The sequence below is a fragment of the Ruegeria sp. BHSC037 genome, from assembly GCF_059613045.1.
The window spans coordinates 1-109,437 of the sequence record NZ_JBXWRT010000007.1; the positions used below are offsets into that span (position 1 = coordinate 1).

A 109,437-nucleotide genomic window follows, 5' to 3' on the forward strand; every position below is an offset into this window, starting at 1 on the left:
AAAATCTCTGCAGGCCGAACGCCAAAAAAATGGCGCGGGGTGGAGCAGCCAGGTAGCTCGTCAGGCTCATAACCTGAAGGTCAGAGGTTCAAATCCTCTCCCCGCAACCAAATTCCAACATATATTACAATACCCTCGCACCGCACTCAGTGCGGCTTTCATATCCGACATGGCGCTGAAAGCGCGTCCCTCCGTTACCCAAAAGAGTTCAATCAATTACGTCCAGCCCCGAGGCCTCCCAGCGGCGACGTCGCGACACGGGACAGAGAAAATGCTCATAGAGGGTTTCGCGACGGATCACGTTTACCCTCTTGGCAAATATCCGACCAGACGCTGGACAATCTCGTTCTGACGGAAGCTGCGAAGGGAAACTTCTGAGCCCTTCGCGTCGTCGGAAATGCATCGACCATGTGCGGCGGGAGCTTGGCGTGTCTGAGCGCCGCGCCTGTCGCACGCTCAGTCAGCACCGATCCACCCAGCGCGAAGTGCCCCATGGCCGTGCCGATGAGCAACGTCTAACGGACGACATCATCGAGTTGGCCGATCAATACGGGCGCTATGATCCGCGTCGATCGCAAACTCAACTCCACGGACGTACTGGATGCGCTGACGAACCTGTTCATACTGCGCGGACCGCCCCAATATACAAGATCCGACAATGGCCCGGAACTTATCGCGCAGAAGGTGCGGAACTGGATCGCGGCGGTCCGGGCAAAGACGACCTATTTCGAGCCGGGATCACCCTGGGAAACCGGATACTGTGAAAGCTTCAACGCGCGGTTCCGGGACGAGTTGCTGAATGGCGAGTTGTTCTACACCCTTCGGGCAGCTTAAATCCTGATCGAGCATTGGCGCACACACTACAACACCGTCAGGCCGTACAGCGCATTGGGCTACCGCCCAGCCGCGCCCCAAAGCGTCGTCCCGATGGTCGCAAGGCCCACGATGAACTAACAATCAAACCGGAACCACGAAGTGGCACGCCAAGGCGGTCGGATCGGCCTCAAACGAAAAGACCTGTAGGGACTCGGGATCCTAGCGGCGGCCCTGAACGCTCGGTGCGAACAAGCTCAGGCAAGCAAAAACGAGGGCTGCCACACAGACGATCGTCGGGCCTGCCGGCGTGTCCGCCATATAGGCGGCACGAAGTCCGGCAACTGCTGACGCCCCACCAATGGCCGCTGCGGTCAAGGCCATGGCTTCGGGCGATCGCGCAAGGTTGCGGGCGGCAGCGGCCGGAACGATCAACATCGCTGCGATCAACAGCACGCCAACGACCTTGATGGCAACCGCCACCGTCACGGCCAGAGCAATCGTCAGAATCAGTTGTTCCTTCCTTGGGTCGAATCCGCTGGCATAGGCCAGATCCTCGTTCAATGTCGCCGTCAGCAACCGCGACCAGCGCCAGCCGATCAGCGCGACGACAAGAGCGGCCCCGCCCCAGATCACGGCCAGATCCGCGGGCGACACTGCCAGGATGTCGCCGAAGAGATACGCCATGAGGTCGATTCGTACGCCGGACAGAAAGGACACCGCCACCAACCCGAAAGCCAGCGCCGAGTGAGCCATGACGCCCAGCAACGTATCCATCGCGTAGCCGCGCCGTGACAGCATGGTGACCGTCAGGGCCATCAGCAGAGCAACGACCAGGGCGCCGGTGAAGACCGACATCTGAAATGCTAATGAAAGCGCCACGCCCAGAATCGCGGCATGGGCGGTCGCATCCCCGAAATAGGCCATACGGCGCCAGACGACGAAACATCCCAAAGGGGCCGCGGCAAAGGCGACGCCTACCCCCGCGAGCGTGGCGCGTATCATGAAATCATCGAGCATCATTCAGCAGCTTCTCGCGTGGTGTCGCATTGGTCATGGGCGTGGTCATGGTCGTGGCGGTACAAGGCCAGCGCGCCGCCGGTGCCCGTTCCGAACAGTGCCCGGTATTCCGGTGCCGAGGCCACCACCGCCGGAGAGCCCGCGCAGCACACGTGCCCATTGAGACAGATGACCCGGTCCGAGGCGCTCATGACCACGTGCAACTCGTGACTGACCATCAAAATGGCGCAGCCGGTTTCCCTACGAACCTCCTCGATCTGACGATAGAAGGCGGCCGAGCCGGGTTGGTCCAGGCCCTGGGTCGCTTCGTCAAGCAAAAGGAGATCGGGCTGGTCGATTAGCGCGCGCGCCAGCAGAACCCTCTGAAACTGCCCGCCGGACAGCTGCGACATCTGGCGCTTCATCAGGTCGGGCGCACCGGCGCGGTTCAGGGCCGCGACGCAGTCTTTGTGCGTCACCGGGTGGGTCAGGCGCATGAACCGTTCGACCGAGATCGGCAGTGTCGGGTCGATATGCAGCTTTTGTGGCACATAGCCAAGCTTGAGGCCGGGCTTGCGGATTACCCGGCCGGAGCTTGGTTTCTCCGCGCCGATAACGGCCCGCAACAGGCTGGTCTTGCCCGACCCGTTGGGGCCGACGATAGTGACGATCTCGCCCGGTTCGATCACCATGTCCACGTCGCGCAGAACGGTGTTTGCGCCGTAGCGCAGGCTGAGGTGTTCAACGGTTACGAGGGGCATTATTGGGCCTTTTCGGTGCAATCCGGGCACAAGCCTTCGGCTTCCACCACGGTGCGTTCGATTTCGAACCCTGCCGCGCGGGCGGCGGCGCCCAAACCTCCCTTTGCCGTTGCCGCCTGTGCTTCGGCGACCGCATCGCATTTTCGACAGATCATGAAGGCCGGCGAATGGGTGGCTCCGGGATGCGAGCAGGCGACAAACGCGTTGAGGCGTTCGATCTTGTGGGCGAACTCGTTTTTGACAAGGAATTCCAACGCCCGATATGCCACAGGTGGCTGAGAACCGAATCCCGCTTCGCGCAGGCGATCCAGAATTGAATAGGCGCCCATCGCGCGATGTTCCTGCAACAACATCTCGAGCACCTTGCGCCGGACCGGGGTCAGGCGCAGCCCACGTTCCTTGCACCGTGCTTCGGCCGCGGCTAGGGCCGTTTCAACGCAACTGTCATGGTCATGTGCGCGAAAGCCGACCGGGGCCGTGTGGTCGGACGGCAGGGATTGCGGATCACTTGTCATGTTATTTCATATCATGTATGTCGCTCGCTATGTTATAAAATCACACAGAGAGTCCGATGTCCAGAACGCTTGTCTTGAAAACGATCGCCGCGGTCTTGCTCGGGGGCGCGGCCATGGCAGATGTGCCCCGCGTGGCTGTCGATATTGCGCCGGTCCATTCGCTGGTGGTGCGGGTCATGGCCGGGGTGGGCAGCCCTGACCTGATCGTGCCGCCCACCGCTTCGCCCCATGAATACAATCTGCGTCCGTCCGAAGCCGCCGCGCTGCAAGAGGCCGATCTGGTGTTCTGGATGGGAAAAGATCTGACCCCCTGGTTGGAAGGTGCGATCGATTCGCTGGCGGGCGGGGCGACCGTGACCACCCTGCTGGAGTCCGATAGCACGCATCTTTTGGACATCCGCGAAGGGGCTTTGTTCGAAGCACACGACCATGATGGTCATGCCGATCACGATGATCATGCTGACCATGAAGGGCACGACCATGCGGATCACGACAATCATGAGCACGACGACCATGATGCCCATGGCCACGAGGACGAGCATGACGATGACCACGCGGACCAACATCGTCATGCACATGGCGCGCATGATCCGCACGCCTGGCTGTCGCCGCAAAACGCCCAAAACTGGCTGAACTTGATCGCAGCACAGCTTTCGGCGGCCGATCCCGAGAATGCAGGCACCTACTACGCCAACGCCGCAGCTGCGCAAGAGGATCTGTCGGCTCTGACCGATGAACTGACCACCATGCTTGCGCCGGTCCGGGGCGGTCGGTTCGTCGTGTTCCACGATGCCTATCAGTATTTCGAGCACGCGTTCGATTTCCCGGCCTCCGGTGCGATCTCGATCAGTGACGCGACCGACCCGTCGCCGGCGCGACTTGCGGAAATCCGGGCGCGTATTCGTGACGAAGGCGTCGATTGCGTGTTGACCGAGCCGCAATTCAACCCAGGTCTCGTCGCAACCGTTTTGGAGGGGTCAACGGCCGAGACTGCTGTCATAGACCCGCTGGGGGCGAATCTTGAGCCGGGCGCGGATCTGTATCCGCAGACGATCCGCTACATGGCGCAGACTTTGGCCGACTGTCTGTCGCGGTAGGCTGTATTGCAACAGCGCGCCTGGCGCTTGTCCGGTTGCCGCCGTGACTTGTGGCACGCCACCCCGAAGAAAAGGCTTGCAACCGGTTGCAAAAAATAACATGGTCCCCTCAGATTTCTAATCAGGGGGGATCGAAATGCTCAGGGTCGGATTGCTTGGGGCGGGTCGTATCGGGCAGGTTCATGCGCGGACGATCTCGCAGCACCCGAACAGTGTCCTGTCCGCGGTTTCGGATGCAATCGAGGACAACGCCCGAACATTGGCCGCGGCCCATCGTGCCGACATGCGCCGTTCGGACGACATCATCGCGGACCCGCAGATCGACGCGGTCCTGATCGCGACGCCGACCGATACCCATTCGGACCTGATCGAGGCCGCAACCGCTGCGGGAAAGGCGGTGCTGTGCGAGAAGCCGGTGGACCTTGACCTGGCCCGCGCCATGGCCTGTCAGCGCGTCGCCGCGCAGAACGGGCAACCCGTCATGATCGGGTTCAACCGCCGGTTCGACCCGAATTTCGCGACTCTCAAGGTCGCGTTGCAGGACGGCGAGATCGGTGCGCCCGAACTGCTGGCCGTGACCTCGTTCGATCCGGCGCCGCCGCCGGTCAGCTACATCAAAGTGTCTGGCGGGCTGTTCCGGGACATGATGATCCACGATTTCGACCTGTCCAACTACATGATGGGCGCGCTGCCCGACACCATCTCGGCGGTCGGAACCTCGGTCGTCGACCCGGAAATCGCCGCCGCCGGTGATGTCGATACCGCTGTCGTCACCATGACCTATGCGGATGGGCGGATCGCGGTCATCAAGAATTCGCGCCGCGCGGTCTATGGGTATGACCAGCGCGTTGAAATTCTGGGCTCGGGCGGATTGCTGCAGGCGCAGAACGTTCTGGAACACACGGTCGTCAAATCAACCGCCGATGGGGTCCTCAGTGCCAAACCGACCTATTTCTTTCTCGAACGCTACATGGCGGCGTATCGCGCCGAATGGGATGCGTTCGTGACGGCGATTACCACCGGAAGCCAGGTGCCGGTCACCCTGGAAGACGGGGTCGCCGCGCTGGCGATGGCCGAGGCCGCGACCCGCTCGGCGCGGACCGGCGCGCCGGTCCGATTGGAGGAATTTTTGAAACCGGTTGCAAAATGACGCCAGATGCGGAAACTGAAATGGTCTCGTAGCGCTACGGGACGGCAGAGATTCGGCCTCGGTCGAATGAAAGGGTCCTAAGACCCGGACAAGGAAATGATCTGTCCTAGTGGGAGGAAACGTAATGAACAAATTTTTCAAAGGGGCGCTCGCCGCCGGCGCGTTGGCGCTGGCCACTCCGGCCTTTGCGCAGGATATCGTGGTCGTGTCGCACGGCCAGGCGAATGACGCGTTCTGGAACGTGGTCAAGAACGGCGTCGAGCAGGCCGGCAAGGACATGGGCGTGAACGTCGAATACCGCGCGCCCGAAACTTTCGACATGGTCGCCATGTCGCAGCTTATTGACGCCGCCGTGAACCAGGAACCCGACGGGCTGATCGTTTCGATCCCGGATGCCGACGCGCTTGGCCCCTCGATCGAACGCGCGGTTGCCGCGGGCATCCCGGTGATCTCGATGAACTCGGGCTCGGACGTGTCCAAGGAGCTGGGCGCGGCGCTGCATGTCGGCCAGGATGAGTTCGACGCCGGCAAGGCCGCCGGTGAGAAGCTGGCCGAAATGGGCGGCAAGAATGCGATCTGTGTGAACCACGAAGTCGGCAACGTCGCGCTGGACCTGCGCTGCGCCGGTTTCACCGAGGGCTTTGGCGGCAACGTGACCGTTCTGCCCACGTCGAACGACCCGTCCGAGATCGAGTCGAAAGTGTCGGCGGCTCTGGCTGCGGATGAAAGCGTCGATACCGTGATGGCGCTGGGCGCAAGCTCGGCTGGTGAGCCCGCCGTGGCCGCCGTCAAAGGGTCGGGGCGCGACGTGAACGTGGCCTCGTTCGACCTGTCGGCCAACTTCCTGCAATCGATCGTCGACGGTGACGCGGCCTTTGCGGTGGACCAGCAGCAGTATCTGCAGGGTTATCTGCCGGTCGTATTCATGGCGCTGAACGCCAAGTACGGCCTGATGCCGGGCGGCAACGTGCCCTCGGGTCCGAACCTGATCACCGCCGACAAGGCCGGTCAGGTGGTCGAGCTGTCCGCTCAGGGCATCCGCTGATAGAGGCGGGCTGAAAATCGGGGCGGCGTTAGGGCGCCGCCCCTGCCAAACGGGAGGAAACCATGACCGAGTCTGCACAAGTGGCGGTGGACGAACGGATCAAAAAGGAACCGTTCCTGACCAAGCTGATGAAGCGGCCCGAACTGGGGGCCATTGCAGGGGCGATCCTTGTCTTCATCTTCTTCGCCATCACGGCCGATGAATCGATGTTCACGCTTGCCGGCATCATGAACTTCATGACCCCGGCCGCCCAACTGGGTATTCTGGCCATCGGCGCGGCGCTGCTGATGATCGGGGGCGAGTTTGACCTGTCGATCGGCTCCATGGTGGCCTTTGCCGGCCTGTTCTTCGGGGTCTGCGTGGTGACCTGGCAACTGCCGCTGGCGGCCGCGATCCCGATGACGTTTGCCTTTGCGGCCTTTGTCGGGGCAGTCAACGGCACCATCGTCATCCGCTCGGGTCTGCCATCCTTCATCGTGACGCTGGCGTTTCTGTTCATTCTGCGTGGCCTGTCCCTGGTGGGGCTCAAAGCCGCCACTGGCGGGTCGACCCAGCTGCGCGGCGTGCGCGACCAGGTCGAAAATGACTGGCTCGCGCCGTTCTTTTCCGGCGAAGCCTTCGGCAGCCTGTTCACCTGGCTGGCCGAAAAGGGCTTGATCGACACTTTCAAAAGCGGCGCGCCCAAAGTGCCGGGTGTCCCGGTTGAAATCCTGTGGTTCGTGGCCTTCGCCATCGCCGCCACCTATGTTCTGCTGCGCACTCCGGCCGGCAACTGGATCTTCGCCTCGGGCGGCGATCGGGTCGCGGCGTCGAACTCGGGCGTACCGGTGAACCGGGTCAAGATATCCCTGTTCATGTTGACCGCCTGCTGCGCTGCGCTGGTGGCGATCATCACCGTGATCGACGCCGGCTCGACCGATGCGCGGCGCGGCTTCCAGAAGGAATTCGAGGCGATCATCGCCGCGGTGATCGGCGGCTGTCTGCTGACCGGCGGGTATGGCTCGGCCATCGGAGCGTTCTTCGGGGCGATCATCTTCGGCATGGTGGTCATCGGCCTGACCTATACCGATTTCGATCAGGACTGGTTCCAGGTGTTCCTGGGGGCGATGCTGCTGATTGCCGTTCTGTTCAACAACGCGATCCGCAAACGCGTAACCGGGGAGCGCTGACATGACCGAAGATACCAAGTTCCATCACGGCGACGCGGTCAAGGATGTGGCCCCGATCGTCGAAATGAAGGACATCGAAAAGCATTTCGGCAACATCATCGCGTTGGCGGGCGTCAGCTTCGACGTCAAACCGGGTGAATGCCACTGCCTGCTGGGTGACAACGGGGCGGGCAAATCGACCTTCATCAAGACGATGTCGGGCGTGCACAAACCGACCAAGGGCGAGATCTATTTCGAAGGTCAGCCGATGTCCTTCGACACGCCTCGCGACGCGATGGAGGCGGGCATCGCCACCGTGTTCCAGGACCTGGCGATGATCCCGCTGATGAGCGTCACGCGCAATTTCTTCATGGGGCGCGAGCCGACCAAGGGAAAAGGCCTGTTGAAACGGTTTGACATCGAGCACGCCAACGAGGTCTGCATGGAAGAGATGCGCAAGATGGGCATCAACCTGCGTGGCCCCGATCAGGCCGTAGGCACCCTGTCGGGGGGCGAGCGCCAGACCGTGGCGATCGCCCGCGCGGTCTATTTCGGCGCCAAGATCCTTATCCTGGATGAACCGACCTCGGCGCTGGGCGTGCGGCAGACCTCGAACGTGCTGGCCACCATCGACAAGGTGCGCAGCCAGGGTATCGGCGTGGTCTTCATCAGCCACAATGTCCGGCACGCGCTGGCCGTGGGCGACCGGTTCACGGTTCTGAACCGCGGCAAGACGCTGGGCACCGCCCGGCGCGGCGAGATCTCGCCCGAAGAGCTGCAGGACATGATGGCCGGCGGGCAGGAGATGGCCGAGTTGGAAGGGTCGCTGGGCGGCACCGTCTGAAGGATTCTCCCCGGTGTCCCGCATCATGGGGGGGCGCCAGTATCACCAGGGTCCGGCAGGCCGGGCCACCCGGTCTGGGTGGTGGGCGTGTCGGATCCTTTCACGACAGAATGATTGCAACGGATTGCCCACGGCGGCCTCGTTCTGAAAGGGATCATGATGAGCAAGACAATCCGACTGACCGCGGCGCAGGCCCTGGTGCGTTACCTCGGCGCGCAAATGAACGAAGACGGCGAGCCCTTCATCGCCGGTGTCTGGGCGATTTTCGGCCATGGCAACGTGGCCGGTCTGGGCGAAGCGCTCTACGGCGTGCGCGACAGCCTGCCCACCTATCGCGGTCACAATGAACAGACCATGGCCCATTGCGCGATCGCCTATGCCAAGCAGATGCGGCGCAGCCGGGCCATGGCGGTCACCTCGTCGATCGGGCCGGGGGCGACCAACATGGTCACGGCCGCCGCGCTGGCTCATGTGAACCGCCTGCCGGTGCTGCTGTTGCCGGGCGATGTGTTCGCCAGCCGTGGCCCTGACCCCGTTCTGCAGCAGATCGAGGATTTCACCGACGGCACCGTCAGCGCCAATGACTGTTTCCGCCCGGTCAGCCGCTATTTCGACCGGATCACCCGGCCCGAACATCTGCTGACTGCCCTGCCGCGCGCCTTCCGCACGATGACCGACCCGACCGATTGCGGGCCGGTGACCCTGGGCTTTTGCCAGGACGTGCAGGCCGAGGCTTATGACTATCCGCTCAGCTTCTTCGAGCCGCGCATCTGGCACCAGCGCCGCATCCGCCCCGACGAAAGCGAGCTGGCCCGCGCGGCCGAGGCCATCCGGTCGGCCAAACGCCCGATCATCGTGGCCGGCGGCGGTGTCCATTATTCCGGCGCGACCGACGCGCTGCAGGCCTTTGCCGAGACCCACAACATCCCCGTGGCCGAGACGCAGGCCGGCAAATCGGCCCTGGCCTGGGATCACCCGCTGAACCTGGGCCCGGTCGGCGTGACCGGGGGCGAACCCGCCAACACCGTGTGCGCCGAGGCGGATCTGATCCTGGGTATCGGCACGCGGTTTCAGGACTTCACCACCGGGTCCTGGGGGTTATTTTCCAACCCCGAGCGCAAGATGGTCTGCCTGAACACCGCCGCCTATGACGCCGCGAAACACGGCGCGATGCCGCTGCTGGCCGATGCGCGGGTCGGGATCGAGGAATTGGGTGCGGCCCTGCAGGGCTATCGCCCCCAGCCGGTTCCCGACACGCTCAAGGCCGAGTGGTTTGCCAAGGTCGATGCGCTGACGGATGCGCCGGGCGACGCCAACGCGCTGCCCACCGACATGCACGTGGTAGGCGCGGTGCAGCGCGCGGCGCATGACGACACGGTGGTGATGTGCGCCGCCGGCACCATGCCGGGCGAGCTGCACAAGCTGTGGAAGGCGCCGCGTCCGGGGGCCTATCACATGGAATACGGCTTCAGCTGCATGGGCTACGAGATCGCCGGCGCCATGGGCATCAAGATGGCCCAGCCCGACCGGGACGTGATCTGTTTCACCGGGGACGGCACCTACATGATGGCCAACTCGGAACTGGCGACGGCAGCGATGATGGGCGTGTCCTTCACCGTGGTGATCACCGACAACCGGGGCTTTGGCTGCATCAACCGGCTGCAGATGGGCACCGGCGGGGCCGAGTTCAACAACCTGCTGGACCATGCGGTGCACGAGACGCCATCGGCCATCGACTTCGCGGCCCACGCGGCGGCGATGGGGGCGACCTCGGTCAAGGTCGGCTCGATCGCCGAGCTGGAAGAGGCGCTGGCCAAACGCGGCGACGTAAAAGGCCCCTATGTGATCGTCATCGACACCGACCCGTACCCCTCGACCGAATATGGCGGCACGTGGTGGGAGGTGGCGGTGCCCGAGGTCAGCACTCGTCCTGAAGTGAATGAAAAACGCGCAGCCTACGAGGCTGCTATCAAGGAAAGAAACACCAAATGAGCGTGAAGATCGGCATCTCTCCGATTGCGTGGCAAAATGACGACCTGCCCGACCTGACGGCGGCGTTCACGATGGAACAGGCCCTGAAAGAGGCGCGTCAGATCGGCTATACCGGGGTCGAGCGCGGGCAGCGTATGCCCGCCGATACCGCAGGCCTGCGCGCCTATCTGGAAGGCAACGACATTGCCCTGTGCGGTGGCTGGTGTTCGGGCAATTCGCTGGTCAACGATTTCGCCGCCGAACGCGACGCGGTGCGCGCGCAGGTCGAACAGTTCGTGGCGTTGAACAGCCCCTGCATCGTCTATGCCGAATGCTCGAACACGGTTCAGGGCCAGATCGGCACCCCGGTCAATGACCGCCCGCAACTGTCGAAGGATGAGATCAGGGCCTATGGCGCCAAGATCACCGAACTGGCCAAGTGGATGGCCGATCAGGGGATGCCGATGGCCTATCACCACCACATGGGCACGATCATAGAAAGCGAAGAAGACGTGAACTGGCTGATGGACGGATCCGGGCCGGAGGTGAAGCTGTGCTTTGACACCGGGCATCTGCTGTTTGGCGGCGGTGATGTGCTGGCCACGCTGAACCGCTGGGGCGACCGGGTGCATCACGTGCATTTCAAGGATATCCGCCCCGGCATCGTGCGCGACACCCGCGGCAACCGGCGCAGTTTCTTGGATGCGGTGATCGCGGGGGCCTTCACGGTTCCCGGCGATGGCTGCATCGACTTTCAGGAGGTCGCCCATGCGTTGAAAGCCATGGATTACGAAGGCTGGATCGTGGTCGAGGCCGAGCAGGACCCGGCCAAGGCCCCGCCCTATGAATACTCGAAGATGGGCTATGACCACATCGTCGAGGTCTGCGGTCAGGCCGGATTGACGATCACGGCCTGATCTTTCGCCCCCGGGGCGCCGCCATGGGAAAGGAGCGTTTCATGGTCCGTCAGCAACCTGGTTTCGTCGGCTATTTCGGTCGTGAGTCCTGTGATCTGGACGAATTCAAGGCGCTGACCTCGCAGAGTCTGCGGCCCGAGCAGGTACCCCACGCGGCCGCGGTGGAAAAGAACGTGCCGGTCTATGACATGCACGCGCTGCGGCCCGCCTTGGAAACACCCGAAGCCCGGCGCGCCCTGCTGGCGGAATGGGGCTGGGTTTTGGGCCGATCTGCCGGGGTGATCGCGTTGAAAGGCGCCTATGCCGATACCACGGTCGTCGACCGGGCAACCGAGGTGTTTCGCCGGATCATCGAAGATGAGCGTCAGGCCGGTGGCGGCGAAGGCGATCACTTTGCGGCCTCGGGCGCGAATGACAGGGTGTGGAACGCGCTGCAAAAGCAGTGCCTGCGCGACCCCGAGGGCTTTGCGCTCTATTTCGGCAACACGGCGATTGCCGCCGCCTGCGAGGCTTGGCTGGGTCCCGATTACCAGATGACCGCGCAGATAAACCAGGTGCGGCCGGGTGGAAAGGCGCAGCAGGCGCATCGCGATTATCACCTGGGGTTCCAGACCGCCGACAAGGCGGCGCAGTTCCCGTCGCATGCCCATATGGTCACCGCCGCGCTGACCCTGCAGGGCGCGGTTGCCCATTGCGACATGCCCATCGAAAGTGGCCCGACCAAACTGTTGCCGTTCTCGCAGCTTTATGGCCCCGGCTATGTCGCATTCCACGACGACGCGCATCGGGCGCATTTCGAACAGGCCTGCATCCAGTTGCCGCTGGCCAAGGGCGATGCGGTGTTCTTCAACCCGGCGCTGTTCCATGCCGCCGGCGAAAACAGCAGCGCCGACATCCACCGGATGGCCAACCTGTTGCAGGTTTCGTCGGCCTTCGGGCGGGCGATGGAGGCTGTGGACCGCAAGGCGATGTGTCTGGCCGTATTCCCCGCGCTGGTGGCATTGAAACAGCGCGGCGATCTGGATGATGCCCGCATCGGCGCCGCAATCGCGGCCACGGCCGAAGGCTATCCCTTTCCGACCAATCTGGATACCGATCCGCCGATAGGTGGGAACGCTCCGCCCAGCCAGGCGGACATCCTGCGCCGGGCGGTGTCGGAAAGCTGGACGCAGGCGCAGTTGGAACAGGCGCTGGACGCGCTGCGGTTGCGGCAGGCGGCATGAGGGAACCCGGGCGGCCGGTGCTGCCCCAACACAGGTGAAACCGATGGCAGAACTTCTGAGAAAACCGTTCGGAACCCATGGTAAGGTGCATGACATCACGCCCGCCAGCGCCGGCTGGCGCTATGTGGGCTTTGGTCTTTTTCACCTGCGGGCGGGCGACCGCGCCGCCGAGGTCACCGGCGACCGCGAGGTCATTCTGGTGATGGTCGAGGGCAAGGCCCGGATCACCGGCGCCGGGCAGGATTGGGGCGTGTTGGGCGACCGGATGAACGTGTTCGAAAAATCTCCGCCCCATTGCCTGTACCTGCCCAACGGCACCGAGTGGGAGGCCACGGCCGAAACCGATTGCGTGATCGCCGTGTGCTCGGCCCCGGGCAAGGGCGGCCATGCCCCGCGCCGGATCGGGCCCGAGGGCATCACCCTGACCGAGCGCGGCAAGGGAACGAACACGCGCCACATCAACAACATCGCGATGGAGGCCGAAGATTATGCCGACAGCCTTCTGGTGACCGAGGTCTTTACCCCCAGCGGCCATTGGTCATCTTACCCCAGCCACCGGCATGACGAGGATGACTATCCCCGCATCACCTATCTGGAAGAGACCTATTATCATCGCCTGAACCCAGCCAGCGGCTTTGGCATCCAGCGCGTCTATACCGATGACGGTCAGTTGGACGAAACCATGGCCGTGTCCGATGGCGATGTGGTACTGGTGCCGCGCGGGCACCACCCCTGCGGGGCGCCCTACGGGTTCGAGATGTATTACCTGAACGTCATGGCCGGACCACTGCGCAAATGGCGTTTCGTTCCGGCGCCCGAAGTGGAATGGATCATGGAGCGCGACAAATGACCAAGGCCTTTGCCATCTATCCCAGCCTGAAAGGGCGCACGGTGTTCGTGACCGGCGGGGCCTCGGGCATCGGGCGCGAGATCGTGCGCGGATTTGCCGAACAGGGGGCCAAGGTCGGCTTTGTTGACATCAACGCCGAGGGCGGCAACGCGCTGCTGGCCGAACTGGACGGAACCCACGCCTTTGCCGCCTGCGACCTGCGCGACATCGCGGCGCTGCGGTCCGCTTTTGACGAGCTGGCGGGCGCGCTGGGCGCGGCGGACGTTCTGGTCAACAACGCCGCGCATGACGACCGGCACGACTGGCGCGAGGTAACGCCGGACTATTGGGACGAGCGCATGGCGACCAACCTCCGCCACATGTTTTTTGCCATCCAGTCCGTGGCGCCCGGCATGATCGACAAGGGCGCGGGATCGATCATCAATATCGGCTCGAACTCGTGGTGGGAGGCCGGCGCGGGCTTTCCCGCCTATGCCACCGCAAAATCCGCTGTGCACGGCCTGACCCGCACCATGGCACGGGAACTGGGCGATCACCGGATCCGGGTCAACACGGTCGTGCCCGGCTGGATCATGACCCAGCGCCAGAAAGACTTGTGGGTCACCCCCGCGGCGCTGGCCAAACAGATCGATCGCCAATGCCTGCCCGACCCGATCGACCCGGTCTATGTGGCGCGGATGGTGCTGTTTTTGGCCTCGGACGACGCGGCCATGTGCAGTGCCGGGAACTTCATGGTCGAGGGCGGCTCGATCTGAGTACTTTCATGCCGAAAGCGAAATCAATGCCTCAACCGTTTCAACTTGCGGCCTGTGCCGAGATGCTGTGGCTGGACAGGCCGATGGAATGGCGCGCCGCCCGGCTGGCCGAGTTGGGGTTCGGCGTCGGGCTGTGGAACTGGCCGGATCTCGATATTGACAAGCTGATCGCAACCGGCGCCAGTTTCACTATCATGAACGGCTATCTTCGGGGGCGGCTGGCTGATGATGACGGGGCCGATATGCTGCTGGCTTCGGCCGCCGAAACAATTCAGGTCGGCAAGCGACTTGGCGTTGCACGTCTGAACCTGCATGGCACCGGTCTGGGCGATGGCGGAATCCCGATCTGGCAGCATGACGTGGTCACAGGGTCGATGTGGCTCAAGGCTCGGGACACCCTGAACCGCATCTGCGATCTGGCCGAGGCCAACGATGTGGTGTTCACGCTTGAAAACCTGAATCTGCTAGACCATCCCGGCTGTCCGTTTGGGTCAACGGCGGACGTGCTTTCCTTGGTTTCTTCGGTTGATCGTCCGCAGTTGCGGATCAATCTCGACCTTTACCATACCCAGATCGGCGAGGGGGACCTGATCCGCTGGTGTGAAAAATGCCTGCCCTGGATCGGAGAGGTGCAGGTGGCCGACAATCCCGGCCGCTGCGAGCCCGGGACCGGCGAGATCAATTATGCCACAGTGGCGCGTGCATTGAACGACCTAGGCTATCGTGGCCCTGTCGGGATGGAAGCCTTTGCCTCAGGCGATCCGGAAGACGCGTTGGACGCCTTCCGGTCGGCATTCACGCTCTGAGCGTCACCGCTGCGGCGGCGCACCAAAGGCGCGGATCACGGTGCGGGCAGCAGCCTCAACCGGGTCATGGGTTTCCTTCAGGATAGTCACCCGGTCGAACCGGTCGGGGTCGCGGTTCACGGCCTCGCGCAGGGCGGCACCGAAGGCCATGCGCAGCTCGGTCCCGATGTTGAACTTGCAGATCGCGGTTTCACGCGCCAGCCGCGCGCGCTGTTCGACCGGCACACCTGATCCACCGTGGATCACCAGCGGCACGTTGGTCACGGCCTGAATCCGGCGGATGCGGTCCTCGTCCAGCCCGCCTTCCTTGTTCTGCTGCAGGTGGACGTTTCCGACCGAGATCGCCATCGCATCCACGCCGGTCTGGGCGGCGAAGGTGGCTGCCTCGTCCGGGTCGGTCCCGGCCGAGCCTTCGCCGCCGGAATAGCCGACGAATCCGATCTCGCCCTCGCACGAGATACCCGCGGCGCGGGCCATTTCGGCAATCGCGGCGGTCTCGTCGATATTCTGCTGCAGCGGCTTACGCGATCCGTCGAACATCAGTGAGGTGAACCCGCTGTCCAGCGCGATCTTGCAATCCTCGAACGTATAGCCGTGATCCAGATGCGCCACGACGGGTACCGAGGCGTTCTCGGCCAGATACCGGAACATCTTGCCCAGGATCGGCAGCGGCGTGTGTTCGCGGCAGCTCGGGCCGGCCTGCAGGATCACCGGGGCGTTCTCGGCCTCGGCCGCGGCGACATAGGCGCGCATGTCCTCCCAGCCCAGCGTCACCAGGCCGCCGACGGCATAGCCCTGTTCATAGGCGGGTTGCAGGACGTCTTTGAGCGTAGCGAGGGTCATTTGAATTTGGCGATCATGTCTTTGATACCCGGGATCGTCTCGATCTGATAGGCATGGGTGGGTTGGAAATACTGCACCAGCGACCGTTGGGTCAGCCCGCCGAGGATGGTGAAGTAATACATCTCGTATCCCGGCAGAACGCAGCAGGGGTGATAGCCCTTGTCGATGCAGATCGTGGAGCCATCGACGATGTGATAGGCATCGCCCGGTTCGTTGTCCTCGCGTTGCAACATCTGCAGGCCCGAGCCCCAGTTGGGTTTGAAACGGAAATTGTAGGTTTCGTCATGCCGGGTCTCGTCCGGCAGGCGGTTGGTGTCGTGCTTGTGGCTGGGAAAGCCCGACCAGCCGCCCTGACCCACGGTGAACAGCTCACTCACCAGCAGGCGGCCGACCTTGTCGTGCTGTTTCTGGCCCAGGATATGTTTGATCTTGCGATGGGTCTTGGTGTCGTCGCTGCCATATTGCACCAAGTCGTGCTCGCGCACGTCGAACGGGTCCAGCACCTTGTCATACTTTGCGCCAGCCACGAACACCTCGGCCGTCTCCGACACGCAAACCATCTGCGCCCGGGCCCCCGACGGGACATAAGCGCCCTCGGGCTCGCCGTCCCAGACATCCTCGCCCCGGTTGCCCAGATGGGCAAAGCGCACGCCCTCGACATCCACGTCGACGCTGCCGGTGGCAGGCACGATACAGGTCTCATAACCTGGGACCTGATATTCAAAGGCTTCGCCCCGCTTCAACTTGACGATGTTGAAATAGTTCAGCGGCACGGTTGGGTCATCGACATCGACGATGGGTTTGTTCTGGTTGTCGAACGGGGGGATGTGCATCGGGCTCTCCTATCCGGCCGGGGTGGGGCCGGTGTGGGACGCAACGAAAGCGTCCAGGTCTTCGGTGGTTGGCATGGCGGGCGCGCAGCCTGGTTTGGACACGACGATCGAGGCGCAGGCCGATCCGCGCAACACCGCCTGTTCCAGCGAATGGCCCGCCGCGATCGAGGCCAGCAGCCCGGCCATGAAGCTGTCGCCCGCGCCGTTGGGTTTGACGGCGGTGACCGGGTAGATGCCCGTGTGGATCTCTTGCCCGTCGGTCAGGGTGACGGCGCCCTTTTCGCCCATCTTGTAGATGACGATGCGGCCGGGTTTCTCGGCCAGATCGCAGGCTTTCCGGAAGCCTTTCTCGATCCCGCCTGCCATGAAGCCGAACTCTTCGTCATTACCGACGATCATGTCGCTGGCCTCGCCCGCGCGCGACAGCACATCCGCGGCGACCTGCGCCGAGGGCCAGCTGTAGGGCCGGTAGTCGATGTCGAAGATCACCGGCAGGCCAGCCTTGCGCGCGGTGTCGAAGGCGCGGAACGTGGCGCTGCGCGACGGTTCGGCGGCAAACACGGTTCCGGCCGAGATTACTGCGCTGAAGCGGCCATAGTCGACTCGGTCCATGTCATCTTCGGTGACCTGGAAATCGACGGCGCCGTTTCGGTAGATGACGTTCTGAAAGTCTTCGATGCAGCTTTCATAGACGGCCAGAGACGTGCGGTATTCACCGCCGACGACGCGAATGTAGGACGTGTCCACGCCGTAGTAGTGCAGCTTGTTCAGGCAGAACCGACCTACCGCGTCATCCGAGACGGAGGTGATCAGCGACGCCTGGCTGCCCAGTTTGACCAGACCTGCGCAAATATTCGCGGACGAGCCGCCTAGATCGGCGCGAAACATGTCGGCATGTTCGCTTTTGACACCGACCGGATCGGCGAACAGGTCCATGCCGGCCCGGCCGAAAACGGCAAACCGGTTTCCTTTGATTCCGTCGATCAAGTGACTCAAACTGTTCCTCCCAGACATTTTGACCCGCCGATCCGATGGATCTTGCATTGGATCGATTCTCACGATACTGATTTTGCAACCGGTTGCAATCAGTATGTTCGGAGCCGCCCAAAATGCCAGAAATCGGAATTGGAATCGTCGGAGGCGGCTATATGGGCAAGGCCCATTCGGTGGCCATGTCCGCCGTGGGCGCCGTGTTCGACACCGCGCTCAGACCGCGGCTCGAGATGATCTGCGCCTCAAGCCCCGATAGCGCCGAACGCTACCGCGCCGCCTACGGCTTCCGACGCGCCACAGCCGACTGGCAGGCGCTGGTCACTGACGCGGCGGTCGAGGCCGTCGTGATTGCATCGCCCCAGTCCACGCACCGGCAGATCGCGGAAGTGGCGCTGGCGCTGGGCAAGCCGGTGCTGTGCGAAAAACCACTGGGCGCGTCGCTTGAGGACAGCCGCGCCATGGTGGCGGCGGCCGAGGCCTCGGGCACCGTCAACATGGTCGGGTTCAACTATATCCGCACCCCGGCCAGCCAGTTTGCCCGCCAGCTGATCGCCGACGGCGCGATTGGCGACATCACATGGTTCCGCGGTGAACATACCGAGGATTTCTATGCCGACCCCGAGGCCCCGGCGACCTGGCGCACGACCGGTATGGCCAACGGCACCATCGGTGATCTGGCGCCGCACATGGTCAATGGCGCGCTGGCTCTGGTTGGGCCGATCGCGCAGGTTATGGCCGATGTGGAAACCGTTCACCACACCCGCCCGGGCGGCGCGGTGACCAATGACGATCAAGCCCAGATGATGTGCCGGTTTGAAAACGGCGTCATGGGGAACCTTTATTTCAGCCGCATCGCGACCGGCCGCAAGATGGGTTATGCCTACGAGATCTCGGGCACCATGGGCGCGATCCGTTTTGACCAGGAGGATCAGAACGCCTTGTGGCTCTATCGCCGCGAAGGCCCCGAGGCTCAGCGCGGTTTCACCAAGATCCTGACCGGTCCGGCGCATCCCGATTATGAGCCCTTTTGCCAGGGTCCCGGCCACGGCACCGGATATCAGGATCAGATCATCATCGAGGCCAAGGATTTTCTGACCGCCATTCACTCCGGCCGGAACATCTGGCCGACCTTCCGGGACGGGCACGAGGTCAACCGGGTGTTGGCCGCAGCTCTGGCCTCGGCCGACAGTCGCGGCTGGCAGGACGTCAGCGCGTTCTAGGCCCGACACGTTTTCCAACATCGTTCGCAGAGAGACCAAGACCATGGCAAAGTTGAAATGGGGCATGATCGGGGGCGGAGAAGGCAGCCAGATCGGACCCGCCCACCGTCTGGGCGCACAGGCCGACGGCCTGTTCGAATTCGCCGCCGGCGCGCTGGACCACCGGCCCGAAGAGGGGCGCGCCTATGCGCAGCGGCTGGGTGTGCCCGCCGACCGGGCCTATGGCGACTGGCAGGAAATGCTGGCCGGCGAAAAGGACCGGCCCGACCGGATCGACCTTGTGACCATCGCCACCCCGAACGCGACCCATTTCGAGATCGCCAAAGCGTATCTCGAGGCCGGGTTCAACGTCCTGTGCGAAAAGCCGATGACCATGACCGTGGAAGAGGGCGAGGAGATCGTGCGCGTGGCCCGGGCTTCGGGCAAGATCTGTGCGGTCAACTACTGCTATTCGGCCTATCCGATGGTGCGACAGGCCCGCGCCATGGTCCGCGCCGGAGAGATCGGCAAGGTGCGCCTGGTCGTCACCAATTTCAGCCACGGCCATCATGGGGATGCCACCGACGCGGACAATCCGCGCGTGCGCTGGCGCTATGATCCGGCCATGGCGGGCGTGTCGGGGCAATTCGCCGATTGCGGCATCCACGCGCTGCACATGGCCAGCTTCATCTGCGATGACGAGGTCGCGACGCTGTCGGCCGACATGGCCTCGACCATTCCCAGCCGTCATTTGGAAGACGACGCCATGGTCAATTTCCGGATGGAGGGCGGCACCGTGGGCCGGTTGTGGACCTCGTCCGTGGCGATCGGGCGGCAGCACGGGTTCGATATCCAGGTCTTCGGCGAAACCGGTGGGTTGCGCTGGGCGTCCGAACATCCCAACCAGCTGTTCTACACACCGGTCGGTGGACGCACGCAGATCATCGAAAAGGGCGAGGGCGGCCTGCATGAAGACGCGATGCGCCTGTCGCGCGTGGCGATTGCCCATCCCGAGGGCTTTCCGCTGGCCGTGGCCAATATCTATTGCGATCTGGCCGACGCGATCCGGGGTGAGCCGCGGGACGGGCTGCCCGATGCCGCCGATGGCGTCCGCTCGATTGCCGCGGTGCACGCAGCGGTGGCCTCGGCCCGGGCCGAGGGCGCCTGGCAGGACGCGCGCCCGCCGATGTTCCGCTAATCAGGGGCGGGGCCGCAACGTGCCCCGCTCGATCACCCGGCAGGGGAAAATCCGCGCCTCGGGGTAGCGATCGGGCGTCTTCAGCATCTCTTCGACCAGATCGACCGACGCGGTGATGATCTGCTTGATCGGCTGATGGATGGTCGTCAGGTTGATGTATTCCCAGCGCGACATCTCCATGTCGTTCAGGCCGATGATCCCGATATCGGTGCCGGGTTTCAGCCCGTGGTCGGCCAGCGCCGACAGCGCCCCGATCGACAGGATGTCGTCACCGCAGAAATAGGCCTGCGCCGGCTCACCCGCCAGCAGGCGCAGCATCTCGGCCCGGCCGGACTCGAAGGAATAAGCCCCGGCGAAAGAGTGGCTGACCGGAATCTGCGGATGGTTGGCCATTTCCTCGATGAAGCCCCGTTGCCGGTCCAGCGCCGAGGTCGCATCGACTGGCCCGCCCAGGTAGCCCACGCTGGCATAGCCCCGCGCGACCAACTCGCGCGCGGCCATGCGTCCGCATTCCACATTGTCGATGCCCACCACATGCACCTCGGGCGAGGTCGCCGAGCGCCCGAAGGTGTGCACCACCGGCACGCCGGCATCGTGGAACGCCTTGGCAAAGCTGGGTGGCAGGGTCGACGAGGCGACGATCACCGCATCCACCGAATATTGCCGCAGCATGCGCACGGAATTGGCGGGCTCGGTCTCGTCGGTCAGGTTCACGATCAGGGGGCGCAGCCCGCGTTCCTGCAGGGCGCGGGTGAACTGGTCGAAAACCTCAAGGAATATCGGGTTGTGGAAGTTGTTCGAGATCAGGCCGATCAGCTTGGTCCGCCCCGTCGTCAGCGACGAGGCCAGCGCGTTGGGGCTGTAGCCCAGTTCCTTGGCGGCCTTTTCCACTTTGGCGCGGGTCTTGGCCGAGACCGAGGCGCCCGGCGTGAAGGTGCGCGACACAGCCGACCGCGACACCCCGGCCAAGGCCGCAACTTCCTTCAGCGTAACGCCCAACTGCTTGCTCTCCTCTATGCGGTCGATTGGATCTGTTGAATGTCGCATCATTGCAAAAATGGTGCAATCGGTTGCAAAGCATTTCCTCCCCTGACTTCAGGTTCCGAAGCGCTGCGGATCTCGATCTGACATTTTGATTCAATTACCGTCAATATGACGGAAAAGCTGTCCGTTTCGTCAACTCGATTGCTGTGCTCGGACGGCGGCGCGGTCATACTGGAACCAGAGCAGAGGAGGAGGCGCGCAATGAGTTGGAACATCTGCGTCGTCGGGGCCGGAAAGATCGGACAGATGATCGCCGCCCTGTTGAAGAAATCGCACAACTACACTGTAACCGTGGCCGATCATGACCTGACGGCCCTGTCGGCGTTGAACAGGCAGGGCATCACCACCCGCCAGATCGACGCGGGCGACGAAGCCGGGCTGGCACAGGGGCTTGCGGGGTTCGATGCGGTGATCTCGGCCGCACCGTTTTTCCTGACGCCTGCCATCGCCAAGGCAGCCAAGGCGGCGGGTGCCCATTATTTCGACCTGACCGAGGATGTAGCCGCGACCAACGCCGTGCGCGAACTGGCCCGCGACAGCGGCACCGCCTTCATGCCGCAATGCGGGTTGGCACCGGGTTTCGTCGGCATCGCGGGCGCCGCTCTGGCAGCCGAATTCGACACGCTGGACAGCCTGCACATGCGGGTGGGCGCGCTGCCGCTCTATCCGACAAATGCGCTGAAATACAATCTGACCTGGTCCACCGACGGGCTGATCAACGAATACTGCAACCCTTGCGACGCCATCGTGAATGGCGAGCGGGTCAAGACCGCGCCGCTCGAGGATTACGAGATCATCGGCCATGACGGTGTGGAATACGAATGCTTCAACACCTCGGGCGGTCTGGGCACCTTGCCCGAGACGCTGGCCGGCAAGGCCCGGGCGGTGTCCTATCGCTCGATCCGCTATCCCGGCCATCGCGACATCCTGAAACTGCTGTTGACCGACCTGGGCCTCGGCCAGCGCCGCGACCTGTTGAAGGACATCTTTGAAACTGCGCTGCCGCGCACCGATCAGGACGTGGTTCTGGTCTATTGCACGGCCAAGGGCATGATCGACGGGGCGCTGCGCGAGAAATCCCTGATCAACAAGTCCTTTGCCCGCACCATCGACGGCCAGATCTGGAGCGCGATCCAGATCACAACCGCCGCCGGCGTTCTGGGCGTGGTCGATCTGATGCGCACCGGCGCGCTGCCCACCCGGGGGTTCGTCCGGCAAGAGCAGGTCAGGCTGGATGATTTCCTGAACACCGAATTCGGCCAGCTGTACCGCGCTGGCGAAGTAACACCCCAGAACAAGGCGGCCTGAACATGAAAGATGTAGTCATGACTGCAGAACACACACTCGAAAAACTGGGCCTGACGGCGGCCGAGCTGACCGGCGGCACGCTGGAGGTCCGCTCGCCCATCGACGGTCGCGTGCTGGCGCGGGTGCATGAAACGCCTGTTGCCGACATGGACGCGGTCTTTGCCCGCGCCACGGCGGCCTTCAAGGCTTGGCGCACCGTGCCCGCCCCGCGCCGGGGCGAGCTGATCCGCCTGCTGGGCGAGGAATTGCGCGCCGCCAAGGAGGATCTCGGCGCGCTGGTCAGCTGGGAGGCCGGCAAGATCACCTCGGAAGGTTTGGGCGAAGTGCAGGAGATGATCGACATCTGCGATTTCGCCGTCGGCCTGTCGCGGCAGCTGTATGGCCTGACCATCGCCTCCGAACGCCCCGGCCACCGGATGATGGAGACGTGGCACCCGGCCGGGCCGGTCGGCGTGATCTCGGCCTTCAACTTCCCGGTCGCGGTCTGGTCGTGGAACGCGGCGCTGGCGTTGGTCTGCGGCGATCCGGTGATCTGGAAACCGTCCGAGAAAACGCCCCTGACCGCGATGGCCTGTCAGAAGATCTTTGAAAAGGCCGTGGCCCGGTTCGGCGACGCACCCGACGGGCTGCTGCAACTGGTGGTCGGCGGCGCCGATCTGGGCAAGGCGCTTGTGGCCAGCGAGACGGTGCCGATCATTTCGGCCACCGGCTCGACCCGGATGGGCCGCGCGGTCGCGCCGATCGTGGCGCAGCGGTTCGGCAAGTGCATCCTGGAACTGGGCGGTAACAACGCCATGATCGTGGGCCCCTCGGCCGATCTGGAAATGGCGGTGCGGGCCATCGTGTTCTCGGCCGTGGGCACTGCGGGTCAGCGCTGTACCTCGCTGCGGCGGCTGATCGTGCACAACTCGATCCGTGCCGATCTGGTTGCGCGGCTGAAAAAAGCCTATGCCGGTCTGCCCATCGGTGATCCGCTGGCCGAAGGCACGCTGGTCGGGCCGCTGGTGGATGAGGCCTCGGGGCAGGCGATGGAGGCCGCGCTGAAGGCGGCCGAGGCCGAGGGCGGCAACGTCTTCGGCGGCAAGCGCGTCACCGACGGCGTACCCGAGGGCGGTGTCTACATACAGCCCGCGATCGCCGAAATGCCGGGCCAGACCGAGATCGTGAAGACCGAAACCTTTGCGCCGATCCTCTATGTCATGGGCTACGACGGTTTCGACGAGGCGCTCGAGATGCAGAACGACGTGCCGCAGGGCCTGTCGTCTTGCGTATTCACGCTGAACATGCGCGAGGCGGAGCAGTTCCTGTCGCCCGCCGGGTCCGATTGCGGCATCGCCAACGTGAATATCGGCCCCTCGGGCGCCGAGATCGGCGGCGCGTTCGGCGGTGAGAAGGAAACCGGTGGCGGACGCGAAAGCGGCTCGGACGCCTGGAAGGGCTATATGCGGCGGCAGACGAACACGATCAATTATTCGGCCGAGCTGCCCCTGGCGCAGGGCGTCAAGTTCGACATCTGACCGTCCGGTCCGGCGGCCCGGTGCGGCCGGGCCGTCAATCGGCGAACAGGTAGTCCAGCCTCAGAATGGATTGCGCGGTTTCTTCTGGCACCCCCAGAAAATTCGAGATCGCGGCGATGTTTTCCGCCGGATCTCCGGTTTCGCGCAGCCGGTGGAATCGGTCCAGCCCGGCGCTGCGCAATTGTTCGGATTCATAGGCCAGATCGCTGCGGATCGTGGGCAGCAGATGCTGGACCGTGGCGGCTGGTGAGTTCTGCCCGGCCAGCCCGACCCGGTGGGCATGCCCCACGAGGTAGTCGTCGGAATAGGTGCATTGCACCTCCAGAACGTGGGTGCGGGCACGGTCCGAACAGAAATCCTGCACGATGTCCAGGCTGGCCGGGTCCAGGCAGATGACCAGCTTGTCGGTGTCGAAATGATCGAACAGCAGCCGCATCACCGCGCGGCGATGGCGTGACCGCTTGACCAGCGTCGTCTCGATCCCGCCCAGATCGGGCAGGGGGGCGGCTTCTTCGTTGAACAGGTATTCGATGCAGGGCAGGTTGGTTTCAGAGGCGATCTGGTCGATCAGCCGTTTGGCCACGTGCCATTTCTTGCACACTACAAGATACAGGTCGCGATCGGGGCCGATCGTGTTGGCGACCTCCCAGAAGCGGGGGGCGAAACGGCGGCCCACACGGCCGCGGCCCGTCAGGAAACCATGCAGGTTGCGGCCCTCGTTCGAGATCTGGAACGCGACCCCTTCGCTGGCATAGAGCGCCCCCAACTTCTGTTTCAGCTGATGTGCCTCGGGGCTGATCTTGCGCGCGAACAGGTAATCCTGGCTCAGCAGCATGTCGTAGTGATCGTTGTAGAAGGTCACCGGCATGCCGTAGTCGGAAAACATCAGGAACGTGAGTGTGCGGTTCTCGATCTCCGAGCGCGGGATCAGGTGCCGCACGAGGGTCTGAAAGAAGGTCTCGTCCGGAATCCAGGTCGTCGCGAAGAACCGGACCACGTCCCGGCGCTGGCGCAGAAACGCGAGGATCGCCTCGATCGTGCGGCGGCGCAGGCACCACCACTGGCTGCCGATCATGATCTGGAGATCCTCCGGGATCTCGCGAGTCAGCCCCAGGCGCTTCTGGACCTCGTAGGCGGCATAGAACAGTTTGCTCTGGGTGCGTTCGTTGAAATAGTGGCGATAGATCAGCCGGTCTTCCTTCATGCCGGTCTTGATCCAGTCGCTGGCGAAGAAATCGTGGCTTTCGATGAAGTCCTTGTCGTTTTCATCCAGAAAGCGATGGGCGTATTCCGCAGTCTTGATCGCCATGCAGTCGCCCGACAGCATGTAGAAATGGGTGGCGCGGGGAAAGGCCTCGACCGCGGCCTCCACCGCACGCAGAGAAGCCTGCACCAACGACCATTCGCCCCAGCCGCATTTGATCCGCTTTTTCGCGAAAGCGACGTTGGGGCTGTTCTTCAATGCGTCCCGGATGCGGCTGAAATCGGCCGCCGAGGCGCTGGCGTCGAAATGAATCGCGATGTAGTCGCCGACCGCTGTCAGGCGTTGGGCCTGCGCGATGATCGCGTCGGGGTCTTTGTGACACAGCAGAACATAGGCGATTCTGGCCATTGGCGTCGTTGTTTTCCGTTACTGCCCGGTTCCGACCGTGATACTGAGGATGAACGATTGAATAAACAGTATATTTTTGCTTGTCTGGCGCCAAAAGCTGGCTCATCACCCTGAGACTCGGCTGGCAGAGGAGGCATGGCAGATGGGATTTCCCGGCACATGGATGACCGAGAGCGAAAGCATGGTCTATCGCGTGGTGCCCAAATGCGCCTGCTCGACCATCGGGCAGATCATGTATTACTCCGATCATGGCCGGTTCTTTGATGGCGATATCCACGACGCCAAAGACGGGATGCACAAATGGGCGTTTGACCACAGCCAGGATGTGATCTCGGCCAATGTGCGCGGGCACAAGTCCTTCGCCTTCACCTGCGTGCGCAACCCCTATACGCGGATCCTCAGTTCGTTCTTCGACAAGATCTGCGGCATTCAGCGCAACGGGAAACGGTACCGGGGCAATCTGGTGCCGACGCTGATCTACAATTACGGGATCGAGGTCGGGGGCGAAGACGGCAAGGGCGAATTCGACCAGATCGCCAGCTTCCGCCGGTTTCTTCTGTTTGCCCGCGACACGATCCGTTGGCGCCGGCCGATGGACCCGGACATCCACTGGTCGGCCATGTCGGGGCATGTCTCGACCTTCATCGTGAATGGCGGGCGCTATGACCGGATATTCTGGACCGAGAAGTTCAACGAGGGCATGCAGGGCGTGCTGGATCAGATCGAAACGCCCCACCCTGTGACTCTGTCCGAAATCCCGCGCTTCAACGAGTCCGAAGGCCACGGCCCCAAACGCGCGCATCCGGTCGAGGACTATTTCGACGACCTGTCGATGCATCTGGTCTACGAGATCTACAAGCAGGATTTTGAACTGTTCAAATACGATTTCGAAAATCCGGCCAACAAGATGCCGACGGGTGAAATCGATCTGGATGAGATTCACGCCAAGCTGGGTGATTGATCCCATAGGCAGGGGTGCTCCCACCCATCCTCGATGTCTCTGGCGAGACACCTCCTCTGGTTGGGCCGGGCGCCGCGCACAGCGCGGCGCCCGGCCCAAGGCTGACGGAGGCAGCGGCGCAGCCGATGGGTCCTGTCAGACGCGGGAGCCCTTTGGATTCAGGCAACGGACCGGCCCGCATGACGCGGGCCGTCAGCGTTCAGACCTGACGCACCGCGCCTTTTGCGGCGCTGGTGGCCAGCTTCGCATAGGCTTTCAACGCCGTGGACACCTTGCGTTTGCGCGGCTGGGCCGGCTCCCAGCCTTTCGCGTCCTGCGCCTTGCGGCGTTCGGCCAGTTCCTCGTCGGATACGGCCAGGTGGATCGAGCGGTTGGGGATGTCGATCTCGATCGTGTCCCCGTTCTGCACCAGACCGATCTCGCCGCCTTCGGCCGCCTCGGGCGAGACGTGGCCGATCGACAGGCCCGAGGTGCCGCCCGAGAACCGCCCGTCGGTCAGCAGCGCACAGGCTTTGCCCAGGCCCTTGGATTTCAGGTACGAGGTCGGGTACAGCATCTCCTGCATGCCCGGCCCGCCGCGGGGGCCTTCATACCGGATCACGACCACGTCGCCTTCCTTGACCTTGCCGGTCAGGATGTCGTTCACCGCCTGGTCCTGGCTTTCGCAGACATAGGCGGTGCCGGTGAATTTCAGGATGTTCTCATCCACACCTGCGGTCTTCACGATGCAGCCGTCGCGCGCGATGTTGCCGAACAGAACGGCCAGACCGCCATCCTGGCTGAACGCATGTTCCTTGGACCGAATCACGCCGTTTGCCCGGTCTGTGTCCAGTTCCTTGTAGCGGTTCGACTGGCTGAAGGCCTGTGTCGTGCGCACACCGCCCGGCGCGGCCTTGAACAACTCCTGCGCCTTGGGGTTGTTGGTCACCTTAATGTCCCAGTTGGCGATCGCCTCGGCCATTGTGGCCGAATGCACCGTGCAGCAGTCGTCATGCAGCAGACCAGCGCGGCTCAGCTCACCCAGGATCGAGAAGATGCCGCCCGCGCGGTGCACGTCCTCCATGTGGACGTTCTCGGTATTGGGCGCGACCTTGCACAGGCAGGGAACCTTGCGGCTGAGACGGTCCATGTCGGACATGGTGAAATCCACCCCGCCCTCATGCGCGATGGCCAGCAGGTGCAGCACCGTGTTGGTCGAGCCGCCCATGGCGATGTCCAGGCTCATGGCGTTTTCGAAGGCCTCGAAGGTCGCAATCTCGCGCGGGAGGAAGCCTTTTTCGTTCAGCTCATAGTGGCGCTTGGTGATCTCGACGATGCGACGCCCTGCTTCCAGGAACAGCTCCTTGCGGTCGGAATGGGTGGCCAGGGTCGAGCCATTGCCCGGCAGCGCCAGACCCAGCGCCTCGGCCAGGCAGTTCATCGAATTCGCCGTGAACATGCCCGAGCACGACCCACAAGTGGGGCAGGCGTTTTCTTCGATATGTTTGACCTGCTCGTCGGTGTATTTGTCATCGGCGGCGGCGACCATGGCATCGACCAGGTCGATCTTCTTCACATCCAGATCAGCAATGTCGATCTTGCCGGCCTCCATCGGGCCGCCCGAGACAAAGATGGCCGGAATGTTCAGTCGCATCGCCGCCATCAGCATGCCCGGGGTGATCTTGTCGCAGTTCGAGATGCAGACCATCGCATCGGCGCAATGCGCGTTGACCATGTATTCGACGCTGTCGGCGATGATCTCGCGCGAGGGCAGCGAATACAGCATCCCGTCATGGCCCATGGCGATGCCGTCATCGACGGCGATGGTGTTGAACTCTTTGGCTACACCGCCGGCGGCCTCGACCTCGCGGGCGACCATCTGACCCAGATCCTTGAGGTGGACATGCCCCGGCACGAATTGCGTGAACGAGTTGACGATGGCGATGATCGGCTTGCCGAAATCGTCGTCTCCCATCCCGGTGGCGCGCCACAGGCCGCGGGCACCGGCCATGTTGCGGCCATGGGTCGAAGTTCTGGATCGGTACATTGGCATGATGCTGTTTCCCTTTTGCCCGGTTGCAAAACCAGGGTTGCGTGCGTTATAGCGCACGTAGCACATGTGCGTTATAACGCACAAGGTAAATCGCGGGACGTGGCCATGGAATCGGACGACATCACCCTGAAACTCAGAGACGTCCGGGCGGCATCGGGGCTGAGCCTGGCCAAAGCGGCCGAATTGACCGGGGTCAGCAAGGCCATGCTGGGCCAGATCGAACGCGGAGAATCAAGCCCCACCATCGCGACGCTGTGGAAGATCGCCAAGGGGTTCCAGATGCCGCTGAGCGCGCTGATCGGCACCAGCGCCCTGCGCGACCCGGCGGATGCGGCCCGGTTCCGCACCGTGACCTTTCCGGGCAGTCTGAAGGTCAAGATCGTCTTTCCCTTTGACCCGGTTCTGGGGGCCGAGACCTTTCACGTCGAACTGGACCGCAACCAATGCCACGAATCCCCCGCCCATGCCGCCGGCGTAACCGAGGAAGTCTTTGTACTGAGCGGCGCGCTCGAGGTGCTGCGGAACCGCGAATGGGTGCCGCTGAGCGCGGGCCAGGGGCTGCGCTTTCCGGCCGACCTGCCGCATGGCTATCGCGCCGGGCCCGAGGGCGCGGCGTTTCTGAACATGCATCACTACGGACATCGGCCCGCGACCGCTGCGGCCGGTTGATACGGCAGAAAGGGACAACCTGATGGCGGAATTCCTGAACGGCCTGACGCTGGCCGATGGCATCGGGTCCTTCGGGGCGCTGATCGTGGTTGCGGCCTATTTCGCCACCCAGATGCGGATGATGAATTCCGACGATCTGGCCTTTCCGGTGGTCAACCTGGTGGGGTCGGTTCTGATCGTCTATTCGCTGCTGCAGAACTTCAACCTGGCCTCGATGCTGATCGAAAGTTTCTGGATCGCCATCAGCGTGATCGGCATCATCCAGCATTTCCGCCTGCGACGGGTGCGATAGGGCCGCAGGGACCCGATCCAGCCTTGAACCCGCACCCTTGCGCGTATAGGGAAATCCTTGCGCGTATAGGGGAGGCTTTGATGCTGGACGATCCAAAAACCCTTGTTTCCACCGAATGGCTGGCCGCCCACCTAAAGGACCCGGATCTGCGGATCCTCGACGCCTCGTGGTACCTGCCGCAGCAAGGGCGCGACGCCCGGGCCGAGTACGAGGCCGGACATATTCCCGGCGCACGGTTCTTTGACATCGACGAGATTTCGGACCACCGCTCGGACCTGCCGCACATGGCCCCTCCGGTCGAGAAATTCATGTCGCGCCTGCGGGCCATGGGCGTGGGCGACGGCCATCAGGTTGTGGTCTATGACGGCGCTGGACTGTTTTCGGCGGCGCGGGTCTGGTGGCTGTTCCGCCTGATGGGGCAAGAGAACATCGCGGTTCTGGACGGTGGCCTGCCCAAATGGGTCGCCGAAGGGCGCGAGATCGAGGATCTGCCCCCCGTCATCCGTGACCGCCACATGACCGTGCGTGTGCAGAACCACCTGGTCCGCGACGTGACCCAGGTATCGGCCGCCGCCAAGCTGGCCGATCACGAAATCATCGACGCCCGCGCGGCCGACCGTTTCGCCGGAACCCAGCCCGAACCGCGCGAAGGTTTGCGGGCAGGGCACATCCCCGGCTCGCGCAACGTGCCCTTCGGACAGTTGCTGAACCCCGATGGCACCATGAAATCGCCCGAGGACTGCCGCGCGGTGTTCGAAGCCGCAGGCGTCGATCTGTCGAAACCTGCGATCACCACCTGCGGGTCGGGCGTGACCGCCGCGATCCTCAGCCTTGCGCTCGAGCGCATGGGCAAGAAAGACCATGCACTTTATGACGGCAGCTGGGCCGAATGGGGCGCCTTCCCGACCCTGCCCGTCGCAACCGGAGACTCCTGATGTTCGAGAACCTCAAGCCGCAGCCAGCCGACAAGATCCTGGCGCTGATGCAGATGTATCGCGATGATCCGCGCGAGCAGAAGATCGACCTGGGCGTCGGCGTCTACAAGAATGCCGAGGGCGTGACGCCCGTCATGCGCGCGGTCAAGGCCGCCGAGCATCGCATCTGGGAAGAACAGCAGACCAAGGCCTATACCGGGCTGGCCGGTGACCCGGCCTATGCCGATGCGATGATCGCGCTGATACTGGGCACCAGCGTGCCGCGCGCCAATATTGCCGCCGTGGCCACACCGGGCGGCACCGGTGCCTGCCGTCAGGTGTTCGAACTGATCCGCATGGCCAACCCCTCGGCCCGGGTGTTCGTGTCGAACCCGACCTGGCCCAATCACATCTCGATCCTGAACTATCTGGGCATCGAAACCGTCGCCTATCGCTATTTCGACGAGGAAACCCGCGGCGTCGATTTCGACGGCATGATCGAGGACCTCAAGACTGCCAAGGCGGGCGACGTGGTGCTGTTGCATGGTTGCTGTCACAACCCGACCGGCGCCAACCTGAACATGGTGCAGTGGCAAGAGGTGGTGAACCTGATCAACGTCCGCGGCTTGGTGGCGATGATCGACATCGCCTATCAGGGCTTTGGCGACGGTCTGAACGAGGATGCGCAGGCGACCCGGCTGGTCGCTTCTTCGGTCAAGGAATGCCTGATCGCGGCGTCTTGCTCGAAGAATTTCGGTGTCTACCGCGAGCGCACCGGCCTGCTGATGGCTGTCAGCGCCGATGCGGGCCAGACCGCGCTGAACCAGGGCACGCTGGCGTTTCTGAACCGCCAGAACTATTCGTTCCCGCCGGATCACGGCGCGCGCGTGGTGACCACGATCTTGATGGATGAGGGCCTGCGCGCTGATTGGATGGCCGAACTGGAAGAGGTGCGCCTGTCGATGCTGGGCCTGCGCCGCCAACTGGCGGATGAGCTGCAGCGGCTGAGCGGATCGGACCGGTTCGGCTTCCTGGCCCAGCATCGCGGCATGTTCTCTCGCCTTGGCGCCGCGCCCGAACTGGTCGAGAAGCTGCGGGTCGAACACGGCATCTACATGGTCGGCGACAGCCGCATGAACATCGCCGGGTTGAATGAGGCCACCGTGCCGATCCTCGCCAAGGCCATCATCGACGTCGGCGTCTGAGCTCAGACATTTCCCAAAAAAGAAACCCGGGCACGAATGCCCGGGTTTTTTGTTTGGTTTGAAAAGGGCTCAGCCCTTCGAGAACTCGGGATAGGCTTCCATGCCCAGCTCGCCCATGTCGAGGCCGTTGATCTCTTCTTCCTCGCCGACCCGCAGGCCGACGGTGGCCTTGAGGATCGAGAACAGGATGAAGCTCACCACGAAGACAAAGATCCCGATGGCTGCAAAGCCGATGATCTGGGTTACGAAGGACGCGTCGCCATTGGTCCAGGCCACGATGAAGGTGCCCCAGAAGCCCGCGATCAGGTGAACCGGGATGGCGCCGACCACGTCGTCGATCTTCATCTTGTCCAGCAGCGGCACGGTGTAGACCACGATCACGCCACCGATGCCGCCGATGATCAGTGCCTGGAACAGCGACGGTGCCAGCGGTTCCGCGGTGATCGAGACCAACCCGGCCAGCGCGCCGTTCAACACCATGGTCAGGTCGACCTTGCCATACATCACCTGGGTCAGGATCAGGGCAGCGACGGCGCCGGCGGCAGCGGCCATGTTGGTGTTGGCGAAGATGCGGCTGATGTCAGCCATGTCGCCGATCGTGCCCATGGCCAGCTGCGAGCCGCCATTGAAGCCGAACCAACCAAGCCACAGGATGAACGTACCCAGGGTGGCAAGCGCCAGGTTCGAGCCGGGGATCGGAACGACCTTTCCGTCCTTGCTGTACTTGCCGATCCGGGGGCCCAGCACGATCGCACCGGCCAGTGCGGCAAAGCCACCTGCGGCATGCACAAGGGTCGAGCCTGCGAAATCGCTGAAGCCCATTTCGGACAGCCAGCCGCCGCCCCACTGCCACGAGGCTTCGATCGGGTAGATGACACCGGTCAGGACGATCACGAAGATGAAGAAGGGCCACAGCTTGACCCGCTCGGCCATGGTGCCCGACACGATCGAGGCGGTAGTGGCGCAGAACATCAGCTGGAAGAAGAAGTCCGAACCGACCGACGCATAGGACAGATCGGTTTCGACGCCTTCAAGGCCGACCGGTTCCAACGAGGTGGGCGAGAAGGCACCCAGAATGCCGGTGATGGTCCAGCCGTCGCCCGGATACATCAGGTTGAAGCCGACCAGCCAGTACATGATGGCTGCAAAGGAAAACAGGCCGATATTCTTGACCAGCTGCATGGCCACGTTCTTGGAGCGCACCAGACCGGCCTCGAGCATGGCAAAGCCCGCGGCCATCCAGAACACCAGGAAGCCGCCCATCAGGAACAGCAGCGAAGTCAGGATATATTGCGTATGCTGCGCGGTTTCGCCGGTTGCGGCGGTCTCCTGCGCCAGGCCCATCTGCGGCAGCGCGACGATCGCGGCGGCAGGGATGAGTGATTTCATCAGGTTCATGTTCAGTCCTCGAATGATTGTCGGTAGCGGCGCTCAGAGCGCCTCTTCGTTGAGTTCCCCGGTCCGCACGCGCAGGGCCTGCTCGACATCGAGGACAAAAATCTTGCCGTCGCCGATCTTGCCGGTCTTGGCGGTTCTGGTGATGGTCTCGACGATCTGGTCTGTCATCGCGGCGGGCACCACGATTTCCAGCTTGATCTTGGGCACGAAGTTCACCGCGTATTCGGCACCCCGATAGATTTCGGTGTGACCGGATTGCGAGCCGAAGCCCTTGATCTCAGTCACCATCATGCCGCGCACGCCCGCCTCGGTCAGTGCCTCGCGCACCTCCTCGAGCTTGAACGGCTTGATTGTCGCAATGATCAGTTTCACGTCTTTCCCCTCTTCTGTTCCGGTGGGTCCGGCTTTGCACCTGCAGAAAAAGAGCCCGACATGGCCGCTCAAGGAACGATTTCGGCAAAAAGACGCTGGGGAAGAGGGTCAAAGTTGCACATTTTTTGCACAAAATATGTGAAGTGATCAAAAAACAGGCAAATGTGAGAGGGGAATTGCTGCTATTTCACACCTCTACATGGGCGCGACAGCACGGTATGGTGCCACAAAAGCAAAAACGGGCAGAGTTTGAGCATGACTGAGTCCAAGCGTCGAAAACCGCTGGTGGCGGACAAACGGTATCCGTCCGGAGGCCGCAAGACGGCGTCTACCAAGCGGTCGGCGAAACCGGCGGGCAAGAAGGCGACGGCGCGCAAGACCACAACGCGCAAAACCCGGCGCAAGCGTTCGGGTGGCGGGCAGGGCGGTTTCTTTCGCCGGCTGCTCCGATGGATCGGACGGCTGATCTGGGGCCTGACCTGGCGCGTGGGGGCGGTGGTGGCGCTGTTGATTGCGCTGGCGGTCGGCGTCGTCTACAGCACGTTGCCCGAGGTCGATGCCCTGCTGGACGGGCGCGCGCGTGGGTCGGTCACCCTGCTGGACCGCGACGGCAAGGTCTTCGCTTGGCGCGGTGATCAGTTCGGCGGCGTCATCACCGCCGATACCGTGTCACCCCATCTGAAGAACGCGGTCATCGCCACCGAGGACAAGCGGTTCTATCGTCACTTCGGCATCAGCCCGCGCGGCATCGCCAGCGCGGTTAGGATCAACCTGTCGGAAGGGCGCGGGCCGCTGTCGGGGCATGGTGGGTCCACCATCACCCAGCAAACGGCCAAGCTGCTGTGTCTGGGTGTCCCGTATGATCCGAGCCAGTGGGAGTCGGAAGCGGCGTATGAGGCTGACTGCCGCCAGGGGTCGCTGTGGCGCAAGGCTAAGGAAGCGATCTACGCGATGGCGATGGAAGCCAAGTATTCCAAGGACGAGATCCTGACCATCTATCTGAACCGGGCATTTCTGGGGGCCGGCGCACGCGGGTTCGAGGCGGCCAGCCAGCGCTATTTTGGCAAGTCCGCGGCCGAGGTCGACGCGGCCGAGGCGGCGATGCTGGCGGGGCTGTTGGTGGCGCCCACGCGCTATGCGCCCACCAACAACCTGCAGCGCTCGCAGGACCGGGCCAAGGTGGTGATCAGCCTGATGGAGGATCAGGGTTACCTGACCACGTCACAGGCAACTGCGGCGCGCAACAACCCGGCCGAGCTGTCCGAGGCCGCCGCCGCGCGCGCTGGCGGTTATTTTGCCGACTGGGTCATGGCCAGCGGCCCCGAGTTCTTTACCCGCAACACCACCGAGGACGTGGTGATCAAGACCACGCTGGACCAGCGGATCCAGCAGGCGGCCGAGGCGGCGCTGAAACAGGTGTTCGACGAAAAGGTCAGCGAAGGGTCGAAGGCGCAGGCCGCGATCGTGGTGATGTCGGCCGATGGTGCTGTCCGGGCCATGGTGGGCGGGCGCAAGACCAAGGTGTCGGGCGCGTTCAACCGCGCGACGCAGGCGCTGCGCCAGACCGGGTCCTCGTTCAAACCCTTCGTCTATGCCACCGCGCTGGAGCTTGGCTACTCACCGCTGGCCACGGTGGTGGACGAGCCCTATTGCATCGACATCCCGGGGTCCGGCCAGTGGTGCCCCAAGAACTATACCAACAAGTTCTACGGTCGTGTTACGCTGGCGGATGCGCTCAAGAACTCGCTGAACATTCCGGCCGTCAAGGTGGCCGAGGTGGCCGGGCTGGACAATGTGCGCACGGTGGCCAGCGGCTTCGGCATCCAAAGCGATCTGGCGGCGGGTCCTGCGCTGGCGCTGGGCGCGTCGGAAAGCACGCTGATCGAGATGACCGGCGCCTATGCGGGTATCCTGAACGGGGGCTCGGCGGTGGAACCCTATGGCCTGACCGAGCTGAAGCTGCTGGGCGATGACACGCCGGTGATGGTGACGACGACCGGGATCGGCGAACGGGTGATCCGCGACGAGGCCGCCAAACAGCTGATCTGGATGATGGAGCGAGTGGTGTCCGAAGGCACCGGTCAGCGGGCCAAGCTGCCCGGATGGCAGGTGGCGGGCAAAACGGGTACGACCCAGGCCGCGCGGGATGCGTGGTTCATCGGCTTCACTGCCGATTATGTGGCCGGCGTCTGGATGGGCTATGACGACAATACGCCCCTGAAAGGCGTCACCGGCGGCGGACTGCCGGCCGAAATCTGGCGGGAAACCATGCTGCGCGTGACCGAGGGCATGACCCCCACGCCCCTGCCGATGCTGGCGCCGGCGGCTCCGGTTCAGACCACGCAGCAATCCCAGCCCCGCCGCAGACAGCAGGGCAGTTTCGCGCGGGCGGTCGACAATCTGTTGAAGGATATCTTCGGGGGCAACTAGGCCGCGGATGATCGGACGGGCGGCGCGCGGCGCCGCCCGGATCGAAGCTCAGAGGCTGGCGTCCAGCGCGGCGACGATCGCGTCGCCCATCTCGGTGGTCGACACCGGCTGCACGCCTTCTTCGGCCAGCAGATCGGCGGTACGGACACCATCGGCCAGCACCTTCTCGATGGCGGCTTCCAGACGGTCGGCCTCGGCCCCTTGGTCGAAGGAATAGCGCAGCGCCATCGCAAAGCTCAGGATGCAGGCGATCGGGTTGGCCTTGCCCTGCCCAGCAATGTCGGGGGCCGAGCCGTGGACGGGTTCATACAGCGCCTTGGGCCGGCCGTTGGCCATGGGCGCCCCCAGCGAGGCCGAAGGCAGCATGCCCAGCGACCCGGTCAGCATCGCCGCGCAGTCCGACAGGATGTCGCCGAACAGGTTGTCGGTCAGGATCACGTCGAACTGCTTGGGCGCGCGCACCAGCTGCATGGCGCCGTTGTCGGCATACATGTGGCTCAGCTCGACCTCGGGGTAATCCTTGCCCACGCGGGTCACCACCTCGCGCCACAGGATGCCCGATTCCATCACGTTGGCCTTTTCCATCGAGCACAGCTTCTTGTTGCGGCGCATCGCCAGCTCAAAAGCCGAACGCGCGACCCGCTCGATCTCGGATTCGGTGTAGCGCTGGGTGTTGATGCCCACGCGTTCATTGCCTTCCTCGAAGATGCCGCGCGGCTCGCCGAAATAGACGCCCGAGGTCAACTCGCGCACGATCATGATGTCGAGGCCGGCGACCACGTCCTTTTTCAGCGACGAGAAATCGGCCAGCGCGTCAAAGCACTGGGCCGGGCGCAGGTTCGAGTACAGGTCCATCTCCTTGCGCAGGCGCAGCAGGCCGCGCTCGGGCTTCACGCTGAAATCCAGATCGTCGTATTTCGGGCCGCCTACGGCGCCCAGCAGAACCGCGTCGACCTCTTGCGCCTTGGCCATCGTCTCATCCGCCAGAGGAACGCCGTGCTTGTCATAGGCAGCACCGCCGACCAGATCCTCGCTCACGTCGAATTTCAGATCGCGCCTGGCGCCGAACCAGTCGATGATCTTGCGCACTTCGGTCATCACTTCGGGGCCGATTCCGTCTCCGGGCAGGATGAGGAGCGAGGGGTTGGACATGAGCGGTCTCCTTGCGTTTTTCAGAACCGGGCCTAGCGTTTGCGGGGCATATGGTCAATGAGGCGTTCCGACCGTTTTGCCCGGGTATCACGCGTCATGCGGGCGCAGGTCGGCAAGGGTGGGCGGCACGTCAGTCGGTACCGGCCTGCCGGTCCTGCGCGCCCGATCCGGTCAGGTCGACCCAGACCAGCCGGTGCCGGCTTGCCGCTCGGGCCGCGGGATGGGGCTGACCGTCCGCTCCGGTCCAGAACACGCCGGCATCTTCGACCACCCAATCCGCCGATGGCAGCACATAGTCGACGCGGCGGTCGCCGACGGTTTTCCAGGTGACGGTCGTGTCTGCGCCGGTTGCATCTGTCGGTCGCGGATCCTGAACCAACGGGTTGGTCAGCAGGGCACGCAGGGCCTCGGTGTGGCCTTCTCTGCGCTCGGGGTCCAGATTGGCATCTCCGGCGATTACGAAGCGGCGGGTCGGCGCCGGCCCCAGATCGCCCCGCAGAAGAACGGACCAGAACCGGATTTCATCGCGGTTGCGCAGGCCGTTGCGGTCCTCGGGGCCGTCAAAGACAGGCGGGGTGGCGTGGAAGGTCATGAGGGTCAACCGGCCCTGCGGCGTATCGATCGGAACGACCCAATGCGCGGTCGAGGAGAGCCGTTGGACCGACTGCGCCTGCTGCGAGGGAAACGGGGCGCCGTCCCGGCTGGGAAGCGTTGCGTCCGGCAGATCCTTCCACAGCAGGGCCGAGTAGTCTGCGATCTGACTTTCGATGATCGGATACCGGGACAGGACGGCAATTCCCCCATTGCCGGTGAAACGCCCCCAGCCCTGCGCGTCGCCCGGCCCGCCAAGCCTGCTGTCTCCGTCCAGGTCGAGGTTGGACATCAGCCCCGAATTGGGCTGACGGGCGAACCGATAGGGATAATCCAGACCCGCAGCCGCCAGCAGATCGGTCAGCGCCGACAGAGCCAGGTTGTCATGGTCCCAGTCCACCCCCTGCAGGGCGACGATATCCGGCGCCGTGGCTAGCAAAACATCGACGACGGCGCGGACCTGCGGTGTCTCCTTGCGGATGTCTCGCAGCATCAACCCCGGCCCATCGCGCTGCAACTCGGTGTTGAAGCTGGCCACGCGCAGGGGGTCGGCCTGGGCCGCAAAAGGCAGCAGCGCCAGAACCAGAATGCGGATCATGCGGTCTGGGTGGCCTCGGAGGTGGAATAGGCGCGCCGCTTTTCGACGATCAGCCCGGCGATTCGCAGCGTGGCGATGCCGCGCATAATTATGCTGGCGGGCAGGAAGGCCCAAGCGCTCATGGTCCAGATCAGGGTCTGCGGATTCGCTAGCGTCAGCGGATCGATGACATTGGTCAGCAGCTTGATCAGCGCAGGGATAAGGAACGGCAGCAGGATGCCGATCGAAATGTTCAGGCGCCCGTCGCGCTGCAGGCGGGTCACCACGTCTCCGCCCTTGGTCGGGTCGAACAGGGGCAGATTGGTCCAGACGTTGAAGGCCCCGTTCCCCGTGGGCCATCCCCGGACCTTGACCGCATAGACGAAGCTGGCGATCGTCACCAGCGCCGCGACATAGGCGACGCTTGCGGTGATGCGGACCAGTTCGGTCAGCGTTGCGCTGGCCTCGGCCGGCAGCATCAGGACCACCAGGCGGACCGGTGAATAGGGGAAGTCGACGACATTGGCCACGGCCAGGCCCACGGAATAGGCAGCGCTGGTCAGATCCGTTGGCGTGTAGACGTTCTTGCAGATCAGGGTCAGGACCGACACCATCGACATCAGCCCGACGAACCTCAGCCGGTTGACGGGCGGCGCGTCGCGGAACTCGATGAAACTGGGGAAGGCCGAGTTGTATTCGGCAAAGGTCAGGATGAATGCCAAGATGGCGACAAAGACGACAACTTCGGTACCGTTGGTGGCCGAGACCGGCAGATACAGCGCGGGGGTCAGCACCAGAAGCGCTACTAAAATCCCACGAACTGCCGCCCCTGTTGTGCGTGCAATCACTATCCGAACCCTTTCCAAACCGGACCCGTCGTTTCTTTGCCGACTCAATTCCAACTTGTGCCCGCCCATTCCCAAGTGGCGGATGCCGATTGGCGCCATCATCAGCGACAAGCGGCATTTTGCTCAAGCCGATGGGCAGGAAACAGGTGATTTCAGGCAAAATGATGGCGAAACTGGTGCGGCTTTGCATCAATTGCGCCGCAGAATCGTCGCTGGTTCGTCGGGTGTGACTACATGTTGTGGTTGCTTGGCCGTCAACCCCTAAGACGCGAACGGGGCCGCCGTGGCGACCCCGTCTGGTTGAGTATCGGCAGATTCGCCGCCCGCGTCACGTCCAGGGGCGGGCCTGGCTGACCTGGGATTCAAACTGGTCGATGTGGTGCGCCTTCTCCATCGTCAGGCCGATATCGTCCAAGCCGTTCAGCAGGCAGTGCTTGCGGTGCGGGTCGATGTCGAAGGTGATCTCGACCCCGTCCGAGGTGACGATCTTCTGCTCTTCGAGGTCCACGGTCATGCGGGCGTTTTCGCCCTTGTGGGCATCTTCCATCAGGATGGCATGATGCTCGTCCTCGACCACGATCGGCAAGATGCCGTTCTTGAAGCAGTTGTTAAAGAAGATGTCGGCGAAGCTGGTCGAGATGATGACCTTGATGCCGAAATCCTTGATCGCCCAAGGCGCGTGTTCGCGCGACGAGCCGCAGCCGAAATTGTCGCCGGCCACCAGGATCTCGGCGTTGCGATAGGCGGGTTTGTTCAGAACGAACTCTTCGTTCTCTCGCCCGTCATCGTGATAGCGCATCTCGTCGAACAGCACGACGCCTAGGCCCGAACGTTTGATCGTTTTCAGGTGCACTTTGGGGATGATCATATCGGTGTCGATATTGATCAGGGGCATGGGGGCGGCCACGCCGTGGACTTTTTCAAACTTTTCCATGTTCACACTCCTGCGGGAGAGGCCCGGCCCCATGCCCCGCGTTTCAAGCTTGTTTCGCTTCCGTCGTTTCGTTGCCGGCGTTCTTGACGAAGAACGCCATGAAGATCAGGCCGAACCCGTTGAACAGCATCTCGATGCCCAAAAGGATTCCCAGCAGGCTGAGCGCCAGTCCGACCGAGGCATTGGCCATGATGTAGGCGGCCAGCGCCAGGGACAGCAGGCCGGAAATGAGCGTGGGCCAGAAATACTGCGTGCCGCGCATCTGGAACGACAGGATGATCCGGGCGAGACCGCCGGCGATGAACAGGATCATCACCACCGTGGCCAGCGTCAGCACGCCCTGCAGCGGATGGGCCAGAAAGGACCAGCCCAGAAATAGCATCACGGCGCCCATGATGAAGGCCAGGATCTTGTTTCCGGTGCCTTCCACCGAGAACCCGCCCACGACCTGGAGCACGCCCGAGATCAGCAGCAGTGCGCCGGTGACCACGGTCACCGCCACCGATGCCACGATGGGCGCACCCAGAACGAAGATGCCGAACACAATCGACAGCAGCCCCATCAGGAGCCATTTGACCCAATCACTCATTTCATTCTCTCCCTCAAAAAATCAATGATGAGGGAAGCTTACATCAATTCGCGCACATCTGTCAGCTTTCCAGTGATTGCTGCGGCGGCAGCCATGGCCGGGCTGAGAAGATGGGTGCGTCCGCCGCGGCCTTGACGGCCTTCGAAGTTGCGGTTCGAGGTTGCGGCGCAACGCTCACCCGGGCTCAGCTGGTCGGGGTTCATCGCCAGGCACATCGAGCAGCCCGCAAGGCGCCATTCAAAGCCGGCCTGTTTGAAGATCTCGGCAATGCCTTCCTCTTCGGCCTGCGCGCGGACGAGGCCCGAGCCGGGTACGACCATGGCGCGGATGCCGTCCTTGATCTTCTTGCCTTTCAGGATCTCGGCGGCGGCGCGCAGGTCTTCGATCCGGCCGTTGGTGCAGGAACCGATGAAGACCGTGTCGATCTCGATGTCGCTCAGCTTCTGGCCCGGCTTAAGGCCCATGTATTCGATCGAACGGCGCGCGGCCTCGACCTTGCCGCCCTCGAAATCCTCGGGGTTGGGTACGGTGGCGGTAATCGGCAGAACGTCTTCGGGGCTGGTGCCCCAGGTGACCACGGGGGCGATGTCCTCGCCGCGAATGGTGACGACCTTGTCCCAATGGGCGTCGTCATCGGAATAGAGCGTCTTCCACCAGGCCAGAGCGGCCTCCCACTGCGCGCCCTTCGGGGCGTGCGGGCGGCCTTTGACGTATTCGAATGTCTTTTCGTCCGGCGCGATCAGGCCGGCCCGTGCGCCACCCTCGATGGCCATATTGCAGACGGTCATACGGCCTTCCATCGACAGGTCGCGGATCGCCTCGCCGCAATATTCGATCACATAACCGGTGCCGCCGGCGGTGCCGGTTTCGCCGATCACAGCCAGGGTGATGTCCTTGGCGGTCACGCCCGGCTGCAGTTTGCCGGTAATCTCGACCTTCATGTTCTTGGATTTCTTCTGGATCAGCGTCTGAGTGGCCAGAACATGCTCGACCTCGGAGGTGCCGATGCCGTGGGCCAGCGCGCCGAAAGCGCCGTGAGTGGCGGTGTGGCTGTCGCCGCAGACCACGGTCATGCCCGGCAGGGTCCAGCCCTGTTCGGGGCCCACGATGTGAACGATGCCCTGACGAATGTCATTCACCGGGTAGTAGTGAATGCCGAAATCGCGGGCGTTCTTGTCCAGCGCTTCGACCTGGATGCGCGATTCGGGGTTTTCGATCCCGTTCACGCGATCGGGTGTGGTGGGCACGTTATGGTCCGGCACGGCGATCGTTTTTTCCGGCGCACGCACCTTGCGGCCTGCCATGCGCAGTCCTTCGAACGCCTGAGGGCTGGTCACTTCGTGCACCAGGTGGCGGTCGATATAAAGAAGGCAGGTACCATCGTCGGCTTCGTGCACGACATGGGCATCCCAGATCTTGTCATAGAGTGTTTTGGGGGACATCGGTCCTCTCCCGTCTGTATTGAGAAATGCTGGCGAGTGGCTGGGCGCCGATTATAGGCGGGCCAGAACCGTGCGGGCGGCCCCGAAGAACCGTTCACGCAGGCGCGCGCGGTCTTGCAGGTTGGGAGCAGGGGCCTGATTGAATCTCATGCGATCCAGATATATCGCGAGCGCCTGTCAATCAAGGTTCAATCCAGTGGCCGCCAATTGCCTTGCATACCGGCGCATAGCTGGTCAATCTGGCAGGCAGGAGGCGCGATTGGACAACGACTTGATCCCCCGCTCGATTTCCGAGCTGTTCGATACAATGGTCGAGGCATTCCTGCTTCAGTTTGGAGCACTGATCGAGCTGATCGTGACCCCGGGATGGCGTCAGTATCAATTGTTGATCGTGCTGCTTCTGGTGGCCGCATCCTTTGTTCTGAAGGCCGCCACACTTGGTAGATGGGAAACATGGGCAAGGGCGCGAAGCGGCTGGCCCAAATGGCGGCTACGGACTCTGGTCCAGTTCATGCGGCGGCTGACATTGGTCTATTTCGTGCTTCTGTCCTGGAGCGTCTACCTGGTGATGCAGCAGGTCACATGGCCGTCGCGCAGCTATATCATCGGCGTTCTGGCAACGCTGGCAACCGCGTGGCTGGTCATTGCGCTGCTGTCGCATCTTGTACGCAACCGCACGATCCGGCGCATCTTTCGCTGGTCGATGTGGGTCTATGCTACGCTGGTGGCACTGAGCCTGACCGACGACGTGGCCGAGTTTCTGGACGGGGTCGCGATCACGATCGGAGAGATGCACATCTCGGTTCTCGGGATCCTCAAGGCAATCTTGCTGATTGGCACGTTGCTGGTTCTGGCCCGACTGGGCACCCGGGCGGCTGAACGGGGGCTGAAAAGCAACGACGACATCTCGCCCTCGATGCAGGTTCTGCTGGCCAAGGGCATCCAGGTGGCTCTCTACGGGCTGGTCTTTCTGGTCGGGATCCGCACGCTGGGCTTCGACCTGACCGGGATCGCGCTGCTGTCCGGCGCGGTGGGCGTGGGCATCGGTTTCGGCTTGCAGAAGGTGGTGTCGAACCTGATCTCGGGGATCATCATCCTGATGGACCGGTCGATCAAGCCGGGCGACGTGATCTCGCTGGGCGACACGTTCGGCTGGATCAACGCGCTGGGCGCTCGCTATGTCTCGGTCGTCACCCGCGACGGGCGCGAATACCTGATCCCGAACGAGGATCTGATTACCGGACAGGTGGTGAACTGGTCCCATTCCGACGAGTTCGTCCGGCTGGATCTGACCTTCGGCACCAGCTATGGCGACGATCCGCACACGGTGCGCGAGACCGCCGTGCGGACGGTGAAAACGGTCAAGCGCGTGCTGAGCGGCGGCAAGCACGAACCGGTCTGCCACATCACCGGATTCGGCGACAGCAGCGTCGACTACGTGTTGCGGTTCTGGATCCGCGACCCGACCGCCGGCCTGACCAACATCCGCGGCAATGTCTATCTGGCGCTGTGGGACGCGTTCAAGGCCGAGGGCATCTCGATCCCCTTCCCGCAGCGCGAGGTGCGCCTTCTGGGCCAGGGGCAGACCGGCGTGGTTGCGCAACAAATCGACACGGAGTGATCACGCCTGTGCGCACACGGCCCGCGATTCATTGAATTGTTGCAATCGGCTTGCTACCTTATTACTACCCCGGCGCCGGGGTTTGGCGGCGCTTTATCAAGGAGGACCATGTCCTGTCTCTGCATACTCAGGCGGGTTTGCCCGCCGACGATGGGGCCACGGTGATGGCCCAGTCTCAGCCAATCAGCGAAAAGCTGCTTGAGCGCGTTCTTTCCTCTCTTTCCGACGACAAGGCCGAAGACGTCGTTCAGATCGATCTGCGCGGAAAATCCTCGGTGGCCGACTACATGGTCATCGCGTCGGGCCGGTCGACTCGACAGGTGTCGGCGATGTCGGAAAAGCTGACGGATCGCATCAAGCAGGAATTCGGGTTCACCTCGAAGGTCGAAGGCAAGGATGCCGGCGACTGGGTACTGATCGATACGGGCGATGTGATCGTCCATATCTTCCGCCCCGAAGTGCGCGAATTCTACCAGCTGGAAAAGATGTGGCTGCCTCAGGGCGGTAGCGCCTCGGCCAACTGAGGCGCCATCCCGGCCCGTATTGAAGGGTCGGCGGCGAGAGCGACATGCGTATCAGCATTTGTGCGGTCGGGCGATTGCGCGCCGGACCGGAAAAAACCCTGCTTGACGACTATCTGACCCGTTTCGACCGGACCGGCCGCGGCCTGGGTTTGGGGCCTGCGCGCGTGATCGAGGTCGAAGACAAGAGGAACGCCGGTATGGGCGCCGAGGCCGCCTTGCTGCGCAAGGCGCTGCCCGGCGGGGCGGTGATCTGCACATTGGACGAGCGCGGAAAGGTGATGTCGTCACCCGATTTCGCGCAGAAGCTGGCCGGGTGGCGTGACATGGGCCGGCAGGATCTGGCCTTTGTCATCGGCGGCGCCGACGGGATCGACCCGGAGCTACGGACCGAAGCCGATTTCTCGATCTCTTTCGGCGCGATGGTCTGGCCGCATATGCTGGTCCGGGTGATGCTGTCGGAACAACTCTATCGTGCCGCGACGATCCTGTCGGGCGGCCCGTATCACCGGGCCTGACCGCTGTGGCCCGTCTACTGATCGTCTACCATTCGCGCACCGGCGGCAGCCGACAGATGGCCGAGGCGGCCGCACAGGCGGCCAGCGCCGAGGCCGAGGTCAGCCTGAAGCCCGCCGCGCAGGCGGGGTCCGACGATCTGTTGGCGGCCGACGGATACGTCTTTTGCGCGCCCGAGAACTTGGCGGCGCTGTCAGGCGTCATGAAGGATTTCTTCGACCGCTGCTACTACCCGGTTCTGGGCAGGATCGAGGGGCGGCCCTATGCGCAGATGATCTGCGCCGGGTCCGACGGTCAGAACGCGGCGCGGCAACTGGCGCGCATCACCACCGGTTGGCGCCTGAAAGAGGTGCAGCCGCCCCTCATTGTCTGCACCCATGCCCAGACGCCCGAGGCGATATTGGCGGAAAAGACCATCCCCGAGGATGAACTGGACAAATGCCGCGAGATCGGCGCCGCGCTTGGCGCCGGGCTGTCGCTGGGCGTGTTCTGACGATTATTCCAACATCACAAGCGTGGTGTCCGCGTTCCAGCCATCGACACTGCACCGGGCCTGCACCTGAACCTGGCTCGCGCCTTCGGGGATCGCGACTCCGCCCAGCGACCGGGTAAAGGGCTGCTCGGTCTCGTGCGGGTGATGCAGCACTCGCATCCCCAACTCGGTCCCGTCCATTGCCAGAACGCGCCAGCCATCGGCATAGTGGTCCCACCCGGTATCGGGATGGCGGATGGTCACGTCGAATCGCCAGGTCTTACCCGTGCGCGTCGCGGTGACATTTTCGACCGTCGGCGGGTCGGCGAGGGCTGGGGCGGCCAGAAACAGGCAGGGGATCAAGTGTCGCATCTCGCCAGTCTAGGGTCTGATCGGGCGGGGCGCGATCACGTCTGCGTGTCCGGCGGCAGGCTCAGCAGGATTGCTCGGGAATGCGAGGCAAACTCGCGCCGGTACAGGACTCCCAGCGTCAGAAGCGTGCCGATGATCAGCGCGATTGGGCCCAGGATCCAGGCCAGCGAAGCCAGCGCGAAATAGGTGGCGCGCAGGGCGCGGTTGAAGCTGCGCGCGGCGGTCACGCAGATCTCGGCCGCCTGCGCCGCGCGGGGATAGGCCTGCGGATCCTCGGGGTCGTTCGGCACCGCCGCCATCAGCACCGCGCAGTAGCCGAACAACCGGTGCGCCCAGACGTATTTCAGAAAGGCATTCGACAAAAACAGCAGCACGGTCAGGATCTTGACCTCCCACACCATGGCCGGCGCGCTGCCGATGGCCAGATCCTTGGCGACGCCCGACAGCCGTTCGGTATTGCCCAGAAGGGCCAAACCGCCCCCGATGGCGATCATTGTGGTCGAGGCAAAGAACGTGCTGCCCTGACGCATCGTGCCCACGACCTGGGCGTCGAACATGCGGGGCTGGCGGGTCACCATTTCGCGCATCCAGCAGCGGCGGAATTCGTCCATCATCACCGCGACCGAGCGCTTGCCGGGCGCGGGGTTCTCGATCCGCCAGCCGATCCATTGCCAGGCGATCAGCAACAACAGGATGGCGGCGTAGTCCAGAGGCGAAAACAGCAGGGCGCGTTCGGTCAATGTCATGGCGCGACAGTACGTCCGACGAAGGCAACTTGCCAGATGTAGAAATTGGTAATATTATTTTACCAAACTGGAGGACCCGCCATGGACATGCCAAAGCCCAACCTCGACGTTCTGGCCCGCAAGGCTAACGTGCTTGCCCGTCTGCGGCAGGTCCTGCCCGAAGACGCCATCATCGCGGACCCGGCCGAAACCCGCGCCTATGAGTGCGACGCCCTGACCGCCTACAAATGCGCGCCGATGATCGCGGTTCTGCCGTCCTCGACGCAGGAGGTCTCGGACATTCTGCGCATCTGCCATGACGAAGGCGTGCCGGTCGTGCCGCGCGGGGCTGGGACCTCGCTGGCCGGTGGGGCGCTGCCCACCGCCGATTGCGTGATCCTGGGCGTGGCCCGCATGAACGAGGTGCTTGAGGTCGACTATGACAACCGCTTCATCCGCGTGCAGACCGGCCGCACCAATCTAAGCGTCACCGGCGCGGTCGAGGAGCAGGATTTCTTCTATGCGCCCGATCCGTCGTCGCAGCTGGCCTGCGCCATCGCGGGCAATATCGCGATGAATTCGGGCGGGGCGCATTGCCTGAAATACGGCGTGACCACCAACAACCTGCTGGGCGTGACCATGGTGCTGATGGATGGCCGCGTGGTCGAGATCGGCGGCGCGCATCTGGATTCCGGCGGGCTGGACCTGTTGGGCGTGATCTGCGGCTCGGAAGGGCAGCTGGGGGTCGTCACCGAGGCGACGCTGCGCATCCTGCGCAAGCCCGAGGGCGCGCGCCCGGTTCTGATGGGCTTTGATGACAATGCGGTGGCGGGCGAATGCGTTTCGGACATTATCAAGTCGGGTATCCTGCCCGTGGCGATCGAGTTCATGGACCGGCTGTGCATCGAGGCCTGCGAGAACTTTGCCCATGCCGGCTATCCGAACTGCGAAGCGCTGCTGATCGTCGAGGTCGAAGGCTCGGACGCCGAGATTGACAGCCAGTTGGCCAAGATCATCGAGATCGCCAAACGCCACAACCCGGTCGAGCTGCGCGAAAGCCAGTCGGCCGAGGAAAGTGCCCGCATCTGGCTGGGCCGGAAATCGGCCTTTGGTGCGATGGGGCAGATCAATGACTATATGTGCCTGGACGGCACGATCCCGGTGTCGGCCCTGCCGGAGGTGCTGCGCCGCATCGGTGAACTGAGCAATGAGTTTGGCCTACCCGTGGGTAACGTGTTCCACGCCGGCGACGGCAACATGCACCCGCTGATCCTGTTCGATGCGAACAAGCCCGGCGATCTGGAAAAATGCGAGGCCTTCGGGGCCGAGATCCTGAAACTGTGCGTGGATGCGGGCGGCTGCCTGACCGGCGAGCATGGGGTGGGCATCGAGAAGCGCGACCTGATGCATCATCAATACGCGCCTCAGGACCTTGAGGCGCAGATGGCCGTCAAGGACGTGTTCGACCCGAAATGGCTGCTGAACCCCGCCAAGGTGTTCCCGCTGGATGCCAGCGCGGACCGACGCGTCGTGCCGATGGCGGCGGAATGAATCCCAAGACAGAACGGACCTCGCAATGAGACCTGAATCAGAGTCTGAACTGGCCGAAATCGTGACCGGCCTGAACGAACCGATACGCGTTCTCGGTGGCGGCACGCGCGGTGTGACCAGCCCCGACCGGGTGCTGGGCACCGAGGGGCTGCGCGGGATCACCCTGTACGAGCCCGGGGCGCTGACGCTTGTTGCGCAGGCCGGAACGCCGCTGGCCGAGATCGAGGCGGCATTGGAGGCCGAAGGCCAGCAACTGGCATTCGAGCCGATGGACCATCGCGGCCTGCTGGGGTCCTCGGGCGCGCCCACGATCGGCGGTGTCGTGGCCGCCAACGTCTCGGGGCCGCGCCGGATCCAGGCCGGGGCCTGCCGCGATTTCCTGTTGGGCGTGCGCTTTGTCGACGGGCGAGGGCAGATCATCAAGAATGGCGGCCGGGTGATGAAGAACGTCACCGGCTATGACCTGGTCAAGCTGATGGCCGGGTCCTGGGGCACGCTGGGCGTGCTGACCGAGGTGTCGCTGAAGGTGCTGCCCAAACCCGAGGCCAGCGCGACGCTGGCCGTACCCGCTAAGGACGCCGCGACTGCGGTTCGCATCCTGTCTGAGGCGCTGAAATCACCCTTTGAGGTCACCGGAGCAGCCTATGATCCGCAGCAGCAGCGCGCCTTGATCCGGATCGAGGGGTTTGCGGAATCGGTCTCGTATCGCACCGGGCGCCTGCAGGACCTGCTGGGCCAGTTCGGCGCGGTTGATTTGGTCGAGCCATCGGCCGAGCTGTGGCAGAGGATCCGCGATGCGGTCGATTTTGCCGACACGCCAGGCGATGTCTGGCGGATCTCGGTCAAACCCGGGGATGCGCCCGAAATCGCCGCGCGGGCCGAGGCCGGCCGGACCTTGTTCGACTGGGGCGGAGGGCTGATCTGGGCGCTGGTGCCCGCAGGCACCGACCTGCGCGCGCGCATTGGCCCGTTTTCTGGCCACGCCACGCTGGTGCGGGCCGGGGCCGATACCCTTGCCCGGCTGGGCCGGTTCCAGCCGGAACCGCAGGGTATTGCGGCTCTGACACAGGGGATTCGACAGAAATTCGACCCGCGCGGCATGTTCAACCCCGGGCTGATGGGATAGGGCGATGCAGACCACATTCACCGAAGACCAGTTGAAAGACCCCGGCACCCGTCGCGCAAACGAGATTTTGCGCAACTGCGTGCATTGCGGGTTCTGCACCGCCACCTGCCCGACCTATCAGGTGTTGGGCGACGAATTGGACAGCCCCCGCGGGCGCATCTATCTGATCAAGGACATGCTGGAAAACGAGCGTGTGCCGGATGAAAAGACCGTCAAGCATATCGACCGCTGCCTGTCCTGCCTGGCCTGCATGACGACCTGCCCGTCGGGCGTGCATTACATGCATCTGGTCGATCACGCCCGTGAATATATCGAAAACCGCTACAAGCGACCCTTCTCGGACCGGGCGTTGCGGTGGGTTCTGGCACGGATCCTGCCCTATCCGATGCGGTTCCGCTGGGCGCTGATCGGGGCCAAGCTGGGGCGGCCGTTCCGCTTTCTGATGCCCGACGCGCGCCTGAAGGCGATGCTGGACATGGCGCCGAAACACATCCCGCCGGTCAGCCGCAATGACGACCCCCAAAGCTTTGCGCCCAAGGGGCAGGTGATCAAACGCGTGGCTCTGATGACGGGCTGTGCGCAAAAAGCGCTGAACACCGACATCAACGATGCCACGATCCGCCTGCTGACCCGGCTGGGCTGCGAGGTCGTTGTGGCCGAGGGCGCCGGCTGTTGCGGGGCGTTGACCCATCACATGGGCAAGACCCGCGAAAGCCATGACACCGCCGCCGCAAATATCCGCGCATGGACGCGCGAGATGGACGGCAAGGGATTGGATGCGATCGTCATCAACACCTCGGGCTGCGGCACCACCGTCAAGGATTATGGGCACATGTTCCGCAACGACCCGCTGGCCGAGGACGCGGCGCGGGTGTCGGGCATTGCCATGGATGTCAGCGAAATCCTGATGCAGCTAGACTTGCCGCAGGGCGACGACAAGGGGCTGACGGTGGCCTATCACGCGGCCTGCTCGCTGCAACACGGGCAGCAGATCAAAACCTATCCCAAGGATCTGCTGAAAAAGGCGGGGTTCATGGTGGTCGAACCCGTCGACAGCCACCTGTGCTGTGGCAGCGCGGGCACCTACAACCTGATGCAGCCCGAGATCTCGGCCAAGCTGAAACAGCGCAAGGTGCGCACGTTGGAGGCCAAGAACCCCGATCTGATCGCGGCCGGGAACATCGGCTGCATGATGCAGATCGGGTCGGGCACCCGACTGCCCGTCGTGCATACGGTCGAGCTGTTGGATTGGGCCACGGGCGGGCCTCGGCCTCCCGCGCTGGATCGGGCCGGACAGCCTGCGGATACGGTGCCGATCCTGCGGTGAGCGGGCCTGGTGCGCCGGCGCATCAGTCGATGGAGGAATCGCCGTGGCTCGGCCCTGCCCTATTTTCGCCAAACGCGGCGCGTACCACCATGGCCCGAAACCAAATAGCCGGAGAACCGCGTGCGCAGATGGATAAGGGCGATTGCGCTGTGTGTCTTGCCGATGGCGGCCATGGCGCAGGATACCGGGCTGCAAAGCCTCGAGACCTCGGAGGCGGGGCGCGACTGGATGGCGGTCGGGCGGCTGGACATCGACGGCACCGGGTTCTGCACCGGTGCGCTGATTTCCCCGACTCTTGTCCTGACTGCGGCGCATTGCCTGTTCGACAAGGCCACGCGCCAACGTATCGACCCGTCGCGAATTGAGTTTCTGGCCGGTTGGCGGCGGGGACGGGCCTCGGCCTATCGTGCGGCGCGGCAGGCGGTAATCCACCCCGATTATGACTATGACGGCAGGGCCACCGTCACCCGTGTGCGCCATGACATCGCGCTGATCGAGCTGTGGCAGCCCATCCGCAACACCGCTGTCATTCCGTTCGAGACCGGCTATCGCCCGTCGCGCGGCGAGGACGTCGGTGTCGTGTCCTATGCGCATGACCGTGCCGAGGCCCCCTCGCTGCAGGAGGTCTGCTCGGTCATGGCGCGGCAATCCGGGGTTCTGGTGATGTCCTGCGATGTGGATTTCGGCGCCTCAGGGGCGCCGATCTTTTCCTTCTCGGGCGATCACCCACGCATCGTGTCGGTCGTTTCAGCCAAGGCCGAACTGGAAGGAAAGCGCGTGGCGCTGGGCACGGCGTTGGAAGAGTCGCTTGAGGTATTGCAGGCGGAACTGTCCGCGGGGCGGGGCTTTGGCCTGTCGGGCAGCGCGGCGGGCGCGGGCAAGAACCTGGGCGCAAGGTTCGTGCGGCCATGATCGGGGCGATTTTCAGGGCAGCGCTTTGCCTGGGTGTCCTGGCAGGCGCCGCGCTGGCCCAGGACAGCGGCAAACGCCGCCTGACCGACCGCGACGACCTGTACGGCTGGGAGGCGATCGGGCGCCTGGATATCGGAACCCGGTCGTTCTGCACCGGAACCTTGATCGCGCAGGATCTGGTGCTGACCGCAGCCCACTGCGCGATGGACCGAACCACCGGGCAGCCCTATGCGCCGGGCGAGGTCACGTTTCGCGCGGGCCTCAGCAATGGCCACGCGCTGGCCGAACGCAAGGTGGTGCAGATCGCCGCGCATCCCGACTATGACCCCAAGGCGGGCCTGTCGCCGGAAAGCGTGCGCGCCGACGTGGCCCTGATGCGGCTGGAAGAGCCCATCCCCTATGGCATCGCCAACCCCTTTGCCCTGCACAGCGGCCGGGTGGCCGGAAACGAGATCAGCATCGCATCCTATGGCCGTGGCCGGTCCGAGGCGATCACGCGCGAGCGGTCCTGCCGGATCCTCGAGCGGCGGCAGGGCCTGATCACCTTCAACTGCGACATCACCTTCGGATCGTCCGGGTCGGCCATTCTGGCCCGCAACGGGCCGCGCTGGCAGATCCTGTCGGTCGTTTCGGCCGTGGGCAACGACGGTCGAGGCAAGGTCGGCTTTGGAATGGAGTTGTCGGGGATCGTGACGGACCTGAAGGCGATCCTGCGGCGTGATGCGCCGCAGCCCAAGGCATCGATCAAGCGGCTGCAGGTCGGCTCGGGCAAATCCGACTCGGGCGCGAAATTCATCCGCCCGGGCGGGTCTTGAACCGCGCCGAACCGCTTCCCATCTCATGTCTGGCGGGCCGCCATATCGGGGCCCGTTGAACATCACCGCCCGTCCGGATGGAGGGCAAATCGTAGATCGCTCTGACATGAGGATGACGACAATGCGCAGTTTTGATTTTGCACCGTTGCATCGTGCAACCATCGGCTTTGATCAGATCGCCGATATCATGGACCGGGTTCTGACCAGCGAAGTGTCACAACCCAGCTATCCCCCCTACAACATCGAAAAGACCGATGCCGACACCTATCGCATCTCGCTGGCCGTCGCCGGTTTTGGCGAAGATGACCTATCGGTCGAAGTGAAGGAAAACGCGTTGGTCGTGGCCGGCAAGAAGGCCGCTGACGACAAGGAGCGTACCTATCTGCACCGTGGCATCGCCACCCGTGCCTTCGAACGCCGTTTCGCCTTGGCCGATCATGTCCGCGTAACCGGCGCCAGCCTAGAAAACGGTATGCTGCATATCGACCTGAAACGCGAGGTGCCGGAGGCGCTGAAGCCGCGCCGGATCGCGATCACCTCGGCCAAGGCCATCGAAAAGGACGTGGTCGACGCCAAGCCCGTGAACTGAGGCGGCAACCGACCGATCCGATAATCGCTTCCTCCCTCGATTATCGCCAGCCCCGCGTTCCTTCGGAGCGTGGGGTTTTTCGATTGTCGGAAGAAAAAGGGCGCCTCCGGGCGCCCTTCGTGTCATGGCCGGTTCGGTCAGACCGCCATGCAGATGTATTTCATCTCGAGATATTCGTCGATGCCGTGATGGCTGCCTTCACGGCCCAGGCCGGATTGCTTGACGCCGCCGAACGGCCCCAGTTCCGAGCTGATGATACCGGTGTTGATGCCGACGATGCCGTATTCCAGCGCCTCGGCCACCTTGTACACGCGGCTCAGATCCTTGGCGTAGAAATACGAGGCGAGGCCGAAGATCGTGTCATTGGCCATCGCGATCACCTCGTCCTCGTCCTCGAATTTGAACAGGGGCGCCAGCGGGCCAAAGGTCTCTTCCTGCGCGACCTTCATGTCCTGGGTCACGTTGGTGATGATCGTGGGCTGAAAGAAGGTGCCGCCCAGATCGTGCGGCAGGCCACCGGTCAGGATCGCGCCGCCATTGGCCTTGGCGTCGGCGATGTGCTCCTGCACCTTTGCCACCGCCTCGTCGCTGATCAGCGGACCGGTCGTTGTTCCTTCGGACAGGCCGTCGCCGATTTTCAATGCCTCAACCGCGGCCTTGAGCTTGGCGGCAAAGGCGTCATAGACACCGGCCTGCACATAGATGCGGTTGGCGCAGACGCAGGTCTGGCCGTTGTTGCGGAACTTGCATAGCATCGCGCCTTCGACGGCGGCATCCAGATCGGCGTCGTCGAACACGATGAACGGTGCGTTGCCGCCCAGTTCCATCGAGCATTTCATGACCTGGTCCGCGGCCTGGCGCAGCAGGATCCGGCCCACCTCGGTCGAGCCGGTAAAGGTCAGCTTGCGCACACCGGGGTTCTCGCAGAACTCCTTGCCGATCTCGCTGGCCTGCGTCGAGGGGACCACGTTGAACACGCCCGCCGGAATGCCGGCCTGTTCGGCCAGCAGCGCCAGCACCAGCGCCGACAGGGGCGTTTCGGTGGCCGGGCGCGCGACAAAGGCGCAGCCGGCGGCCAGTGCCGGGCCTGCCTTGCGCGTGATCATCGCGTTGGGGAAGTTCCACGGCGTGATCGAGGCCGCCACCCCGATCGGCTGTTTCAGCACCATGATCCGTTTGTCGCGCTGATGGCCGGGGATGGTCTCGCCATAGACCCGCTTGGCCTCTTCGCCGAAGAATTCGATGAAAGAAGCGCCATAGGCGATCTCGCCCACCGCCTCGGCCAGAGGTTTGCCCTGTTCGGCGGTCAGGATCTTGCCAAGGTCCTCGGCGTTTTCCATCATCAGGTCGAACCACCGGCGCAGGATCGCGGCGCGTTCCTTGCCGGTCAGCTTGGCCCATTCCTTCTGTGCCGCCTCGGCCTGGGCGATTGCGCCAGCCACCTGGGCGCGGCTGACATCCGCGACTTCGGCGATCACGTCGCCGCGGGCCGGGTTGGTGACAACAAAGGTGCCGTTGTCACCATCGACCCATTGACCGCCGATATAGGCCTTGGTGACCAAAAGGTCGGGGTTCTTCAACAGCGATTTCAGGTCGGTCGTGGTGTCCAGCATGGGGCGGTCTCCGGCGCAGGGATAGGGTTTGCGCATACCCAAACAGGTGGCGCTGGTCATGTCTAGCGCCACCGGCACGAGTCGATCAATCCAGATTTGATCAAAAATACGAATTCAGTGCGGCGTACGGAACCGCGAAATGCGGTGGACAATGCCGGATCGGGTGCTGCACAGTTCGTTCGGGAGCCGAGGGGACAGGCGGCCTGGTGTCGGCACGGGTTGCGGGCGGGAAAGTGTGAAATGATCGGAGCTTTGCGCCTGTTTGTCGGTCTGCTCGTGGTACAGACGATTGCTTATACGGTGCTGTCGCTGTATGCGCGACGGGCCCGTCGACGCAAGCTTGAGGAAAGGTGGGACGAAAAGGGAAAGACGGGCGGCAAGGAGGCTTTCGTCGAACGTGGACTGAGGGCCTATGACAGGTCTTTCCGCCGCAAATTGATCCTCGGCGTCTATATTGTACCCTGGGTCGCCATCGCTTCCGTAATCTATGTCGTGAACTACTTGTGAGGTCTTGGGAATGGTTTATGCCAAATGGGCAATCATCGTGGTTTTTTGGGCCACTGTCGGCGCCATTCTTCACTATGCCCTGCCGCAGCATGACATCGTGCGCATCGTGAACACCTATGAAGAGCGGCAGGATCTGAACGATTGGACACGCATGTTCTGGTCCGAGCCAGAGGATCAATCTACCAACCTCTCGAGCAGGGATGTCCAGTTCATTCAGGCCGTGCGGGCGAACGGCAGGCCGATCGTCTACCGAAATGAGGACACCGGGTGGGGGTGGCCGCCCTATTTCAAGTTCGATACCGCGAACCTGTATACCGAAGCCAATGATGCGATTTCTTCAAAGGACGATCCGGAATGGGTCGTCGTGACCCACTACGGATGGCGGAACGAGTTTCTTACGATCTTTCCGAATGCCATCTCGATCAAAGATGTCGAAGGCCCCGACGTGCGGATCATCCCCTGGTTCAACATTGTCTTCCTGACAGTCTTCTTTGGCCTCGTTTGGGCAATCTGGGTACGCTGGCGGCGGTTCCGCGAAGCGCGGATAGACCCTTTTCTTGAGCAAGCCGAGGATGGGCTTTACGCCGTGGGCGACGCGATCGAGGAACGGCGTTCCGGCCTGCGTCGCTGGTGGGAGGGGCGGAAATCGAAATAGGGTTCGATCAGTCCAGCGGTGTCGGCGCGACAGGAAAACCGGCAGAGTTCATCTGACAACGAATTCGGCATGGAGCGCGCCCGCGGCCTTGATCGTTTTCAGAATGTCGATCATGTCGCGCGGTGAAACGCCCAGCGCGTTCAGACCCGCGACCACCTCTGATAAAGTGGTCGCCTCGGGAATCTCGGCCAAGCTAGTGCCTTCCTCTTCCTCAAGCCCGGCAACGGTGCGCGGAACCACGACCGTCCGACCCTCGGCGAAGGGGTTGGGTTGAACGACAATCGGGGCTTCCTCGACCCGCAAGGTCAGGTTGCCCTGCGAGACGGCAACACGTGAAATGCGGACATCCTGCCCCATGACGATGGTTCCCGAACGCTGGTCCACGACGACCCGGGCCTTGGACTCGGGCTCGATCAGGATGTTTTCGATCTGACCGATCGCATGGGCGGTCGATGCGGCGCGGGTTTCGGCGATGCTCAGCTCGACGGTGCCGGAATCGCGCATGATCGCGACCGGGCGGTTGAACTCGCGGTTGATCGCCGCCTCGATGCGGCCGGCCGTCGTGAAGTCCGGCTCGCGAAGAGCAAGGCGTAGTTGCGTCAGGCCCGAGAGCTGGAAGTCGATTTCGCGTTCGACCCGGGCACCCGAGGGTATCACACCCGACGTCGGCACTCCCCGGGTGACGGATGCGGCCTCGCCCTCGGCCACAGCCCCACCGGCCAGCACCGTCCCCTGGGCCACCGCGTAGATCTGTCCGTCGGCGGCGTTCAGCGGGGTCATCACAAGGGTCCCGCCCAGAAGGCTTTTGGAATCGCCAATGGCCGAAACCGTGACATCGATTTGGCTTCCGACTCTCGAAAACGGGGGCAGTGTCGCGGTCACCAGAACCGCGGCCACGTTCTTTGGCCGAAAATCCTCGCCATTCACGTTGACGCCCAACCGTTCGAGAATGTTCGACATGATCTCTTCGGTGAACGGGGAATTGCGCAAACCGTCCCCGGTGCCGTTCAGCCCGACGACCAGGCCGTACCCCACCAGATCGTTGCCGCGCACTCCATCGAAATCGACCAGATCCTTGAGGCGCACGGCACCCGAGAATGCAACGGAAGGAAGCAGCATCAAAACAAAAGCCAGGAGTCTCATCTCAGGAAGTTCACCAGTGAAAGGTTTGAATTGCGGACGGTGACCGAATAGAGGCTCTCGAGCTGGAACTGGACGGTCTGCAACTTGGCGGCAGTTTCGTAAGGGTCCGCCGCCACGATTTCGTTTCTGGCGTACTCGAAACTGGTCTTGGCGGCCGAGTTGCGCGTCGCGGCTTGTTCGATCCGGGCCTCGACCGCGCCGACCTGGGCACGCATCGTCGTCGTATCGTCTTTTGCGTTGGCCAGATCGACCCCAAGTTCAGTGAACAAGGCGGTCTGCAGGGTCGGTGGCCAACCCAGGCTGGGATCCGAGGCCAACGCTGCCACCGCAACATCGCGCAAGGCATCGCGCATGGCTGGATCGTTTGCCGTAAACGGCAATTCGACCCTCTCGGTTTCCGAGACCTGCATCGGCGCCAATGTCGCATTCGACCCGCGGTACATGACCGCTTCGAAGCCGACTGGATCGTTGAACCAGGTCTGGGCGGCCTGGCGAATGTCGGCCAGAGTTGTCAAGCCGGCCAGTTGCGTGCGCAGCGCGCTCAGAAGGGTTTCGGCTGATTCCAGCGGCGTGGCGTCCGTGGCGATGCCGGCGAACAGGCTGCGCCCCCCGGCCCGCGTATTTAGCGCCGAGATCATGCTGTCCAGCTCATTGCGCGCCTGATCCGCGGCTTGGGCATGCGTCACGGCTTGGTTCGACGTGCCGAACGCCAGAAGAGACCTGGATACTTCGCCCAGCGAATCGCTGAATGTCGATAGGCTTAGCTGCATTGCGTCCGAGAACAGGCGGGCCTCGGAGGTGGCAACCGAGAAAGCACCCAGCTGCGCGATTTTCCGGTCTAGATCCAAAAGGTGAGAATAGTCTCCGCCGACCCGGCCGGAAATATCCGCCGCCTGGCCGGTAGACATTTCATAAGACAGCGTTTCAATCTGCGACTTGATCTCGGTGCTGCGGGTCCTAAGGGTCAGGCCGCGCGCCAGATCGCCGATGGCATTCAATGTCATGTTCACATCCTCAGCAGCATTTCCATCAGTTCATCGACGACCGAGATGATCCGGGCGTTGGCGGCATAGGCCTGTTCGATCTGCATCATCCGCTGCAACTCGGCGTCGCTGTCCACGCCTTGTTCCGCGACCAACTGTTCCATCTGCTGGTGTAAGCTGGCCGCATAGGTCTGACGGGACTGGGCCGTTTGCGCATTCGTGCCGGCCTTGGACAGCAGCGCCTCGGACAGTTCGGCCGCGCGCAGATTGCCGGTGCCGAAATCCGGCATGGAGACCGGGCGCGCCTGGTTCAGCGCTGCGCTGAAGGCCTGCAGTTGCGTGGCGTCGCCGGGATCGTTCGGGGCGGCGGCACCCAGACCCGCGCGCAGCTTCCAACTGTTCCCCCCTGCATCTGGATCGACCGCGGCGTTCAATTCAAGGCGCGAGGCCAATCCTGCGGGCGCGGTTGCGGAGTACCGGGCCCCGTCGTCAGTAAACAGGCCAGGATCGGTTGCTAGGGCCGTCGGGTCCAGGCCTGGCGTTTCGAAGCGTTCAATCAAGTCCTGAGCAACGGCGTCGAGTTGGGCCTGCGCTTCGATCGAAAGCTCGTCCCGGATCTGGAACTGAGCCATCAGGGCGCCGCCCCGAATCTGCGCGGTTTCGCCGCTGGTGCGGACCGGTTGCCCGTTCATCTCAAGGCCGGACAACAGCCCGTTGCCGATCGTCATGTGCGGTTTGGTGTCGCCCGTCATCGTGAACGTGAACTCGGCTGCGCGCCCTTCCAGAAGGATCAGGCCACCGTCCGAGTACAAGGACACGCGGTTGTTGTCCCGTGCCACCAAGTTCACGGGAATCAGCTCGTTGACCTGGTCGATCAGAACCTGCCGTCGGTCCAGAAGGCCATTGATGTCGCCGCCGGCGTTCTGAACGGCCGGAATACGGGCATTCAGGTCTTCGATGTCCTTCAGAGTGGCGTTCAGCGTATCGGCATAGCTTCCGATCTTGCGGTCTGCATCGGATCGCATGTCCCGCAGCCCCTCTGACGCAGCGTTCAGAGCCCGGGCCAGATCGTCGCCGGCGCGCGCGACCTGATCCAACCGCACGGCCGAGCCGGGATTGCTGGCCGCAGTGATCAGGCTGTTTTCGAAGCCGACCAGCCGCGCCGATACCGAGGCCGCGTCGCCGGGTTTGCCGACCAGCGTTTCAAAAGCAGCGTGAAAATCGGCGATGGCCGAATTCAGTGCCAGATCGGCATCCGCTGCCCTAAGATTGGCGGCCAGAACCGGGTCGTGGTGCCGGGTGACACCGACAACCCGCACCCCGTTTCCCGAGATTTGACTTGTGGCCAATTCCAGCGTTCGCTTGGCATAGCCGGGGGTCAGCGCGTTGGCGATATTGCCGGATACGACGGCGGCGCCACGGCTGGCCGCGCTCAGCCCGCCCAGGGCGTTGTTCAATGCCGTTGACATGCTCATGGGACCGCTCCTTTCAGGTGCTCAGGTCAGGCTCAGCGTTTGATGTTCGTGGTTTCCTGAAGCATCTCGTCCACGGTCTGGATCACCTTGGCGCTGGACGAATAGGCGCGTTGCGTCTGGATCATCGATGTCAGTTCGGTGGCGACATCGGTTGTCGATTCTTCACGGGCAAAGGAAATCAGTTCACCGGTCGGGCCCTCGCCCGCGTTCCAAAGGAAATAGGTGCCGCTTTCGCGCGAGGGGGCATAGGTCTGGCTGTCCAGCGCGGTCAGGCCGTTGGGGTTTGGAACATCCGCCAGCGGGATCTGGTACATCCGCCGCGTCACTCCTGTATCGTACAGCGCATAGACATAACCATTTTCGTCAACCTGCACGCTCGACATCGTGCCGACGGCGGAACCGTCGCGCGTGATCGAGACCGGGGCGAAGGTGTCGGACAATTGCGTGATGCCGTCAGGGTCGCCGATCAGCCCGACATTGACCTCCATCGGCCCGCCCGCGACGTTGACCACGAAGCTTCCGGTCGCGGGGTCATAGGCCCCACCCGAAACCGCCGTGACGCTGGCCAGGGTTCCGCCTGCGGTGCGGCTGTCGGTGAAGGTCAGAACGTATTCTCCGATGATCGCCCCGCCCGAAGCCGAATCCCGCAGGGTCATCGTCCATAGGTTGCTGGAGCCAGTGGTCGGGACGGTCGGCACAAGCTCGATATCCACGGTCTCGGGCTTGCCGAGGTTGTCGAAATATTCGACCGACAGGGGCTGTGGATCGCCGGGCGCACCAGCATCGGTGGCCGTTGCCGGCAGGTTCATGCGCAGGTTCATTTCGGTCGTTGGCGAGCCCGACAGCTGATTGACGCTCAGTTGCACCGGCTCCAGCGCGGCGGGCGTGTCGCGTGAGACGTTGGGGATCGAACCGTCGGGATTGGCCCGCCAGCCCAGCAGTACCAGCCCCGATTCGGTAACAAGGTAACCTTCGGCATTGGTCCGGAACGAGCCGGTCGTGGTCAGCAGCATCTCGTTTGACGATGTGCCGATCTGAGAGCTGGACCGAACCGGCAGCATGCCGCGGCCTCGCACGGCCAGATCGGTGGAATTGTTGGTGGTCACGAGCGACCCGCGCTGGTCGATCAGGCGCTGGCTGGTCGTGCGCACGCCGCCGGCGGAATAGCTGCCGCCCTGTCCGGACGTGACCATGGAATGAAAATCCGTTTCAACCCGCTTGTATCCGTAGGTCGAGGAGTTGGCGATGTTGTCCGAAATGGTCGCAAGCCGGTTGGCATTGGCCTTCAATGCGGCCACGCCGGCATTCAGCGAAGAAGAAATTGTCATCGGCACGCCCTTTTGTTGCGTCTAATCTTTCCGCAACAGCTAACGCGCCGGGCCTTAACAGCGCGCTAACAGGTAAAATGCCACGCATCATTTCCGGTCATGGGTCGCGCAGGAACACGATCTCGATCCGGTCGTTTCGCGGGGCCATCGGGTTTTCGACGGCCAGTTCCCGGTCGGCATGGCCGGTCACGCGGTCCAGCCTGCGGGCATCGACACCATCGTCCTGCAGCAATTTGCGGACCGCCTGCGCGCGGGACGTGGAAAGATCCCACGCAGGATCCTGGGCCAGAACCACAGGAGCAGATCGGACATGGCCGTCCACCGCAATCGCGTTGGTCACAAGATCCGAGGACCGCGCGACCAGCAGGATCAACGTGCGCATCATCTGCGTCGGCGTGTCGGTACCCGGTTCGAACAGCGGTTCGGACTCGGTCGCGAAAAGTTCGACGACCAGGCCTTCATCGGTGACCCGCGTCACGATGTGTTTGAGAGCTTTCTTCGAGACCAGGCTCTCACCGGCCCGGCCCAACAACTGCGCTTCGAGCGTCGAAAAATCCTCGAAGGCGCCGCGCCCGTCGCCAAGGGAATCGACCCCGGTCGATCCGCGGGCCCGTTTCGCTTCGGTCGGATTCTTGTTCGTTGCGCCGGAGCCATCCATCACCATGGTTTTCTCCGAAAACATGTTCTCGCCCCCGAAGGCGCCGTCGCCACCGCCCGACACCGGGTGCACCGGAATCGTCGGTGAGAAATAGTCCGCCAGTCCCTTGCGTTGTTTTTCGGTCGTTGCGTTCAGCAGCCACATCAACATGAAGAAGGCCATCATCGCCGTGACAAAGTCGGCATACGCGACTTTCCAGGCACCGCCATGGTGGCCATCGCCACCTGATGCGCGCTTCTTCTTGATGATGATCGGCGGCGCATTCGTTTGCGCACCCATCTCCACCACCCTTTTTCACCCGGTGTTCAGAACTATCGGAAAGGGCTTAAGGTCCGCTTAACACTTAAAATTCTAAGAAACGATCTCAGTGTTAGAGCGCAGTTCCGGCCTTGGCGCGGTGCAGGATGACGGCCAGGCGGTCAAAGCTGTTTCGGATCCCGTCGGGGTCCGGCTTGGCGAAGAATCCATCCAGCTCGTCATGGGCGCGCACCGCCTGATCCAGCAGGGGATCGGTGCCCGGCGTGTACAGCCCGGCCTTGATCATAACCTCGGACTGTTCATAGCTGCCCACCAGGCTGCGGGTCTCGGCGATCATCCGGTTCTCCTCGTCCGTTGCGGCGTTCGGCAGTGACCGCGACACCGAGCGGCTGAGATCTATGGCCGGGAAACGTCCACGTTCCGCGATTTCGCGGCTCAGGACGATGTGGCCGTCGAGAACCCCGCGCAGGATGTCGGCCACCGGCTCGTCCATGTCTGACCCGGCCACCAGCACGCTGAAAACGGCGGTGATGTCCCCCTGTTGCGCGGTGCCGGGGCCGGCCCGTTCGCACAGGCCAGCGATCAGGGGTGTGGTCGAGGGCGGGAAACCGCGCAACGATGGCGCCTCGCCCATGGCGGCGGCGATCTCGCGGTGGGCTTCGGCAAAACGGGTGACGGAATCCGCCAGAAACAGAACGTTCAACCCCTGATCGCGCAGATATTCGGCAACGGTCATGGCCGACCAGGCGCAGCGGCGCCGGGCCAGGGCCGACTGGTCCGATGTCGCGGCCACGACGACCGATCTCTTCAGCCCGTCCGCCCCAAGGGCCTCCTCGACGAACGCGTTGACCTCGCGACCTCGCTCGCCGACTAGGGCCACGACCACCGCGTCGGCCTGCATCGATCTGGCCAGGGTGGCAAGCAAAGTCGATTTGCCGACACCGGATCCCGCGAACAAGCCGATGCGCTGCCCGCGTACGATGGGCAGAACCGTGTTCAGAACGGCCAGCCCGGATGCCATGCGTTCACCCAGCGGCTTGCGATCGACCGCCGGCGGGGGCGCGGCCATGATGTCGCGTGGGGTCGTGCCCGGCAGCAGCGGTTTGCCGTCCAGCGGCTGCCCGAACGGGTCCACGACCCGGCCCAGCCAGTGCATACCGGGGGCAAAGACCGGGGTCGGCTCGAGAAACACGCGATCGCCCAGGCGGACGCCATCGGGCGCGCCGGCGGGGAGCATGTGAACGACGCCGCTTTCGACCCGCAGCACTTCACCCGCCAGATCCGGACCGGATTGCCGCTGCAAGGTGAGGTGGTCACCGATTCGGGCCGCGTTCTCCAGACCCTCGATTTCGATCACCCCGCGGGTGACACCGTTGACGAGGCCCATGCGCCGCGCCGGTGAAAGCCGGTCGAACAGGGGCTTCAGGATCGACGGATCGAGGTCTGACATCGTGTTGGCTCCAACTGGTTTCTGAAAACGGTTTCTAAAGGAATCGGGGTTAAGCCTTGATTGAAATTGATCGAGGGAGAAGCCCCGATGTTCTCGGACCTGAACGTCTTTAAAGTTGCGTACGCCATGGCAACCCATGCCGGTCAGCGGCAGGCCGTGGTCTCGCGCAACATGGCCAACGCGGATACGCCCGGCTATCGGGCCCGCGATATCGAGCCGTTTTCCAAAGCATTCGAAAACACGTCATCCACGCCGGCCATGGTCGCCACACGGCCTGGCCACCTGAACGGCGTGGGTATGGATGGCAGGCTGTGGGCCGAACAGGTCCGCGCGGGGGCCGTCGACCCCAACGGCAACGGCGTCTCGCTTGAGGAGGAGATGCTGAAGGCCGTCGAGGTCAAGCGCCAGCATGACCGGGCTCTGGCCATCTACAAATCGTCGATCGGCATCCTGCGCACCAGCCTGGGCAAAGCATGAGGAGCGGGACATGAGTGATTTTTCGGATTCCCTCAAAGTGACGGCCAGCGCATTGCGGGCCCAGTCGGCGCGGCTGCGGCATGTGTCCGAGAACATCTCGAACGCGGACACGCCGGGCTATCGTCGCAAGACCGTCTCGTTCGAGGCGGTGAACGACGAAGGTGTCGATCTGGTCCGAACCGGGCGCGTCCAGCTGGACCAGAAAGCGCTGTCGCAGATCTATGACCCCAGCCACCCGCTGGCGGATGCAAGCGGCCACTATCAGGGGTCGAACGTGGATCTGATGATCGAGATCGCTGACGCGCGCGAAGCGCAGCGCAGTTACGAGGCCAACCTGAAGATGTTCGATCAGGCGCGACAGATGTCATCCAGCCTGATGGAATTGCTGAGAAAATAAGGGACGACCAGAATGGATATCCGAACGATCAACGCCGCACAGAACTATGCTCACGCCCGTCCGGCCACACAGGCCGACCCGGAGCGGTCCGGCGCCGCACAAGGGTTGCGGGCCACCTTCCAGGATTTTGCCGCGACGCTGAAACACAGCGAAAGCGTGGCGAAGGACGCGATGGTCGGCCAGGCGGATCCACATGCGCTGGTGCAGGCTTTGGCCCAGACCGAACTTGCCGTGGAAACGGCGGTCGTCGTGCGCAACAAGGTGGTCGAGGCCTACCAGGAAATTCTTCGGATGCCGGTCTGAGCCATGCTGAGCGAAGGTTTGTTCTATGACATCGTGCGCCAGGCCTTGTGGATCGCGGTGATCACCTCGGTTCCGATCCTGACGGTGGCGCTGGTCACCGGCCTGGCGGTTGGCCTGTTCCAGGCGCTGACCTCGATCCAGGAAATGACACTGACCTTCGTTCCGAAACTGGTGGCCATCGTGATCGTCTTCTGGATCTCGATGGGGTTCATGACCCAGACGCTGGTCACCTTCTTCACGTCGACACTGGTTCCGCTGATTGCAGGAGGCCGCTGATGGATACCGCCTATGTTACTTTGTCCCGGCAGTCGGGGCTGATGAGCGAAATGCGCATCGTGGCGAACAACGTCGCCAACGCCAATACCACCGGCTATCGCCAGCAAGGGCTGGTGTTCTCCGAGTTCGTTCGGGATATGTCGGGCGGCCCGTCGCTGTCCATGAGTCGCGCGCAGGTGCGCAACACTTCGTTCCAGCAGGGGATTCTGACGGAAACTGGCGGTCAGTTCGACTTTGCCATCGAGGGTGACGGTTTCTTCCTGATCGAAACCCCGTACGGCAACCGTCTGACCCGCGCGGGCAGCTTTGCGCCCGACGCCAACGGAGATCTGGTCACCCCCGACGGGTATCGAGTTCTGGACAGCAACGGGGCGCCTGTCTTCATTCCGCCCGACGCAGCGACGATCGATGTCGGGGGCGATGGAACGCTCAGCGTCGATGGGCAGCTGTTGGGCCAGATCGGGGTCTACCGCCCCACGGACGGGACGCGGCTGGTGCGCGAAGCCAGTACACTGTTTCGGCCTGAAGGCGAAGTCGAGCCGGTGGAGGAACCAGTGGTGCTGAACCGGTTTCTCGAAGGGTCGAATGTCAATGCAATCGATCAGGTCACCAAGCTCATCGAGATTCAGCGTGCCTACGAACTGGGCCAGAGTTTTCTCGAGGCCGAGGACGACCGAGTCCGCGGCGCACTTAAAACCTTGATGCGCTGATCTCAAGCAGCAGGAGAATGTGAAATGCAAGCTCTCAAGATTGCCGCGACCGGAATGTCGGCCCAGCAGATGCGGGTTGAGACGATCTCGAACAACCTGGCGAACATGAACACCACCGGCTACAACGCGCGGCGCGCCGAGTTCGCGGATCTGCACTATCAACAGATGGCGCGGGCCGGAACGGTCAACGCCTCGGACGGAACTGTTTTGCCGACGGGAATCCAATTGGGTTTGGGGGTTCGTCCGGCGGCGGTCACCGTGCAACTGGCCCAGGGTGCGCTCTCGGCGACGGGCAGCGATTTGGACATCGCTATCGAAGGGCGTGGATATCTGGAAGTGACGCTGCCCAACGGGCAATCGGCCTACACCCGCGATGGCAGCCTCAAGCGTTCGGCCGAAGGGTTGATCGTCACGTCGGACGGGTTCGCCGTCGCACCGGAAATCACCATTCCGGACGATGCCCGGTCAATCTCGATCAACGCCGCCGGCGAGGTCTATGCCTATTTCGACGACACCGCCGAAGGGCAGTTATTGGGCGAGTTCACGCTGGCGAGTTTTTCGAATGCCAAAGGGCTCGAAGCGATCGGCAGCAACCTGTTCAAGGAAACCGAAGCCTCGGGTGCGCCGATCGTGGGAACACCGGGCGAAGATGGTCTGGGTACGCTTCGGCAGGGCTATCTGGAAGACAGTTCGGTGGATGCGGTGCGCGAAGTGACCGAACTGATCGAAGCACAGCGTGGATACGAAATGAACGCCAAGGTGATCTCGGCCGTCGATCAGATGATGGGCGCGACGACGCAGGTGCGCTGATGAAGGTGGTGCTTCTTTCCCTGGGTTTGCTCAGCCCGCTTTCCGCGTTCGCCGATATCGTCGTGCCGACCCGAACGATCCGGCCCAAGGAAATCATCGCGGAAACGGATCTGCAGACCAAGCCGGGCGATGTGGCCGGTGCAGCCCGGTCTTTGGAGCAGTTGGTCGGGAAAGAGGCAAGAACAGCGCTCTATCCGGGTCGTCCGATTCTCCCATCTGACGTTGGCCCGCCGGCAATCGTGGACCGAAATGACCTGGTGACGCTGAAGTTTTCCCGGAACGGCCTGACCATTGCCGCGGAGGGCCGAGCTCTGGGTCGGGGGGCCGCCGGCGAGCGGATCAGGGTCATGAACCTGTCATCCCGCACGACGGTGTCGGGCGAAATCCAGCCGGATGGCCAAATCGAGGTGAACTGATCATGAAAGTCTCAACACTGCTTCTTGCCATCCTGGCATTGGCCGCCTGCGGGCGTCTGGACCATCTGGGCAAGCCGCCAAGCCTGTCGCCCAACACGGAATCGCCTGAACATGTCGCCATGCTGTGGCCCGGCCTGCCTCTGCACACGCAACCGCAGCGCGCGGTCGATCGTGCGTCGCTATGGAGCGGTGGTCAGCAATCATTGCTGGGTGACCAACGTGCGATGAAAAAGGGCGATATCCTCACGGTTGTGATCGAATTGGACGAAAAAGCAGAAATTTCGAATGACACTAGCCGCTCGCGCAGCGGGTCGGACGAGCTGAAGATACCGGGCCTGTTCGGCCTGCCGCAGCGGGCGGCCGGTCACTTGCCCGAGGGCGCATCCCTGGATGAGGCCGTTTCCATCGACTCGGCATCCTCAAGCAAGGGGAAGGGATCGGTCAAGCGAAAGGAAAAGCTGACGCTGCGCGTGGCTGCAACCGTCGTGGATGTGCTGCCCAACGGCGTTCTGTCGATCTCCGGGTCACAGGAGTTGCGGGTGAACTTCGAACTGCGGGAACTTCTGGTTTCGGGCTATGTGCGACCGCAGGATATCTCGCGCCAGAACGAGATCACCTACGACAAGATCGCCTCGGCCCGCGTGTCCTACGGTGGCCGCGGCCAGATCACCGATGTCCAGCAGCCCAGGTACGGGCAGCAGGTTCTGGACGTCCTGTTGCCGTTTTGAAAGTGACGCGAGATGAAAAAACTGGTGCCCATCGTGTTTTTGGTCGTGGGGCTGGGCGCGGGCGCCGCAGCCGGCCTTTTCCTTGCGCCGAACAAGTCGGCTGAAGCCCAGGGAAATGGAGAGAGCGCAAAGAAGGACCCCCCCCAAGCCGAAGAGGAAATACCACAGACCCAAACTGCGCTGGCGGGTTCCCGTGATGACAATGCGCACGGGAAGAAAGGCGAGGAAGCGAGCTATGAGTACCTCAAGCTGACGAAGCAGTTCGTTGTGCCGTTGGTGGAGGATGACAGGATTTCCGCCCTGGTCACTGTGTCGCTCAGCCTCGAAGCCCAGCCCGGCAACGAAGACACGTTCTACAGGCTCGAACCGAAGTTACGTGACGCGTTCCTTCAGGTGTTGTTCGACCATGCGAACATGGGGGGGTTTGACGGGGCGTTCACCCATTCGGACAACATGGAAACCTTGCGCCGATCTCTTTTGGAGGCCGCCAGGAAAGACCTTGGGGATGAAGTCAACCGCGTGTTGATCGTCAGCATGAGCCGTCAGGATACCTGACGGCTCCTCTCCAGTCGTGGCGGTGTCGCCTCAATCGGTTTTTCGCAGGTGTGCGCGCCGCAGCGCGGTCGCTTGCCGTTCCACGAGATTTTCCAATGCTTGTTTCCGCCCGAAGGCCTGGCGCAACCCGTCCATCATCGCAAGCTTCTGCGACCGGATCCGAGCCAGCTCGGCGTTCAGTTGCCTGCGTGTTGATGCCTCCCAGCCGTACCAAATGACGTCGGCGCCGGCCATTCTGTAGCCCGTCGCGTCGGCGGCCGTCGAACGGACCTGTGCCAGCTGTGCGTCCAGTTGCGAGATCCGGTTTCGAACACGGGCCTCCTGTTCCAGGATCGGGCGCAGCTTTTGATGTTCTTTTTCAAAGGCGGCGGCGGTCACCGCAACAAGGTTCGAGAGCTTGTCTGCCTTCATCAGATACCTTTTCTGGCGCGTTTGCGCATGGCTTCGGCAAAGCGGATGGCCGCGGCGACGGGGCGATAGTAGTTTTCCGGGATTTCCTGACCGATTTCGACCGTCGCATGCAGCGCGCGCGCCGTCGGCGGGTCGGAATGGATGGGAACGCCGGCCTCGATCGCGGTTTTTCGGATCGTCGCCGCAACTTCATCGACCCCCTTGGCCACGCAGGCGGGCGCCGTTCCGGGCGCGCGCGACCATTTCAGTGCAACGGCATAATGCGTAGGGTTGACGATGACCACGTCGGCCTTTGGTACGTCCGCCATCATTTGCGTGGTCGCGATTTCCTGTGCGCGCTGTCTGCGATGCTGCTTCAGGTGGGGGTCGCCTTCGGACTCTTTGGTTTCGTCCTGCAGCTCCTTTCGCGACATCCGGTTCTTTCGCATGTGTTCGCCGTATTGCCAAAGATAATCGATGGCGCCGATCGCGAGCGTCACGGCAACCACGATGAAGAGAAAGCGCAGCAGCAGGTTCATCAGCAAAATGATCGACGCCTTGGGCGGCGCCGCCGCGGCCGACAGGATCTGGGACAGGTTTGCGTGCAGAAATAATGCCAGGCAGACGCTGTAGATGACCAGCTTTGCAAAGCTTTTGGCAAACTCGAACAAACCTCCGCGGCCGAACTTGTTTTTTGCGTTTGACGGGATGGAAACGCGTGACAGTTTCGGCCTCAGTTTGCTGGGGGCAAAGACCAGCGCCCTTTGCGCCAGAAGATTCAGAAGTACCATGATGGCAGGCACGGCCAGCAGCGCACCGGCCGAGCTTGCAACGACCGCCATCAATCCTCCCACCGGCCCGCTGGACGATCCGGTGACCAGCAGCGGGCCGAGGGCGAAAGACTGGTCGATCAAGACCACGAAGGCCGAGCCCAAGTGCTCTGCAGAGTAGTGGCCGACAACGATCAGTGCGATCGTCAGCCCGGCATAGGCCGCCACGGCGGACAGGTCATTGGACTTGACCACCTCGCCTTTTTCGCGTGCCTTCCGAAGCTTCTGCGGTGTGGCTTCGAACGACTTGTCGCTGTCGTCGTCCTGGCTGCTCATGGGCTGGCTCCGACCGGGTCGTTGAGAAACGCGAACATAGCGTCGCTCCAGGTGGACAGGATGATGGGCGTTCCGGCAAACAGAAGAAACAGGCCGGCGAAGGTAATCGCGGGCGCTCCCACGAAGGCAACCATCAACTGGGGCATGGCCCGGTTGATGACACCCAGGGCCAGGTTGTAGATCAGCGAGGCGATGACGAATGGGGCTGCCAGCCCGAAGGCCAGGGAAAAGCTGCGGGAAATCTGGGCCACGCCCCATTGCGACAGATCTGATGCTGCGGGTGCGCTGCCGATCGGAAACAGCGCGTAGCTGTAGATCAGGAATTGCGCCGCGCGGATGTGGAGGCCCATCACCGTCGCCAATGCCAGCCCCGCCAGTGTCATCAGATACCCCATGGCGGGCACCGGATCGGCCGCAGCGCCCCCCAGGATCTGGGAAAGCGAGGTTGCCTGGGCCGCGATCGAACCGGCGGTTTGCAGCGCCAGCACGAACAACCGCAGACCAAAACCTAGAAACAGCCCGATCAGGGTCTCCGTCAGGATTGCCTTCACCAGCGGTAGCAGGCCTGCAGAAACTTCCGGCCCCGGTACCGCCGGAGCGATCAGCAGGGTGAAGGCGATGGCCGCGCCCAGTTTGACTCGGGTGGGAATGCTGCGCTCGCCGAAGGCGGGCAGCAGAGACACAAAGGCCGAAACGCGCAGAAACACGACGAAAGCCAGCCAAAGCCCGGCTCCCAACTGGTCGAGCAGCACCGGAGGCAGGGCGATCATGCCGGCACCGTCCCGACCAATGCTGGCCGCGCCTCGAGCCCGATTTCCTCGAACGACAGAACCGGGTTCGACACACCGCGCGCCTGCAGGATCGTACGCAACAATCTGCGGCGGCGGGTGGATGTGACCAAGGCCGGATGCAACCCCTGATCCGCAGTTCTGGCCAAGGCCTGCACGGCTCCGTCCGCAAGTTTGTTGAACAGGTTGGGCGGCAGCGCCACATCCAATCCGGCGCCAGGCGCGTCGATCTGGTAGGTCGCGAAGGTCTCTTCCCATTCCGGTGCCAGTTGGATCAGCGGTATCGAGCCGTCTGTGCGCTTTAGTTCGGCCACCAGTTGGAAGCCCAGCCGTTTGCGCACAATTTCGCAGATGGCTTCGGGCTGGGTCGTGGTCATCCGCGCCTCGGCCACGCTTTCGAGTATCAGCGCCATGTTGCGGATCGAGACCCGCTCGTCCAGCAGCAACCGCAGCACCGCATGCAGCGTGTCGATCGGAACCTTGTCGGGGATCAGTTCGTCCAGCAGTTTGCGGTTGGCCTCAGCCCGTGCGGGATCACTGAGGCGGGTCATCTCGGACAGCAGGCGGCGCAAGGATTTGAGCGTCAGCAGGCGCGAGAAATTCTGTTTGATGATCTCCAGAAGATGTGTGGCCAGGATCTCCGGTGGGGTCACGATGGTGGCACCGCTCAGGGCGGCGGCCTCCTGGTCCTTGGGCAGGATCCACCGGGCCGGGGCACCATAGACCGGTTCGGTCACATCATTGCCGTCGGGCAGAAGATCAGCGCCTTCCTGCACAAGCGCCAGGATCAGGTCGGGGTGCAGCACGCCGCGGGCCTGTTCGACCCCCTGCACCTTGATCACATAGGTGCCCATCGGCAGATCGGCGCGGTCGGTCAGGCGGATCTCGGGCAGGATCAAGCCGAAGCTCGAGGCGACATAGGTCCGCATGTTGGCGATCCGCGCATCCAGCCCGGTTCCGGGGTTCAGAACCATGCTGACCAGATCGGGCGCGAACTCCAGATGCACATCGTCCAGGTCCAGAACATCGCCGATCGCCTGCGCGGACGGCGCCTGGGCTTCGGGAGCCGGCGATCGCGCGGCCAAGGCCTCGGCCTTCTGTTTCTTGTGAACGTGATAGGCGGCATAGCCTAGGACCGCCCCGCCCAGAATGAAGGGCAGGAAGGGCAGGCCCGGCACCAGCGCGAACAGCGCCATCAGCACCGCAACCGTGCCCAGCGCCGCCGGATGCCGGCCCAGTTGCGAGAACAACGCGTTGTCGGTCGCGCCCTGCGTGCCGCCGCGCGCCAGCAACAGGGCCGATGCGATCGAGATGATCACGGCTGGAATCTGCGACACCAACCCGTCGCCCACGGTCAGGATGGCATAGGTTTCGAATGCCGAGGCAAGCGGCATGCCATGCACGATCACCCCCATGATCAGCCCCATCACGAGGTTCAGAAGAGTGATCAGCAGCCCGGCGACCGCATCGCCCTTGACGAATTTCGACGCCCCGTCCAGCGAGCCGAAAAACGTGGTTTCCTGCTGTTCAAGCTCGCGCCGTTCCTTGGCTTGCTGGTGGTCGATCGCACCGGCCGACATGTCGGCGTCGATGGCCAGTTGCTTGCCCGGCATCCCGTCCAGCGCAAACCTTGCACCGACCTCGGCCATGCGCGCGGCGCCCTTGGTGATGACCATGAAATTCACGATCAGCAGCACACCGAACACGACGAGACCCAGGAAGATGCTGCCACTCATCACGAATTGGGCAAAGCCTTCGATCACGTCGCCGGCGGCGTTGGGGCCGGTGTGGCCCTGCCCGATGATCAGCTTGGTCGAGGACACGTTCAGCGACAGCCGCAGCATCAGCGAGGCCAGCAGGATCGTCGGGAAGGACGAAAAATCCAGCGGGCGCTCGATGAACAGGGTCAGGGTGAAGATCAAAATCGCCAGTGCGAACGAGGCCGCCAGCCCGATGTCGAGCACCCAGGACGGCATTGGCAAAATCATCATCACGATCACGGTCATCAGCGCCAGCGCCAGAAGAACCGTGGGTGAAAACAAGGTCCTTGGGTCAAGTTTCGGCACGCGTCACTCCTGATCGAACGTAATGAAGGCCACTGCGGTCCTGGATACCGGAACCAGTGATCCCAGGGCGGGGCGGTCGACCTTGGTGGGGGAGGGGCCGAGCGGGATCAACGGCAGCGCGGAGCGGTGGAACGGGTCGACGGCCTGACGGGCGACCGGTTCGGGCGCGTCGGACAGCCCGGCCAGAACCGTCTGGAACCGGGTGAAATATCTGCGGGCATGCTCGGGCGTGCGCGAGTGATAGGCGCCAACAGCACCCGACCAGTCGCCATGTTCGGCGTGAAGCCGTTTCAGGAACTGCGCCGCATAGGCAGCATTTTGATCGGGGTCGAACATCGCGTCGATCGACCGGAACGCCTTGCCGTGCCAGCGGTAGTTGATCTGGAAACAGCCGACGTCAAATCTGCGGGCGCCCGATTTGAACACCTCGAACACATAGGCCTTAGCCTCGGCCTCGGACCCGAACCAGTATCCCTTGCCTTCCAGGTTCACGGTCCAGGGCCAGGGGTGCAGGCTGCCATCGACGCGGCGCCCGGTTTCCACCCGTGTGATGGCCTGCATGACATCCAGCGGGACACCCTCGGCCCGGGCGGCACGCCGGGCCGCTTGGTCGCAGATGTCGGCGGTGCGCATGTCCGGTACGGCGAAGGCCACCGTGGCGACCATGGCCTGCACCCACAGCGAGAGGAAAACGATCTTGAGTTCTGGCATTCTGCCGGTCCGGGATTCTTCTGACCGGGCCAAGCTAGCTAGCTTTCGGTTTACAGAGGGTTAGCGCCGATCAGCTCCGGTCGATCCTGCGACCGAACACGACGCTGGTATTGGTGCGCAGCACGCCGGGGATCTTGGCCAGCTCGTCCACCAAGATGTCGAGATCCTCGATCCGGGGGGCTTCGGCCGACAGAAGCAGGTCGAATTCGCCGTTGATCGACAGGCACAGCTTGACCTCGGGATAGGCTTCCAGCCGCTTGATGATGCGCGATGTCTCTTTCTGCTGCACCTCGAGCAGCACCACGACCTGCACCCTGGGCGTGTCGTCGGTCCGGCCCAGCAGGACCGAGTAGCCCGCGATCACGCCTGTTTCCTCCATGCGACGGATACGTTCGTGCACGGTGGTCCGGGCCACGCCCAGACGCGCCGCGATCTGCGTGGTCGAGGCGCGCGCGTTGTGCTGTAGGGCGGCGATGATGCGGCGGTCAAGCTGGTCCATGGGGCTTTCGGCTGTCGGTCGAGTGGTTCGGGTCTACGGCAATAGGGCGGTCGCCCTCAAGGTTTGTGCGGATATCGGGGGTGCAGGTCGTCGATGATAATTGGGTGCGCATGCGGATCGGGCCCGAACAGATGCGGGTGATCGGCCGGCAGGTCCGGGTGGTCATGCGCGATGGACCGCGGCTGGAATGCGGGCCAGGTCCAGGCGGCCAGCATCAGGCCGCCCAAGGCCATAACGGTCAGCGCGGCCATCGCCACTGTCGCCCCATGTTGCGTCATCAGCCAGCCCGACAGCGGATACAGAACCAGCCAGCAGGCATGTGACAGGGTGAACTGGGCGGCGAACACGGCCCCGCGGTCCTCGGGATGGGCGGATCGGGTCAGCAACCGCCCGGATGGGGTCAGCGTGCAGGAATAGCCGAAACCCACAAGCGCCCAAAGCGTGGTCAGCATCGCCAGCGACATCGGCACCACCGCGGACAGCAGCGCAGCGGTAGCCATGGTCGCGGTCGCCAGCGTTGCGCCGGCCAGCATCACGCGGCGATCCGGCAGACGCTCCAGCAGCGCCGGGAGCACGAAAGCCGCCAGCATCGACCCGCCGCCAAACCCGGCCAGGGCGATCGCCACGGCGCTGTCCTGCAGGCTCAGGTCGCTGCGCACGATCACCACGGTATTGACCAGAACCATCGCGCTGAGGGCGGCGACGGTCCAGCTCAGCGCCAAAAGGCCACGCAGGCGCGGTGTCCGCAGATAGATGCGAATACCGCGTGTTGTTCGGTCAAAGACCCCACGTGGCTGACGGGGCGTGGGCGAGGGCAGGACCACCGAGACCACCAGCAAGGCCGAGGCCGCAAAGCCCAGCGCCGTTCCCCAGAACAGGCTGTCGAAGCTGACGACCAGCAGCAGCAGCGCTGCCAGCATCGGGCTGACAAGGTTCTCCAGATCATAGGCCAGTCGCGACAGCGACAGGGCCTTGGTGTAATCCTGCTCGTCGGTCAGAACATCGGGTATCGTGGCCTGGAACGCGGGCGTGAACCCGGCCGAGGCCGATTGCAGCACGAAGATCAACACATAGACCTGCCAGACCTCGGTCACGAGAGGCAGGCACAGCGCGACCGCGGCCCGCACCATGTCCAGCGTCACCAGCATGCGGCGGCGGTCCAGCCTTTCGGCAAAAGCCGCGGCGATGGGTGCAATCGTGACATAGGCGATCATCTTGATGGTCAGGGCCGTGCCCAGCACCATCGCGGCGGACTCGCCGGCCAGATCATAGGCCAGCAACCCCAGCGCCACGGTCGCCAGCCCGGTGCCCAGCAGCGCCACCACCTGCGCGGCCAGAAGGTGACGGTACGTCCGGTTCCGCAGAATGTTCAGCACCGCGCAAACCCTGAAACGGCCCGGCGCGCGTCGTGGGGGCCACCGTCGCTCGGGCGGGCGGTAGTTTGTTCAGACGAGGCACAGGACGGTTGAGTCATGACCCGACCCTATGCGCCGGACGTAGATGCCTCAACCGCAATGACACCCGAGTACCGCCATGGGGCGGATGGCGTTGAGTTTGCGGGTCAAACACCCTATTTCGGTGACACCACCGTGCAAAGGAAACATTCGTGGCGAACTACCTTTACAAGAACGACCTGCCCGACGGGCTGGACCTGGGCCCCGTCGTGGCCATCGATTGCGAAACCATGGGCCTGAACCCGCATCGCGACCGTCTGTGCGTGATCCAGATGTCGGGCGGCGACGGCCACAGCCACATCGTGCAGGTGGAAAAGGGTCAGACCGAGGCCCCGAACCTGTGCGCCATGCTGGAAAACCCCGAGGTGCTGAAACTGTTCCACTTCGGCCGCTTTGACATCGCCGCGCTGTACCACGCTTTCGGCGCGCTGGCGGCGCCGGTCTATTGCACCAAGATCGCCAGCCGCCTGGTGCGCACCTATACCGACCGGCACGGGTTGAAGAACCTGTGCCAAGAGCTGCTGGGCATCGACATTTCGAAACAACAGCAGATGAGCGACTGGGGTGCCGAGACCCTGACCGGGGCGCAGCTGGACTATGCCGCTTCGGACGTTCTGTACCTGCACCAGCTGCGCGCGGCGCTGGATGCGCGGCTCGAACGCGAGGGCCGGACCGAGATGGCGCAGGCCTGTTTCGACTTCCTGCCGATGCGCGCCAGGCTGGATCTGGCGGGCTGGCCCGAAACCGACATTTTTGCGCACTCATGACCGATACCGACTCCTTTTTGAAAACCGCCCGGCAGGTCGTCACCGACGAGGCCCGCGCGCTCGAGGTTCTGGCCGAAGGGCTGGATGACCGTTTCGCCGACGCGGTGCGGCTGATCCTGCAGGCCAAGGGCCGGCTGATCGTCAGCGGCATCGGCAAGTCGGGTCATATCGGGCACAAGATCGCGGCCACGTTGGCCAGCACCGGCACGCCCGCCTATTTCGTGCATCCGGCCGAGGCCAGCCACGGCGACTTGGGCATGGTGTCGAAGGATGACGTGGTGCTGGCGATATCGAATTCCGGCGAGGCGCCCGAGCTGGCCAACCTGCTGGCCTTTACCCGGCGGTTCGGGATTCCGCTGATCGGCCTGTCCAGCCGGCTGGACAGTACGCTGATGAAGCAGGCTGACGTGCATCTGCTGATCCCCGCGCTGGGCGAGGCTTGCGGATACGGCATGGTGCCCTCGATCTCGACCACGCTGACACTGGCTATGGGCGATGCGCTGGCGATCGCGTTGATGAAATACCGCGATTTCAAGCCCGAGGATTTCCGCGCCTTCCATCCCGGTGGCAAGCTGGGTGCGCAGCTGAGCGCGGTGCGCGACCTGATGCATAGCGGCGACGCACTGCCGCTGGTGTCGGCCGACACCCCGATGAGCGACGCGCTGATCGAGATCAGCCAGAAGGGCTTTGGCGTGGTCGGCGTGACCGATGCAGAGGGCACCCTGGTCGGCATCATCACCGACGGCGACCTGCGCCGGCATATGGACGGGTTGCTGAACAACACGGCGGCCCAAGTCATGACTGCCAACCCCACGACCATCGCGCCCGACGCGCTGGCCGAAGAGGCGGTGGCGATCATGAACGCGCGCAAGATCACCTCGTTGTTTGTAGTGGACCCGGAGCAGCCGCGCCGGGCGCAGGGGCTGTTGCACATCCACGACTGCCTGCGCGTCGGGCTGGGTTGAGTGAGGGCCGGGATGGATCGCTATTCGCGCATGGTGCAGTTCCTCAAGGTTCTGCTGCCGCTGGCGGCCATCCTGCTGCTGTCGATGGTGTTTCTGCTGTCGCGCAGCATCGAGACAAAGGTGGCGGTTCCGTTTTCGCAGCAGGATATCGACGAACGCCTGAACAATCAGCTTGTGACGCAGCCAATTTATCGCGGCGTCACCCGCAAGGGCGAGGATATTCAGGTGGAAGCTGTCCGCGCCAGCCGCGGGACCGCGGACGAGGCGCCCACGGCGGCCGAGTTCAAGGGGCAGCTTGGCCTGAACGGCGGCCGCGTCATCACCCTTGATTCCAACACCGGCCTGATCCGCCCCGACAAGGGCACGGCGACCTTCTCCGACGAAGTGGTCATCACCACGACCGATGGTATCCGGGTCACGACCGATCTTCTGAACACCTCGCTAGACGAGATTCGAGGCGATACCCCAGGGCAGGTTGCAGGGACCGGGCCGATCGGCAACTTCACGGCCGGGCGGATGACCTTCGGTGCCGAAAATTCCGACGGCCCCGTCCATATTGTTTTTACAGACGGCGTGAAGCTGATATACGAGCCGAAAAAGACCGAAAGATAACCCGTGTTTGATTTTCGAATAGTTCCTTTGTGTGCCGCATTGGCCTTTGGGGCGGCCCCGGCGGGCGCCCAGGAAGCCCAAGTGGCGTTCGGGGCAGCCGCAGCAGACCCCAGCCTGCCGGTCGAGGTCACGTCGGAGACGCTCAAGGTCAACCAGGAGGACGGGTCGGCCGAGTTTCTGGGCAATGTCGTCGTCGTGCAGGGCCAGATGCGCCTGTCGGCCGATCGGGTTCTGGTGATCTACAACGAGGACCGCTCGGGGATCGAGCGCCTCGAGGCGTCCGACAACGTTCTGCTGGTCAGCCCACCGGATGCGGCCGAGGGGGATTGGGCGGAATACACGATCGACAGCGGGGTTGTCGTCATGACAGGCAACGTTCTGCTCAGCCAGGGGCCCAGCACGATCAGCGGCGATCGGATGGTCGCGAATCTGGCGGACGGAACCGCGACCATGACCGGCCGGGTCAAGACAATCCTCAAGTCGGGCGGTGATTGATGGCGGGGCCGAAACTGTCCGTTGCTGAAGGGGCGTCCGGGCTGAAGATCGACAAGCTGCGGAAATCCTATCGCAAGAAGACGGTGATCCGGGATGTGTCGATGACGCTGGACCGGTCCGAAGTCGTGGCGCTGCTGGGGCCGAATGGCTCGGGCAAGACCACGACCTTCTATTCCGTGGCCGGGCTGGTCTTCCCCGAGGCTGGCTCGGTGACGCTGGACGGTCAGAACGTCACAACGTTGCCGATGTATCGGCGGGCGCGGATGGGAATCGGCTATCTGCCGCAGGAGATGTCGATCTTCCGCGGTCTCAGCGTCGAGGACAACATCGCCGCGGTTCTGGATATCTCGGTCAAACATGCGCATCGGCGTAAGGAGCGGCTGGAGGAACTGCTGTCGGATTTTTCGATCGAGCACCTTCGGCGGGCGCCGGCGCTGGCCTTGTCGGGCGGCGAGCGGCGGCGGGTCGAAATCGCCCGCTGCCTGGCGGCCGATCCGAAATATCTGCTGCTGGATGAACCGTTTGCGGGGGTGGACCCAATAAGCGTAGGGGACATCCGCCATCTTGTGGCCGATCTGAAAAAGCGGGGAATCGGCGTGCTGATCACCGACCACAACGTACGCGAAACCCTGGAAATCGTGGATCGCGCCTATATCCTGCATGACGGGCAGGTTTTGATGTCGGGCACCCCGGACGAGGTCGTCGAGAACGAGAACGTGCGCCGCGTCTATTTGGGCGAAAACTTCAGAATTTCATAAACTTGTCGGATGACGGAGGGATTCCGCGACAGTTTTCTCGAATCTGTGCTCGTGTTTTGATTGACTCTGCTGCCGCCTGTTGGCTGAATTGGGGTATGGCGCTTGCGTGGATTCAGTCTGGATCTCGATCCCCCTTCGTTGAAGGGCGCGATGATCGGCAACCCCGTACAGCGTCTCGACCCCCCACCCCATAACAACAAGCCTGCCGCATGATGCGGCGCAAACAGGGGTGTGAATTGTGAAGGAGATCACATGCGTTACCAAATCAGCGGCAAACAGATCGACATCGGTGCGGCCCTGCAGACCCACGTGCAGACCGAACTGGGCGAGGTTGTGGGCAAATATGCCCAGCGCGCAACGGACGCCAACGTCGTCTTTTCCCGTTCAGCGCATGAATATGTGTGTGAAACCACCGTGCATCTGTCCACCGGCCTGACGGCTCAGGCCAAGGCCCATGCCACCGAGATCTACGCGGCATTCGAGGCGTGCTGTGACAAGATGGAGAAGCAGTTGCGCCGCTACAAGCGCCGCCTGAAGGACCACCACCGCGAGCGGTCCGAGCCGGTTGAACTCTTCGGGGCGTCGTCCTATATCCTCGCCTCGAACGATTCGGAGCCGGAGCAGGAACCCGACTCCTTGCAGCCAATCATCGTTGCCGAGATGGAAACCAAGATCCCATCGCTCAGCGTTGGTGAGGCTGTCATGCAGATGGAACTCGCGGGCGCGCCGGTGCTGGTGTTCCGGAACGAAAACAAGGACGGATTGAATGTCGTATATCGTCGCGACGATGGAAACATCGGCTGGATCGATCCGTAACAGGCAAGGATGAAGGCACTGCCTCCGCACCGGCGGGGGCATTGTCGTGGAGCAAGATAATGGAGCTTTCGAGCATATTGAAGCCCGAAGCGGTGCGCGTGTTGTCCGCCGCATCCAGCAAGAAGCGACTGTTTCAGGAAATCGGGGAAGTCGCCGCCAGCGCTTTGGGGCTGGATGCTCAGACCGTGGTCGATAATCTGCTCGAGCGTGAGAGCCTCGGCCCGACCGGTGTCGGACACGGAGTGGCGCTGCCGCATGCCCGTCTGTCGGGCCTGGACGCCGTGGCGGGCGTGTTCGTGATGCTGGAAAAGCCGATCGACTTCGGTTCAGTCGACCGGCAGCCTGTGGATCTGGCCTTTGCCCTGTTTGCCCCCGAGGATGCCGGTGTCGAGCACCTCAAGGCGCTGGCCTTGGTTTCACGGACGCTGCGTGACACATCTGTCTGCAGCAAGCTGCGGGCCAATCCTGATCCGGTCAAGCTGTATGCGATTTTGACCACTGCGCAATCGGTGCAGGCGGCCTGATCCCGCTGACGTGGCGATGTGGCCCTCGTGGGCTGGCCGCGCGGCGAGGTCAGCCGCCGGTGCCCATTTCCAGAACCCACCAGAGCTTTCCGCCCTTTTCCTGGTGCCAGGCAAAGCCCATCTGCGTTGCCTTCGGATCCATTATGACCGACCGCGGGCCGGGCTCCTGCATCCAGGCGGCCAGGGTCTCGGTTTCGGTCTCGTAGGTCTCCGAGATGGCCTCGCCGCGAAACGTCCCAAGATAGCCGACGCGCACCGCGCGGTCCAGCGGCGAGGACCCGTCGGACCCAAAGTGCCAAGGGCGATTCTGGCGCGCCATGTCCTTGGCGTGGGTTGCGGCGGCCGCGTTCAGCTGAGCATTCAGTTGAACGGGCTGCAGGCCAGAGGCCTGGCGCAGCGCGTTGACGGAATCAAGCATGCGGAACTGCAGCTTCTCGGGGTTGCCGCGGATCTTGTAGGCCTTGGGCAGCGGTCGTCCGTCCGCCCCTAGCGACGAAGTGCCCGAAGTTTCAGTACATGCCGCAAGCGCGACAAGGCAGATCAGCAGCAAGGAAAAGATACGCGTCATCATAGGCCCAGTTCGTTGTTCCGAAAAGGGATAGCCTGCGCGCGCGCATTGCGCAAAGGCCCAATTGCCGATGTTCGCGTATTTCTGCCGGTTTGATTTGCGACTGAAGCATTCTGGCAATAAACTGCCTGCGAATTTCAATACTGATTATCAAAGGACCTTTTGGCATGGCCAAGAAAAACATTCACCTGACTTCGCGCCGCGGGTTCCTGGCCGGGGGCACGTCCCTGTTGGCCAGCCCGGCGATCGCGCAGTTCATCCCCGGCGATCCACTGCGCCCCGCGCCCGAACCCGAACCGCCGGTCCGGCGCAATGTTTCCGGGTTTCGCGCCATGGAGTGGCAGCCCTATTTCTCGAACATCCGAAACGGGGCGATTCTGGTCGATACGGTTTCGCGCGCGTTGCACTACTGGTCCGAGGATCAGACGGTGTACAAGCTGTACCCGTCCTCCGTTCCGCTGACCGAGGAACTGACCCGCCGTGGCCGTACCAGCGTCATCCGCAAGGTTGTGGGGCCCAGTTGGTCGCCGACGCCTTCGATGAAGAAGAGAAACCCGGAATGGCCCGACTATATCCCGCCGGGACCCGACAACCCGCTGGGAACGCATGCTTTGTATCTGAGCTGGAAATATTACCGCATCCACGGCACCCACGACACGCGCAAGATCGGGCGGCGGTCGTCGAACGGGTGCATCGGCCTGTTCAACGAACATATCGCCGAATTGTACGCTTTGACCAAGGTCGGCACGCAAGTGTTGCTAATTTGACGACATTTTCGCGCGCCAAGCCGCCGGTGGCACAAGTTGCAATTGCATTCTCGACGCTTTGCTGCTTAGAAAAAACCACGAGGTAAGTCATAGGTGCGGGGCTCCAGTATCCCGGGGCCACGCAAACTTTGGAGGTTAACATGAAGAAACTCGTTCTCGCTGCTGCTCTGACCGCTGCCGCTTCGACCGCATATGCCGGCAACCTGGAAGAGCCGGTTGTGGAAGCACCGGTTGTTGTCGAAGAAACCCAGGGCTCGTCGCAGGGCATCATCCTGCCGCTGATCCTGCTGGTCGTCGTCGCAGCAGCTGTTGCCGCAAGCTAAGTCCAGCGGACAACGACAAAAAAGAAAGGCGGTGGATTTCCACCGCCTTTTTTCATGCGTTTTCCGAGGCCGGTTCAGTCCAGCCAGCCTTTCAGGTTGTCCGCGATCACTTTTCCCAAGGCCGCGATATGCGCGTCCTCGTCGTTCAGGCAGGGGATATAGGTGAAGGTCTCGCCGCCTGCCTCTTCAAAGCTCTCGCGGATCTCCTCGTTGATTTCTTCCAGCGTTTCGATGCAGTCCGACGAAAACGCCGGGGCAATGACGGCGATGTTCTTTTTGCCCTGCCGGGCCAGTTCCGCGACGTGGTCGACGGTGTAGGGCTTCAGCCATTCCTCGGGTCCGAATCGTGACTGGAAGGTGGTCACCAGTTGATCATCCGCCCAGCCTAGCCGCTCTTTCAGCAGTCGTGATGTCTTGGCACACTGGCAGTGGTACGGATCACCCTGCATCAGATAGCGTTCCGGCATGCCGTGATAGGAACACACCAGAACGTCCGGCTTGGTCTCCATGGCCGCATAGGCGCGCTCGACCGACTGCGCCAGGGCGTCGATATAGGCCGGCTCGTCGAAATAGGCCGGCACCGTGCGGCTGGCGGGCTGCCAGGCCTCCTCCATCAGCGCGCGAAAGAACTGGTCGTTCGCGGTGGCGGTCGTGGCGCCCGCATATTGCGGATAGAGCGGGAAGAACAGGATGCGGTCGCAGCCCTCGGCCACCATCTGGCGGACCTTAGACTTGGTCGAGGGGTTTCCATAGCGCATGCAGAAATCCACCATGACCTTGTCACCATAGCGGTCCTGCATCGCCGCGCGCAGCTTGGCGGTCTGGTCCTTGGTGATGGTCATCAGCGGGCTTTCGCCCTTGTCGTGGTTCCAGATCGATTTGTACGCCGCGCCCGAGCTGAAAGGACGTTTGGTCAGGATGATCGCCTGCAGAATCGGCTGCCATTTCCAGGCCGGATAGTCGATCACCCGACGGTCGGACAGGAACTCGTTCAGATAGCGGCGCATCGGCCAATAGCTGTAATCGTCCGGCGTGCCGAGATTGGCCAGCAGGATGCCGACACGGCCCATCTTGATCTTGGGGTGATCTGCGGGCGCGTGCGCGGGGCGGATGGCATCGAACATGGTGGCTTTCCTGAGTTTTTCCGTAAGTGCCTGAATTAATCGGATCGACCGCGGGGTCAATCGGACAGTTTGCCTTCTTTCGTGCCTAAGGCTTGGGCGAGGCTGACCTGGGCCGAACCGGGCCGCAGCGGCTTGGGCTGGCTGGCATCCGGTGCCCAGCCGGTTAGGCAGACCAGCTCGAAAGTTGCCGTCAGGCGCCCGTCGGGGGCGGTGAAGCTTTCGGCATAGATCTGCTGTGCGCGTTGAAACACGGTCCGGCGCGTGGGGTATTTCAACCGTTCGGTCATCGCGTTGGCCTCGCCCATGGCGCGCAGGTCGGCCATCAGGTGCCACAGGTCGCGGTAGGTCGCCGTTAGCGGCACCCGGTCGGCCACGGGCAGGGCCAGCCCGGCGCGTTGCAGCAGGGCACCAAGGTCGCGCAGTTCTGCCATCGGCGCGACACGGGGGCTGAGCCCGCCGGTCACCTCAATCTCGGCCTGACCCAGCGCTGCCCGCAATTCGTGCAGCGTCTCGCCGCCCAGACAGACCACCAGCAACAGCCCGTCCGGTTTCAGGGCGCGGGCGCATTGGATCAGCTGTCCGACCGGGTCATTGGCCCAATGCAAAGCCATGGCGTGGATCACCAGATCATGCGCGCCCGAGGACAGGTCCAGCACCTCGTCATCAGGCACGATGCGCGCGCCGTTCAGAACGCCTGCCCATGCCTGGGCAAAAGGGGTTACGATCGCGGGCGCCGTAAAGGTTTTATTAACCACGGCAAGGCGATCCTGCACCTCGTCGACGGCGGCGCGGTGCAGGAACAGGGCGTCGTCCCGGGCTCTGGCGCGATGCGCGGCCAGGGCGGATCGGTCAAACAATGAGGGTGTCTTGGCTGCGGATGGGTCCATAGGGCGCAATTATCGCATATGGCAGCGGATTCAAACCGCGATCGAGGTCGTGTACCCACCGCGCTGCATCGGTTGCGGCGAGATGACCGGGTCGGATTTCGGGTTGTGTGGGCCATGCTGGCGCGAGACGCCGTTCATCGGGGGGATGGTCTGTGCCAGCTGCGGCGTCCCGTTGCCGGGCGAGGACGACGGCCTCCGGGTCGAGTGTGATGACTGCATGCGCCAGCCGCCGCCCTGGTCCGAGGGGCGCGCCGCGCTGCTTTACGCTAGCAAGGCGCGGGCGCTGGTTTTGGCACTGAAACATGGCGACCGAACGGAACTCGCCAGACCCGCGGCGCAATGGATGGCGGGGGCCGGGCGGGCCTTGGTCCGGCCGGGCATGCTGATTGCGCCGGTACCACTGCACTGGTCGCGCCTGTTGAAGCGTCGGTACAACCAGTCGGCGCTGCTGGCGCAGCATCTGGGCAAGGTGGTCGGGCTGCCGGTTTGCCCCGACCTGCTGCTGCGCAGCCGGCGCACCCCGGCGCTGGAAGGGAAAACGGCCGCCGAGCGGGCCGAAACGCTGCGCGATGCGATCACCGTGCATCCGAGGCGGGCGGACCGCCTGAAGGGGCGCCACGTGCTGCTGGTCGATGACGTGATGACATCGGGCGCGACCTTGGCGGCCTGCGCCCGCGCCTGCCGGGTGGCCGGGGCGGATGATATTTCCGTGTTGGTACTGGCGCGCGTTGCCAAGGATGCCTAATTCCCCCTAGATTGCGCGAAATCCAAGGGAACGGACCATGAAACCGGTTGTCATCTATACATCGCCGCTGTGCGGCTTTTGCCACGCGGCCAAACGGCTGTTGAATCAGAAAGGCGTCGCCTATGAGGAGATCGACGTTCTGATGAACCCCAAACGCAAGCCCGAGATGATCCAGCGGGCGGGCGGACGGCGCACGGTGCCGCAGATCTTCATTGGTGACACCCATGTCGGTGGCTGCGACGACCTGTACGAACTCGAACAGGCCGGCAAGCTGGACCCGCTGTTGGCCGCCTGATGAAAACCGCCCTGCTGCAGATCACCTCGTCGGACGACCCGGCCGCGAACCTGGACATGGTGCGTGCCATGATGGCCGAGGCCGCGGACCGGGGCGCGCGGTTCATCCTGACGCCCGAGGTCACCAACTGCGTCTCGACCAGCGCAACGCGCCAGCGCGAGGTGCTGCAGCACGAAGAAGACGACATCACCCTGGCGGGCCTGCGCGAACAGGCGGCGGAATTGGGCGTATGGCTGCTGATCGGATCGCTGGGGCTGAAGACACATGACGCCGACGGGCGGTTCGCCAACCGGTCCTTCATGATCGACCCGCAGGGCGGGATCGTGGCGCGCTATGACAAGATCCACATGTTCGACGTGCAGGTCACCGAGACTGAGACCTTTCGCGAATCGGCCAGCTATCGCCCCGGGTCGCGGGCGGAGATCGCCGAGACCGCCTTCGGCAAGGTCGGTATGACCATCTGCTATGACATCCGGTTCCCGCATCTGCACGCCGCGCTGGCACAGGGCGGGGCCACGATCCTGACGGTTCCGGCGGCGTTCTCTCCGGTGACCGGCGCGGCCCATTGGGAACCGCTGCTGCGCGCCCGCGCCATCGAGACCGGCTGTTGGGTCATTGCCCCCGCGCAGACCGGAGAACACCCCAAAACCCGGGGCAAAACGCGCCATACCCACGGGCATAGCATGGTCGTATCGCCCTGGGGCGAGGTGCTGATCGACGCAGGCACTCAGACCGGCATTCACTTTTTTGATCTGGATGATAGGTCTGTTACAGAGGCACGGCGGCGCGTGCCGTCCCTGACACATGTTCGCCCGTTCGACGGGCCCTGATCCAGAGCCGGGTAATGACTGACGAAACCAACGCCCTGGCGGTCGCGCTGTTCAGCGAGATCCTGACTGCGGACCAATTGCTGCGGAACCGGCTGAGCCGGGTTCTGCCCAAGGGAATGGAAATCTCGCATTTCTCGGTGCTGAACCACCTGGTGTTCGTGGGGGGCGAGCGGACGCCTGCCCAACTGGCCCGCACATTCCATGTGACCCGCGGGGCGATGACCAACACCTTGGCCAAACTGGAATGGGCCGGATACATCCACATCCGCCCCGATTGGGACGATGCCCGCCGCAAGATGGTGGCGATCAGCCCCGCAGGCCGACGGGCGCGCGATCAGGCGATCTCGGCCATCGCACCTCTGATCAACCGGGTTGTGGGCGAGCTGGGCCTTGAGCGTGTGCGCGCGACCCTGCCGGTTCTGCGCGACCTGCGCATGAAACTGGAAGAGGAATAGTCTTCAGCCCGGCTTCACGCTGGCGGTGACGTAGTTCACGCTCAGATCCCGGTCCGAGATCGACCAGCTCCAGGTGATCGGGTTGAACACGAACCCCTTGCGGTCCACCGGGTCCAGACCAGCCTGGCGCAGCAGATCGAACAGCTCGTCCGGGGTGATGAACTTGGACCATTCATGCGTGCCGCGCGGCAGCCAGCGCATGACGACCTCGGCCCCGAAAATCGCCATCGCATAGGATTTCGGGTTGCGGTTGATGGTGGAACAGATTTCGAGCCCGCCGGGTTTCAGCAGCTGTTGCGTGGCGGTCAGATAGGCCAGCGGATCGGCCACATGCTCGACCACCTCCATGTTCAGGACCACGTCGAACTGTTCGCCCGCGTCGGCCAATGCCTCGGCGGTGGTGTGGCGATAGTCGATCTGCAGGCCGGATTGTTCGGCATGGATTCGGGCCACGGGCAGGTTGCGCTCGGCCGCGTCGGCGCCTACGACATCGGCGCCCAGCCGCGCCATCGGCTCGCTCAGCAGCCCGCCGCCGCAGCCGATATCCAGCAAGCGCAGGCCCTCGAACGGTTTCGCTGCCGTCAGGTCCCGGTCGAATTCGCCCGCGATCTGCTGTGTGATATAGTCCAGGCGGCACGGATTCAGCATGTGCAGAGGTTTGAATTTCCCGTGCGGGTCCCACCATTCGGCGGCCATGGCCTCGAATTTTGCGATCTCGGACGGGTCAACCGTGTTCGGATGCGCTTGCATTCCTGTCTCCGTGTGCTCTTTTACGCTGTAGGACTATATAGGGCCATAATGGACAAGTACCCGGACCAAAAGCGCGCAGTGCAATATCTTTACCCGCCGGTCGATCCGTTCGACCAGCGCATGGTGGATATGGGCGACGGGCACCGCATATATGTGGAACAATGCGGCAATCCCGACGGGATTCCCGTGGTGGTTCTGCATGGCGGCCCCGGCGGCGGCTGCAGCCCGGCCATGCGGCGCTATTTCGACCCCGAGGTCTACCGGGTGATTCTGTTCGACCAGCGCGGCTGCGGCCGGTCGCGGCCCACGGCCTCGGTCGAGAACAACACAACCTGGCACCTGGTGGCCGATATCGAGCGTCTGCGGAAACTGTTCGAGATCGACGACTGGATCGTATTCGGCGGCAGCTGGGGCGCCACGCTGGCGCTGATCTATGCCCAGACCCATCCCGACCGGGTGACCCGCCTGGTTCTGCGCGGCGTGTTTCTGGCCACGCAGGCGGAGCTCGACTGGTTCTATGGCGGCGGGGCCGGCAAGTTCTGGCCCGAGCAATGGGCGCGCTTCACCTCGCTGCTGCGCGACTCGGAACTGTCCGACACCATCGGCGCCTACAACAAGCGGCTGTTTTCGGGCGATCGGGCGACCGAGATCCTGTACGCCCGCGCCTGGTCGCATTGGGAAAACGCGCTGGCCTCGATCCACACGAACGGGGCCGTCGGTGAAAGCCCCGGCGAATATGCCCGCACCTTCGCGCGGCTCGAGAATCACTATTTCATCAACAAGGCGTTTCTGGAACATGACGGTCAGATTTTGGATCAGATGGACCGGATCGCGCATATTCCCGGCCATATCGTGCAGGGCCGTTACGATATGATCTGCCCCCCGCAAGCGGCCTGGAGCCTGGCCGAGAAATGGCCCGAGGCAGAGCTGAAGATGGTGCGGCAGGCTGGTCACGCCCTGTCGGAACCCGGGATCAGCGCCGAACTGGTGCGCATCATGGACCGAGCCGCGCAGGAGGTGGCATGACCCGCATCGACCGCCGTGCTCTGTTCACCTCGGGTGCCGCCGCAGCCCTGCTGGCCGCGACGGGGGCCTCGCTGGCGGATACGCCGAAATCGGGCGGCGTGCTGCGCATCGCCGTGCCGCGTGACGACAGCCTGGACCGGCTGGCCCGGGGTGCGGTGTTCGACACCCTGACCGAGATCGCGCCGGACGGCACTCTGCGCGGCGAGTTGGCAACCGCTTGGCAGACCGATTCCGAGGCCCGGGTCTGGACGTTCGACCTGCGTGCGGATGCGGTGTTTCACGACGGTGCGGCACTGACGGCCGAGGATGTTCTTGCGGTCCTGTCCGAGGTCGGGCGCACCGAAGCCCTGGCGCCGGACCGCATCCAGATCGAACTGGCCGAGGCCAACCCCGGCCTGCCTTTCCTGCTGGCCGATACCCGGTTTGTCATCACCCGCGATGGGCAGAGCGTTTCGCCGCTGCAGCAGGCGAACGGCACCGGGTGTTACCGGGTCGAACGCGCCGAAGACGGGCGCCATTTCCGCGGGCGCCGGGTAGATGGCCACTACAAGGATGGTCATGCCGGCTGGCTGGAGGCGGTCGACATCATCGTGATCCCCGACCCGGCCGTGCGCGCCGAGGCGCTGCGCGATCGTTATGTGGACGTGTCGGTGCTGCCGGCGGCGCAAGGGCTGCGCGGTCTGGGTGGCGTGCGGTTCTTCCCCAGCGAATCGGAGATGTCGCTGGCGATCTCCGGCACCGTAGGCCTGCCGCGCCGGATCGGGCGGGGCGCGCCATTGGACGATGGGCGAATCGCGGAACGCTGGTGGATAGCCTGAACCCGGCCTGAAAACCGACGCCGATTGTCGGTTGGTTGACGGCAGGGGTTGCAGACTCGGGTCGTCCTGCGTATATGCAGTTGCAACAGCGGCGTGTCGGACTTCTGGTCCGAGGCTCCACCGGAAAATTCGACGGGCCGCGCGCCCGTTTTTTTGTGCCCGATCGAAGGGTAGAGCACCATATGACAAACGACCTGATAGCCAAGGCGGCGATCGACCGACGATTGGCCGAGATCATCACTCCGGTGATCGAGGATCTGGGGTATGAGTTGGTCCGCATCCGCCTGATGAGCGGCAAGCAGACCACGCTGCAGATCATGGCCGACAAGCCCGATGGTGGCATCGAGGTGGATGATTGCGCCGAGATCTCGAACGCGGTCAGCGCCACGCTGGATGTCGAGGACCCGATCCTTGACGCCTACACGCTCGAGGTGTCCAGTCCCGGCATCGACCGTCCGCTGACGCGGCTGAAGGATTTCGAGACGTTCGAGGGCTACGAGGCCAAGCTGGAAACCACCGAACTGATCGACGGTCGCCGCCGCTTCAAGGGGGAACTGGCCGGCGTCGAGGGGGACGAGGTTCTGATCAACATCCCCAACGGCGAAGAGACCGTCACCATCGGTCTTCAATTCGACTGGCTGAGCGATGCCAAGCTGGTTCTGACCGATGACCTGATCAAGGAAATGCTGCGCCAGCGCAAGGATGCCGGCGCCCTGAACGAAAACGCTTTCGACGAGATTGAGACCGAAGGGTCCGAAGAGGAGACGAACTGATGGCAATCACCTCAGCAAACCAGCTTGAGCTGTTGCAGACCGCCGAGGCCGTGGCCCGCGAAAAGATGATCGACCCCGGTCTGGTCGTCGAAGCGATGGAGGAATCGCTCGCCCGCGCCGCCAAGAGCCGTTACGGCGCCGAGATGGACATCCGCGTGTCGATCGACCGCAAGACCGGCAAGGCGACTTTTACCCGCGTCCGCACCGTGGTCGATGAGGACGAGCTTGAGAATTATCAGGCCGAGATGACCGTCGATCAGGCGCGCGCCTATTTCGAGCCCAGCAAGGATGGCCGCGCGGTCTGGCTGCGCGACGGACAGCCGATCGAGGATTTCTCGACCGGTCCGCAGGTGGGCGACGTGTTCCAGGAAGAGGTTCCGCCCGTGGAAATGGGCCGGATCGCCGCGCAGTCGGCCAAACAGGTCATCCTGCAGAAGGTCCGTGAGGCCGAGCGCGACCGCCAGTACGAAGACTTCAAGGATCGTGTCGGCACCATCATCAACGGCGCCGTCAAGCGCGAGGAATTCGGCAACGTGATCGTCGATCTGGGCGGGGCCGAGGCGGTTCTGCGCCGCAACGACAAGATCGGTCGCGAAAGCTATCGCCCCAATGACCGGGTGCGCGCCTACATCAAGGAGGTCCGTCGCGAACCGCGCGGTCACCAGATCTTCCTGTCGCGCACCGCGCCCGAGTTCATGGCCGAGCTGTTCAAGATGGAAGTGCCGGAAATCTATGACGGCATCATCGAGATCAAGGCCGTGGCCCGCGACCCCGGATCGCGCGCCAAGATCGCCGTGATCTCGTATGACAATTCGATCGACCCTGTCGGTGCCTGCGTCGGTATGCGCGGCAGCCGCGTGCAGGCCGTCGTGAACGAGCTGCAGGGCGAAAAGATCGACATCATTCCGTGGAACGAGGATCAGCCGACCTTCCTGGTGAACGCGCTGCAGCCGGCCGAGGTTTCCAAGGTGGTTCTGGACGAGGAAGCCGGCAAGATCGAGGTCGTCGTACCTGAGGAACAGCTGTCTCTGGCGATCGGCCGGCGTGGTCAGAACGTGCGACTGGCCAGCCAGCTGACCGGTCTGGACATCGACATCATGACCGAGGCCGAGGAATCGGCCCGCCGCCAGAAGGAGTTCGAGACGCGGACCAAGCTGTTCATGGACAGCCTCGACCTGGACGAATTCTTTGCCCAACTTCTGGTTTCGGAAGGCTTCACCAACCTTGAAGAGGTGGCCTATGTCGAACTGGACGAGCTGCTGGTGATCGACGGCGTCGATGAAGGCACCGCGCATGAGCTGCAGGCACGCGCCCGCGACGTTATCGAGGCCCAGGCCAAGGCGGCGCTGGACAACGCCCGCGCGCTGGGCGCCGAGGACAGCCTCATTGAATTCGAAGGCCTGACACCCCAGATGGTTGAGGCACTGGCCAAGGACGGCGTGAAAACGCTCGAGGACTTCGCCACCTGCGCCGATTGGGAACTGGCCGGCGGCTGGACCACGGTTGAGGGCCAGCGGGTCAAAGATGACGGTATCTTGGAACCCTTCGGCGTGTCGCTGGAAGAGGCGCAGGATCTGGTCATGACCGCGCGGGTCATGCTGGGCTGGGTCGATCCCGCCGAGCTGGAGCAGCCCGAGGAAGACGCTGAGGGCGAAACGGTGGAAGAGGAGGCCGAGGCCTGATCTCGGGCCTCGGATGACGTGAATGAGTCGCGGTGGCGTCCATAAAGATCGGTCCGACGGGCCAGAGCGGAAATGCATCGCCACGGGCGAGGTGCAGCCGAAATTCGGCCTGATCCGCTTTGTAACCGGCCCGGACGGTCAGGTGTTTCCGGACGTCGCGGCGAAACTGCCGGGGCGTGGGGTCTATGTCTCGGCAGACCGCAAGGCGCTGGATACGGCTGTCGGCAAGAAGCTGTTTGCGCGCGGGTTCAAGGCGCAGGTCACCGTGCCGCAGAACCTGGTGGACGAGGTCGAACGACAATTGTCGCGCCGGGTGGTCGAGCTGATCAGTCTGGCGCGCAAGTCGGGTGACGCGGTCGCGGGCTATGAAAAGGTCAAGACCTGGCTGGACCGGGAACAGGCCTGGGTGCTGATCCAGGCGGTTGACGGGTCGGGGCGCGGCAAGTCCAAGCTGAGCACGCCGCATTTCGGCAAATACATCGGCTGGCTGACCGCGGACGAGCTTGGACAGGCATTTGGGCGCCAAACGGTGATTCATGCGGCGCTCGCCTCTGGCGGACTCGCCAAACGTGTTGTAGAGGAAGCGCAGCGCCTGCGTGGCTTGCGCGAAACGGATGACGGCGGCAAGGGCCGCGCGGAAGGGTAAGAAGCTTTATGAGCGATAGTGACGGCAAAAAGACATTGGGTCTGCGTGGCGGGGCACGCCCCGGGAACGTGAAACAGAGTTTCAGCCACGGACGGACCAAGAATGTCGTGGTGGAAACCAAACGCAAACGCGTGGTGGTTCCCAAGCCGGGAGCGACCAAACCCAGCGGCGGCGCTGCGCCGGCGGGTGATCCTTCGCGTCGGCCGGCCGGGATTTCCGACGCCGAAATGGCGCGGCGCCTGAAGGCGTTGCAGGCCGCAAAGGCACGCGAGGCCGAAGAGGCCGCCAAGCGTGAGGCCGAAGAAAAGGCGCGCGCCGAAGAGCGCGAGCGTCGTCGCGCCGAACAGGAGGCCAAGGAGCGCGAACAGCGCGAGGCCGAAGAAAAAGCGCGCCAGAAGGCGGAAGAAGAAGAGCGCCAGCGCAAAGAGGCCGAGACGGCCGCTCAGCGTGCGGCCGCCGAGGCCGCCGCAGCGAAAGAGGCGCCCAAGGCCAAGGCCGCGCCGGTGGGCAAGGCGCCTGCCGAATCGCCGCGCAAGACCGACCGCGAGCGCGAACAGCGCCAGAGCCGTGGCAAAGGCCGTGACGATGGCCGCCGTTCAGGCAAGCTGACCCTGAACCAGGCGCTTTCGGGCGGCGAAGGTGGGCGTCAGCGGTCCATGGCCGCGATGAAGCGCAAGCAGGAGCGCGCGCGCCAGAAGGCCATGGGGGGATCGGTCGAGCGTGAAAAGGTGATCCGCGAGGTTCAGCTGCCCGAGACGATCGTGGTTTCGGAACTGGCCAACCGCATGGCGGAACGCGTGGCTGACGTCGTCAAGTCGCTGATGAACATGGGCATGATGGTCACGCAGAACCAGAGCATCGACGCCGACACCGCCGAACTGATCATCGAGGAATTCGGCCACAAGGTCGTGAGGGTGTCTGACGCCGATGTCGAAGACGTCATCGCCGATATCGAGGACAAGGAAGAAGACCTGCAGCCGCGTCCGCCGGTCATCACCATCATGGGTCACGTCGACCACGGCAAGACCTCGCTGCTGGATGCGATCCGCAACACCAAGGTCGTGTCGGGCGAGGCCGGTGGAATCACCCAGCATATCGGTGCCTATCAGGTGCAGACCAACGACGGCACCACGCTGACCTTCCTGGATACGCCGGGCCACGCGGCCTTTACCTCGATGCGCTCGCGCGGGGCACAGGTGACCGATATCGTGGTTCTGGTGGTTGCCGCCGATGACGCGGTGATGCCGCAGACCGTCGAGGCGATCAATCACGCCAAGGCTGCCGGTGTTCCGATGATCGTGGCGATCAACAAGATCGACAAGCCCGAAGCCAACCCGGACAAGGTGCGCACCGACCTGCTGCAGCACGAGGTGATCGTCGAGAAGATGTCCGGCGACGTTCAGGATGTCGAGGTTTCGGCCATCACGGGCCAGGGCCTGGACGATCTGTTGGAAGCCATCGCGCTGCAGGCCGAGATCCTCGAGCTGAAGGCCAACCCGAACCGCGCCGCACAAGGTGCCGTGATCGAGGCGCAGCTGGACGTGGGCCGTGGCCCGGTTGCGACTGTGCTGGTCCAGAAGGGCACGCTGCGCCAAGGCGACATCTTCGTCGTAGGCGAGCAGTACGGCAAGGTCCGCGCACTGATCAACGACAAAGGCGAGCGCGTCCAGGAAGCCGGGCCTTCGGTTCCGGTCGAGGTCCTGGGTCTCAACGGTACGCCCGAGGCCGGTGACGTTCTGAACGTGACCGAGACCGAGGCGCAGGCCCGCGAGATCGCCGAGTACCGTGCGCAGGTCGCCAAGGACAAGCGCGCCGCCGCCGGTGCCGCGACCACGCTGGAACAGCTGATGCAGAAGGCCAAGGAAGACGAGAACGTGGCCGAGCTGCCCATTCTGGTCAAGGCCGACGTGCAGGGCTCGGCCGAGGCGATCGTGCAGGCGATGGAGAAGATCGGCAACGACGAGGTGCGCGTGCGCGTGCTGCACTCGGGCGTCGGCGCCATCACCGAAACCGATATCGGCCTGGCCGAAGCGTCGGGGGCTCCGGTCTTTGGCTTCAACGTGCGGGCCAATGCCTCGGCGCGCAACACCGCCAACCAGAAGGGTGTGGAAATCCGCTACTACTCGGTGATCTACGACCTGGTGGATGACGTCAAAGCCGCCGCCTCGGGCCTGCTGAGCGCCGAGATCCGCGAGAAGTTCATCGGTTATGCCGAGATCAAGGAAGTGTTCAAGGTCACCGGCGTCGGCAAGGTTGCCGGCTGTCTGGTCACCGAGGGCGTTGCCCGCCGTTCGGCCGGCGTGCGTCTGCTGCGCGACAACGTGGTGATCCACGAAGGCACGCTGAAGACGCTGAAACGCTTCAAGGACGAAGTGGCCGAGGTTCAGTCGGGTCAGGAATGCGGTATGGCGTTCGAGAACTACGACGATATCCGCCCCGGCGACGTGATCGAGATCTTCGAGCGCGAGGAAGTGACCCGCACGCTGGATTGATCCGGCCGAAATCGAAAGAAACGGCGGTCCCCAGGGGCCGCCGTTTTCGTTTTCAGGGGTGGTCGTTCAGAAACGTCGCGTCCTTGAGGATGATGTCGAAATGGTGCGTGCCCGGCTGCAGATCAAAGCTGACGGCATGGCCGGCCTTGCGCAACGCTTCGGCATAGTCGCGGCTCTGGCGGATGAACTCGCCGGTGTCCCGCTCGCCCACCGTGACCCGATAGCGCGGCCCGGGCGCCGGCAGGTTCAGGATGGGAGACAGGTCGTGCAGCTCGACCGGGGTCAACTGCAGCGGATCGTTGACCGGGGTGAGGCTGATCGGTTCCAGGTCGTAGACGCCGCTGATCAGGATGACTTCGCGCACCCGCAAGCCTATCCGGGCGAATTGGTCGGCCGATGTCGCCATGACCATCGCCGCCAGATGCGCACCGGCGCTGTGCCCGGACAGGGTGACATGCGAGGCGTTGAACCCCAGCGACTTGGCCCGGGTGGCCAGCCATATCAGCGCGGTCCGACATTCATCGACCATCTGACCCAGCCGCGCGTCGGGGGCGAGCGTGTAGTTCACCGTTGCAAAGGCCTGCCCGCCTTCGACCAGCGCGGGCGCCATCATCGCCGAATCGCGCTGGCTGAGCGCCTGCCAATAGCCGCCATGGATGAACACATGCAGCGGTGCGCCGGGCGTTCGGGCGGGAAAGAAATCCAGCACCTGCGCGGGCGTTTCGCCATAGCCGAGGTTCTCTTGCACCGTCAGTTGCGACCGTGCCTGTGCGCTTAGCGCCGAATAGGCCGCCAGATAGGGCGCAAGGTCGCCGCCGATCATCGAACTGGGCGCGTATTCGCGTTCCAGCTCGCTTTGGGAAAATCCGCGATACAGCATGGCTCAGCCCTGTCCGCCATACATCAGGTCACTGCGTACGTCATAGAGATCGTGGAAAAACCGCAAGTCCAGCGCCTTGCGCAGGAAGGCCACGCCGCTGGAGCCGCCGGTGCCGGGCTGCATGCCGATCACACGTTCGACGGCGGTCGCATGGTCGAAGCGCCAACGCTGGAACAGCGATTCCACATCCATCAGCTTTTCGCCCAGCGCATACAGGTCCCAGTACCGGCCTGTGTTCCGGTAGATCTCGGCCCAGATTTTCACGATGCGCGGATCACCTGAATAGGTCTTTGAATAGTCCCGGTCCAACAGGTCCTGCGGCACGTCAAACCCCTGCCGCGCCAGCATGTGCAAAACCTCGTCATACAGCGACGGCTTGACCAGGGCGGCGGTCAGCATCTCCATCACTTCGGGGTCGTGTTCGTGCACCTTCAGAGTGGCGGTGTCCTTATTGCCTAGGATGAATTCGATCTGGCGATAGCCATAGCTTTGGAAGCCGGATGAATTGCCCAGCGCCTTGCGGAAGGTCATATAGTCAGCGGGCGTCATGGTCAGCAGGGTTTCCCACGCGGCGATCAACTGCCGCTGGATCGCCTTGATCCGGTCCAGGTTCTTCATCGCAGGGCCGAACTCATCCTGCTGCAGGAACCGGCGTACCTCGACCAGCTGATGGTGCATCAGTTTCAGCCACAGCTCGCTGACCTGGTGGATGATGATGAACAGCATTTCATCGGGTTGGGCCGGGTCCTGAAAGGTTTTTTGCAGGTTCAGCAGGGTTTTGAGCTGCAGGAAGTCGCCATAGCTTTTGCGGTGGGTATCCGCGAAATCGGTCACCAGCGTGTCTTCGATTCCGCGTTCCAGCGGGCGGTCGCCCTTGGCTTTGTCGGCCATCTCATTTCCTCCCCGGCATGTGTGCGCACCTGTCTAGAAGGTGCGTTGGCAACTATCCAGAGGGTCAGGTCCAATCCAGCACCACCTTGCCCGATTTTCCCGACTTCATGGCGGCAAAGCCCTGCGCAAAATCATCGACGGCAAAGCGATGGGTGATCACCCGGCTGACATCCAGCCCGTTCTGCAGCATCGCGATCATCTTGTACCAGGTCTCGAACATCTCGCGGCCGTAGACGCCCTTGATGGTGATCGCCTTGAACACGATGCGGTTCCAGTCGACGGGCGATTTGCCGGGCGGAATGCCCAGCAGGGCGATCTTGCCGCCCATCACCAGCGCCTCGACCATCTGGTCTAGCGCCGCCTGCGAGCCCGACATTTCCAGCCCCACGTCAAAACCCTGGCTCATGCCCAGGTCGGAAATCACCGATTGCAGGTCTTCCTCGGCCACATTCACCGCCCGGACCGAGGGTACGACATGCTGCGCCAGCGCCAGTCGATCGGGGTTGATGTCGGTGATCACCACATGCCGTGCGCCTGCGTGGCGGGCCACCGCGGCGGCCATGATCCCGATCGGGCCCGCGCCGGTGATCAACACGTCCTCGCCCAGCAGATCAAAACTCAGCGCAGTGTGCACCGCATTGCCCAGCGGGTCGAGTATCGCGCCGATCTCGTCGGGGACGTTGTCGGGCAGCGGCACCACGTTGAAGGCCGGCAGCTTGAGATATTGGGCAAAGGCGCCCTGTTCGTTCACCCCGATCCCGCGCGTGCCCGGGTCGAGGTGGAACTTGCCCGCGCGGCTTTGGCGGCTTTCGGTGCCGATCAGGTGACCCTCGCCCGAGCAGCGCTGGCCGATCTTCAACCCGGTCACATTGCGGCCCAGCTCGACGATCTCGCCGGCGAATTCGTGGCCGGTGATCATGGGGACGGGCACCGTGTGCGCCGCCCATTCATCCCAGTTCCAGATATGGATGTCGGTGCCGCAGATCCCGGTCTTCTTCACGCGGATCAGAACCTCGTCGGGGCCGATCTCGGGGACCGGGGCCTGCACCATCCACAGCCCTTCTTCGGGCTTGGACTTCTCAAGCGCCTTCATCGTGTTGGGCCGCATCAGATCACCCCCAATTCTTTGCCGACCTTGCCAAAGGCCGCCAGGGCGCGGTCCAGCTCGTCGCGGGTCAGCGCCGCGTTCATCTGGGTGCGGATGCGGGCCTGGCCACGCGGGACCACCGGAAAGAAGAAGCCCGAGACATAGACCCCTTCGTCGAACAGGCGGGCGGCCATGTCCTGCGCCAACTGCGCCTCGCCCAGCATCACGGGGATGATCGGATGTTCACCCGGAAGCAGGTCGAACCCCAGCTTTTCCAGCCCGGCGCGCCAGTATTTGGCGTTGCCGAACAATTGCTTGCGCAGCATGTCGCCGTCTTCGACCAGGCGGATCGCCTCGAGCCCGGCAGCGACGATGGACGGCGGCAGCGAATTCGAGAACAGATAGGGCCGCGCCCGCTGCCGCAGCAGGTCGATCACTGGCTGCGGCCCGGCGATATAACCGCCGATTGCCCCCCCAAGTGCCTTGCCCAATGTCCCGGTCAGAATGTCCACGTCCACGCCAAAATGATCCGGCGTGCCTGCGCCGCGCGGCCCCATGAAGCCGGTGGCGTGGCAGTCATCGACCATCACGATCGCATCGTATTTGTCGGCCAGTTCGCGGATCTTGGGCAGGTTGGCCAGGTAGCCATCCATCGAGAACACGCCGTCGGTGGCGATCATGATGTGCCGGGCACCGTCCTCGCGCGCCTGTTTCAGCCAGGCTTCGAGGTCGTTCATGTCATTGTTCATGTAGCGATAGCGTTTGGCCTTGCACAGTCGGATCCCGTCGATGATCGAGGCGTGGTTCAGACTGTCCGAGATGATGGCATCCTCGGGTCCCAGCAGGGGTTCGAACAACCCGCCATTGGCGTCGAAACAGGCCGCGAACAGGATCGAATCGTCCGTGCCCAGAAACTTGGCCAGCCGATGCTCAAGCTCGCGGTGGATGTCCTGCGTGCCGCAGATGAACCGGACCGAGGCCATGCCGAACCCTTTGGGCTCCATCGCACTCTTCGCGGCCTCGATCAGCGCCGGATGGTCGGCCAGACCCAGGTAATTGTTGGCGCACAGGTTGATGACCTGACGTCCGCCCACCGTGATCTCGCTGCCCTGGGGCGAGGTGATCATTCGTTCCGTCTTGTACAGGCCTTCCGCCTTGATCTGCGAGAGGGTGTCCGTGATGTGAGATAGGAATGCATTCGCCATCTGGGCCTCCATAACTCCCTGTTTTCTATCATAGCGGATGTATTTCCGAAATAGAAGAATGTCAGTATTGCGGAAAATTTTCTTACATTACGGATTGAAGGAAGCTTTGAGTGATAACTTTTTGCTGAACTCAATGTGATCCGCTTTTTTCCACGCCGCGTATTCATTTGCATATCAACTGGGAGGGAAACGATATGATTAAGATTTCATCAGCCGCGGCGCTGGCTCTGATGTTCGGTGCAACAGCGGCTTTCGCTGGGCCTGGCAAAGGAAATACCGGTGGTGGTAACAGTGGGCTTGCTCAGTCGATGGCCGGGGCTGTTTCAGGTGGTGCGGCCACGCTTGGTCGAGACTTTGGAAGCAAAGGCAAAGGAACCGCTTCGGCGGTGAGCGGCGGCGGAAATGGCGGCTGGGGCAATGTTGGAAGCAGCCTCAGCAGCATTACCGGTACAGACGGCCAGGTTTCCAACCGTGGAGGAACCCGCGGCGCAAACGACCTACCCGACGAGGAATAATTTATCAATCCGGACTGGCCGCCTGTTCAGGCGGCCGGTCGATCCTATCGACCGGTTTTCACAATTAGAAAAACGCGTGCCGGTCCATTATGCGCAATGATCGAGTGCGCAACATCCGCTGCATAACGCCCTGTGTCGCCTTGATGCAGAACCTCAGTTGCAGTGCCGGATTCAATCTCGACCGATCCCATCAAAACAGTCAAATGTTCACGAGAGCCTTTTGCATGCGGTTGGCTGATCAGTTTTCCGTCCGGTTCGAACCAGATATCGTACACTTCGTGCCCACCGGCATCTTCTGGCGGGGAAAGGATTCCGATCCGACAGCCATACCCCATATTGTCGATACTGGGCACATCGGACTGTTTCAGTACTTCGATTGTGTCGCCCTGAACCTCTTCATCCAGAAGCCCGGCAAAGTCTACGTTCAGCGCACGTGTCAGGTTCCACAATGTCGCAATGGTGGGGCTGCTTTCGCCGCGTTCGATCTGGCTGACCATCGACCGGGACACGCCACTGAGGTTGGCCACCGCTTCCAGTGACAGCCCCTTGGCGCGCCGGGCCTCTTTCAGTCGGGCGGGCAGGCGTGTCAGGATATCGTCTGAGTTTTCCGTCATGGCGGAATTTTTTGCGCGTCCGGGCGGGAATTGTCAATTCCGCCGATGACGGAACGTCCCGCGCGACAGGCCCATACTGCGGGTGCATACTGCGCGCAAATCCAAGAGGAGAGAGACATGACCGACATCGTGATTCTGGATGGTGCCCGCACCGCAATCGGTACGTTCGGAGGGTCGCTGGCCGCGACCGCGCCGATCGATCTGGCCACCGTCGTGACCAAGGCCGCGCTTGAGAAATCCGGCGTCGCAGGCGACCAGATCGGGCATGTGGTGTTCGGGCATGTCATCAACACCGAGCCGCGCGACATGTACCTGTCGCGCGTTGCAGCGATGCAGGCGGGCATTCCGAACGGCACCCCGGCGATGAACGTCAACCGGCTGTGCGGGTCGGGTGCGCAGGCCATCGTGTCAGCGGCGCAGTCGCTGATGCTGGGGGATGCCGAGTTTGCCGTGGCCGGCGGCGCCGAGAACATGTCGCGCAGCCCTTATATCGTTCCGCAGGCGCGTTGGGGTGCCAAGATGGGCGACATCAAGTCGCTGGACATGATGCTGGGCGCGCTGAACTGCCCCTTTGGTACCGGGCACATGGGCGTCACCGCCGAGAACGTGGCCGATGAGCACCAGATCACTCGCGAGGAGATGGACGCGTTTGCGCTGACCAGCCAGCAACGGGCCGCGGCCGCGATCGAGGCGGGCTATTTCGACAGCCAGATCGCGCCGGTGCAGGTCAAGGTCAAGCGCGACATGGTCGATTTCAAGGTCGACGAGCATCCCAAGGCCACCACGGCCGAGGCCCTGGCCGGGCTGCGGCCGGTGTTCCAGAAGGATGGGCGTGTGACCGCGGGCAACGCCTCGGGCATCAATGACGGCGCGGCGGCAATGGTTCTGGCCACGGCGGGTGCCGCCGAGAAAGCCGGCCTGACGCCCAAGGCGCGCATCCTAGGTTATGCCCATGCTGGCGTTCGTCCCGAGGTAATGGGAATCGGCCCGGTTCCGGCCGTGCGCAACCTGTTGGAACGGACCGGCTTGTCGGCGGGCGATTTCGACGTGATCGAAAGCAACGAGGCTTTTGCCGCCCAGGCGCTGGCGGTGAACAAGGAACTGGGGCTGGATCCGGCAAAGGTGAACCCGAATGGCGGGGCCATCGCCCTGGGTCATCCGGTGGGGGCCACCGGGGCGATCATCACGCTGAAGACTCTGTACGAGTTGGAACGCATCGGCGGGTCGAAAGGGCTTATCACCATGTGCATCGGTGGCGGGCAGGGGATTGCCATCGCCATCGAGCGGCTCTGATCCCGGGCTGGGTAGGGGGGCTGTCTGCCCCCCATCGCGCCGGGGCGCGATTCCCCCCGAGGATATTTTTGGCCAGATGAAGCGACGGCGCCTTTCAGCCAAAGCCCGAAAGGATCAGGACGGCCACTGCCCCGGCGGCTGCTCCGATCGCGGCGGGAATGGCCTTGGGCCAGAAATCTGACCCGGATGGATCACCGTTGCGGGTCTGGGCGATCAGGGCGTTCTCGACCAGATCAGGCAGGCGTGGGCCGAATCGCGCAAGAACAAGCGCTGTTTTTCCAAAATCCCGTAGGGCGGCACGGGGGCCGATGGACTGCCTGATATAGTCCTCGACCACGGGGCGGGCGACTTCCCAGATGTTGATATGCGGGTCGAGCGAGCGGGCGACGCCTTCGACCACCACCATCGTGCGTTGCAGCAGGATCAGTTCGGTGCGGGTTTCCATGCCGAAGCGTTCGGTCACCTCGAACAGGTAGTTCAGCAGACGGCCCATCGAGATATGGGTGGCGTCCATGCCGAAGATCGGCTCGCCCACTGCGCGCAGGGCGCGGGCGAATTCATCGACGTCCTGGTCGGCCGGGACGTAGCCTGCTTCGAAATGCACCTCGGCCACGCGCTTGTAGTCGCGGCGGATGAAGCCGAAGAGGATTTCGGCATAGACGCGGCGGGTGTATTCGTCGATATGGCCCATGATGCCGAAGTCATAGGCGATGATGTCCCCGTTCGCGGCGACCTTGAGGTTGCCTTGGTGCATGTCGGCGTGGAAGAAGCCGTCGCGCAGGGCGTGCAGCAGGAACAGGCGCAGCACGCGGTTGGCCAGGTCGCGGCGGTCGTGATTGGCGGCGTCCAGCGCGGCGTTGTCACCCAGCGGGATACCATCGGCCCAGCTGAGCGTCATGACCCGGCGCGCGGACAGAGACCAAACCACGGGCGGCAGCCAGAAGCCTTCGTCGTTCTGCGTGTTGGCGGCAAATTCCGAAGCCGCCGAACTTTCGAGCCGGAGATCCAGTTCGCCGCGGACGACGCCGTCGAAATGCTCGATCACTTCCATCGGGCGCAGACGGCGCGCACCGGGGGCGAAAAGCTGGACGATCCGGGCGGCGAAATAGAACGCATCCACATCCTTGCGGAACGCGCGTTCGATGCCGGGGCGCAGGACCTTGACGGCCACGTCCTCGCCTGTGCTGGCCAGTTTGGCCTTGTGGACCTGCGCGATCGAGGCGGCCGCGATCGGTTCGCTGAACTCCGAGAACATCTCGTCCAGCGGTTGGCCCAGCTCCTTTTCCACCTCGGCCATGGCCACGTCGCGTGGAAAGGGGGGCAGCTTGTCCTGCAGGACGCGGAGCTGTTCGGCCAGCTCCTCGCCGACGACATCGGGGCGCGTGGACAGGACCTGACCGAACTTGATGTAGGCCGGGCCCAGGGCGGTCAGCGCCCGGGTGGCCGGCGGCATGTTCGGGTCGCCCTTGTAGCCCAGCCATTGGAACGGTTTGCCTAAGGTGTGGGCAAGGATCCGCAATGCGCGCGGAGCCTCGAACGCGTCCAGCACCACGTTCATGGCGCCGGTGCGTTCCAGCGTGGCGCCCGTACGGATCAGGCGGATGATGTTGTGGGGGCCGCGCATGCGTCAGATCTTCCAGCCGGAATGTAGGGCGGCGATGCCCATGCTGAGGTTGCGGTATTTCGCGTTCTCGAACCCGGCGGCGCGCACCATGCCCAGAAAGGTATCCTGATCTGGGAACTTGCGGATCGATTCAACCAGGTATTGATAGCTGTCGCGGTCATTCGCGATCAGCTGCCCCATGCGCGGGATCACGTTGAAGCTGTAGAGGTCATAGAGTTTCTGCAGCCCGTCATTGGGCAGCTGGCTGAATTCCAGCACCATCAGTCGCCCGCCGGGTTTGAGCACGCGGTAGGCCTCGTTCAGAGCCTCTTGCGGGCGGGTCACGTTCCGGATGCCGAAGGAAATGGTGTAGACGTCGAAGGTGTTGTCCTCGAAGGGCAGGGCCATCGCGTCGCCGACCACCCAGTCCAGGCTGTCGGCCATCTGCGCAGCCTCAGCGCGCTTGCGGCCCTCGATCAGCATCGGCTCGGTCAGATCCAGAACGGTGGCATGGCCGTGGCCCGCGCGTTTGAGGAACCTGAATGAGATGTCGCCCGTACCGCCCGCCACGTCCAACAGGCGCTGGCCAGGGCGTGGCGCCAGCCAGTCCATCATCGCGTCCTTCCAGACCCGGTGGATGCCCATCGACATCACGTCGTTCATTACGTCGTATTTCGACGCGACCGAGTTGAATACGCCCTGCACGCGCCCGGCCTTTTCGGCCTCGGGGACGGTTTCGAAACCGAAATGAGTGGTCTTGTCGCTGTTGTCGGACATAAGCCTTGCCGTTCGTCGAATTTCGTCTCTGTTATAGGGCCTGGAAACCGGGGCACAATGCGGCCCTTTGGAATAGGAGCCGTCTAATGCCCGAATTGCCCGAGGTCGAGACAGTAAGACGCGGCCTTGCCCCGGCGATGGAAGGCGTGGTGATCGAAAGGGCGGACGTGAACCGCCCCGATCTGCGCTGGCCGTTCCCCGAGCGAATGGCCGAACGGTTGACCGGCCAGCGGGTCGAGCGTCTGCGGCGGCGGTCGAAATACATCCTGGCCGATCTGAGCGGCGGCGAGACTCTGTTGATTCACTTGGGCATGTCGGGCCGCATGACCGTGTCGGGCGATCCGCTGGGACAGTTCGTACATCACCATCCGATGCCGCAGAAGCATGACCACGTGGTGTTTCACATGGCCAATGGTGCGCGCATCACCTTCAATGACCCGCGCCGGTTCGGGGCGATGGATCTGATGCCCACGGCCACCGCCGAGCAGCACAAGCTGCTGGCCGTGCTGGGGCCGGAACCTCTGGGCAACGATTTCAACGAAACCTATCTGATCGACGCCTTCCGCGGCCGGTCCACACCGGTCAAGGCGGCGCTGCTGGATCAGAGAATCGTTGCCGGGCTGGGAAACATCTATGTCTGCGAGGCGCTCTACCGCGCCAGAGTGTCGCCACGTCGCAAGGCGGGTCAGATCTCGGCCGGGCGTGTCGGAGCCCTGGTTCCGGTGATCCGGACGGTGCTGACCGAGGCCATCGAGGCCGGTGGATCCTCACTGCGCGATTTCCGGCAAGCCGATGGAGAGCTTGGATATTTTCAGCACAGTTTCGACGTCTACGGGCGCGAGGGCCAGCCCTGCCGGACCGAGGGCTGCGGGGCCGAGGTCCGCAGAATCACCCAGTCGGGGCGGTCGACCTTCTATTGCGCGCAATGCCAAAGATAGCTTGATCCGAGTTTTTCGCGTGGTAAGGAATTGGACCTGAACGGAACAACCGAAAGCTCAGACCTCATGGCTTTTGAGACGATCATCGTCGAAATCGAAGACCACGTCGCCCTTATCAAGCTCAACAGACCCGATGCGTTGAATGCGCTGAACACTCAGCTTCTGGGTGAGCTGTGCGAGGCGCTCGAGGACGCGGATACCAATGACAAGGTGCGCTGCATCGTCATCACCGGATCGGAAAAGGCATTCGCCGCGGGCGCGGACATCAAGGAGATGTCCGAGATGAGCTTTGTCGATGTCTACACCACCAACCTTTTCGCAGACGCCAACGACCGGATCACCGCGATCCGCAAGCCGATCATCGCGGCGGTCGCGGGCTATGCGCTGGGCGGCGGGTGCGAGCTGGCCATGATGTGCGATTTCATTATCGCTGCAGACACCGCCAAGTTCGGCCAGCCGGAAATCAATCTGGGCGTCATCGCCGGGATGGGCGGCAGCCAGCGCCTGACGCGGTTCGTGGGCAAGTCCAAGGCGATGGACATGAACCTGACCGGCCGGTTCATGGATGCCGAAGAGGCCGAGCGCTCGGGCCTCGTGTCGCGCGTGGTGCCGGCCAAGAAGCTGATTGAAGAGGCGACCGGCGCGGCCCAGAAGATTGCCGAGAAATCGCTGCTGACCGCGATGGCCGCGAAAGAGGCGGTCAACCGTAGCTACGAGGTGCCGCTGAGCGAGGGCATGCTGTTCGAGCGGCGCGTGTTCCACTCGATGTTCGCCACCGAGGATCAGAAAGAGGGAATGGCCGCATTCCTTGAAAAGCGCGCGGCCCAGTTCCGCGACAAATAGGTGGCGCCGACAGGACCGTTGGATCAGGCGGGCGCTGCCCGCCTTTTTTCCGGCGGGCAACAAGGCCGAGAATCGGCTTGGCAAAGACTGAAAACTTGGCTATTGACCGCGACCATACATGCGCGTGCGGCCCGCTTGGCCCGATTCACACTCGTGATTTCTGATCCGGTGCGGGGATATACGTGACGTGCAACCCTAGACAAACGTACCGAACAAAGGTCAGAGACACATGGCAAACTCGCCCCAGGCAAAGAAGCGCGCTCGTCAGAACGAGAAGCGTTATGCAATCAACAAAGCACGTCGTTCGCGCATCCGCACCTTCCTGCGCAAGGTCGAAGAAGCAATCGCATCCGGCGACAAGGAAGCCGCAACCGCAGCCCTGCGCGCGGCCCAGCCCGAACTGATGCGCGGCGTCACCAAAGGCGTGTTCCACAAGAACACTGCAGCCCGCAAAATGTCGCGCCTGTCGGCACGGGTCAAAGCGCTGGGCTAACTTTACGTCAACAATCGTTGACGATTTACGAACAAAAAGGCGTCGCCCCGTGCGGCGCCTTTTGCGTTGTTGCCAGAATGCCGCGCCTTCACAAAACCGAGAGATTCTTTCGCCCGAAGACCCGAGTCAATATCAGAGTTTCGTTGCCCGGCCCCTCTGCCTCTTGCTACGACATATTCAGCGATTCACTCGCTTGGGGGGACAGGCTGTTTCCGCGATCTGACCGACGGGCATCGGAAGGGTTCGGGGACGAATGTCGGCGACCGGTTCTGCCGGGTTCGTCGATCTGCTCGGGATCTCGGGTCTGCCGGTGATCTTGGCCCTGTCAATAAATTGCAATCTGTGGCGCGCTCTGCCGGCCCAGCATCCGTGGATTCGGATGTGCCAGAACAGAGCGTTGGCGGAAAGCACGTTTCTGACGCCAGACCGACCGGTTTTGGCGAACAGGAAGCTGTTGTCGAGTGAACGCGAAAGAACCGGGAGACCGGTTACAAAAAAAAGGCCGGCTGGCCAATAAAGATGGGATGCGTGAGGCGCTGGATGACACAAGAAAAATGGGGACAACTGCGTAATAAATTGCTCAAGGCTGTGGGCCGGAACAATTTTACGACCTGGATCGAACCTCTGGAATTTCAGGAATTGAAAGGTGGCGTGGCCGTATTTTCAGTTCCGACCAACTTCATGGGCAACTACGTCAGCCAGAATTTCGCTGACCTCATCCTGTACGAACTGAACACGGCCGGAGAATCGGTCCAGCGCCTGGCGTTCCGCGTGGCCGCGAATTCGCCCGCACGCCCCGCAGCCCCCGCCGTGGAAGACAAGCCCCAGCCTGCCGAAATCGACATGCCGGTTGAAGCGTCGGTCGCGAATGATGCGCTCGAGTCGTTGCAGGCCGCACCGCTGGACACGCGCTTTACCTTCGACAGCTTCGTCGTCGGCAAGCCCAACGAACTGGCCCATGCCGCCGCGCGCCGTGTTTCGGAAGGCGGCCCCGTCACCTTCAACCCGCTGGTTCTGTATGGCGGCGTCGGACTGGGCAAGACGCACCTGATGCACGCCATCGCGTGGGAATTGAAGACCAAACGCCCCGAGCTAAACGTGCTGTACCTGTCGGCTGAACAGTTCATGTACCGTTTCGTACAGGCACTGCGCGAACGCCGAATGATGGATTTCAAACACCTGTTCCGCTCGGTCGACGTGCTGATGGTCGATGACGTGCAGTTCATCGCTGGCAAGGATTCGACGCAGGAGGAATTCTTCCACACCTTCAACGCGCTGGTGGATCAGAACAAGCAGATCATCATCTCGGCCGACCGCGCGCCGGGTGAGATCAAGGACCTGGAAGAGCGGGTCAAGTCGCGCCTGCAATGCGGCCTGGTGGTTGACCTGCATCCCACCGATTACGAATTGCGCCTGGGCATTCTGCAGACCAAGGTCCAGCAACACACCAAAACCTATCCCGATCTGAAAATCGCCGATGGCGTTCTGGAATTCCTGGCCCATCGCATCTCGACCAACGTGCGCGTTCTGGAAGGGGCACTGACCCGGCTGTTCGCCTTTGCCTCGCTGGTCGGTCGCGAGATCGACATGGAGCTTACGCAGGACTGTCTGGCCGACGTGCTGCGCGCCTCCGAGCGCAAGATCACCGTCGAAGAGATCCAGCGCAAGGTTTCCGACTATTACAACATTCGCCTGTCCGACATCATCGGGCCGAAACGCCTGCGGTCCTATGCCCGGCCGCGTCAGGTGGCGATGTATCTGTGCAAGCAGCTGACCAGCCGGTCGCTGCCCGAGATTGGCCGCCGCTTTGGCGGGCGCGACCACACCACCGTCATGCACGGCGTCAAACGCATCGAAGAGCTGAAGCTGACCGACGGTCAGATCGCCGAAGATGTCGAGATGCTGCGCCGCGCGCTCGAAGCCTGAGCCCCTGCAATTCGGCAAACCGCCCCGGCCCTGCGCGGGGGCGGTTTTTCTGTGCGCATTTTTCCACGATTTCCCCGGAACTGCAGTGCAGGGCTGCGCGGGACCTTGACGGTTTGCACGTTCCGACACAGAAAACGGTAAAAAATCCTTGTGCCTCAGGGCTGAACCGCTAACTTGCCAGTCCCGCCCATGTAAGCACTCAAATCAGAGGAATTGAGGGTATGAAGATCAGCATCGAACGCGGCACGCTGCTCAAGGCCGTTTCGCAGGCCCAATCCGTTGTGGAGCGCCGCAACACGATTCCAATCCTGGCCAACGTGCTGATCGAGGCCGAGGGCGATCAGGTTCTGTTCCGCGCGACCGATCTGGATATCGAGGTGGTCGACAAGGCCCCCGCGCAGGTCGAAAGGGCGGGCGCAACCACGGTTGCGGCAACGACCCTGCACGAGATCGTGCGCAAGCTGCCCGATGGCGCGCTGGTCACGCTGACCGCCGACAGCGCGGCTGGCCGACTGACGGTCGAGGCGGGGCGGTCGAACTTCTCGCTGGCGACCCTGCCGAAAGAGGATTTCCCGGTGATGGCGTCCTCGGAGTACCAGTCGAATTTCACCGCTTCGGCGGCCCTGCTGCGGCGGCTGTTCGACAAGTCGAAATTCGCCATCTCGACCGAAGAGACGCGGTATTACCTGAACGGTGTCTACATGCATGTGGCCGATGGCCCCGAAGGCGGAAAGGTTCTGCGTTGCGTGGCCACCGACGGCCACCGCCTGGCCCGGATTGACGCCGATCTTCCGGCGGGGGCCGAGGACATGCCGGGCGTGATCGTTCCGCGCAAAACGGTGGGTGAGCTGCGCAAGCTTTTGGAAGATGACGACATGGATATTGCGGTGTCGGTCAGCGAAACCAAGGTGCGCTTTGCCACGCCCGACATCACGCTGACCTCGAAGGTGATCGATGGAACCTTCCCCGACTACACCCGCGTGATTCCGCAGAACAACACCCGCAAGCTGGAAGTGGACGCGGCAGAATTTGCCCAGGCCGTCGACCGGGTGGCCACCGTATCGTCCGAGCGGTCCCGTGCGGTCAAATTGCAGCTGGAAAACGACAAGCTGGTCCTGTCGGTGAATGCGCCGGACAGCGGCGCGGCCGAGGAAGAACTGGCCGTGGCCTATGGCGACGAACGGTTGGAAATCGGGTTCAACGCCAAATACCTGCTGGAAATCGCAAGCCAGGTGGACCGCGAGAACGCGGTGTTCCTGTTCAACTCGGCGGGCGACCCGACCCTGATGCGCGAAGGCAATGACCAGAGCGCGGTCTATGTCGTGATGCCGATGCGCGTCTGATCGCGCGGGCGCGGGGTGCGTCCGGAGCGCGTGTTTGTGCAAGGATGAAGGGAGGGGTCATGGCTTTGGCCCTGACCGAATTGACGGTCTCGCATTTTCGGTCGCACAAGCTGGCGCGATTGGCGCTGGACGGGCGGCCGGTGGCTCTGTACGGGCCGAACGGGGCCGGCAAGACCAATATCCTCGAAGCAGTATCCCTGTTTTCGCCCGGCCGCGGCATGCGCCGGGCCAGTGCCGCCGAGATGACGCGCCGACCCGAGGCGCTGGGCTGGAAGCTGAGCGGTCTGCTGGACGTTCAGGGCCGCCGGTCCGAGATCGAAACCTGGTCGGAGGGAGGTGCGGCGCGGCAGGTTCGGATCGACGGAAAGGCAGCCAGCCAGATCGATCTGGGCAAGCTGTCGCGGGTCGTCTGGCTGATGCCCGCGATGGACCGGCTTTGGATCGAAGGCGCCGAAGGCCGACGGCGCTTTCTGGACCGGGTGACGCTGAGTTTCGACCCAAGCCATGCCGAGGCGGCGTTGACCTATGAAAAGGCCATGCGCGAACGGAACCGCCTGCTGAAAGAGCAGGTGCGTGACGCGCATTGGTACGCGGCGCTCGAGGCACAGATGGCCGAAACCGGGCATCGCATCCACGCTGCGCGGCTCAAGGCTCTGGCGCAGTTGCGCTCGGCGCAGGAACAGGCCGAGACCGCCTTTCCCTCGGCGGAACTGGAACTTGTTCAGTCCGAAGGGGACATGCCCGAAAGCGCGCAGGATCTGTTGGAGGCGTTGGCCGAAAGCCGGTTCCGCGACCTGTCGGCGGGGCGCACATTGGTGGGGCCGCACCGGTCAGATCTGCATGGGGTCTATGCGGCCAAAGGCGTTGCGGCCAGTGAGTGTTCGACCGGAGAGCAGAAGGCGCTTCTGGTGTCGCTGATTCTGTCCAATGCGCGGGCGCTGGCCGCGCAGGTCGGGGCGCCGCCGATCCTGTTGCTGGACGAGGTGGCGGCCCATCTGGACGCAGACCGCCGGGCGGCGCTGTATGATGAAATCTGCGCGCTGGGGGCGCAGGCCTGGATGACCGGAACAGGCCCCGAGCTGTTTACCGAACTGGGCGATCGGGCGCAGTCTTTCGTGGTCAATGACGCGGGTGACGGCTCGACCGTCACCCCCGCCTGACCGGATCAGGCCGGCTCGCCGACCTTGCGTTCCCACAGGAACGGACGCATCACTTCGTCCACCGGTGTCCGGGCCATGTGGTTGACGTAGTTCGACATGGTTTTCTGCGCCAGTCCCAGGATCACGTCCAGAACAGCGCGGTGCGAATAACCCGCATCGAAGAACGCCTGCAACTGCGCGTCGGTCACGTTGCCGCGTTGGTTCATCACCTGAAGCGTGAACGTCCGCAGCGCCTCGAGCTTGGGCGAGGGCAGCGGGGTTTCATTGCGCAGCGCTTCGGTGATCTCGTCCGACACCTTCATCATCTTGGCGATGCCGGTATGGGCCGGAACGCAATAGTGGCACTCGTTCTCCACGTTGATGGTCTGCCAGACGACGGTTTTCTCGTCATTGTCGAAATCGGTCTGCAGGAACAAGTGGTGCAGAACCTGATAGGCCTCAAGGTGCTGAGGGCTTTCGGCCATGACCTTGTGCAGGCCCGGCAGGCGGCCAAACGCGGCCTGCGATTTCTCGAGCAGGGGTTTTGAGCCTTCGGGGGCGGTGTTCAGGTCATGCGAGGGGAATTCGGCCATTTCGGGTCTCCTTTTCTGGCGGCTGAGTC

115 protein-coding genes, 1 tRNA gene and 1 pseudogene are annotated in these 109,437 nt (G+C 63.2%); 71 read left to right on the forward strand and 46 right to left on the reverse strand.

Annotation, left to right across the window (positions count from 1 at the left end; translation table 11 throughout):
• Positions 1–33: 33 nt before the first annotated feature.
• Together AC2FMN_RS08500 and AC2FMN_RS08505 are read left to right on the forward strand one after the other, a co-directional pair.
• A tRNA-Met gene (locus tag AC2FMN_RS08500) sits at positions 34–110 on the forward strand.
• 208 nt (positions 111–318) lie between these two features.
• Positions 319–954 (forward strand): annotated as a pseudogene (locus AC2FMN_RS08505) (integrase core domain-containing protein); the annotation flags it as partial.
• Positions 955–1,035: 81 nt separating this feature from the next.
• Here the strand turns inward: AC2FMN_RS08505 and AC2FMN_RS08510 are convergent.
• The 3 genes from AC2FMN_RS08510 to AC2FMN_RS08520 are packed head-to-tail and all read right to left on the reverse strand — an operon-like array spanning position 1,036 to position 3,088.
• Complete coding sequence (locus AC2FMN_RS08510; RefSeq protein WP_496687663.1) at positions 1,036–1,833, reverse strand: metal ABC transporter permease; 798 nt, start codon at positions 1,831–1,833, stop codon at positions 1,036–1,038.
• On the reverse strand, positions 1,833–2,573 hold the full coding sequence (locus AC2FMN_RS08515) for an ATP-binding cassette domain-containing protein (protein WP_496687417.1): 741 nt from the start codon (positions 2,571–2,573) through the stop codon (positions 1,833–1,835). Before AC2FMN_RS08515 ends, AC2FMN_RS08510 begins: the two co-directional genes overlap by 1 nt.
• Positions 2,573–3,088 (reverse strand): transcriptional repressor, encoded by a 516-nt coding sequence (locus AC2FMN_RS08520; RefSeq protein ID WP_496687419.1) that lies wholly within the window; start codon positions 3,086–3,088, stop codon positions 2,573–2,575. Before AC2FMN_RS08520 ends, AC2FMN_RS08515 begins: the two co-directional genes overlap by 1 nt.
• 56 nt (positions 3,089–3,144) lie before the next feature.
• Here AC2FMN_RS08520 and AC2FMN_RS08525 point away from each other — a divergent pair, with 56 nt between their 5' ends.
• The 11 genes from AC2FMN_RS08525 (at position 3,145) to AC2FMN_RS08575 (ending at position 14,894) form a co-directional block, all read left to right on the forward strand.
• Positions 3,145–4,185, forward strand: a complete 1,041-nt coding sequence (locus tag AC2FMN_RS08525; RefSeq protein WP_496687421.1) for a zinc ABC transporter substrate-binding protein — start codon at positions 3,145–3,147, stop codon at positions 4,183–4,185.
• Between the two features lie 136 nt (positions 4,186–4,321).
• Positions 4,322–5,335 carry an inositol 2-dehydrogenase gene (gene iolG, locus AC2FMN_RS08530; protein ID WP_496687422.1) on the forward strand — a complete coding sequence of 338 codons (1,014 nt, stop codon included), beginning with the start codon at positions 4,322–4,324 and terminating at the stop codon, positions 5,333–5,335.
• Positions 5,336–5,459: 124 nt separating this feature from the next.
• The gene (locus tag AC2FMN_RS08535; RefSeq protein ID WP_496680575.1) at positions 5,460–6,380 is read left to right on the forward strand and encodes a sugar ABC transporter substrate-binding protein; all 921 of its coding nucleotides are present in this window, start codon (positions 5,460–5,462) and stop codon (positions 6,378–6,380) included.
• Positions 6,381–6,442: 62 nt separating this feature from the next.
• Positions 6,443–7,549: an ABC transporter permease gene (locus AC2FMN_RS08540; protein WP_496680574.1), complete on the forward strand. Its 1,107-nt coding sequence runs from the start codon at positions 6,443–6,445 to the stop codon at positions 7,547–7,549.
• A 1-nt stretch (position 7,550) separates the two neighbouring features.
• A complete protein-coding gene (locus AC2FMN_RS08545) occupies positions 7,551–8,372 on the forward strand; it encodes an ATP-binding cassette domain-containing protein (protein ID WP_496687424.1) in 822 nt (273 codons plus the stop codon).
• Positions 8,373–8,531: 159 nt separating this feature from the next.
• The gene (gene iolD / locus AC2FMN_RS08550; RefSeq protein WP_496687425.1) at positions 8,532–10,364 is read left to right on the forward strand and encodes a 3D-(3,5/4)-trihydroxycyclohexane-1,2-dione acylhydrolase (decyclizing); all 1,833 of its coding nucleotides are present in this window, start codon (positions 8,532–8,534) and stop codon (positions 10,362–10,364) included.
• A complete protein-coding gene (gene iolE / locus AC2FMN_RS08555) occupies positions 10,361–11,260 on the forward strand; it encodes a myo-inosose-2 dehydratase (protein ID WP_496687427.1) in 900 nt (299 codons plus the stop codon). The genes iolD and iolE overlap by 4 nt, the downstream gene beginning before the upstream one ends.
• A gap of 41 nt (positions 11,261–11,301) precedes the next feature.
• Complete coding sequence (locus AC2FMN_RS08560) at positions 11,302–12,483, forward strand: phytanoyl-CoA dioxygenase family protein (RefSeq protein WP_496687428.1); 1,182 nt, start codon at positions 11,302–11,304, stop codon at positions 12,481–12,483.
• A 43-nt stretch (positions 12,484–12,526) separates the two neighbouring features.
• Positions 12,527–13,333 carry a 5-deoxy-glucuronate isomerase gene (iolB, locus tag AC2FMN_RS08565; RefSeq protein ID WP_496680566.1) on the forward strand — a complete coding sequence of 269 codons (807 nt, stop codon included), beginning with the start codon at positions 12,527–12,529 and terminating at the stop codon, positions 13,331–13,333.
• Positions 13,330–14,088: an SDR family NAD(P)-dependent oxidoreductase gene (locus AC2FMN_RS08570; RefSeq protein WP_496687429.1), complete on the forward strand. Its 759-nt coding sequence runs from the start codon at positions 13,330–13,332 to the stop codon at positions 14,086–14,088. Before iolB ends, AC2FMN_RS08570 begins: the two co-directional genes overlap by 4 nt.
• A gap of 26 nt (positions 14,089–14,114) precedes the next feature.
• Positions 14,115–14,894, forward strand: coding sequence for a TIM barrel protein (locus tag AC2FMN_RS08575; RefSeq protein WP_496680563.1), 780 nt, complete (start codon positions 14,115–14,117; stop codon positions 14,892–14,894).
• 3 nt (positions 14,895–14,897) lie between these two features.
• Here the strand turns inward: AC2FMN_RS08575 and AC2FMN_RS08580 are convergent, their stop codons facing one another.
• The 3 genes from AC2FMN_RS08580 to AC2FMN_RS08590 are packed head-to-tail and all read right to left on the reverse strand — an operon-like array spanning position 14,898 to position 17,614.
• Entirely contained in the window at positions 14,898–15,737 is an 840-nt protein-coding gene (locus tag AC2FMN_RS08580) for a class II fructose-bisphosphate aldolase (RefSeq protein ID WP_496680561.1), read from the reverse strand.
• A complete protein-coding gene (locus tag AC2FMN_RS08585; protein WP_073279634.1) occupies positions 15,734–16,570 on the reverse strand; it encodes a 5-deoxy-glucuronate isomerase in 837 nt (278 codons plus the stop codon). The genes AC2FMN_RS08580 and AC2FMN_RS08585 overlap by 4 nt, the downstream gene beginning before the upstream one ends.
• A gap of 9 nt (positions 16,571–16,579) precedes the next feature.
• Positions 16,580–17,614: a PfkB family carbohydrate kinase gene (locus AC2FMN_RS08590; RefSeq protein ID WP_496687431.1), complete on the reverse strand. Its 1,035-nt coding sequence runs from the start codon at positions 17,612–17,614 to the stop codon at positions 16,580–16,582.
• A gap of 65 nt (positions 17,615–17,679) precedes the next feature.
• Here AC2FMN_RS08590 and AC2FMN_RS08595 point away from each other — a divergent pair, with 65 nt between their 5' ends.
• The gene (locus AC2FMN_RS08595) at positions 17,680–18,783 is read left to right on the forward strand and encodes a Gfo/Idh/MocA family protein (protein ID WP_496687432.1); all 1,104 of its coding nucleotides are present in this window, start codon (positions 17,680–17,682) and stop codon (positions 18,781–18,783) included.
• 43 nt (positions 18,784–18,826) lie between these two features.
• Positions 18,827–19,960 carry a Gfo/Idh/MocA family protein gene (locus AC2FMN_RS08600; protein WP_496680555.1) on the forward strand — a complete coding sequence of 378 codons (1,134 nt, stop codon included), beginning with the start codon at positions 18,827–18,829 and terminating at the stop codon, positions 19,958–19,960.
• Here AC2FMN_RS08600 and AC2FMN_RS08605 read toward each other — a convergent pair whose 3' ends face one another.
• A complete protein-coding gene (locus AC2FMN_RS08605; RefSeq protein WP_496680586.1) occupies positions 19,961–20,959 on the reverse strand; it encodes a LacI family DNA-binding transcriptional regulator in 999 nt (332 codons plus the stop codon).
• Between the two features lie 246 nt (positions 20,960–21,205).
• Between AC2FMN_RS08605 and AC2FMN_RS08610 the strand changes: the two genes are divergently transcribed.
• Both AC2FMN_RS08610 and amaB read left to right on the forward strand, forming a co-directional pair.
• On the forward strand, positions 21,206–22,312 hold the full coding sequence (locus tag AC2FMN_RS08610; RefSeq protein ID WP_496687434.1) for a saccharopine dehydrogenase family protein: 1,107 nt from the start codon (positions 21,206–21,208) through the stop codon (positions 22,310–22,312).
• A gap of 17 nt (positions 22,313–22,329) precedes the next feature.
• Positions 22,330–23,829, forward strand: coding sequence for an L-piperidine-6-carboxylate dehydrogenase (amaB, locus tag AC2FMN_RS08615; RefSeq protein ID WP_496687436.1), 1,500 nt, complete (start codon positions 22,330–22,332; stop codon positions 23,827–23,829).
• A 34-nt stretch (positions 23,830–23,863) separates the two neighbouring features.
• Here amaB and AC2FMN_RS08620 read toward each other — a convergent pair whose 3' ends face one another.
• Positions 23,864–25,441 (reverse strand): DUF5928 domain-containing protein, encoded by a 1,578-nt coding sequence (locus AC2FMN_RS08620; protein WP_496687437.1) that lies wholly within the window; start codon positions 25,439–25,441, stop codon positions 23,864–23,866.
• 142 nt (positions 25,442–25,583) lie between these two features.
• On the opposite strand from AC2FMN_RS08620, the gene AC2FMN_RS08625 reads away from it, so the two are divergent.
• Complete coding sequence (locus AC2FMN_RS08625) at positions 25,584–26,402, forward strand: sulfotransferase family protein (RefSeq protein WP_496680551.1); 819 nt, start codon at positions 25,584–25,586, stop codon at positions 26,400–26,402.
• A 199-nt stretch (positions 26,403–26,601) separates the two neighbouring features.
• Here AC2FMN_RS08625 and ilvD read toward each other — a convergent pair whose 3' ends face one another.
• Positions 26,602–28,434: a dihydroxy-acid dehydratase gene (gene ilvD / locus AC2FMN_RS08630; RefSeq protein ID WP_496687440.1), complete on the reverse strand. Its 1,833-nt coding sequence runs from the start codon at positions 28,432–28,434 to the stop codon at positions 26,602–26,604.
• A 105-nt stretch (positions 28,435–28,539) separates the two neighbouring features.
• Here ilvD and AC2FMN_RS08635 point away from each other — a divergent pair, with 105 nt between their 5' ends.
• From AC2FMN_RS08635 to AC2FMN_RS08650, 4 genes are all read left to right on the forward strand, one after another.
• The gene (locus AC2FMN_RS08635) at positions 28,540–29,103 is read left to right on the forward strand and encodes a helix-turn-helix domain-containing protein (RefSeq protein WP_496687442.1); all 564 of its coding nucleotides are present in this window, start codon (positions 28,540–28,542) and stop codon (positions 29,101–29,103) included.
• A gap of 22 nt (positions 29,104–29,125) precedes the next feature.
• Positions 29,126–29,395, forward strand: a complete 270-nt coding sequence (locus AC2FMN_RS08640; RefSeq protein WP_496680547.1) for a CBU_0592 family membrane protein — start codon at positions 29,126–29,128, stop codon at positions 29,393–29,395.
• 80 nt (positions 29,396–29,475) lie between these two features.
• Entirely contained in the window at positions 29,476–30,330 is an 855-nt protein-coding gene (gene sseA, locus AC2FMN_RS08645; protein ID WP_496680546.1) for a 3-mercaptopyruvate sulfurtransferase, read from the forward strand.
• Complete coding sequence (locus AC2FMN_RS08650; RefSeq protein ID WP_496687445.1) at positions 30,330–31,514, forward strand: amino acid aminotransferase; 1,185 nt, start codon at positions 30,330–30,332, stop codon at positions 31,512–31,514. The genes sseA and AC2FMN_RS08650 overlap by 1 nt, the downstream gene beginning before the upstream one ends.
• 69 nt (positions 31,515–31,583) lie before the next feature.
• On the opposite strand, the gene AC2FMN_RS08655 is transcribed toward AC2FMN_RS08650, so the two are convergent.
• Both AC2FMN_RS08655 and AC2FMN_RS08660 read right to left on the reverse strand, forming a co-directional pair.
• On the reverse strand, positions 31,584–32,912 hold the full coding sequence (locus tag AC2FMN_RS08655; RefSeq protein ID WP_496687448.1) for an ammonium transporter: 1,329 nt from the start codon (positions 32,910–32,912) through the stop codon (positions 31,584–31,586).
• 33 nt (positions 32,913–32,945) lie between these two features.
• Entirely contained in the window at positions 32,946–33,284 is a 339-nt protein-coding gene (locus AC2FMN_RS08660; protein WP_496680542.1) for a P-II family nitrogen regulator, read from the reverse strand.
• Between the two features lie 255 nt (positions 33,285–33,539).
• Here AC2FMN_RS08660 and AC2FMN_RS08665 point away from each other — a divergent pair, with 255 nt between their 5' ends.
• Complete coding sequence (locus tag AC2FMN_RS08665) at positions 33,540–35,714, forward strand: transglycosylase domain-containing protein (protein ID WP_496687450.1); 2,175 nt, start codon at positions 33,540–33,542, stop codon at positions 35,712–35,714.
• Positions 35,715–35,762: 48 nt separating this feature from the next.
• Here AC2FMN_RS08665 and leuB read toward each other — a convergent pair whose 3' ends face one another.
• From leuB to AC2FMN_RS08700, 7 genes are all read right to left on the reverse strand, one after another.
• A complete protein-coding gene (leuB, locus tag AC2FMN_RS08670; RefSeq protein WP_496680539.1) occupies positions 35,763–36,866 on the reverse strand; it encodes a 3-isopropylmalate dehydrogenase in 1,104 nt (367 codons plus the stop codon).
• 130 nt (positions 36,867–36,996) lie between these two features.
• Positions 36,997–38,055 carry an endonuclease/exonuclease/phosphatase family protein gene (locus AC2FMN_RS08675; protein WP_496687453.1) on the reverse strand — a complete coding sequence of 353 codons (1,059 nt, stop codon included), beginning with the start codon at positions 38,053–38,055 and terminating at the stop codon, positions 36,997–36,999.
• Positions 38,052–38,882, reverse strand: a complete 831-nt coding sequence (locus AC2FMN_RS08680) for a hypothetical protein (protein WP_496687455.1) — start codon at positions 38,880–38,882, stop codon at positions 38,052–38,054. Before AC2FMN_RS08680 ends, AC2FMN_RS08675 begins: the two co-directional genes overlap by 4 nt.
• Before the next feature lie 328 nt (positions 38,883–39,210).
• Entirely contained in the window at positions 39,211–39,816 is a 606-nt protein-coding gene (gene leuD / locus AC2FMN_RS08685; protein WP_496680533.1) for a 3-isopropylmalate dehydratase small subunit, read from the reverse strand.
• A gap of 43 nt (positions 39,817–39,859) precedes the next feature.
• Positions 39,860–40,405 carry an HdeD family acid-resistance protein gene (locus tag AC2FMN_RS08690; protein ID WP_496680532.1) on the reverse strand — a complete coding sequence of 182 codons (546 nt, stop codon included), beginning with the start codon at positions 40,403–40,405 and terminating at the stop codon, positions 39,860–39,862.
• Between the two features lie 38 nt (positions 40,406–40,443).
• Positions 40,444–41,847, reverse strand: coding sequence for a 3-isopropylmalate dehydratase large subunit (gene leuC, locus AC2FMN_RS08695; RefSeq protein WP_496687458.1), 1,404 nt, complete (start codon positions 41,845–41,847; stop codon positions 40,444–40,446).
• 51 nt (positions 41,848–41,898) lie between these two features.
• The gene (locus AC2FMN_RS08700) at positions 41,899–41,997 is read right to left on the reverse strand and encodes an isopropylmalate isomerase (protein ID WP_496687460.1); all 99 of its coding nucleotides are present in this window, start codon (positions 41,995–41,997) and stop codon (positions 41,899–41,901) included.
• A gap of 157 nt (positions 41,998–42,154) precedes the next feature.
• On the opposite strand from AC2FMN_RS08700, the gene AC2FMN_RS08705 reads away from it, so the two are divergent.
• From AC2FMN_RS08705 to AC2FMN_RS08720, 4 genes are all read left to right on the forward strand, one after another.
• Complete coding sequence (locus AC2FMN_RS08705) at positions 42,155–43,468, forward strand: mechanosensitive ion channel family protein (protein WP_496687666.1); 1,314 nt, start codon at positions 42,155–42,157, stop codon at positions 43,466–43,468.
• 164 nt (positions 43,469–43,632) lie between these two features.
• Entirely contained in the window at positions 43,633–43,992 is a 360-nt protein-coding gene (gene rsfS, locus AC2FMN_RS08710) for a ribosome silencing factor (protein ID WP_149775947.1), read from the forward strand.
• A 44-nt stretch (positions 43,993–44,036) separates the two neighbouring features.
• Positions 44,037–44,507: a 23S rRNA (pseudouridine(1915)-N(3))-methyltransferase RlmH gene (rlmH, locus tag AC2FMN_RS08715; RefSeq protein WP_496687463.1), complete on the forward strand. Its 471-nt coding sequence runs from the start codon at positions 44,037–44,039 to the stop codon at positions 44,505–44,507.
• A gap of 5 nt (positions 44,508–44,512) precedes the next feature.
• Positions 44,513–44,998 (forward strand): flavodoxin family protein, encoded by a 486-nt coding sequence (locus AC2FMN_RS08720; protein ID WP_496687465.1) that lies wholly within the window; start codon positions 44,513–44,515, stop codon positions 44,996–44,998.
• 3 nt (positions 44,999–45,001) lie between these two features.
• Here AC2FMN_RS08720 and AC2FMN_RS08725 read toward each other — a convergent pair whose 3' ends face one another.
• Both AC2FMN_RS08725 and AC2FMN_RS08730 read right to left on the reverse strand, forming a co-directional pair.
• A complete protein-coding gene (locus AC2FMN_RS08725; RefSeq protein WP_496687467.1) occupies positions 45,002–45,349 on the reverse strand; it encodes a hypothetical protein in 348 nt (115 codons plus the stop codon).
• Positions 45,350–45,384: 35 nt separating this feature from the next.
• Positions 45,385–46,095, reverse strand: coding sequence for a DUF599 domain-containing protein (locus AC2FMN_RS08730; protein WP_496687470.1), 711 nt, complete (start codon positions 46,093–46,095; stop codon positions 45,385–45,387).
• Positions 46,096–46,176: 81 nt separating this feature from the next.
• Here AC2FMN_RS08730 and AC2FMN_RS08735 point away from each other — a divergent pair, with 81 nt between their 5' ends.
• The 6 genes from AC2FMN_RS08735 (at position 46,177) to AC2FMN_RS08760 (ending at position 52,394) form a co-directional block, all read left to right on the forward strand.
• Positions 46,177–47,625: an FAD-linked oxidase C-terminal domain-containing protein gene (locus AC2FMN_RS08735; protein ID WP_496687473.1), complete on the forward strand. Its 1,449-nt coding sequence runs from the start codon at positions 46,177–46,179 to the stop codon at positions 47,623–47,625.
• Between the two features lie 25 nt (positions 47,626–47,650).
• Positions 47,651–48,751, forward strand: a complete 1,101-nt coding sequence (locus AC2FMN_RS08740) for an FAD-binding protein (protein WP_496687474.1) — start codon at positions 47,651–47,653, stop codon at positions 48,749–48,751.
• Positions 48,752–48,755: 4 nt separating this feature from the next.
• Positions 48,756–50,078: a glycolate oxidase subunit GlcF gene (gene glcF, locus AC2FMN_RS08745; RefSeq protein ID WP_496687476.1), complete on the forward strand. Its 1,323-nt coding sequence runs from the start codon at positions 48,756–48,758 to the stop codon at positions 50,076–50,078.
• Between the two features lie 120 nt (positions 50,079–50,198).
• A complete protein-coding gene (locus AC2FMN_RS08750) occupies positions 50,199–50,990 on the forward strand; it encodes a trypsin-like serine peptidase (RefSeq protein ID WP_496680520.1) in 792 nt (263 codons plus the stop codon).
• Entirely contained in the window at positions 50,987–51,805 is an 819-nt protein-coding gene (locus AC2FMN_RS08755) for a trypsin-like serine peptidase (protein ID WP_496687477.1), read from the forward strand. The genes AC2FMN_RS08750 and AC2FMN_RS08755 overlap by 4 nt, the downstream gene beginning before the upstream one ends.
• 121 nt (positions 51,806–51,926) lie before the next feature.
• On the forward strand, positions 51,927–52,394 hold the full coding sequence (locus AC2FMN_RS08760; RefSeq protein ID WP_005979400.1) for an Hsp20 family protein: 468 nt from the start codon (positions 51,927–51,929) through the stop codon (positions 52,392–52,394).
• A 137-nt stretch (positions 52,395–52,531) separates the two neighbouring features.
• On the opposite strand, the gene AC2FMN_RS08765 is transcribed toward AC2FMN_RS08760, so the two are convergent.
• A complete protein-coding gene (locus AC2FMN_RS08765; protein WP_496687668.1) occupies positions 52,532–54,007 on the reverse strand; it encodes an NAD-dependent succinate-semialdehyde dehydrogenase in 1,476 nt (491 codons plus the stop codon).
• Positions 54,008–54,247: 240 nt separating this feature from the next.
• Here AC2FMN_RS08765 and AC2FMN_RS08770 point away from each other — a divergent pair, with 240 nt between their 5' ends.
• Positions 54,248–54,514, forward strand: coding sequence for a hypothetical protein (locus tag AC2FMN_RS08770; protein WP_496687479.1), 267 nt, complete (start codon positions 54,248–54,250; stop codon positions 54,512–54,514).
• A 10-nt stretch (positions 54,515–54,524) separates the two neighbouring features.
• A complete protein-coding gene (locus tag AC2FMN_RS08775; RefSeq protein ID WP_496687482.1) occupies positions 54,525–55,169 on the forward strand; it encodes a DUF1523 family protein in 645 nt (214 codons plus the stop codon).
• Positions 55,170–55,217: 48 nt separating this feature from the next.
• Here AC2FMN_RS08775 and AC2FMN_RS08780 read toward each other — a convergent pair whose 3' ends face one another.
• The 6 genes from AC2FMN_RS08780 to AC2FMN_RS08805 form a co-directional block, all read right to left on the reverse strand.
• Entirely contained in the window at positions 55,218–56,312 is a 1,095-nt protein-coding gene (locus tag AC2FMN_RS08780; RefSeq protein WP_496680513.1) for a flagellar basal body P-ring protein FlgI, read from the reverse strand.
• Complete coding sequence (locus AC2FMN_RS08785; RefSeq protein WP_496687483.1) at positions 56,309–57,316, reverse strand: flagellin; 1,008 nt, start codon at positions 57,314–57,316, stop codon at positions 56,309–56,311. Before AC2FMN_RS08785 ends, AC2FMN_RS08780 begins: the two co-directional genes overlap by 4 nt.
• Positions 57,317–57,318: 2 nt before the next feature.
• Entirely contained in the window at positions 57,319–58,770 is a 1,452-nt protein-coding gene (gene flgK / locus AC2FMN_RS08790) for a flagellar hook-associated protein FlgK (protein WP_496687485.1), read from the reverse strand.
• A 32-nt stretch (positions 58,771–58,802) separates the two neighbouring features.
• Entirely contained in the window at positions 58,803–60,098 is a 1,296-nt protein-coding gene (locus tag AC2FMN_RS08795) for a flagellar hook protein FlgE (RefSeq protein ID WP_496687488.1), read from the reverse strand.
• 97 nt (positions 60,099–60,195) lie between these two features.
• Positions 60,196–61,035 (reverse strand): flagellar motor protein MotB, encoded by an 840-nt coding sequence (locus tag AC2FMN_RS08800; protein WP_496687490.1) that lies wholly within the window; start codon positions 61,033–61,035, stop codon positions 60,196–60,198.
• A gap of 91 nt (positions 61,036–61,126) precedes the next feature.
• On the reverse strand, positions 61,127–62,464 hold the full coding sequence (locus AC2FMN_RS08805) for a FliI/YscN family ATPase (RefSeq protein WP_496687493.1): 1,338 nt from the start codon (positions 62,462–62,464) through the stop codon (positions 61,127–61,129).
• 87 nt (positions 62,465–62,551) lie between these two features.
• Here AC2FMN_RS08805 and AC2FMN_RS08810 point away from each other — a divergent pair, with 87 nt between their 5' ends.
• From AC2FMN_RS08810 to AC2FMN_RS08850, 9 genes are read left to right on the forward strand one after another with little or no spacing between them, the layout of a single operon-like run.
• On the forward strand, positions 62,552–62,941 hold the full coding sequence (locus tag AC2FMN_RS08810) for a FlgB family protein (protein WP_496680501.1): 390 nt from the start codon (positions 62,552–62,554) through the stop codon (positions 62,939–62,941).
• Between the two features lie 10 nt (positions 62,942–62,951).
• Entirely contained in the window at positions 62,952–63,338 is a 387-nt protein-coding gene (gene flgC, locus AC2FMN_RS08815; RefSeq protein WP_496680499.1) for a flagellar basal body rod protein FlgC, read from the forward strand.
• A gap of 12 nt (positions 63,339–63,350) precedes the next feature.
• The gene (gene fliE / locus AC2FMN_RS08820) at positions 63,351–63,641 is read left to right on the forward strand and encodes a flagellar hook-basal body complex protein FliE (protein WP_149775969.1); all 291 of its coding nucleotides are present in this window, start codon (positions 63,351–63,353) and stop codon (positions 63,639–63,641) included.
• Between the two features lie 3 nt (positions 63,642–63,644).
• Positions 63,645–63,917, forward strand: coding sequence for a flagellar biosynthetic protein FliQ (locus AC2FMN_RS08825; protein WP_149775970.1), 273 nt, complete (start codon positions 63,645–63,647; stop codon positions 63,915–63,917).
• A complete protein-coding gene (locus tag AC2FMN_RS08830; protein WP_496687496.1) occupies positions 63,917–64,627 on the forward strand; it encodes a flagellar hook-basal body complex protein in 711 nt (236 codons plus the stop codon). The genes AC2FMN_RS08825 and AC2FMN_RS08830 overlap by 1 nt, the downstream gene beginning before the upstream one ends.
• Positions 64,628–64,651: 24 nt before the next feature.
• A complete protein-coding gene (gene flgG, locus AC2FMN_RS08835) occupies positions 64,652–65,437 on the forward strand; it encodes a flagellar basal-body rod protein FlgG (protein WP_496687499.1) in 786 nt (261 codons plus the stop codon).
• Complete coding sequence (gene flgA, locus AC2FMN_RS08840; protein WP_496687501.1) at positions 65,437–65,853, forward strand: flagellar basal body P-ring formation chaperone FlgA; 417 nt, start codon at positions 65,437–65,439, stop codon at positions 65,851–65,853. Before flgG ends, flgA begins: the two co-directional genes overlap by 1 nt.
• A 2-nt stretch (positions 65,854–65,855) precedes the next feature.
• Entirely contained in the window at positions 65,856–66,581 is a 726-nt protein-coding gene (flgH, locus tag AC2FMN_RS08845; RefSeq protein ID WP_496687504.1) for a flagellar basal body L-ring protein FlgH, read from the forward strand.
• A 12-nt stretch (positions 66,582–66,593) separates the two neighbouring features.
• A complete protein-coding gene (locus AC2FMN_RS08850; RefSeq protein WP_496687505.1) occupies positions 66,594–67,136 on the forward strand; it encodes a flagellar basal body-associated FliL family protein in 543 nt (180 codons plus the stop codon).
• Between the two features lie 30 nt (positions 67,137–67,166).
• Here the strand turns inward: AC2FMN_RS08850 and AC2FMN_RS08855 are convergent, their stop codons facing one another.
• The 7 genes from AC2FMN_RS08855 to AC2FMN_RS08885 form a co-directional block, all read right to left on the reverse strand.
• Positions 67,167–67,514 (reverse strand): hypothetical protein, encoded by a 348-nt coding sequence (locus tag AC2FMN_RS08855; RefSeq protein ID WP_496687508.1) that lies wholly within the window; start codon positions 67,512–67,514, stop codon positions 67,167–67,169.
• Between the two features lie 32 nt (positions 67,515–67,546).
• Positions 67,547–68,632, reverse strand: coding sequence for a flagellar type III secretion system protein FlhB (gene flhB / locus AC2FMN_RS08860; RefSeq protein ID WP_496687510.1), 1,086 nt, complete (start codon positions 68,630–68,632; stop codon positions 67,547–67,549).
• Positions 68,629–69,402, reverse strand: a complete 774-nt coding sequence (locus tag AC2FMN_RS08865; protein WP_496687512.1) for a flagellar biosynthetic protein FliR — start codon at positions 69,400–69,402, stop codon at positions 68,629–68,631. The genes flhB and AC2FMN_RS08865 overlap by 4 nt, the downstream gene beginning before the upstream one ends.
• The gene (gene flhA, locus AC2FMN_RS08870) at positions 69,399–71,426 is read right to left on the reverse strand and encodes a flagellar biosynthesis protein FlhA (RefSeq protein WP_496687670.1); all 2,028 of its coding nucleotides are present in this window, start codon (positions 71,424–71,426) and stop codon (positions 69,399–69,401) included. The genes AC2FMN_RS08865 and flhA overlap by 4 nt, the downstream gene beginning before the upstream one ends.
• 63 nt (positions 71,427–71,489) lie before the next feature.
• Positions 71,490–72,197 carry a transglycosylase SLT domain-containing protein gene (locus tag AC2FMN_RS08875; protein ID WP_496687515.1) on the reverse strand — a complete coding sequence of 236 codons (708 nt, stop codon included), beginning with the start codon at positions 72,195–72,197 and terminating at the stop codon, positions 71,490–71,492.
• 70 nt (positions 72,198–72,267) lie between these two features.
• Positions 72,268–72,696, reverse strand: coding sequence for an Lrp/AsnC family transcriptional regulator (locus AC2FMN_RS08880; RefSeq protein ID WP_496680486.1), 429 nt, complete (start codon positions 72,694–72,696; stop codon positions 72,268–72,270).
• Between the two features lie 56 nt (positions 72,697–72,752).
• A complete protein-coding gene (locus tag AC2FMN_RS08885) occupies positions 72,753–74,072 on the reverse strand; it encodes an MFS transporter (RefSeq protein ID WP_496687518.1) in 1,320 nt (439 codons plus the stop codon).
• Between the two features lie 230 nt (positions 74,073–74,302).
• Here AC2FMN_RS08885 and AC2FMN_RS08890 point away from each other — a divergent pair, with 230 nt between their 5' ends.
• The 7 genes from AC2FMN_RS08890 (at position 74,303) to ptsN (ending at position 79,087) form a co-directional block, all read left to right on the forward strand.
• A complete protein-coding gene (locus tag AC2FMN_RS08890; protein ID WP_496680484.1) occupies positions 74,303–74,917 on the forward strand; it encodes a ribonuclease D in 615 nt (204 codons plus the stop codon).
• The gene (locus AC2FMN_RS08895; protein WP_496687520.1) at positions 74,914–75,882 is read left to right on the forward strand and encodes a KpsF/GutQ family sugar-phosphate isomerase; all 969 of its coding nucleotides are present in this window, start codon (positions 74,914–74,916) and stop codon (positions 75,880–75,882) included. The genes AC2FMN_RS08890 and AC2FMN_RS08895 overlap by 4 nt, the downstream gene beginning before the upstream one ends.
• A 12-nt stretch (positions 75,883–75,894) precedes the next feature.
• Entirely contained in the window at positions 75,895–76,494 is a 600-nt protein-coding gene (locus tag AC2FMN_RS08900) for an LPS export ABC transporter periplasmic protein LptC (protein WP_496687522.1), read from the forward strand.
• An 81-nt stretch (positions 76,495–76,575) separates the two neighbouring features.
• A complete protein-coding gene (locus AC2FMN_RS08905) occupies positions 76,576–76,989 on the forward strand; it encodes an LptA/OstA family protein (protein WP_496687524.1) in 414 nt (137 codons plus the stop codon).
• On the forward strand, positions 76,989–77,747 hold the full coding sequence (gene lptB, locus AC2FMN_RS08910) for an LPS export ABC transporter ATP-binding protein (protein WP_496680478.1): 759 nt from the start codon (positions 76,989–76,991) through the stop codon (positions 77,745–77,747). Before AC2FMN_RS08905 ends, lptB begins: the two co-directional genes overlap by 1 nt.
• 252 nt (positions 77,748–77,999) lie before the next feature.
• Complete coding sequence (hpf, locus tag AC2FMN_RS08915) at positions 78,000–78,563, forward strand: ribosome hibernation-promoting factor, HPF/YfiA family (protein ID WP_496680477.1); 564 nt, start codon at positions 78,000–78,002, stop codon at positions 78,561–78,563.
• A gap of 59 nt (positions 78,564–78,622) precedes the next feature.
• Complete coding sequence (gene ptsN, locus AC2FMN_RS08920; RefSeq protein ID WP_496680476.1) at positions 78,623–79,087, forward strand: PTS IIA-like nitrogen regulatory protein PtsN; 465 nt, start codon at positions 78,623–78,625, stop codon at positions 79,085–79,087.
• A gap of 49 nt (positions 79,088–79,136) precedes the next feature.
• Here the strand turns inward: ptsN and dalA are convergent, their stop codons facing one another.
• Positions 79,137–79,655 (reverse strand): divisome-associated lipoprotein DalA, encoded by a 519-nt coding sequence (gene dalA, locus AC2FMN_RS08925; RefSeq protein ID WP_496680474.1) that lies wholly within the window; start codon positions 79,653–79,655, stop codon positions 79,137–79,139.
• A gap of 167 nt (positions 79,656–79,822) precedes the next feature.
• On the opposite strand from dalA, the gene AC2FMN_RS08930 reads away from it, so the two are divergent.
• Together AC2FMN_RS08930 and AC2FMN_RS08935 are read left to right on the forward strand one after the other, a co-directional pair.
• Positions 79,823–80,422 carry a L,D-transpeptidase gene (locus tag AC2FMN_RS08930; RefSeq protein WP_496680473.1) on the forward strand — a complete coding sequence of 200 codons (600 nt, stop codon included), beginning with the start codon at positions 79,823–79,825 and terminating at the stop codon, positions 80,420–80,422.
• Positions 80,423–80,562: 140 nt separating this feature from the next.
• Positions 80,563–80,745 (forward strand): hypothetical protein, encoded by a 183-nt coding sequence (locus AC2FMN_RS08935; protein WP_010442520.1) that lies wholly within the window; start codon positions 80,563–80,565, stop codon positions 80,743–80,745.
• Between the two features lie 74 nt (positions 80,746–80,819).
• Here the strand turns inward: AC2FMN_RS08935 and hemH are convergent, their stop codons facing one another.
• Together hemH and AC2FMN_RS08945 are read right to left on the reverse strand one after the other, a co-directional pair.
• The gene (gene hemH, locus AC2FMN_RS08940; RefSeq protein ID WP_496680472.1) at positions 80,820–81,869 is read right to left on the reverse strand and encodes a ferrochelatase; all 1,050 of its coding nucleotides are present in this window, start codon (positions 81,867–81,869) and stop codon (positions 80,820–80,822) included.
• 56 nt (positions 81,870–81,925) lie between these two features.
• A complete protein-coding gene (locus AC2FMN_RS08945; protein ID WP_496687527.1) occupies positions 81,926–82,756 on the reverse strand; it encodes a methyltransferase domain-containing protein in 831 nt (276 codons plus the stop codon).
• Between AC2FMN_RS08945 and AC2FMN_RS08950 the strand changes: the two genes are divergently transcribed.
• From AC2FMN_RS08950 to AC2FMN_RS08965, 4 genes are read left to right on the forward strand one after another with little or no spacing between them, the layout of a single operon-like run.
• A complete protein-coding gene (locus AC2FMN_RS08950; RefSeq protein WP_496687530.1) occupies positions 82,737–83,501 on the forward strand; it encodes a double zinc ribbon domain-containing protein in 765 nt (254 codons plus the stop codon). The two genes, AC2FMN_RS08945 and AC2FMN_RS08950, sit on opposite strands and share 20 nt — an antisense overlap.
• Before the next feature lie 37 nt (positions 83,502–83,538).
• Positions 83,539–83,796 (forward strand): glutaredoxin 3, encoded by a 258-nt coding sequence (gene grxC / locus AC2FMN_RS08955; protein ID WP_005979317.1) that lies wholly within the window; start codon positions 83,539–83,541, stop codon positions 83,794–83,796.
• Complete coding sequence (locus tag AC2FMN_RS08960; protein WP_496687532.1) at positions 83,796–84,626, forward strand: carbon-nitrogen hydrolase family protein; 831 nt, start codon at positions 83,796–83,798, stop codon at positions 84,624–84,626. The genes grxC and AC2FMN_RS08960 overlap by 1 nt, the downstream gene beginning before the upstream one ends.
• Before the next feature lie 14 nt (positions 84,627–84,640).
• The gene (locus tag AC2FMN_RS08965; RefSeq protein WP_093963629.1) at positions 84,641–85,081 is read left to right on the forward strand and encodes a MarR family winged helix-turn-helix transcriptional regulator; all 441 of its coding nucleotides are present in this window, start codon (positions 84,641–84,643) and stop codon (positions 85,079–85,081) included.
• 3 nt (positions 85,082–85,084) lie between these two features.
• On the opposite strand, the gene ubiG is transcribed toward AC2FMN_RS08965, so the two are convergent.
• Complete coding sequence (ubiG, locus tag AC2FMN_RS08970) at positions 85,085–85,831, reverse strand: bifunctional 2-polyprenyl-6-hydroxyphenol methylase/3-demethylubiquinol 3-O-methyltransferase UbiG (protein ID WP_093963628.1); 747 nt, start codon at positions 85,829–85,831, stop codon at positions 85,085–85,087.
• 48 nt (positions 85,832–85,879) lie between these two features.
• Here ubiG and pip point away from each other — a divergent pair, with 48 nt between their 5' ends.
• The 6 genes from pip to infB all read left to right on the forward strand — a co-directional run bounded on the left by pip (position 85,880) and on the right by infB (position 93,268).
• Positions 85,880–86,857, forward strand: a complete 978-nt coding sequence (gene pip, locus AC2FMN_RS08975) for a prolyl aminopeptidase (RefSeq protein WP_496687533.1) — start codon at positions 85,880–85,882, stop codon at positions 86,855–86,857.
• On the forward strand, positions 86,854–87,675 hold the full coding sequence (locus AC2FMN_RS08980) for an ABC transporter substrate-binding protein (RefSeq protein ID WP_496687535.1): 822 nt from the start codon (positions 86,854–86,856) through the stop codon (positions 87,673–87,675). Before pip ends, AC2FMN_RS08980 begins: the two co-directional genes overlap by 4 nt.
• Before the next feature lie 182 nt (positions 87,676–87,857).
• Positions 87,858–88,448, forward strand: coding sequence for a ribosome maturation factor RimP (rimP, locus tag AC2FMN_RS08985; protein WP_149775996.1), 591 nt, complete (start codon positions 87,858–87,860; stop codon positions 88,446–88,448).
• Entirely contained in the window at positions 88,448–90,130 is a 1,683-nt protein-coding gene (gene nusA / locus AC2FMN_RS08990) for a transcription termination factor NusA (protein WP_496687537.1), read from the forward strand. Before rimP ends, nusA begins: the two co-directional genes overlap by 1 nt.
• Positions 90,131–90,152: 22 nt before the next feature.
• Complete coding sequence (locus tag AC2FMN_RS08995; RefSeq protein WP_496687538.1) at positions 90,153–90,776, forward strand: RNA-binding protein; 624 nt, start codon at positions 90,153–90,155, stop codon at positions 90,774–90,776.
• A gap of 8 nt (positions 90,777–90,784) precedes the next feature.
• On the forward strand, positions 90,785–93,268 hold the full coding sequence (gene infB / locus AC2FMN_RS09000; protein WP_496687540.1) for a translation initiation factor IF-2: 2,484 nt from the start codon (positions 90,785–90,787) through the stop codon (positions 93,266–93,268).
• A gap of 52 nt (positions 93,269–93,320) precedes the next feature.
• Here the strand turns inward: infB and AC2FMN_RS09005 are convergent, their stop codons facing one another.
• From AC2FMN_RS09005 to AC2FMN_RS09020, 4 genes are all read right to left on the reverse strand, one after another.
• Positions 93,321–94,148 (reverse strand): alpha/beta hydrolase, encoded by an 828-nt coding sequence (locus AC2FMN_RS09005; protein WP_496687543.1) that lies wholly within the window; start codon positions 94,146–94,148, stop codon positions 93,321–93,323.
• A gap of 3 nt (positions 94,149–94,151) precedes the next feature.
• Positions 94,152–95,039 carry a tryptophan 2,3-dioxygenase gene (locus AC2FMN_RS09010; RefSeq protein WP_496683776.1) on the reverse strand — a complete coding sequence of 296 codons (888 nt, stop codon included), beginning with the start codon at positions 95,037–95,039 and terminating at the stop codon, positions 94,152–94,154.
• Positions 95,040–95,103: 64 nt separating this feature from the next.
• On the reverse strand, positions 95,104–96,132 hold the full coding sequence (gene tdh, locus AC2FMN_RS09015; protein WP_496687673.1) for an L-threonine 3-dehydrogenase: 1,029 nt from the start codon (positions 96,130–96,132) through the stop codon (positions 95,104–95,106).
• A 14-nt stretch (positions 96,133–96,146) separates the two neighbouring features.
• Complete coding sequence (locus AC2FMN_RS09020; RefSeq protein ID WP_496687546.1) at positions 96,147–97,331, reverse strand: glycine C-acetyltransferase; 1,185 nt, start codon at positions 97,329–97,331, stop codon at positions 96,147–96,149.
• Positions 97,332–97,525: 194 nt separating this feature from the next.
• Here AC2FMN_RS09020 and AC2FMN_RS09025 point away from each other — a divergent pair, with 194 nt between their 5' ends.
• Positions 97,526–97,846, forward strand: a complete 321-nt coding sequence (locus tag AC2FMN_RS09025) for a hypothetical protein (RefSeq protein ID WP_496683782.1) — start codon at positions 97,526–97,528, stop codon at positions 97,844–97,846.
• Positions 97,847–97,890: 44 nt separating this feature from the next.
• Here the strand turns inward: AC2FMN_RS09025 and AC2FMN_RS09030 are convergent, their stop codons facing one another.
• A complete protein-coding gene (locus tag AC2FMN_RS09030; RefSeq protein ID WP_496683785.1) occupies positions 97,891–98,460 on the reverse strand; it encodes a helix-turn-helix domain-containing protein in 570 nt (189 codons plus the stop codon).
• Positions 98,461–98,577: 117 nt separating this feature from the next.
• Between AC2FMN_RS09030 and AC2FMN_RS09035 the strand changes: the two genes are divergently transcribed.
• Positions 98,578–99,753: an acetyl-CoA C-acyltransferase family protein gene (locus tag AC2FMN_RS09035; protein WP_480722334.1), complete on the forward strand. Its 1,176-nt coding sequence runs from the start codon at positions 98,578–98,580 to the stop codon at positions 99,751–99,753.
• Positions 99,754–99,847: 94 nt separating this feature from the next.
• Here the strand turns inward: AC2FMN_RS09035 and ubiB are convergent, their stop codons facing one another.
• Positions 99,848–101,377 (reverse strand): 2-polyprenylphenol 6-hydroxylase, encoded by a 1,530-nt coding sequence (ubiB, locus tag AC2FMN_RS09040; protein WP_496687549.1) that lies wholly within the window; start codon positions 101,375–101,377, stop codon positions 99,848–99,850.
• A 3-nt stretch (positions 101,378–101,380) separates the two neighbouring features.
• Positions 101,381–102,133 carry a bifunctional demethylmenaquinone methyltransferase/2-methoxy-6-polyprenyl-1,4-benzoquinol methylase UbiE gene (gene ubiE, locus AC2FMN_RS09045; RefSeq protein WP_496683794.1) on the reverse strand — a complete coding sequence of 251 codons (753 nt, stop codon included), beginning with the start codon at positions 102,131–102,133 and terminating at the stop codon, positions 101,381–101,383.
• Positions 102,134–102,219: 86 nt separating this feature from the next.
• On the opposite strand from ubiE, the gene mutM reads away from it, so the two are divergent.
• From mutM to recF, 6 genes are all read left to right on the forward strand, one after another.
• Positions 102,220–103,071: a bifunctional DNA-formamidopyrimidine glycosylase/DNA-(apurinic or apyrimidinic site) lyase gene (gene mutM, locus AC2FMN_RS09050; RefSeq protein ID WP_496683796.1), complete on the forward strand. Its 852-nt coding sequence runs from the start codon at positions 102,220–102,222 to the stop codon at positions 103,069–103,071.
• A gap of 66 nt (positions 103,072–103,137) precedes the next feature.
• On the forward strand, positions 103,138–103,914 hold the full coding sequence (acuK, locus tag AC2FMN_RS09055) for an acryloyl-CoA hydratase (RefSeq protein WP_073279647.1): 777 nt from the start codon (positions 103,138–103,140) through the stop codon (positions 103,912–103,914).
• 229 nt (positions 103,915–104,143) lie between these two features.
• Entirely contained in the window at positions 104,144–104,407 is a 264-nt protein-coding gene (gene rpsT, locus AC2FMN_RS09060; protein WP_005979273.1) for a 30S ribosomal protein S20, read from the forward strand.
• A 540-nt stretch (positions 104,408–104,947) separates the two neighbouring features.
• Positions 104,948–106,333 carry a chromosomal replication initiator protein DnaA gene (gene dnaA / locus AC2FMN_RS09065; protein ID WP_496687552.1) on the forward strand — a complete coding sequence of 462 codons (1,386 nt, stop codon included), beginning with the start codon at positions 104,948–104,950 and terminating at the stop codon, positions 106,331–106,333.
• Positions 106,334–106,554: 221 nt separating this feature from the next.
• Complete coding sequence (gene dnaN / locus AC2FMN_RS09070) at positions 106,555–107,676, forward strand: DNA polymerase III subunit beta (RefSeq protein ID WP_496687555.1); 1,122 nt, start codon at positions 106,555–106,557, stop codon at positions 107,674–107,676.
• Between the two features lie 59 nt (positions 107,677–107,735).
• Positions 107,736–108,836: a DNA replication/repair protein RecF gene (recF, locus tag AC2FMN_RS09075; RefSeq protein WP_496687557.1), complete on the forward strand. Its 1,101-nt coding sequence runs from the start codon at positions 107,736–107,738 to the stop codon at positions 108,834–108,836.
• A gap of 5 nt (positions 108,837–108,841) precedes the next feature.
• On the opposite strand, the gene AC2FMN_RS09080 is transcribed toward recF, so the two are convergent.
• The gene (locus tag AC2FMN_RS09080; RefSeq protein WP_496687559.1) at positions 108,842–109,408 is read right to left on the reverse strand and encodes a carboxymuconolactone decarboxylase family protein; all 567 of its coding nucleotides are present in this window, start codon (positions 109,406–109,408) and stop codon (positions 108,842–108,844) included.
• Positions 109,409–109,437: the final 29 nt, after the last annotated feature.

Bases quoted from the DNA above. Each gene is read 5' to 3' on its own strand.
- AC2FMN_RS08510 (WP_496687663.1), bottom strand. From the start codon at position 1,833: ATGCTCGATGATTTCATGATACGCGCCACGCTCGCGGGGGTAGGCGTC.
- AC2FMN_RS08515 (WP_496687417.1), bottom strand. From the start codon at position 2,573: ATGCCCCTCGTAACCGTTGAACACCTCAGCCTGCGCTACGGCGCAAAC.
- AC2FMN_RS08520 (WP_496687419.1), bottom strand. From the start codon at position 3,088: ATGACAAGTGATCCGCAATCCCTGCCGTCCGACCACACGGCCCCGGTC.
- AC2FMN_RS08525 (WP_496687421.1), top strand. From the start codon at position 3,145: ATGTCCAGAACGCTTGTCTTGAAAACGATCGCCGCGGTCTTGCTCGGG.
- iolG (WP_496687422.1), top strand. From the start codon at position 4,322: ATGCTCAGGGTCGGATTGCTTGGGGCGGGTCGTATCGGGCAGGTTCAT.
- AC2FMN_RS08535 (WP_496680575.1), top strand. From the start codon at position 5,460: ATGAACAAATTTTTCAAAGGGGCGCTCGCCGCCGGCGCGTTGGCGCTG.
- AC2FMN_RS08540 (WP_496680574.1), top strand. From the start codon at position 6,443: ATGACCGAGTCTGCACAAGTGGCGGTGGACGAACGGATCAAAAAGGAA.
- AC2FMN_RS08545 (WP_496687424.1), top strand. From the start codon at position 7,551: ATGACCGAAGATACCAAGTTCCATCACGGCGACGCGGTCAAGGATGTG.
- iolD (WP_496687425.1), top strand. From the start codon at position 8,532: ATGAGCAAGACAATCCGACTGACCGCGGCGCAGGCCCTGGTGCGTTAC.
- iolE (WP_496687427.1), top strand. From the start codon at position 10,361: ATGAGCGTGAAGATCGGCATCTCTCCGATTGCGTGGCAAAATGACGAC.
- AC2FMN_RS08560 (WP_496687428.1), top strand. From the start codon at position 11,302: ATGGTCCGTCAGCAACCTGGTTTCGTCGGCTATTTCGGTCGTGAGTCC.
- iolB (WP_496680566.1), top strand. From the start codon at position 12,527: ATGGCAGAACTTCTGAGAAAACCGTTCGGAACCCATGGTAAGGTGCAT.
- AC2FMN_RS08570 (WP_496687429.1), top strand. From the start codon at position 13,330: ATGACCAAGGCCTTTGCCATCTATCCCAGCCTGAAAGGGCGCACGGTG.
- AC2FMN_RS08575 (WP_496680563.1), top strand. From the start codon at position 14,115: ATGCCTCAACCGTTTCAACTTGCGGCCTGTGCCGAGATGCTGTGGCTG.
- AC2FMN_RS08580 (WP_496680561.1), bottom strand. From the start codon at position 15,737: ATGACCCTCGCTACGCTCAAAGACGTCCTGCAACCCGCCTATGAACAG.
- AC2FMN_RS08585 (WP_073279634.1), bottom strand. From the start codon at position 16,570: ATGCACATCCCCCCGTTCGACAACCAGAACAAACCCATCGTCGATGTC.
- AC2FMN_RS08590 (WP_496687431.1), bottom strand. From the start codon at position 17,614: ATGCAAGATCCATCGGATCGGCGGGTCAAAATGTCTGGGAGGAACAGT.
- AC2FMN_RS08595 (WP_496687432.1), top strand. From the start codon at position 17,680: ATGCCAGAAATCGGAATTGGAATCGTCGGAGGCGGCTATATGGGCAAG.
- AC2FMN_RS08600 (WP_496680555.1), top strand. From the start codon at position 18,827: ATGGCAAAGTTGAAATGGGGCATGATCGGGGGCGGAGAAGGCAGCCAG.
- AC2FMN_RS08610 (WP_496687434.1), top strand. From the start codon at position 21,206: ATGAGTTGGAACATCTGCGTCGTCGGGGCCGGAAAGATCGGACAGATG.
- amaB (WP_496687436.1), top strand. From the start codon at position 22,330: ATGACTGCAGAACACACACTCGAAAAACTGGGCCTGACGGCGGCCGAG.
- AC2FMN_RS08620 (WP_496687437.1), bottom strand. From the start codon at position 25,441: ATGGCCAGAATCGCCTATGTTCTGCTGTGTCACAAAGACCCCGACGCG.
- AC2FMN_RS08625 (WP_496680551.1), top strand. From the start codon at position 25,584: ATGGGATTTCCCGGCACATGGATGACCGAGAGCGAAAGCATGGTCTAT.
- ilvD (WP_496687440.1), bottom strand. From the start codon at position 28,434: ATGCCAATGTACCGATCCAGAACTTCGACCCATGGCCGCAACATGGCC.
- AC2FMN_RS08635 (WP_496687442.1), top strand. From the start codon at position 28,540: ATGGAATCGGACGACATCACCCTGAAACTCAGAGACGTCCGGGCGGCA.
- AC2FMN_RS08640 (WP_496680547.1), top strand. From the start codon at position 29,126: ATGGCGGAATTCCTGAACGGCCTGACGCTGGCCGATGGCATCGGGTCC.
- sseA (WP_496680546.1), top strand. From the start codon at position 29,476: ATGCTGGACGATCCAAAAACCCTTGTTTCCACCGAATGGCTGGCCGCC.
- AC2FMN_RS08650 (WP_496687445.1), top strand. From the start codon at position 30,330: ATGTTCGAGAACCTCAAGCCGCAGCCAGCCGACAAGATCCTGGCGCTG.
- AC2FMN_RS08655 (WP_496687448.1), bottom strand. From the start codon at position 32,912: ATGAACCTGATGAAATCACTCATCCCTGCCGCCGCGATCGTCGCGCTG.
- AC2FMN_RS08665 (WP_496687450.1), top strand. From the start codon at position 33,540: ATGACTGAGTCCAAGCGTCGAAAACCGCTGGTGGCGGACAAACGGTAT.
- leuB (WP_496680539.1), bottom strand. From the start codon at position 36,866: ATGTCCAACCCCTCGCTCCTCATCCTGCCCGGAGACGGAATCGGCCCC.
- AC2FMN_RS08675 (WP_496687453.1), bottom strand. From the start codon at position 38,055: ATGATCCGCATTCTGGTTCTGGCGCTGCTGCCTTTTGCGGCCCAGGCC.
- leuD (WP_496680533.1), bottom strand. From the start codon at position 39,816: ATGGAAAAGTTTGAAAAAGTCCACGGCGTGGCCGCCCCCATGCCCCTG.
- AC2FMN_RS08690 (WP_496680532.1), bottom strand. From the start codon at position 40,405: ATGAGTGATTGGGTCAAATGGCTCCTGATGGGGCTGCTGTCGATTGTG.
- leuC (WP_496687458.1), bottom strand. From the start codon at position 41,847: ATGTCCCCCAAAACACTCTATGACAAGATCTGGGATGCCCATGTCGTG.
- AC2FMN_RS08700 (WP_496687460.1), bottom strand. From the start codon at position 41,997: ATGAGATTCAATCAGGCCCCTGCTCCCAACCTGCAAGACCGCGCGCGC.
- AC2FMN_RS08705 (WP_496687666.1), top strand. From the start codon at position 42,155: ATGGTCGAGGCATTCCTGCTTCAGTTTGGAGCACTGATCGAGCTGATC.
- rsfS (WP_149775947.1), top strand. From the start codon at position 43,633: ATGGCCCAGTCTCAGCCAATCAGCGAAAAGCTGCTTGAGCGCGTTCTT.
- rlmH (WP_496687463.1), top strand. From the start codon at position 44,037: ATGCGTATCAGCATTTGTGCGGTCGGGCGATTGCGCGCCGGACCGGAA.
- AC2FMN_RS08725 (WP_496687467.1), bottom strand. From the start codon at position 45,349: ATGCGACACTTGATCCCCTGCCTGTTTCTGGCCGCCCCAGCCCTCGCC.
- AC2FMN_RS08730 (WP_496687470.1), bottom strand. From the start codon at position 46,095: ATGACATTGACCGAACGCGCCCTGCTGTTTTCGCCTCTGGACTACGCC.
- AC2FMN_RS08735 (WP_496687473.1), top strand. From the start codon at position 46,177: ATGGACATGCCAAAGCCCAACCTCGACGTTCTGGCCCGCAAGGCTAAC.
- AC2FMN_RS08740 (WP_496687474.1), top strand. From the start codon at position 47,651: ATGAGACCTGAATCAGAGTCTGAACTGGCCGAAATCGTGACCGGCCTG.
- glcF (WP_496687476.1), top strand. From the start codon at position 48,756: ATGCAGACCACATTCACCGAAGACCAGTTGAAAGACCCCGGCACCCGT.
- AC2FMN_RS08755 (WP_496687477.1), top strand. From the start codon at position 50,987: ATGATCGGGGCGATTTTCAGGGCAGCGCTTTGCCTGGGTGTCCTGGCA.
- AC2FMN_RS08760 (WP_005979400.1), top strand. From the start codon at position 51,927: ATGCGCAGTTTTGATTTTGCACCGTTGCATCGTGCAACCATCGGCTTT.
- AC2FMN_RS08765 (WP_496687668.1), bottom strand. From the start codon at position 54,007: ATGCTGGACACCACGACCGACCTGAAATCGCTGTTGAAGAACCCCGAC.
- AC2FMN_RS08770 (WP_496687479.1), top strand. From the start codon at position 54,248: ATGATCGGAGCTTTGCGCCTGTTTGTCGGTCTGCTCGTGGTACAGACG.
- AC2FMN_RS08775 (WP_496687482.1), top strand. From the start codon at position 54,525: ATGGTTTATGCCAAATGGGCAATCATCGTGGTTTTTTGGGCCACTGTC.
- AC2FMN_RS08780 (WP_496680513.1), bottom strand. From the start codon at position 56,312: ATGAGACTCCTGGCTTTTGTTTTGATGCTGCTTCCTTCCGTTGCATTC.
- AC2FMN_RS08785 (WP_496687483.1), bottom strand. From the start codon at position 57,316: ATGACATTGAATGCCATCGGCGATCTGGCGCGCGGCCTGACCCTTAGG.
- flgK (WP_496687485.1), bottom strand. From the start codon at position 58,770: ATGAGCATGTCAACGGCATTGAACAACGCCCTGGGCGGGCTGAGCGCG.
- AC2FMN_RS08795 (WP_496687488.1), bottom strand. From the start codon at position 60,098: ATGACAATTTCTTCTTCGCTGAATGCCGGCGTGGCCGCATTGAAGGCC.
- AC2FMN_RS08800 (WP_496687490.1), bottom strand. From the start codon at position 61,035: ATGGGTGCGCAAACGAATGCGCCGCCGATCATCATCAAGAAGAAGCGC.
- AC2FMN_RS08805 (WP_496687493.1), bottom strand. From the start codon at position 62,464: ATGTCAGACCTCGATCCGTCGATCCTGAAGCCCCTGTTCGACCGGCTT.
- AC2FMN_RS08810 (WP_496680501.1), top strand. From the start codon at position 62,552: ATGTTCTCGGACCTGAACGTCTTTAAAGTTGCGTACGCCATGGCAACC.
- flgC (WP_496680499.1), top strand. From the start codon at position 62,952: ATGAGTGATTTTTCGGATTCCCTCAAAGTGACGGCCAGCGCATTGCGG.
- fliE (WP_149775969.1), top strand. From the start codon at position 63,351: ATGGATATCCGAACGATCAACGCCGCACAGAACTATGCTCACGCCCGT.
- AC2FMN_RS08825 (WP_149775970.1), top strand. From the start codon at position 63,645: ATGCTGAGCGAAGGTTTGTTCTATGACATCGTGCGCCAGGCCTTGTGG.
- AC2FMN_RS08830 (WP_496687496.1), top strand. From the start codon at position 63,917: ATGGATACCGCCTATGTTACTTTGTCCCGGCAGTCGGGGCTGATGAGC.
- flgG (WP_496687499.1), top strand. From the start codon at position 64,652: ATGCAAGCTCTCAAGATTGCCGCGACCGGAATGTCGGCCCAGCAGATG.
- flgA (WP_496687501.1), top strand. From the start codon at position 65,437: ATGAAGGTGGTGCTTCTTTCCCTGGGTTTGCTCAGCCCGCTTTCCGCG.
- flgH (WP_496687504.1), top strand. From the start codon at position 65,856: ATGAAAGTCTCAACACTGCTTCTTGCCATCCTGGCATTGGCCGCCTGC.
- AC2FMN_RS08850 (WP_496687505.1), top strand. From the start codon at position 66,594: ATGAAAAAACTGGTGCCCATCGTGTTTTTGGTCGTGGGGCTGGGCGCG.
- flhB (WP_496687510.1), bottom strand. From the start codon at position 68,632: ATGAGCAGCCAGGACGACGACAGCGACAAGTCGTTCGAAGCCACACCG.
- AC2FMN_RS08865 (WP_496687512.1), bottom strand. From the start codon at position 69,402: ATGATCGCCCTGCCTCCGGTGCTGCTCGACCAGTTGGGAGCCGGGCTT.
- flhA (WP_496687670.1), bottom strand. From the start codon at position 71,426: ATGACCGTGATCGTGATGATGATTTTGCCAATGCCGTCCTGGGTGCTC.
- AC2FMN_RS08875 (WP_496687515.1), bottom strand. From the start codon at position 72,197: ATGCCAGAACTCAAGATCGTTTTCCTCTCGCTGTGGGTGCAGGCCATG.
- AC2FMN_RS08880 (WP_496680486.1), bottom strand. From the start codon at position 72,696: ATGGACCAGCTTGACCGCCGCATCATCGCCGCCCTACAGCACAACGCG.
- AC2FMN_RS08895 (WP_496687520.1), top strand. From the start codon at position 74,914: ATGACCGATACCGACTCCTTTTTGAAAACCGCCCGGCAGGTCGTCACC.
- AC2FMN_RS08900 (WP_496687522.1), top strand. From the start codon at position 75,895: ATGGATCGCTATTCGCGCATGGTGCAGTTCCTCAAGGTTCTGCTGCCG.
- lptB (WP_496680478.1), top strand. From the start codon at position 76,989: ATGGCGGGGCCGAAACTGTCCGTTGCTGAAGGGGCGTCCGGGCTGAAG.
- hpf (WP_496680477.1), top strand. From the start codon at position 78,000: ATGCGTTACCAAATCAGCGGCAAACAGATCGACATCGGTGCGGCCCTG.
- ptsN (WP_496680476.1), top strand. From the start codon at position 78,623: ATGGAGCTTTCGAGCATATTGAAGCCCGAAGCGGTGCGCGTGTTGTCC.
- dalA (WP_496680474.1), bottom strand. From the start codon at position 79,655: ATGACGCGTATCTTTTCCTTGCTGCTGATCTGCCTTGTCGCGCTTGCG.
- AC2FMN_RS08930 (WP_496680473.1), top strand. From the start codon at position 79,823: ATGGCCAAGAAAAACATTCACCTGACTTCGCGCCGCGGGTTCCTGGCC.
- AC2FMN_RS08935 (WP_010442520.1), top strand. From the start codon at position 80,563: ATGAAGAAACTCGTTCTCGCTGCTGCTCTGACCGCTGCCGCTTCGACC.
- hemH (WP_496680472.1), bottom strand. From the start codon at position 81,869: ATGTTCGATGCCATCCGCCCCGCGCACGCGCCCGCAGATCACCCCAAG.
- AC2FMN_RS08945 (WP_496687527.1), bottom strand. From the start codon at position 82,756: ATGGACCCATCCGCAGCCAAGACACCCTCATTGTTTGACCGATCCGCC.
- grxC (WP_005979317.1), top strand. From the start codon at position 83,539: ATGAAACCGGTTGTCATCTATACATCGCCGCTGTGCGGCTTTTGCCAC.
- AC2FMN_RS08960 (WP_496687532.1), top strand. From the start codon at position 83,796: ATGAAAACCGCCCTGCTGCAGATCACCTCGTCGGACGACCCGGCCGCG.
- AC2FMN_RS08965 (WP_093963629.1), top strand. From the start codon at position 84,641: ATGACTGACGAAACCAACGCCCTGGCGGTCGCGCTGTTCAGCGAGATC.
- ubiG (WP_093963628.1), bottom strand. From the start codon at position 85,831: ATGCAAGCGCATCCGAACACGGTTGACCCGTCCGAGATCGCAAAATTC.
- pip (WP_496687533.1), top strand. From the start codon at position 85,880: ATGGACAAGTACCCGGACCAAAAGCGCGCAGTGCAATATCTTTACCCG.
- AC2FMN_RS08980 (WP_496687535.1), top strand. From the start codon at position 86,854: ATGACCCGCATCGACCGCCGTGCTCTGTTCACCTCGGGTGCCGCCGCA.
- rimP (WP_149775996.1), top strand. From the start codon at position 87,858: ATGACAAACGACCTGATAGCCAAGGCGGCGATCGACCGACGATTGGCC.
- nusA (WP_496687537.1), top strand. From the start codon at position 88,448: ATGGCAATCACCTCAGCAAACCAGCTTGAGCTGTTGCAGACCGCCGAG.
- AC2FMN_RS08995 (WP_496687538.1), top strand. From the start codon at position 90,153: ATGAGTCGCGGTGGCGTCCATAAAGATCGGTCCGACGGGCCAGAGCGG.
- infB (WP_496687540.1), top strand. From the start codon at position 90,785: ATGAGCGATAGTGACGGCAAAAAGACATTGGGTCTGCGTGGCGGGGCA.
- AC2FMN_RS09005 (WP_496687543.1), bottom strand. From the start codon at position 94,148: ATGCTGTATCGCGGATTTTCCCAAAGCGAGCTGGAACGCGAATACGCG.
- AC2FMN_RS09010 (WP_496683776.1), bottom strand. From the start codon at position 95,039: ATGGCCGACAAAGCCAAGGGCGACCGCCCGCTGGAACGCGGAATCGAA.
- tdh (WP_496687673.1), bottom strand. From the start codon at position 96,132: ATGAAGGCGCTTGAGAAGTCCAAGCCCGAAGAAGGGCTGTGGATGGTG.
- AC2FMN_RS09020 (WP_496687546.1), bottom strand. From the start codon at position 97,331: ATGGCGAATGCATTCCTATCTCACATCACGGACACCCTCTCGCAGATC.
- AC2FMN_RS09025 (WP_496683782.1), top strand. From the start codon at position 97,526: ATGATTAAGATTTCATCAGCCGCGGCGCTGGCTCTGATGTTCGGTGCA.
- AC2FMN_RS09030 (WP_496683785.1), bottom strand. From the start codon at position 98,460: ATGACGGAAAACTCAGACGATATCCTGACACGCCTGCCCGCCCGACTG.
- AC2FMN_RS09035 (WP_480722334.1), top strand. From the start codon at position 98,578: ATGACCGACATCGTGATTCTGGATGGTGCCCGCACCGCAATCGGTACG.
- ubiB (WP_496687549.1), bottom strand. From the start codon at position 101,377: ATGCGCGGCCCCCACAACATCATCCGCCTGATCCGTACGGGCGCCACG.
- ubiE (WP_496683794.1), bottom strand. From the start codon at position 102,133: ATGTCCGACAACAGCGACAAGACCACTCATTTCGGTTTCGAAACCGTC.
- mutM (WP_496683796.1), top strand. From the start codon at position 102,220: ATGCCCGAATTGCCCGAGGTCGAGACAGTAAGACGCGGCCTTGCCCCG.
- acuK (WP_073279647.1), top strand. From the start codon at position 103,138: ATGGCTTTTGAGACGATCATCGTCGAAATCGAAGACCACGTCGCCCTT.
- rpsT (WP_005979273.1), top strand. From the start codon at position 104,144: ATGGCAAACTCGCCCCAGGCAAAGAAGCGCGCTCGTCAGAACGAGAAG.
- dnaA (WP_496687552.1), top strand. From the start codon at position 104,948: ATGACACAAGAAAAATGGGGACAACTGCGTAATAAATTGCTCAAGGCT.
- dnaN (WP_496687555.1), top strand. From the start codon at position 106,555: ATGAAGATCAGCATCGAACGCGGCACGCTGCTCAAGGCCGTTTCGCAG.
- recF (WP_496687557.1), top strand. From the start codon at position 107,736: ATGGCTTTGGCCCTGACCGAATTGACGGTCTCGCATTTTCGGTCGCAC.
- AC2FMN_RS09080 (WP_496687559.1), bottom strand. From the start codon at position 109,408: ATGGCCGAATTCCCCTCGCATGACCTGAACACCGCCCCCGAAGGCTCA.